Annotated in this window: 101 protein-coding genes and 3 pseudogenes (1 of these 104 running past the window's edge); 44 read left to right on the forward strand and 60 right to left on the reverse strand. The window is 57.4% G+C overall.

Features of this window, described 5'->3' with window-relative positions; all coding sequences use genetic code 11:
* Nucleotides 1–100: 100 nt before the first annotated feature.
* A complete protein-coding gene (dusB, locus tag I2E69_RS06460; RefSeq protein WP_195460096.1) occupies nucleotides 101–1,123 on the reverse strand; it encodes a tRNA dihydrouridine synthase DusB in 1,023 nt (340 codons plus the stop codon).
* Nucleotides 1,120–2,391, reverse strand: coding sequence for a hemolysin family protein (locus tag I2E69_RS06465; RefSeq protein WP_195460098.1), 1,272 nt, complete (start codon nucleotides 2,389–2,391; stop codon nucleotides 1,120–1,122). The genes dusB and I2E69_RS06465 overlap by 4 nt, the downstream gene beginning before the upstream one ends.
* 123 nt (nucleotides 2,392–2,514) lie before the next feature.
* On the opposite strand from I2E69_RS06465, the gene argS reads away from it, so the two are divergent.
* A complete protein-coding gene (gene argS / locus I2E69_RS06470; RefSeq protein ID WP_195460100.1) occupies nucleotides 2,515–4,296 on the forward strand; it encodes an arginine--tRNA ligase in 1,782 nt (593 codons plus the stop codon).
* 63 nt (nucleotides 4,297–4,359) lie between these two features.
* Here argS and I2E69_RS06475 read toward each other — a convergent pair whose 3' ends face one another.
* Nucleotides 4,360–5,217, reverse strand: a complete 858-nt coding sequence (locus I2E69_RS06475; protein WP_195460102.1) for a GIY-YIG nuclease family protein — start codon at nucleotides 5,215–5,217, stop codon at nucleotides 4,360–4,362.
* 133 nt (nucleotides 5,218–5,350) lie between these two features.
* Between I2E69_RS06475 and I2E69_RS06480 the strand changes: the two genes are divergently transcribed.
* Together I2E69_RS06480 and I2E69_RS06485 are read left to right on the forward strand one after the other, a co-directional pair.
* On the forward strand, nucleotides 5,351–6,352 hold the full coding sequence (locus I2E69_RS06480; RefSeq protein ID WP_288332377.1) for a hypothetical protein: 1,002 nt from the start codon (nucleotides 5,351–5,353) through the stop codon (nucleotides 6,350–6,352).
* Nucleotides 6,353–6,498: 146 nt separating this feature from the next.
* A complete protein-coding gene (locus I2E69_RS06485; protein ID WP_195460103.1) occupies nucleotides 6,499–6,786 on the forward strand; it encodes a hypothetical protein in 288 nt (95 codons plus the stop codon).
* Between the two features lie 116 nt (nucleotides 6,787–6,902).
* On the opposite strand, the gene I2E69_RS06490 is transcribed toward I2E69_RS06485, so the two are convergent.
* The 11 genes from I2E69_RS06490 to I2E69_RS06540 form a co-directional block, all read right to left on the reverse strand.
* Nucleotides 6,903–7,316, reverse strand: a complete 414-nt coding sequence (locus I2E69_RS06490; RefSeq protein WP_195460105.1) for a DUF4442 domain-containing protein — start codon at nucleotides 7,314–7,316, stop codon at nucleotides 6,903–6,905.
* Between the two features lie 20 nt (nucleotides 7,317–7,336).
* Nucleotides 7,337–8,107 carry a metal ABC transporter ATP-binding protein gene (locus tag I2E69_RS06495; RefSeq protein ID WP_195460107.1) on the reverse strand — a complete coding sequence of 257 codons (771 nt, stop codon included), beginning with the start codon at nucleotides 8,105–8,107 and terminating at the stop codon, nucleotides 7,337–7,339.
* Complete coding sequence (locus I2E69_RS06500; protein WP_195460109.1) at nucleotides 8,104–8,955, reverse strand: metal ABC transporter solute-binding protein, Zn/Mn family; 852 nt, start codon at nucleotides 8,953–8,955, stop codon at nucleotides 8,104–8,106. Before I2E69_RS06500 ends, I2E69_RS06495 begins: the two co-directional genes overlap by 4 nt.
* On the reverse strand, nucleotides 8,948–9,715 hold the full coding sequence (locus I2E69_RS06505) for a CPBP family intramembrane glutamic endopeptidase (RefSeq protein WP_195460112.1): 768 nt from the start codon (nucleotides 9,713–9,715) through the stop codon (nucleotides 8,948–8,950). The genes I2E69_RS06500 and I2E69_RS06505 overlap by 8 nt, the downstream gene beginning before the upstream one ends.
* A 122-nt stretch (nucleotides 9,716–9,837) precedes the next feature.
* Nucleotides 9,838–12,081, reverse strand: coding sequence for a glycoside hydrolase family 3 N-terminal domain-containing protein (locus tag I2E69_RS06510; RefSeq protein ID WP_195460114.1), 2,244 nt, complete (start codon nucleotides 12,079–12,081; stop codon nucleotides 9,838–9,840).
* Complete coding sequence (locus I2E69_RS06515) at nucleotides 12,078–14,081, reverse strand: glycoside hydrolase family 97 protein (RefSeq protein WP_195460116.1); 2,004 nt, start codon at nucleotides 14,079–14,081, stop codon at nucleotides 12,078–12,080. The genes I2E69_RS06510 and I2E69_RS06515 overlap by 4 nt, the downstream gene beginning before the upstream one ends.
* 69 nt (nucleotides 14,082–14,150) lie before the next feature.
* Nucleotides 14,151–15,167: a hypothetical protein gene (locus I2E69_RS06520; RefSeq protein WP_229095408.1), complete on the reverse strand. Its 1,017-nt coding sequence runs from the start codon at nucleotides 15,165–15,167 to the stop codon at nucleotides 14,151–14,153.
* Between the two features lie 29 nt (nucleotides 15,168–15,196).
* Nucleotides 15,197–16,864, reverse strand: a complete 1,668-nt coding sequence (locus tag I2E69_RS06525) for a RagB/SusD family nutrient uptake outer membrane protein (protein WP_195460118.1) — start codon at nucleotides 16,862–16,864, stop codon at nucleotides 15,197–15,199.
* Nucleotides 16,865–16,890: 26 nt separating this feature from the next.
* On the reverse strand, nucleotides 16,891–20,247 hold the full coding sequence (locus tag I2E69_RS06530) for a SusC/RagA family TonB-linked outer membrane protein (RefSeq protein ID WP_195460120.1): 3,357 nt from the start codon (nucleotides 20,245–20,247) through the stop codon (nucleotides 16,891–16,893).
* Nucleotides 20,248–20,496: 249 nt separating this feature from the next.
* Complete coding sequence (locus I2E69_RS06535; protein ID WP_195460122.1) at nucleotides 20,497–21,525, reverse strand: FecR family protein; 1,029 nt, start codon at nucleotides 21,523–21,525, stop codon at nucleotides 20,497–20,499.
* A gap of 58 nt (nucleotides 21,526–21,583) precedes the next feature.
* Nucleotides 21,584–22,168, reverse strand: coding sequence for an RNA polymerase sigma-70 factor (locus I2E69_RS06540; protein ID WP_195460124.1), 585 nt, complete (start codon nucleotides 22,166–22,168; stop codon nucleotides 21,584–21,586).
* Nucleotides 22,169–22,387: 219 nt separating this feature from the next.
* On the opposite strand from I2E69_RS06540, the gene I2E69_RS06545 reads away from it, so the two are divergent.
* The 3 genes from I2E69_RS06545 to I2E69_RS06555 all read left to right on the forward strand — a co-directional run bounded on the left by I2E69_RS06545 (nucleotide 22,388) and on the right by I2E69_RS06555 (nucleotide 28,090).
* Nucleotides 22,388–23,767, forward strand: a complete 1,380-nt coding sequence (locus tag I2E69_RS06545) for a DUF5125 domain-containing protein (protein WP_195460126.1) — start codon at nucleotides 22,388–22,390, stop codon at nucleotides 23,765–23,767.
* 73 nt (nucleotides 23,768–23,840) lie between these two features.
* Nucleotides 23,841–27,107, forward strand: coding sequence for a glycoside hydrolase family 2 TIM barrel-domain containing protein (locus tag I2E69_RS06550; protein WP_195460128.1), 3,267 nt, complete (start codon nucleotides 23,841–23,843; stop codon nucleotides 27,105–27,107).
* 209 nt (nucleotides 27,108–27,316) lie between these two features.
* Entirely contained in the window at nucleotides 27,317–28,090 is a 774-nt protein-coding gene (locus I2E69_RS06555; RefSeq protein ID WP_195460129.1) for a formate/nitrite transporter family protein, read from the forward strand.
* 405 nt (nucleotides 28,091–28,495) lie between these two features.
* On the opposite strand, the gene I2E69_RS06560 is transcribed toward I2E69_RS06555, so the two are convergent.
* The 14 genes from I2E69_RS06560 to dnaA form a co-directional block, all read right to left on the reverse strand.
* Nucleotides 28,496–28,960 carry a helix-turn-helix domain-containing protein gene (locus I2E69_RS06560; RefSeq protein WP_195460131.1) on the reverse strand — a complete coding sequence of 155 codons (465 nt, stop codon included), beginning with the start codon at nucleotides 28,958–28,960 and terminating at the stop codon, nucleotides 28,496–28,498.
* Nucleotides 28,961–29,619: 659 nt separating this feature from the next.
* Nucleotides 29,620–30,006 (reverse strand): HIT family protein, encoded by a 387-nt coding sequence (locus I2E69_RS06565; protein WP_195460132.1) that lies wholly within the window; start codon nucleotides 30,004–30,006, stop codon nucleotides 29,620–29,622.
* Nucleotides 30,007–30,023: 17 nt separating this feature from the next.
* The gene (locus I2E69_RS06570) at nucleotides 30,024–30,317 is read right to left on the reverse strand and encodes a hypothetical protein (RefSeq protein ID WP_195460135.1); all 294 of its coding nucleotides are present in this window, start codon (nucleotides 30,315–30,317) and stop codon (nucleotides 30,024–30,026) included.
* A gap of 50 nt (nucleotides 30,318–30,367) precedes the next feature.
* The gene (locus I2E69_RS06575; RefSeq protein WP_195460137.1) at nucleotides 30,368–30,631 is read right to left on the reverse strand and encodes a hypothetical protein; all 264 of its coding nucleotides are present in this window, start codon (nucleotides 30,629–30,631) and stop codon (nucleotides 30,368–30,370) included.
* Between the two features lie 9 nt (nucleotides 30,632–30,640).
* On the reverse strand, nucleotides 30,641–31,114 hold the full coding sequence (locus tag I2E69_RS06580; RefSeq protein WP_195460139.1) for a hypothetical protein: 474 nt from the start codon (nucleotides 31,112–31,114) through the stop codon (nucleotides 30,641–30,643).
* Between the two features lie 6 nt (nucleotides 31,115–31,120).
* Entirely contained in the window at nucleotides 31,121–33,340 is a 2,220-nt protein-coding gene (locus I2E69_RS06585) for a RelA/SpoT family protein (RefSeq protein WP_195460141.1), read from the reverse strand.
* A gap of 3 nt (nucleotides 33,341–33,343) precedes the next feature.
* Nucleotides 33,344–34,357 carry a recombinase RecA gene (gene recA / locus I2E69_RS06590; RefSeq protein ID WP_195460143.1) on the reverse strand — a complete coding sequence of 338 codons (1,014 nt, stop codon included), beginning with the start codon at nucleotides 34,355–34,357 and terminating at the stop codon, nucleotides 33,344–33,346.
* An 18-nt stretch (nucleotides 34,358–34,375) separates the two neighbouring features.
* A complete protein-coding gene (gene bcp / locus I2E69_RS06595; RefSeq protein ID WP_195460144.1) occupies nucleotides 34,376–34,837 on the reverse strand; it encodes a thioredoxin-dependent thiol peroxidase in 462 nt (153 codons plus the stop codon).
* An 83-nt stretch (nucleotides 34,838–34,920) separates the two neighbouring features.
* Complete coding sequence (locus I2E69_RS06600; protein ID WP_195460146.1) at nucleotides 34,921–35,133, reverse strand: hypothetical protein; 213 nt, start codon at nucleotides 35,131–35,133, stop codon at nucleotides 34,921–34,923.
* A 190-nt stretch (nucleotides 35,134–35,323) separates the two neighbouring features.
* Nucleotides 35,324–36,175: a GNAT family N-acetyltransferase gene (locus I2E69_RS06605; protein WP_195460148.1), complete on the reverse strand. Its 852-nt coding sequence runs from the start codon at nucleotides 36,173–36,175 to the stop codon at nucleotides 35,324–35,326.
* Nucleotides 36,176–36,182: 7 nt separating this feature from the next.
* Nucleotides 36,183–36,707 carry a cupin domain-containing protein gene (locus tag I2E69_RS06610; RefSeq protein ID WP_195460150.1) on the reverse strand — a complete coding sequence of 175 codons (525 nt, stop codon included), beginning with the start codon at nucleotides 36,705–36,707 and terminating at the stop codon, nucleotides 36,183–36,185.
* A gap of 46 nt (nucleotides 36,708–36,753) precedes the next feature.
* Nucleotides 36,754–37,656, reverse strand: coding sequence for a helix-turn-helix transcriptional regulator (locus I2E69_RS06615; RefSeq protein WP_195460152.1), 903 nt, complete (start codon nucleotides 37,654–37,656; stop codon nucleotides 36,754–36,756).
* 20 nt (nucleotides 37,657–37,676) lie between these two features.
* Nucleotides 37,677–38,117 carry a DUF3795 domain-containing protein gene (locus I2E69_RS06620; RefSeq protein WP_229095409.1) on the reverse strand — a complete coding sequence of 147 codons (441 nt, stop codon included), beginning with the start codon at nucleotides 38,115–38,117 and terminating at the stop codon, nucleotides 37,677–37,679.
* Between the two features lie 200 nt (nucleotides 38,118–38,317).
* A complete protein-coding gene (dnaA, locus tag I2E69_RS06625) occupies nucleotides 38,318–39,733 on the reverse strand; it encodes a chromosomal replication initiator protein DnaA (RefSeq protein WP_195460154.1) in 1,416 nt (471 codons plus the stop codon).
* A gap of 226 nt (nucleotides 39,734–39,959) precedes the next feature.
* On the opposite strand from dnaA, the gene I2E69_RS06630 reads away from it, so the two are divergent.
* The 4 genes and pseudogenes from I2E69_RS06630 (at nucleotide 39,960) to I2E69_RS15220 (ending at nucleotide 43,856) form a co-directional block, all read left to right on the forward strand.
* Nucleotides 39,960–41,702: a phospho-sugar mutase gene (locus tag I2E69_RS06630; protein WP_195460157.1), complete on the forward strand. Its 1,743-nt coding sequence runs from the start codon at nucleotides 39,960–39,962 to the stop codon at nucleotides 41,700–41,702.
* Nucleotides 41,703–41,975: 273 nt separating this feature from the next.
* Complete coding sequence (locus I2E69_RS06635) at nucleotides 41,976–42,359, forward strand: BlaI/MecI/CopY family transcriptional regulator (RefSeq protein WP_195460159.1); 384 nt, start codon at nucleotides 41,976–41,978, stop codon at nucleotides 42,357–42,359.
* 51 nt (nucleotides 42,360–42,410) lie between these two features.
* A pseudogene (locus I2E69_RS15435) lies at nucleotides 42,411–42,824 on the forward strand (hypothetical protein); the annotation flags it as partial.
* 120 nt (nucleotides 42,825–42,944) lie between these two features.
* Nucleotides 42,945–43,856: an ExbD/TolR family protein gene (locus I2E69_RS15220; RefSeq protein ID WP_229095411.1), complete on the forward strand. Its 912-nt coding sequence runs from the start codon at nucleotides 42,945–42,947 to the stop codon at nucleotides 43,854–43,856.
* Between the two features lie 45 nt (nucleotides 43,857–43,901).
* Here the strand turns inward: I2E69_RS15220 and I2E69_RS06645 are convergent, their stop codons facing one another.
* The 8 genes from I2E69_RS06645 to dapB form a co-directional block, all read right to left on the reverse strand.
* On the reverse strand, nucleotides 43,902–44,222 hold the full coding sequence (locus I2E69_RS06645; RefSeq protein ID WP_195460163.1) for a nucleotide pyrophosphohydrolase: 321 nt from the start codon (nucleotides 44,220–44,222) through the stop codon (nucleotides 43,902–43,904).
* Nucleotide 44,223: 1 nt separating this feature from the next.
* Nucleotides 44,224–44,871, reverse strand: a complete 648-nt coding sequence (locus I2E69_RS06650) for an O-methyltransferase (RefSeq protein WP_195460165.1) — start codon at nucleotides 44,869–44,871, stop codon at nucleotides 44,224–44,226.
* On the reverse strand, nucleotides 44,871–45,464 hold the full coding sequence (locus I2E69_RS06655; RefSeq protein WP_195460167.1) for a type 1 glutamine amidotransferase family protein: 594 nt from the start codon (nucleotides 45,462–45,464) through the stop codon (nucleotides 44,871–44,873). The genes I2E69_RS06650 and I2E69_RS06655 overlap by 1 nt, the downstream gene beginning before the upstream one ends.
* 1 nt (nucleotide 45,465) lies before the next feature.
* On the reverse strand, nucleotides 45,466–46,680 hold the full coding sequence (locus tag I2E69_RS06660) for a M16 family metallopeptidase (RefSeq protein WP_195460169.1): 1,215 nt from the start codon (nucleotides 46,678–46,680) through the stop codon (nucleotides 45,466–45,468).
* An 81-nt stretch (nucleotides 46,681–46,761) separates the two neighbouring features.
* On the reverse strand, nucleotides 46,762–49,569 hold the full coding sequence (uvrA, locus tag I2E69_RS06665) for an excinuclease ABC subunit UvrA (RefSeq protein WP_195460171.1): 2,808 nt from the start codon (nucleotides 49,567–49,569) through the stop codon (nucleotides 46,762–46,764).
* A gap of 39 nt (nucleotides 49,570–49,608) precedes the next feature.
* On the reverse strand, nucleotides 49,609–50,211 hold the full coding sequence (locus tag I2E69_RS06670) for an IMPACT family protein (RefSeq protein ID WP_195460174.1): 603 nt from the start codon (nucleotides 50,209–50,211) through the stop codon (nucleotides 49,609–49,611).
* A gap of 2 nt (nucleotides 50,212–50,213) precedes the next feature.
* Nucleotides 50,214–51,566, reverse strand: coding sequence for a signal peptidase I (gene lepB, locus I2E69_RS06675; protein WP_195460176.1), 1,353 nt, complete (start codon nucleotides 51,564–51,566; stop codon nucleotides 50,214–50,216).
* A 19-nt stretch (nucleotides 51,567–51,585) separates the two neighbouring features.
* On the reverse strand, nucleotides 51,586–52,341 hold the full coding sequence (gene dapB / locus I2E69_RS06680) for a 4-hydroxy-tetrahydrodipicolinate reductase (RefSeq protein WP_195460178.1): 756 nt from the start codon (nucleotides 52,339–52,341) through the stop codon (nucleotides 51,586–51,588).
* 153 nt (nucleotides 52,342–52,494) lie between these two features.
* Here dapB and truA point away from each other — a divergent pair, with 153 nt between their 5' ends.
* The 3 genes from truA to I2E69_RS06695 all read left to right on the forward strand — a co-directional run bounded on the left by truA (nucleotide 52,495) and on the right by I2E69_RS06695 (nucleotide 55,558).
* Nucleotides 52,495–53,274, forward strand: a complete 780-nt coding sequence (gene truA / locus I2E69_RS06685) for a tRNA pseudouridine(38-40) synthase TruA (protein WP_195460916.1) — start codon at nucleotides 52,495–52,497, stop codon at nucleotides 53,272–53,274.
* Nucleotides 53,271–53,459, forward strand: coding sequence for a PLDc N-terminal domain-containing protein (locus tag I2E69_RS06690; RefSeq protein WP_195460180.1), 189 nt, complete (start codon nucleotides 53,271–53,273; stop codon nucleotides 53,457–53,459). Before truA ends, I2E69_RS06690 begins: the two co-directional genes overlap by 4 nt.
* A gap of 68 nt (nucleotides 53,460–53,527) precedes the next feature.
* Complete coding sequence (locus tag I2E69_RS06695) at nucleotides 53,528–55,558, forward strand: sensor histidine kinase (protein WP_195460182.1); 2,031 nt, start codon at nucleotides 53,528–53,530, stop codon at nucleotides 55,556–55,558.
* Nucleotides 55,559–55,789: 231 nt separating this feature from the next.
* On the opposite strand, the gene lpdA is transcribed toward I2E69_RS06695, so the two are convergent.
* From lpdA to I2E69_RS06715, 4 genes are all read right to left on the reverse strand, one after another.
* Nucleotides 55,790–57,166 (reverse strand): dihydrolipoyl dehydrogenase, encoded by a 1,377-nt coding sequence (gene lpdA, locus I2E69_RS06700; RefSeq protein WP_195460184.1) that lies wholly within the window; start codon nucleotides 57,164–57,166, stop codon nucleotides 55,790–55,792.
* Nucleotides 57,167–57,309: 143 nt separating this feature from the next.
* Entirely contained in the window at nucleotides 57,310–57,663 is a 354-nt protein-coding gene (locus tag I2E69_RS06705) for a hypothetical protein (RefSeq protein ID WP_195460186.1), read from the reverse strand.
* Nucleotides 57,664–57,799: 136 nt separating this feature from the next.
* Nucleotides 57,800–58,153: a hypothetical protein gene (locus I2E69_RS06710; protein WP_195460188.1), complete on the reverse strand. Its 354-nt coding sequence runs from the start codon at nucleotides 58,151–58,153 to the stop codon at nucleotides 57,800–57,802.
* A gap of 15 nt (nucleotides 58,154–58,168) precedes the next feature.
* On the reverse strand, nucleotides 58,169–59,863 hold the full coding sequence (locus tag I2E69_RS06715; RefSeq protein ID WP_195460190.1) for a dipeptidase: 1,695 nt from the start codon (nucleotides 59,861–59,863) through the stop codon (nucleotides 58,169–58,171).
* A gap of 237 nt (nucleotides 59,864–60,100) precedes the next feature.
* Between I2E69_RS06715 and I2E69_RS06720 the strand changes: the two genes are divergently transcribed.
* The 3 genes from I2E69_RS06720 to proC all read left to right on the forward strand — a co-directional run bounded on the left by I2E69_RS06720 (nucleotide 60,101) and on the right by proC (nucleotide 62,992).
* Nucleotides 60,101–61,324: a WD40-like domain containing protein gene (locus I2E69_RS06720; protein ID WP_195460192.1), complete on the forward strand. Its 1,224-nt coding sequence runs from the start codon at nucleotides 60,101–60,103 to the stop codon at nucleotides 61,322–61,324.
* 69 nt (nucleotides 61,325–61,393) lie between these two features.
* Nucleotides 61,394–62,062: a YggS family pyridoxal phosphate-dependent enzyme gene (locus I2E69_RS06725; protein ID WP_195460194.1), complete on the forward strand. Its 669-nt coding sequence runs from the start codon at nucleotides 61,394–61,396 to the stop codon at nucleotides 62,060–62,062.
* A 147-nt stretch (nucleotides 62,063–62,209) separates the two neighbouring features.
* Complete coding sequence (proC, locus tag I2E69_RS06730) at nucleotides 62,210–62,992, forward strand: pyrroline-5-carboxylate reductase (protein WP_195460196.1); 783 nt, start codon at nucleotides 62,210–62,212, stop codon at nucleotides 62,990–62,992.
* Nucleotides 62,993–63,101: 109 nt separating this feature from the next.
* Here the strand turns inward: proC and I2E69_RS06735 are convergent, their stop codons facing one another.
* The 6 genes from I2E69_RS06735 to I2E69_RS06760 all read right to left on the reverse strand — a co-directional run bounded on the left by I2E69_RS06735 (nucleotide 63,102) and on the right by I2E69_RS06760 (nucleotide 68,363).
* Nucleotides 63,102–64,304, reverse strand: a complete 1,203-nt coding sequence (locus I2E69_RS06735; protein ID WP_195460197.1) for a M23 family metallopeptidase — start codon at nucleotides 64,302–64,304, stop codon at nucleotides 63,102–63,104.
* Between the two features lie 93 nt (nucleotides 64,305–64,397).
* Nucleotides 64,398–64,970 (reverse strand): DUF3109 family protein, encoded by a 573-nt coding sequence (locus I2E69_RS06740; protein ID WP_195460199.1) that lies wholly within the window; start codon nucleotides 64,968–64,970, stop codon nucleotides 64,398–64,400.
* Entirely contained in the window at nucleotides 64,967–65,950 is a 984-nt protein-coding gene (locus I2E69_RS06745; RefSeq protein WP_195460201.1) for a D-alanine--D-alanine ligase family protein, read from the reverse strand. Before I2E69_RS06745 ends, I2E69_RS06740 begins: the two co-directional genes overlap by 4 nt.
* 11 nt (nucleotides 65,951–65,961) lie before the next feature.
* Nucleotides 65,962–66,771 (reverse strand): nicotinate (nicotinamide) nucleotide adenylyltransferase, encoded by an 810-nt coding sequence (gene nadD, locus I2E69_RS06750; RefSeq protein WP_195460203.1) that lies wholly within the window; start codon nucleotides 66,769–66,771, stop codon nucleotides 65,962–65,964.
* 1 nt (nucleotide 66,772) lies between these two features.
* On the reverse strand, nucleotides 66,773–67,336 hold the full coding sequence (gene gmk / locus I2E69_RS06755) for a guanylate kinase (RefSeq protein WP_195460204.1): 564 nt from the start codon (nucleotides 67,334–67,336) through the stop codon (nucleotides 66,773–66,775).
* A gap of 166 nt (nucleotides 67,337–67,502) precedes the next feature.
* On the reverse strand, nucleotides 67,503–68,363 hold the full coding sequence (locus I2E69_RS06760; protein ID WP_195460917.1) for a YicC/YloC family endoribonuclease: 861 nt from the start codon (nucleotides 68,361–68,363) through the stop codon (nucleotides 67,503–67,505).
* 230 nt (nucleotides 68,364–68,593) lie between these two features.
* Here I2E69_RS06760 and serC point away from each other — a divergent pair, with 230 nt between their 5' ends.
* The 4 genes from serC to I2E69_RS06780 all read left to right on the forward strand — a co-directional run bounded on the left by serC (nucleotide 68,594) and on the right by I2E69_RS06780 (nucleotide 72,699).
* On the forward strand, nucleotides 68,594–69,667 hold the full coding sequence (gene serC, locus I2E69_RS06765; protein ID WP_195460206.1) for a 3-phosphoserine/phosphohydroxythreonine transaminase: 1,074 nt from the start codon (nucleotides 68,594–68,596) through the stop codon (nucleotides 69,665–69,667).
* A gap of 81 nt (nucleotides 69,668–69,748) precedes the next feature.
* On the forward strand, nucleotides 69,749–70,672 hold the full coding sequence (locus I2E69_RS06770) for a 3-phosphoglycerate dehydrogenase (protein WP_195460208.1): 924 nt from the start codon (nucleotides 69,749–69,751) through the stop codon (nucleotides 70,670–70,672).
* Between the two features lie 65 nt (nucleotides 70,673–70,737).
* On the forward strand, nucleotides 70,738–71,979 hold the full coding sequence (locus I2E69_RS06775; protein ID WP_195460210.1) for a DUF1015 domain-containing protein: 1,242 nt from the start codon (nucleotides 70,738–70,740) through the stop codon (nucleotides 71,977–71,979).
* Between the two features lie 240 nt (nucleotides 71,980–72,219).
* On the forward strand, nucleotides 72,220–72,699 hold the full coding sequence (locus tag I2E69_RS06780; RefSeq protein ID WP_195460212.1) for a DUF805 domain-containing protein: 480 nt from the start codon (nucleotides 72,220–72,222) through the stop codon (nucleotides 72,697–72,699).
* 65 nt (nucleotides 72,700–72,764) lie between these two features.
* On the opposite strand, the pseudogene I2E69_RS15440 reads toward I2E69_RS06780, so the two are convergent.
* Nucleotides 72,765–72,917, reverse strand: a pseudogene (locus I2E69_RS15440) (DUF2752 domain-containing protein); the annotation flags it as partial.
* A 301-nt stretch (nucleotides 72,918–73,218) separates the two neighbouring features.
* Between I2E69_RS15440 and I2E69_RS06785 the strand changes: the two are divergent.
* The 6 genes from I2E69_RS06785 to I2E69_RS06810 all read left to right on the forward strand — a co-directional run bounded on the left by I2E69_RS06785 (nucleotide 73,219) and on the right by I2E69_RS06810 (nucleotide 77,440).
* Nucleotides 73,219–73,701, forward strand: a complete 483-nt coding sequence (locus tag I2E69_RS06785) for a DUF805 domain-containing protein (RefSeq protein WP_195460213.1) — start codon at nucleotides 73,219–73,221, stop codon at nucleotides 73,699–73,701.
* A 155-nt stretch (nucleotides 73,702–73,856) separates the two neighbouring features.
* Entirely contained in the window at nucleotides 73,857–74,084 is a 228-nt protein-coding gene (locus I2E69_RS06790; protein ID WP_195460215.1) for a 4Fe-4S dicluster domain-containing protein, read from the forward strand.
* A 3-nt stretch (nucleotides 74,085–74,087) separates the two neighbouring features.
* Entirely contained in the window at nucleotides 74,088–75,182 is a 1,095-nt protein-coding gene (locus I2E69_RS06795) for a 3-methyl-2-oxobutanoate dehydrogenase subunit VorB (RefSeq protein WP_195460217.1), read from the forward strand.
* Nucleotides 75,183–75,188: 6 nt separating this feature from the next.
* Nucleotides 75,189–75,956 (forward strand): thiamine pyrophosphate-dependent enzyme, encoded by a 768-nt coding sequence (locus I2E69_RS06800; RefSeq protein ID WP_195460219.1) that lies wholly within the window; start codon nucleotides 75,189–75,191, stop codon nucleotides 75,954–75,956.
* 4 nt (nucleotides 75,957–75,960) lie between these two features.
* On the forward strand, nucleotides 75,961–76,503 hold the full coding sequence (locus tag I2E69_RS06805) for a 2-oxoacid:acceptor oxidoreductase family protein (protein ID WP_195460221.1): 543 nt from the start codon (nucleotides 75,961–75,963) through the stop codon (nucleotides 76,501–76,503).
* A gap of 244 nt (nucleotides 76,504–76,747) precedes the next feature.
* Entirely contained in the window at nucleotides 76,748–77,440 is a 693-nt protein-coding gene (locus tag I2E69_RS06810; protein WP_195460223.1) for a peroxiredoxin, read from the forward strand.
* A 50-nt stretch (nucleotides 77,441–77,490) separates the two neighbouring features.
* Here I2E69_RS06810 and I2E69_RS06815 read toward each other — a convergent pair whose 3' ends face one another.
* Genes I2E69_RS06815 through I2E69_RS06835 form a run of 5 tightly spaced genes read right to left on the reverse strand, consistent with a single transcriptional unit; the run spans nucleotide 77,491 to nucleotide 82,471 of the window.
* Entirely contained in the window at nucleotides 77,491–77,937 is a 447-nt protein-coding gene (locus I2E69_RS06815; RefSeq protein WP_195460225.1) for a GNAT family N-acetyltransferase, read from the reverse strand.
* A gap of 1 nt (nucleotide 77,938) precedes the next feature.
* Complete coding sequence (fmt, locus tag I2E69_RS06820; protein ID WP_195460226.1) at nucleotides 77,939–78,913, reverse strand: methionyl-tRNA formyltransferase; 975 nt, start codon at nucleotides 78,911–78,913, stop codon at nucleotides 77,939–77,941.
* A 27-nt stretch (nucleotides 78,914–78,940) separates the two neighbouring features.
* Nucleotides 78,941–80,164, reverse strand: coding sequence for a bifunctional 3,4-dihydroxy-2-butanone-4-phosphate synthase/GTP cyclohydrolase II (locus I2E69_RS06825; protein WP_195460227.1), 1,224 nt, complete (start codon nucleotides 80,162–80,164; stop codon nucleotides 78,941–78,943).
* Nucleotides 80,139–81,641, reverse strand: a complete 1,503-nt coding sequence (locus I2E69_RS06830; protein WP_195460228.1) for an LptF/LptG family permease — start codon at nucleotides 81,639–81,641, stop codon at nucleotides 80,139–80,141. The genes I2E69_RS06825 and I2E69_RS06830 overlap by 26 nt, the downstream gene beginning before the upstream one ends.
* Nucleotides 81,638–82,471 (reverse strand): metal ABC transporter permease, encoded by an 834-nt coding sequence (locus tag I2E69_RS06835; RefSeq protein WP_195460229.1) that lies wholly within the window; start codon nucleotides 82,469–82,471, stop codon nucleotides 81,638–81,640. Before I2E69_RS06835 ends, I2E69_RS06830 begins: the two co-directional genes overlap by 4 nt.
* Nucleotides 82,472–82,572: 101 nt before the next feature.
* On the opposite strand from I2E69_RS06835, the gene mtaB reads away from it, so the two are divergent.
* From mtaB to I2E69_RS15230, 8 genes and pseudogenes are all read left to right on the forward strand, one after another.
* Nucleotides 82,573–83,871 (forward strand): tRNA (N(6)-L-threonylcarbamoyladenosine(37)-C(2))-methylthiotransferase MtaB, encoded by a 1,299-nt coding sequence (gene mtaB / locus I2E69_RS06840; RefSeq protein WP_195460230.1) that lies wholly within the window; start codon nucleotides 82,573–82,575, stop codon nucleotides 83,869–83,871.
* Between the two features lie 35 nt (nucleotides 83,872–83,906).
* Entirely contained in the window at nucleotides 83,907–84,701 is a 795-nt protein-coding gene (locus I2E69_RS06845; RefSeq protein ID WP_195460231.1) for a hypothetical protein, read from the forward strand.
* A gap of 7 nt (nucleotides 84,702–84,708) precedes the next feature.
* A complete protein-coding gene (locus tag I2E69_RS06850) occupies nucleotides 84,709–86,154 on the forward strand; it encodes a TrkH family potassium uptake protein (protein ID WP_229095412.1) in 1,446 nt (481 codons plus the stop codon).
* 8 nt (nucleotides 86,155–86,162) lie between these two features.
* Nucleotides 86,163–87,707, forward strand: a complete 1,545-nt coding sequence (locus tag I2E69_RS06855; RefSeq protein ID WP_195460232.1) for an SPOR domain-containing protein — start codon at nucleotides 86,163–86,165, stop codon at nucleotides 87,705–87,707.
* Nucleotides 87,708–87,792: 85 nt separating this feature from the next.
* Nucleotides 87,793–88,263, forward strand: a complete 471-nt coding sequence (locus tag I2E69_RS06860) for an NfeD family protein (RefSeq protein ID WP_195460233.1) — start codon at nucleotides 87,793–87,795, stop codon at nucleotides 88,261–88,263.
* 9 nt (nucleotides 88,264–88,272) lie between these two features.
* Nucleotides 88,273–89,244: a flotillin-like protein FloA gene (floA, locus tag I2E69_RS06865; protein WP_195460234.1), complete on the forward strand. Its 972-nt coding sequence runs from the start codon at nucleotides 88,273–88,275 to the stop codon at nucleotides 89,242–89,244.
* A 68-nt stretch (nucleotides 89,245–89,312) separates the two neighbouring features.
* A pseudogene (locus tag I2E69_RS15225) lies at nucleotides 89,313–90,104 on the forward strand (alpha/beta hydrolase); the annotation flags it as partial.
* A complete protein-coding gene (locus tag I2E69_RS15230) occupies nucleotides 90,081–90,863 on the forward strand; it encodes an SGNH/GDSL hydrolase family protein (protein ID WP_410489106.1) in 783 nt (260 codons plus the stop codon). The pseudogene I2E69_RS15225 and the gene I2E69_RS15230, both read left to right, overlap by 24 nt.
* Nucleotides 90,864–90,907: 44 nt before the next feature.
* Here the strand turns inward: I2E69_RS15230 and I2E69_RS06875 are convergent, their stop codons facing one another.
* Complete coding sequence (locus tag I2E69_RS06875; protein WP_195460237.1) at nucleotides 90,908–91,675, reverse strand: CDGSH iron-sulfur domain-containing protein; 768 nt, start codon at nucleotides 91,673–91,675, stop codon at nucleotides 90,908–90,910.
* 146 nt (nucleotides 91,676–91,821) lie between these two features.
* Here I2E69_RS06875 and I2E69_RS06880 point away from each other — a divergent pair, with 146 nt between their 5' ends.
* From I2E69_RS06880 to I2E69_RS06890, 3 genes are all read left to right on the forward strand, one after another.
* Entirely contained in the window at nucleotides 91,822–93,264 is a 1,443-nt protein-coding gene (locus I2E69_RS06880; protein WP_195460239.1) for a hypothetical protein, read from the forward strand.
* Between the two features lie 95 nt (nucleotides 93,265–93,359).
* Complete coding sequence (locus I2E69_RS06885; RefSeq protein ID WP_195460241.1) at nucleotides 93,360–94,562, forward strand: MFS transporter; 1,203 nt, start codon at nucleotides 93,360–93,362, stop codon at nucleotides 94,560–94,562.
* Nucleotides 94,563–94,633: 71 nt separating this feature from the next.
* Nucleotides 94,634–95,980, forward strand: a complete 1,347-nt coding sequence (locus I2E69_RS06890; RefSeq protein ID WP_195460242.1) for a fimbrillin family protein — start codon at nucleotides 94,634–94,636, stop codon at nucleotides 95,978–95,980.
* A gap of 53 nt (nucleotides 95,981–96,033) precedes the next feature.
* Here I2E69_RS06890 and I2E69_RS06895 read toward each other — a convergent pair whose 3' ends face one another.
* The 3 genes from I2E69_RS06895 to I2E69_RS06905 all read right to left on the reverse strand — a co-directional run bounded on the left by I2E69_RS06895 (nucleotide 96,034) and on the right by I2E69_RS06905 (nucleotide 99,728).
* Entirely contained in the window at nucleotides 96,034–97,242 is a 1,209-nt protein-coding gene (locus tag I2E69_RS06895) for a homoserine dehydrogenase (protein ID WP_195460244.1), read from the reverse strand.
* A gap of 189 nt (nucleotides 97,243–97,431) precedes the next feature.
* Nucleotides 97,432–98,445 carry a homoserine O-acetyltransferase family protein gene (gene metX, locus I2E69_RS06900; RefSeq protein WP_195460246.1) on the reverse strand — a complete coding sequence of 338 codons (1,014 nt, stop codon included), beginning with the start codon at nucleotides 98,443–98,445 and terminating at the stop codon, nucleotides 97,432–97,434.
* Nucleotides 98,445–99,728: an O-acetylhomoserine aminocarboxypropyltransferase/cysteine synthase family protein gene (locus I2E69_RS06905; RefSeq protein WP_195460248.1), complete on the reverse strand. Its 1,284-nt coding sequence runs from the start codon at nucleotides 99,726–99,728 to the stop codon at nucleotides 98,445–98,447. The genes metX and I2E69_RS06905 overlap by 1 nt, the downstream gene beginning before the upstream one ends.
* A 370-nt stretch (nucleotides 99,729–100,098) precedes the next feature.
* Between I2E69_RS06905 and I2E69_RS06910 the strand changes: the two genes are divergently transcribed.
* On the forward strand, nucleotides 100,099–102,480 hold the full coding sequence (locus tag I2E69_RS06910) for an LruC domain-containing protein (RefSeq protein ID WP_195460249.1): 2,382 nt from the start codon (nucleotides 100,099–100,101) through the stop codon (nucleotides 102,478–102,480).
* A 184-nt stretch (nucleotides 102,481–102,664) separates the two neighbouring features.
* Here the strand turns inward: I2E69_RS06910 and I2E69_RS06915 are convergent, their stop codons facing one another.
* The 4 genes from I2E69_RS06915 to I2E69_RS06930 are packed head-to-tail and all read right to left on the reverse strand — an operon-like array spanning nucleotide 102,665 to nucleotide 108,981.
* Nucleotides 102,665–103,246 (reverse strand): TetR/AcrR family transcriptional regulator, encoded by a 582-nt coding sequence (locus tag I2E69_RS06915; RefSeq protein ID WP_195460251.1) that lies wholly within the window; start codon nucleotides 103,244–103,246, stop codon nucleotides 102,665–102,667.
* A complete protein-coding gene (locus I2E69_RS06920) occupies nucleotides 103,246–104,616 on the reverse strand; it encodes a TolC family protein (protein WP_195460253.1) in 1,371 nt (456 codons plus the stop codon). Before I2E69_RS06920 ends, I2E69_RS06915 begins: the two co-directional genes overlap by 1 nt.
* Nucleotides 104,617–104,619: 3 nt before the next feature.
* A complete protein-coding gene (locus tag I2E69_RS06925; RefSeq protein WP_195460254.1) occupies nucleotides 104,620–107,805 on the reverse strand; it encodes an efflux RND transporter permease subunit in 3,186 nt (1,061 codons plus the stop codon).
* Nucleotides 107,806–107,808: 3 nt separating this feature from the next.
* Nucleotides 107,809–108,981 carry an efflux RND transporter periplasmic adaptor subunit gene (locus tag I2E69_RS06930; RefSeq protein ID WP_195460256.1) on the reverse strand — a complete coding sequence of 391 codons (1,173 nt, stop codon included), beginning with the start codon at nucleotides 108,979–108,981 and terminating at the stop codon, nucleotides 107,809–107,811.
* 162 nt (nucleotides 108,982–109,143) lie between these two features.
* Here I2E69_RS06930 and I2E69_RS06935 point away from each other — a divergent pair, with 162 nt between their 5' ends.
* The 6 genes from I2E69_RS06935 to I2E69_RS06960 all read left to right on the forward strand — a co-directional run.
* Complete coding sequence (locus I2E69_RS06935; protein ID WP_195460257.1) at nucleotides 109,144–109,992, forward strand: AraC family transcriptional regulator; 849 nt, start codon at nucleotides 109,144–109,146, stop codon at nucleotides 109,990–109,992.
* Nucleotides 109,993–110,061: 69 nt separating this feature from the next.
* Nucleotides 110,062–110,943 carry a TlpA family protein disulfide reductase gene (locus I2E69_RS06940; protein WP_195460259.1) on the forward strand — a complete coding sequence of 294 codons (882 nt, stop codon included), beginning with the start codon at nucleotides 110,062–110,064 and terminating at the stop codon, nucleotides 110,941–110,943.
* A 47-nt stretch (nucleotides 110,944–110,990) separates the two neighbouring features.
* Nucleotides 110,991–112,043 (forward strand): class I fructose-bisphosphate aldolase, encoded by a 1,053-nt coding sequence (locus I2E69_RS06945; protein ID WP_195460260.1) that lies wholly within the window; start codon nucleotides 110,991–110,993, stop codon nucleotides 112,041–112,043.
* A 47-nt stretch (nucleotides 112,044–112,090) separates the two neighbouring features.
* On the forward strand, nucleotides 112,091–113,107 hold the full coding sequence (locus I2E69_RS06950) for a 2-hydroxyacid dehydrogenase (protein WP_195460262.1): 1,017 nt from the start codon (nucleotides 112,091–112,093) through the stop codon (nucleotides 113,105–113,107).
* Nucleotides 113,108–113,109: 2 nt separating this feature from the next.
* Nucleotides 113,110–113,871, forward strand: coding sequence for a 2,3-diphosphoglycerate-dependent phosphoglycerate mutase (gene gpmA, locus I2E69_RS06955; RefSeq protein ID WP_195460264.1), 762 nt, complete (start codon nucleotides 113,110–113,112; stop codon nucleotides 113,869–113,871).
* A gap of 200 nt (nucleotides 113,872–114,071) precedes the next feature.
* Nucleotides 114,072–114,830 carry the 5' portion of a cupin domain-containing carboxymuconolactone decarboxylase family protein gene (locus I2E69_RS06960; RefSeq protein WP_195460267.1) on the forward strand. Its footprint extends 510 nt past the window's final position, so 759 of the gene's 1,269 nt are visible here — the first part of the coding sequence; the start codon lies at nucleotides 114,072–114,074; the stop codon falls past the right edge of the window.

Below are 114,830 nucleotides of genomic sequence, written 5' to 3' on the forward strand. Positions count from 1 at the left end.
AATGAGGGCAAGACGGACCTGCTGAACAGCATCACGGTTCAGTAAAGGCCGAAACTCGGAAAATAAATGCCGGAGTCTTAGACTCCGGCATTTTCTGTTTTCAGAGGTTGTGCGACAGCGGTGCGGGAACCGCTCCGCTCAGGTCGTAACCGCCCCAGCGTTCGGCGATTTGGTCGAGCGTTGCGAACAATTCCGCGATGTCGAGCGACGTTACGAGTTTCAGCCGCGTGGGCTTGAAGTCGGGCAGCCCCTTGAAGTAGTTGGTCATGTGGCGACGCATTTCGAGGATGCCGACGTGGTCGCCTTTGATTTCGAGCGATTTCTGCAGGTGTTCTTTTGCGATGGCCACCCGTTCGACGACCGATGGCTGCGGCAGTACTTCGCCCGTTGCGAGGAAGTGTTTCACTTCGCGGAATATCCACGGTCGGCCGTAGGTCGCACGGCCGATCATCACGCCGTCCACGCCGTAGCGGTCGAACATCTCTTTGGCTTTGGGACCCGAATCGACATCGCCGTTGCCGATGATCGGAATGCGTATCTGCGGATTGTTCTTCACCTTCCCGATCAGTGTCCAGTCGGCCTCGCCGCGGTACATCTGGGCCCGTGTGCGGCCATGGATCGTGAGGGCTGCAATGCCCGTATCCTGTAATCGCAGGGCTATTTCTTCGATATTTTTCGATTCCTCGTCCCATCCGAGGCGGGTTTTCACGGTTACGGGCTTTCTGACTGCCGCCACGATCTGCCGTGTCATTTCGACCATCAGCGGCACGTCGCGCATCATACCCGAACCGGCTCCGCGTCCGGCGATCTTCTTCACCGGGCATCCGAAATTGATGTCGATGACATCGGGATCGGCCGCTTCGGCCATGCGCGCCGCTTCGACCATCGGTTCGATCAGGTGTCCGTATATCTGAATGCCCACGGGGCGTTCCGCGTCGTCGATTTCGAGCTTCTTGAGCGATTTCGCCGCGTCGCGGATCAGGCCGTCCGACGAGATGAACTCCGTGTAGACCATGTCGGCGCCGAAGCGTTTGCACATGTAGCGGAACGACGGATCGGTCACGTCCTCCATCGGCGCGAGCAGCAGGGGGCGTTCGCCCAGTTCGATGTCTGCTATTCTCATAATTGTTGTTTCTGGCTGACGAGGATTTTGTCGATACGCGCCCCGTCCATGTCCACGATTTCAAACGTGAAACCGTTCCATTCCAGCTTCTCGCCCGTGGCGGGAATGTGGGCCAGGTGGTCGAGGATCAGGCCGCTGACGGTGTTGTAGGCGTTGTGGGGGAGGACGTTTTCCATGCCGAACCAGGCGAGGAAATCGTAGAACGGGCATTGCCCGTCGATCAGGCAGCTGCCGTCTTCGCGCTGTACGATGTCGGGCTCTTCGCGCGAATCGGGAAGTTCGCCGACGAGGGCTTCGAAGATGTCGCGCAGGGTAATAATGCCCCGCGTCACGCCGAACTCGTCGCAGATGATGCCGTAGCCCAACTGCTCGCTGCGCAACTGTTCGAGGGCGTTGTATACCTCGAATCCTTCGTGAAAGAATTTTGCCGGGACAACCTGTGCGCGCAGGTCGAACCCGTCGTCGCCCAGGTGGAGGAACAGGTCTTTGAGGTAGACCACGCCCAGCAGTTTGTCGAGGCTTCCTTCGGCGACGGGGTAGCGGTTGTGCGGGGCCCGGGCCACCAGTTCGCGAATTTGCGCGGCATCCATCGCAGCATCGATCCACACCATGTCGCTGCGGTGGGTCATGATCGACTCCACCGTGCGGTCGCCCAGCGAGAAGACGCGTCCCATGATCTGCTGTTCGACTTTCTGCACCTCTCCGTCTTCGGCGCCTTCCTGGATAATCGAGCGGATTTCCGCCTCGGTGACTTTGCTTTCGGCCCGTTGCAGCCCCAGCAGCCGGGTGATCCCCGATGTGCTTTTGGAGAGCAGCCAGACGAAGGGCGACGCTACGATCGAAAGCCACCGCATCGGGCGTGCGACGATCTTTGCAGCCCGTTCGGCGGCGTTCATGCCGATGCGTTTGGGGACCAGTTCGCCGAAGATGATCGTGAGGTAGGTGACTACGATGATGATCGTGATTTGTGCCGTGATGGTCACCGTGCGCAGCGGAATACCCAGCCGGGCCAGGTCGCTGCCGAATTTCGTTGCCAGCGTGTCGCCGGAGTAAATACCCGTGAGAATGCCGATCAGGGTGATGCCGATCTGTACTGTCGAAAGAAACCGGTCGGGGTCTTTGGCCAGCTTCAGGGCTTGGCGCGCCCCTGCGCTGCCTTGCCGGGCCTGCATCTCCAGATTCGACCGGCGGGCCGATATGAGTGCGATCTCGGACATGGCGAACAGTCCGTTGAGCAGGATCAGCAGTAGAATGACGAGAATTTCCATGGAATGTCTTGTCGGTTTTGTGTTGCAAAGATAGTACAAGCCGGGGCAAAACCAAAGAATATCGCGGCTCGGGATTGGTTATTCGCCGAAAAACGTTAAATTTGCAGGCAAAATCTATTGGATATGAATATCGAAACCTTTATTTCGGATGCGGTCCGCCGGTCGGTGGAGGCGCTTTACGGTGAGCTCGGCGACGAGCAGTTGCAGATTCAGAAGACCCGCAAGGAGTTCGAGGGCGATTATACCCTCGTGACGTTCCCGCTGCTCCGACGAAGCCGCAAGTCGCCCGAGGCTACCGCTGCCGAGATCGGCGAATATATGACGGCCAACGTTCCCGAGATCGCGTCGTTCAACGTGATCAAAGGTTTCCTGAACCTTTCGCTCGACAGTGCGTTCTGGGCGGCCCGCTTCGCCGAGGTCGCTGCCGACGCGCAGTTCGGGCAGGCTCCCGCAACGGGCCGCACCGTGATGGTCGAGTACTCCTCGCCCAACACCAACAAGCCGCTCCACTTGGGGCATATCCGCAACAACCTGCTGGGTTACTCCGTGGCGCAGATCCTCAAGGCCAACGGCCACACGGTCATCAAGGCCAACCTGGTGAACGACCGAGGCATCCACATCTGCAAGTCGATGCTGGCCTGGAAACTCTACGGGAACGGCGAGACGCCTGCATCGTCGGGTATGAAGGGCGACCATCTCGTCGGCAAGTATTACGTGGAGTTCGACAAACACTATAAAGCCCAGGTCAAGGAGCTCATGGCGCAGGGCCGGTCGGAAGACGAGGCCAAGAAGAACGCCCCGGTCATGCTCGAAGCGCAGGAGATGCTGCGTAAGTGGGAGGCCAAAGACCCGGAAGTCTACGGGCTTTGGGAGACGATGAACGGCTGGGTCTACGAAGGCTTCGATGTGACCTACAAAGCGCTGGGCGTCGATTTCGACAAAATCTATTACGAGTCGCAGACCTACCTGCTGGGCAAGTCGCTCGTCGAGGAGGGGCTCAAAAAGGGCGTTTTCTACCGCCGCGAGGACAATTCGGTGTGGATCGACCTCACGGCCGACGGACTCGACGAAAAACTGCTGCTGCGCGGCGACGGTACGTCGGTCTACATGACGCAGGACCTCGGCACGGCCTTCCGCCGCTTCGAGGATAATAAACTCGACGACATGATCTACGTCGTGGGCAACGAGCAGAACTACCATTTCCAGGTCCTGAAACTCGTGCTCAAGAAACTGGGCTATGCCGACTGGAGCGACCATATCACCCACCTGTCCTACGGCATGGTGGAGCTTCCTGAGGGCAAGATGAAGTCGCGCGAAGGCACGGTGGTCGATGCCGACGACCTGATCGAAGGCATGGTCTCGACGGCCCGCGAAATGTCGGCCGAACTGGGCAAACTCGACGGATGCTCGGAGGAAGAGGCTTCTGCCGTTTCGACGATGGTCGGACTGGGAGCGCTCAAGTACTTTATATTAAAGGTCGATCCCCGAAAGACGATGTTGTTCGATCCCCGCGAGTCGATCGACTTTAACGGCAATACGGGTCCCTTCATCCAGTATACCCACGCGCGTATCCGTTCGGTGCTGCGCAAAGCCGCTGAGGCCGGAATCGACTTCGAAGGAGCCGCTGCCGCCGATTACCTGCCCGAGGAGATCGACCTGGTGAAAGCACTGACGGAATACCCCGCCGTGGTGAAGGCCGCCGGCGAGAACTTCGCGCCGTCGGTCGTCGGAGCCTATGTCTACGAACTTGCCAAGCAGTTCAACGGCTACTACCACGATCATTCGATCCTCAAGGAAGAGAACGCCGAGGTGCGCAAGATGCGCCTTAGGCTGGCGCAGCAGGTCGCCCGCGTCATCAAGGAGGGCATGAAACTGCTGGGCATCGACGTTCCCGAACGGATGTAAGATTTTGAAAAAGGATCAGGCCGAATGTTACATTCGGCCTGATTTTTTATGTGAAGAAGGAGATCACTCCGTTTCCAGCATTTTAAGAATGCGGCCGTCGTCGGTTTTCCATTCCAGCAGGCCATTTGCACAACGGCCCATAATGATGCTTGCGGCCGTAGAGGGACTGGAAAATAATGTATCCTTGGTAAACCGGAATACGCCTCCTTCTTCTGCCACTACTATTTTGTCGGCGAGCAGTTTTTCGCGTAAATGCTGGTAATTTTCGGTATAAGAGAGTGTTACGGAACCTGCCATTAATGAGTCTTTCATGACGACGAATCCTTCCGTGGTGCTGATTCCTTGGGCATTTGCTCCGCGGGCTCCGTGTAAAAAAAGCATTCTGGTGTTTTTTTTCGTATTCGATTCTGAGAGCAGTGGATCGAAGATCTTGAATCCCAGTGTGCCTATCAGTAATTTGATATTTGCGATAAATTCCTCCATCTCGGCCTCGTCAGGTTCGGAAATGGTTGATCGGGTAGGGGTGTTTGAATTTTCCAGTTTGTAGCGGCCAACTTTATCGGCGTCTTCGTATAACCTGTTTTCTATGTATTTGATATGGGCCTTATTCAGGTTATTGTCTTTGCTGATAAACACGATGACATCGTTCCAGAAATCCTTTTGAGAGAGGTGTTGTGTCAACCGTTTCAGGATGCCGTCGGCTTCGCCGATATACGCCAGACCTTCTTTATCGGTATTGTCGGACTTGCCGAATAGGATGTAAACACCGGCGTTATCCATATCGTTTCGATCCGCGCATTGTCGGACGTAGGCTCTCGGGAGACGGTATGCTTTTCCATTCCAGTTGGACAATTCGCAACTGATCCTCCCCTCTGCGGAGCCATCCATTAGAAACAGGGTTATTTTCTTGCCATAAGTCATGCTACATATATTTTCTTCGAAGTTACGAAAATATTATTGGAAATCGTGCTGTTGAAAGAGTGAAAATACGGATTCTAAACAGTGGTACGAATCTTGCGAGAGGTGAGGGCATGTTAACTAACACTAATTTAGCGTGAAAACATTTGTATCAACATTCGCTCTTTCTCTCGCGTTGTGTGCCGCTGCCGGAGCGACGGCCCAAACCAAGAGTGCGGTCCCGGCGCCTGCGGCCGATACCGTATTACTGTCGGAGACTACCGACGGAGACTACATCGTACGCAGGTTTATGGTCAAAAGCCGTGGCGACGCCGACTATTCGATCCGCTACCAGATCAACCTGGCGACGCTCAACGCCACGCTCAACGGCAATCCGCAGGAACTGGACCAGCTCAACGGTTTTGTGGGCAACCTGATGAAGGATACCCTGAAACAGGTTCAGTCCGTGACGATTACGGGTTATTCGTCGCCTGACGGCCCGGTGAAATTCAACGAAGCGCTGGCCGCCAAGCGAGCCAACGATTTCAAGACCTACGTCGACAAAAAGTACGATTTCTCGAAGAAGTACAAGGTGACGGTCAATTCCGTCGCCGAGGATTGGGAGACCTGCCGTGCGCTGGTCGCACAGTCGTCGATGCCCGACAAACAGTCCGTGCTGAATATTGTCGACGGCAAGCAGTCGCCCGACCAGAAAGAGATCGCGCTCAAAAAGATGCCCGCCGCGTGGGACTACCTGAAAAAGGATATCCTGCCGAAACTGCGCCGTGTCGAACTGACGATCAACTACGGCGCCGGCAACGTCGTCGAGCAGCGCACAATGATTCCGAAGCCCAAACCGGCTCCGCAGCCCCAGGCCGCCCAGGAACCTTACGTAGTCGTCGATGAGCAGGTCAACGGTATTATCGTCGAGATGCCGAACGACCGCGAAGCCAAGAAGGAGATGCGCGAGGAGTCCAGGGAGATGAAGAAGGAGGCCCGTGCCGCCGAAAAACTCGCCAAAAAGGAGGCCCGCGAAGCCGAGAAGATAGTCCGCCAGCAGGAGAAGGCTGCCAAGAAGATCGCCAAAAAGGAGGCTAAAGCCGCCAAGAAAGCCGAGAAGGCCGCCAAAAAGACCTACAAGGACCTTCAGAAAATGTAATCAGAAAAAGATTCCGGATTCCCGGAATCTTTTTTTTGTCCGCCCGTGTCCCGCAATTATTTCCCGGGACCGCAGCCTGAAAATGTTTGATAATCCGAAACGTTTTACTACCTTTGTCGAAGCAAAAATTTTAAAATCGACTGAATATGGCAAATTTACGTAACCTGAAGAAGGAGATTGACTACCGCCTTGAGGAGGTTGTTTTCGACTGCGATATGGCTATTTGTTTCCAGCCTTCGAAAGAGAAGGAGATTTTCGAGGTGATGCAGGAGGCTGTCGGCGTTCGCAACGACTTGTTCGCCAAAGCAATGAATCCCGCCGAGCCGCACAATCCGTCGCTCGTTCGCAAGCACTATGCTGCCCTGCGCGCCGAGATGGAGGATGTTTTCGGCAAACTCTTCGAGAAGCTGAGCAAAATTAACGAGACCAAGTAATTTCCGGTTCTCCCGGGCATTTTAGCCCAGTCTTGTCCGCCCCGAACGGTAACCCCGTCCGGGGTGGACTGTGTTTTAGGGAAACCTGTTTTGCGATGATCGGAAACCGGCGCCGGTTACTGTTTGGTGACAAACCATTCGAAAACGGCCTGCATGACGAGTGTGCCGCTATGGTCGTACAGGCAAACCTCTACTTCCAGCAAGGCGCGTCCTTTTTGGTCCAGGGCTTCGAGAATCTCGTTTTTCCCGGTATTCAGGAATGCAGCACTCGAATAGACGGTTCCGAAGGCCGGTTTCCGGTATTTTACCGCTACTTTCCGGACGACCGGGACGATATCCGGCAGCTTGTCGAACTGCCCGAGCAGGAAATGGCCGCTCGTCGCCTCCGCCAGTGTGAACAGGGCGCCGGCATGAACGCTATTCAGGTGATTGAGATACTCGGTTTTGTCGTCGAGCATCAGCAGGTAGTCCTGCCTGTCGGCGTATTTCAGGCCGATGAACTCGTTGAACGGTAGTCGGGTCACATCCATGATCAATGTTTTTTGCCGGTTTATTCGTGGTCGCAGCAGCAATCGCCGGGATGGTGTTCCAGCACGGTGTGGGGGATATGTCCGTGCGATACCAGTTGAATCGGACAGTCGTAGTTGCGCAACTGCTCTTCGGTCAGCACGTTCGAGCGGTGACGATGTACATGGCGGTTGACGCAGACGATCTCTTTTACGACGCTGGTAATCGTTCCGATGTCGTGCGAAACCATGACGATCGCCATGCGTTTGTTCAGCTCGTGCAGCGTGCGGTAAAGTTCCTTTTCGAATTTGTTGTCCACGAAATTCGCCGGTTCGTCCAGGATCAGCAGCTTCGGGTCCGAGATCACGGCCCTCGCCAGCAGCGCCCGCTGCATTTGACCGCCCGATACCTCGCCGATGGGGCTGCGGGCTGTTCCGGCGATTCCCGAGGCCGTCAGCAGTTCCATCGCCTTGGCGCGGTCCTCCTTCGTGTAGCGGGTGCGGAATCCGCGGCGGCCCTGCAATCCGGATAATACGACTTCGAGCACCGAAATCGGGAATGCGCGGTCGAAATCCGAGATCTGCGGCATGTAGCCGATCAGGCGTTCCTTTCCCCGGAACAGTTCCGGGGCGAGTTTCAGTTCGCCCGTGTGGGGTACGGTTCCCAGAATCGCTTTCACGAGCGTTGTTTTTCCGCCTCCGTTGGGACCGATAACACCCAGGAAATCGTTGTCCGCAATCTCCAGGTCGACGTGCTGAAGGGCCTCGTAACCGTCGTATGCGACACTCACGTCGCGCAGCGTTACCAGATTCATTGTGCCGTGATTAAGTCGGTCATTGCGTCGATGTTGGCGATTGCGTCTTCGCCCAGCGGGTCGATTTCCACATATTCGGCGTCGATGTCGCGGGCGATGATCTCCACGGTCGATGCGGGAAACTGATTCTGGTAGAAAATCCGCCGTACGCCGTCCTCGCGGGCCTGTCGGATGATCGCTGTCAACTGTTTGGCCGATGGCTCCTTGCCGTCGGCCTCGATAGCCACCTGCCGCAGCCCGTAATCGCGTGCATAGTAGGTGAGTGCAGGGTGGTAGACGATGAAGTACTCTACGCCGCTTTGGGCGATCTTCTCTGCCGTACGTGTGTCGAGGGCTTGCAGTTTCTCCTGCAGCCGGTTGTAGCCGGCTTCGTATTTCACCGAGTCGGGATAGGCTTTGCGAATCGCTTCATAGGCATTTGCCGCCATCTTTTGCAGGGCTTTCGGCGAGGTCCAGACGTGGGGATCGACGCCGTGGGCATGTGCGTGGCCGTGACTGCCGTGCGAACAGGACCCTGCAATCAGGTCGATGCCGCGGCTCAGGTCCACGACTTTCGCCTGGTCTTCGACTTTGCCCAGCAGCGTCGTTTCGAAGTCGATAAGTCCCACGTTGAAAATGAGTTGCGCTCTGTTCAGCCCCACGAACTGCCGGGGAGTCGGTTCGAACGTCTCGGGGCTTGCCCCGGGAGGTACGAGTACTTCGATTTCGAAATCGTCGCCTACGATTTCCTCTACGATGTTGCGCAGCGGGAGTATCGAAACGTAAAACGTATTTTCCCCGGCGGGCTGCTTCGGGGTGCAGGCTGCGAACAGCAGGGCTGCCAATAGGTATGTCGCGGATTTATACATGGTTTATAATCAGTTGTTTGTAATTAATGCAGTAGGGTAGCCTCTTCTGCTTTTTATATGCAATGGTCAGGCCGATGGCGATGGCGATCGTTCCGAATCGCAGGATGTTGGCGCCGATTCCGCCGACGGCGCCGCTCGCACTGACGCTGAAGACGATCCACGGCAGGTTCATCAGCGTGTGGAGCCAGACGACGCACCAGAGGTTGAAATTCCATTCGGCGTAAATCCAACTGAAGAAAACGCTTCCGGCCGCCGTTACCCCGAATGCGCCCAGCGCCGATGGCAGGTCGTGCCCTTGGTAGAGGTGCAGCGAACCGAATGCCACGGCCGTCAGCAACGCCGCGGGCAGGAATCCCCAGCGGGCGTAGCGGAAAAGTTGTCCGAAAACGAATCCCCGGAAAACGAGTTCCTCGAAGAACCCGGCGATCACGACACGGGTCAGCAGGTGATCCGCGGAAACCTCCCGGTCGAAGGTTCCTATGCAGGCGTATCCAATCAGCATCGGCAGGGTAGCGAGCACCCCGAAAAGCGCCCCGGATCCGAATCCGCGGGATAACCCCATCGACGACGCGATTTCGTCCGGGCGGTGCAGCAGCAACAGCGCGGCCGCCGGGATCAAACCCGCAACGACATAGTTTACAAAGTAATGTGCAGCCTGTGAACCCTCTGTAAACGCCCGGAACGGCCATCCGCCGAGGTTGAAATACCACACGGCGAAGAAAAGCGCAAAGGCCGTGAGAATGATGATCGAATGCCTCATGGATAGATACCTGAATTAATAGTGCAAAGGTAGTGTTTTTTTCAGGAAAAACGGATGGCCCGCTAAAAAGTGCTCCCTGCAAACGGGAGGTTTGCAGGGAGCGTTGCACGGGAACAGGCCGGCTATTCGTAGTGGAATGTCGCCGGGCGACCGTCGTCGTCCGAACTCTGGGCGATCCACAGGCGGAATTCGCCCGCCTCGGGCCGCCGTACGAAGTCGGCGTTCAGGAAGGCGATCTCCCGCTCGGAGACCTCGAACGTTACGGTTTGCACCTCACCCTTGCGGAGGGCGATTTTCCGGAATCCCTTCAGCTCTTTGACCGGGCGCGTGACGCTGGCCGCCACGTCGCGGATGTAGAGCTGTACGACCACCTCGCCGTCGCGCCCGCCCGTGTTGCTCACCCGGGCCGAGGCCGTGATCCGGCCTCCTGCCGAAAATGTGTCGCGGTCGAGCGTCGGTTCCGAAATTTCGAATGTCGTGTAACTCAGTCCGTGTCCGAAGGCGTAGAGCGGTTCGTTCACGATGTCGAGGTAATTCGAACGGTAGCACCGTCCGGTCTGGCCCGGGGCCGCAGGGCGCCCCGTGTTTTTGTGGTTGTAGTAGACCGGAATCTGCCCCGCGCTGCGCGGGAAGCTCATCGTCAGCTTGCCCGAAGGGTTGTAGTCGCCCGACAGCACGTCGGTAATGGCGTCGCCCGCCGTCGTTCCCGGATACCACGCTTCGACGATCGCTTCGAGGTGCGCATGCTCCCAGCTCAGGTCTAACGGCCTGCCGCTCAGCACCACGAGGACCACTGGCTTGCCCGTGGCCTCCAGGGCCCGGAGCAGGTCGCGCTGCGCGCCCGGCAGGGTGATGTCGCTGCGCGATGCCGTTTCGCCCGACCAGTCGTAGTGTTCGCCCATGGCCGCCACCACGATGTCAGCCCGCCGCGCGGCCGTCACGGCCGCGGCAAAGCCGCTCCGGTCGTCGGTCGTCAGGTCGCATCCCGCAGCCGTGATAAAGCGGACGGCGGTCCCTGCATAGCGTTTAGTCAGGCCTTCCAACAGCGTCACGCTCTCTTCGCGTACGCCGCTTCCGGCCCATGCGCCGTTCAGGCTGGCGCGTTCGCTAACCATCGGACCCACCAGCGCCACGGTCATCCGGCTGCCGGGGTCGAGCGGCAGCACGCCGCCGTCGTTTTTGAGCAGCACGATCGACCGCGCCGCAATCTCCCGGGCCTTGGCGCGGAATTCGGGCTTGCCGAGCGTTTCGCGTTCCCGCAGGCTGTCCAGATAACGGTAGGGGTCGTCGAACAGCCCCAGCAGAAACTTCTGGCGCAGGATGCGGCGTACGGCATCGTCGATCTGCCGGAGGCTCACCCTCCCTTCGTCGAGCGAGCGTCGGAGGTATTTCAGGTAGACCGCCCCCGTCATGTCCATGTCGATCCCGGCGTTCAGAGCCTTCTCCCCGGCCTCCTTTTCATCTGCGGCAATGCCGTGCGGAACCAGTTCGTTGATGCCCGTGTAGTCCGATACGAGGACCCCTCCGAATCCCCATTCACCGCGCAGGATGTCGGTCATCAGATGCCGTTTCGCCGTCGCCGGGATGCCTCCGATCTCGTTGAACGAGGCCATCAGCGAGCCGACGCCAGCTTCGACCGTCGCCCGGAACGGCGGCAGGTAGACTTCGCGCAGCGTGTGCTCCGACATGTCCGTGGTGTTATAGTCGCGGCCCGCCTCCGCGGCTCCGTACGCCGCGAAATGCTTCGTGCAGGCCAGCACGGTTTTGGTACTGCCGAGGTCGCCGCCCTGAAACCCTTCGACGCGCGCCCGGGCGATCAGCGACCCCAGGTAGGGGTCCTCGCCCGCACCCTCCATCACGCGGCCCCAGCGGGGATCGCGCGTGATGTCCACCATCGGGGCAAACGTCCAGTTGATGCCTCCGGCGGCGGCCTCCTCGGCCGCGATGGCTGCGCTCTGGCGCATCAGTTCCGGGTCCCACGTGCAGCTTTCGCCGAGCGGAATCGGGAAGATCGTGCGGTAGCCGTGTACAACGTCGTAGCCGAACAGTACGGGGATTTTCAGCCGCGAATGTTCGAGTGCCTCGCTTTGCAGCCGGCGGATTCCCGCCACGGTGTACCCGTTCAGGATCGAACCGACCATGCCTTTGCGGAGGTATTCCCGGTAATCGTCGGGCATGATGGCCCCCGTAACGTTCCAGTTGCAGGAGAACTGCGACATCTGGCCGATCTTTTCGTCGAGCGTCATCTGTTTCAGGAGCGAATCCACTTTGCGGTCGGTGTCGTCATATCCGACCGGACCGGTGCACCCGCCGAACGCTACGGCCGCCAGTACGGCGGTAAGACGCCATTGTTTTGCCGCCTTCATCGCACCGGGGTGATTTTGGCCGCAAATCCGCCGCCCGGGGCCATTCGGACGGTGATTTTCCGGTCGGCCGGAACAGTCTCCGTATGCTTTCGGTAGTCGCGGGCCGCGCGGTCGGCGTTCGGTCCGTCGGCGTAGCACTCCGCCTCGAAATTGCCGTCGCCCAGGAATGCGAGGTCCAGCATCAGTTCGCGGGCGTTCCAGTCGGTCATCACACCCACATACCAGGTCTCTCCGCTGCGGCGCGCCGTGGCGATGTATTCGCTGACGCGGCCCGTGAGGATGCGGGTTTCGTCCCAGACGGTGGGGATCGCGGTCATGAACGCGAGGCATTCCGGTTCGCTGCGGTAGTTCGAGGGGCTGTCGCAGAGCATGTTGAGCGGCGATTCGAAAACCACGTACTGCGCCAGTTGGCGGCAGCGCGTGCCCTGGCTCATCGGCTCGGAGTAGACCGCGCGGTACGATGATTTCGAGGCGTTGCGCATGGCTCCCTGCGTGTAGTCCATCGGGCCTGCGACCTGGCGGATGAAGGGAAGCTGTACGTCGTAGGTCACCTGATCGATCTCGTTGGCCCATTTGAGTTGCTCCAATCCGTCCACGGCCTCGAAGTTGATAACGTTGGGGTAGGTGCGCTGCAATCCTGCGGGCTTGCAGGTTCCGTGGAAATCGAGCATCAGTCCGTAGCGGGCGGCGATTTGTGCGGCACGGTGGTGAAAATCGACCATCTGCTGGTCGTCGCGGTTCATGAAGTCGACCTTGAAACCCTTGACGCCCATCGCGGCGTAGTGCCTGCACACGCCTTCGATGTCGCGGTTCAGGGCGTTGTACCCGGCCCAGAGTATGATACCGACGTTTTTCGAAGCGGCATAGTCCACGAGCATCGGCATGTCGATCTCCGGTACGACCTGCATCAGGTCCGCCGTGTAGAGTTTCGTCCAGCCTTCGTCGAGGATCACGTATTCGATGCCGCGTTCGGCGGCGAAGTCGATGTAATATTTATAGGTGTCGTTGTTTACGCCGGTCTTGAAATCGACGCCGTAGAGGTTCCAGTCGTTCCACCAGTCCCAGGCCACTTTGCCGGGCTTTACCCACGAAAAGTCGCCTTCTGCGGGCGTGGCGAGCGCGTATACCAGGTCGTTGTCGGCCAGTTCCGCGTCTTCTGCGGCCACGATGACCACGCGCCACGGGAAGCGCGCCGGACCGTCGAACCGGGCGATGTAGGGCTTGCGCCCCTCGACGACGCCCTCCAGCCCGTTATGCCCTCCCGGGACGACTTTGGCGGGGTAGGGTGCGAATACGCCCCGGAGCGACGTGCCCGGACCTTCGGGCGAGAGGTACATGCCGGGATAGTCGAGCAGGTCGGCCTCCGTGATGCAGAGCTTCTTGCCGCCTTCGCCTTCGATCAGTATGGGCAGGAAGGCCAGCACGCCGTCGCGCCAGGCCGATAACTCCGAATACACGTATTTGTTCTCGAACGAGTTCCAGAACTGGATTTCGGTGGTCGCCGTGCCGCGCTCGCCCCGCACATAGGGGATGTAGGCCTTGTGGTCGGCCGGAAACCGGAAGGCGGCCCGTTCGCCGACCACGGTAAACGGTTTGCGCCCGGTCGTTTCGAACCGGTAGGCCATGCCCGAGTCGTAGGCGCGGAAAATGACGTTGTACCCTTTGAACCGGAGGGTCAGTTCGTTGTATTTGTCTTCGATCGACTGCTTGCGGTAGATGGGCGTGGCGATCACTTCATCCGTACTGCGCCGCGACGTGCCCGAAAGACGGTCTCCGACGCCCAGCACGCGGCCGTCGCCGAGCGTCAGCGACAGCGGCGAATCGCCGAGCATCAGATCGTCCCCGTGGTAGAGGCGGTAGGTGATGCTGTCTGTGGCCGCCACCTCGACGCGAAGCGTTCCGGAGGGCGACTGAAGGGTGAATTTCCGGGGTGCGGCCGCTGTGCCCAGGGCCGTCAGAAGGCACAGGGCCAAGGTAAGCAGGTGTCTTGTCAGTTTCATGGATTAAGAATTTTTTTGGGTTGAAAAAACGGCCTGTGAGCGTTGAATCACAGGCCGTCCGAATCAGTGTCAGAAGCCGTATTTCGCTGCGATTGCGGCATATTGCTCGTCGGTGATGCGGACCATCACGCCGTGGCGGGCGTTCGGGATGCCGATGACGTACTGGCGCCACGTTGCCGACTCGATGTCCGGGGCTTCGAACCGGACGTATTCGGTCGGGTAACGCTCCGCGAAGATGTACCACCCTTTGCCGTCGGGCTGCTCGACGATGGTCGGCGCCTCGTGCCAGTTGTCGGTTTTTCCGGCTTCGGTTTTCGGGGTCACGACGCTGATCGGTTCGCTGTAAGGTCCCGTCAGGGCCGCCGATTTGCTGATCAGTACGGTTTTACCCGTGGGAGCGATGTCGTTCGACCGCTCGTCCTTGAAAACGGCGTAGTACGAGCCGCCGATTTTGCGGATGATGGCGTCGATCGTCGCCGCGTCCCTGAACTCTTCGCTCTTGAAGTCGAACAGCCGCGCGGGTTTGCTGTACGTCTTGAAATCGGCCGTCGTCATGTAGAACGTGCGCATCTCGCTCCACCACTGGTCCGAACCCTCCGCCACCTCATTGCGCGAAGCGTGCCACGTGATCAGGTATTTGCCCGAATCCGCGTCGTAGAAGAGTTTCGGGGCGCTGTACCAGCCGTCGGGATGGTATCCCGGCGTGTCCATGATGGCCGCATCGGGAATCGCTCCGTCGGTCTGCCACGTCACCAGGTCCGTGGAAACCCACAGTACGAGCAATTTGGGCAGTGTGCGCGTCACGCCGATCATGCGGTAGCGTCCGTCGGCGCCCTTGATGATGTCGGGATGGCCGCTGTAACGGGGTTCGATCGTCTTGTCGTCGTTCAGGACGGTCCATTGTTTGGCGTCCTTGCTGATGTAGTAGTATATCCCGCCGTAGTCCGAGTCTTTCATGTGGGCGAAAAGGTAACCTCCTTCGGCGGGCGTGTCGGGGGTAGGGGTGTTTTTCGTGTCGCTGTCGCATCCGCAGCATCCGATCAGGTTGAGCAGCAGTACCGTAGCGATATATAATATGTTTTTCATTGCTTTGTTTTCGGTTTAGGGTTCTGGAATTATCTTGCGGCGCTGAGGTCTGCCTCCCAGCCCGGACGGGTGTAGGTCTGTTCGAGCGTCTTGCCGTAGTTCTTGGCCTGTTCGACGATGTAGTTCGGCAGGGGCATGTATTGGTGCGTAGGCCTGATCTTTTTGGCCTTGTAGCACGCCTGCGCATACTTGTTGAAGCGAATCAGGTCGATCTTGCGCATGCCTTCGTAGAGGAATTCCTTGGCCCGTTCTTCGAGGATTGCATCGAGGAAAGCGTCTTTCGATGCGGTCTGCTCGGCGCTCAGTCCGCCCAGTCCGGCACGGCTGCGCACGTCGTTCACCGCCTGTACGGCAGTCGTCGAAGGCGCTGCGTTGCTCTGGCGCACTTCCGCTTCGGCCATCATCAGCAGCACATCGGCCCAGCGGGCCAGCGGCACGTCGTTGGCCTGGAATCCGTCGGGATTCTCGATCGGGAATTTGTTGATGATATATCCGTCCCACGAAATCCCGATATCCTCTTTTCCGCGCTTCTGGGTCGGGGTTCCGCTGTCGCTCGGATCGGCCTTGATCCAGTATTCGGAGAGGATTACCTCCCGGCGCTGGTCTTTTCCGTCGTAGCTGTCGTAAAGCGTCGGAGCCACATTGAAAGGCGTCCGCATCCAGCCGCCGCCCTGGTTGGCAAAGGGGCTGGGCGATCCGTCGCCGTTCTTTTTCGACGCGTCGCTCGGCGTGGCGAGCATCATGAGCGGGAAAAAGTTGCCGTTCTGGCTGCCGCCGTCGGCGCCCGGGGCGCAGCTCAGCGCCATGATAATCTCGCACGAGAAGTCGTTCTTCGCATAGAACATCTCTTTGAACGGGTTGACGCCCTGCTTGAAAAGCGAATATTTACCCGTGTTGAGTTCGTCGTACATCTCCAGGGCGCGTTTGTAGTAGTCCGTCATGTGCGAACCTTCGTTCAGGCAGTGCTTCATCAGGCAGAAACGGGCGTAGTCGGCCGTATAGCGGCCCTGTTCCGAGACGGTCTCGGGCAGTTTCCTGATCGCCTCTTCGAAATCCGCGGCAATCCATCCGCACATTTCGTCGAGCGTCGGGCGCACGAGGTTCTCCAGCACTGCGTCGTTGATCACGTCGTCGGGATTCAGCACCGCCGGAACCGGTCCGTAGATGTGGAGCAGGTAGTACATCATCAGGCCGCGGCAGATGTGCACTTCGCCGAGCAGTTGCTTGCGCTTGCTGTCCGACAGAATATCGGCGCTGGCCTTCTCCAGCCGGCCGATGATCTCCGTAAAGCGGGTAATCTGCGAGAGTTTGCCGATGTGGCAGGGGTTGTTCTCACCCACCCAGCCGCGCTGGTAGTAGTAGGTATTGTTGAAGTTGGCCTTCGAGAGTTCGGCCCACTCGCCGAATCCGCCGACCAGCCACGGCGCCATGGCGTCCGACGGCGAGTCGAACATGCGGATGACGCCGCCTTCGGGAATGTAGAAACTGTGCTGTGTGCCGCTGTCGCCGATATAATAGGTCCAGGTGTTGGTAAACGGCAGGTAGCAGGTCATGGCGTAGGTTTCGTACTCGGCCTCGGTCGAAGGAAAGTTTCCCGGAAAGAGGCTGCCGTAGATTTCGGGGTCGAAATTGCTTTCGCAGCCGCTCAGCGTGATGAGCGCCGCAGCCGTCCAGGCGAATATTTTCAGACGTTTCATTTTCGATGTGTCGTTTTAGGTTGTGTTTAGAAGTTGATTTTGGCGCCGAGCGAGAACGAGCGTACCTGCGGGAACTGTCCGCGGGCTTCGTTCTGGCCCGTGTAGATTTCGGGGTCGAAACCCGTGTACTTGGTGATTACGAAGGGGTTCTGAACGTCGAAATAGACACGGATGCTCTTGATGTACTTCTGGACCGGGCCGAACAGTTTGCCCTGAATGGTGTACCCCAGCGTGATGTTGCGGATGCGCATGAACGAGGCGTTCTCCATGTCGGCATTCACGCCGCAGCCGCCGGGAAGCGCTCCCATCTTGCTGTACGCGATGCCCGGACGGGTTCCGTTGGGGTTGATCTGCGAGTTCCACAGCCGGTAAGCGTACTTGTTGGTATTGGGCGCGGGGGTGTTAACCAGCGGTCCGGCCTGTGCCGCGCTCAGGGCCATGTTATACTTGTAGGCGCCGAACTGGCCGTACATGAAGATGTCGAGGTCGAAATTCTTGTATACGAACGTGTTGCCGAAGCCCATGTAGAGGTCGGGCGTGGTGTTGCGCATGTGGATGTCGTTGATGTCGATGACGCCGTCGCCGTTCTTGTCGTCGATGATCGGGCATCCGGGCATCTGGGCTGTCGCCTGCAGCGATTTCTGCGATTCGGGCATGTTGCTGCGGTCCATGTTGATGTAGCCGTCTATCTTGTAGTAGTACATCGCGGCCAGCGGTTCGTTGTCGCGCTGCTGGTAGGCCTGGTAGTCGTAGTTGGGCATCCGCTCTTTCCAGAACTGCTGTACGCGCGAGAGGGTCAGGTTGGTCCTCCATTCGAATTTACCCTTGAGGTTGACCGAATTGAGCGTGATCTCCCAGCCGCGGCGGTAGAAATGCGCACCGTTGATCGGACGCGACGAGAAAATGGCCAGCGGCGAAGTCGAGGCGTTGCCCAGCAGGTCGGTCACGTCGTTGCGGTAGAGGTCGAAACTTCCCGACAGGCGGTCGTCGAAGAGGTAGAAATCGACGCCGATGTTTTTCATCGTGGTCTTCTGCCAGCTTACGTCGGGGTAGTCGGCGCTCATCAGCAGGTAGGGGATGTAGAACGTGGAGTTGTTGTTGAATGTCACCTTGAAATCGCTGGGTTTGTAGACGCCGTAGAGCGAGCTTCCGAGGTTGTCCTGTCCGGATTTGCCCCAACTGGCGCGGATTTTCAGCAGGCTTACCCATTCGACATCGCGCAGGAACGATTCGTTGGATATTTTCCAGGCCGCCGACACCGAGGGGAACAACGCGTATTTCTTGTTGGGGAAAAACTTGTCCGTACCGTCGCGGCGGAGCGTTGCGGCGACCACGTAGCGGTCGAGCAGGTCGACGCTCAGCTTTGCGAACTGCGAACGTTTCTGGTTCTTACCCGTGTAGGAGGCCGGTGTGATTTTTCCGGCGGCCGAGGAGATGTTGTGCTCGTTGATCAGGTCGTTGGTATCCTCGTACGAGATCGAATAGCCTTCGTAATCTTCGAGGTACTTACCCATTCCGACCAGGGCGTCGACCTGGATGATGTCGGCGAATTTCTTCGAGAACTGGAGCATGGCCTCCATCGTCTGGTTGCGGCGGCGTTCGGAGCCGATGTTTCCGCGCGATTTGTACATGCGGTCGAAGTAGATCGACGACGGCACATAAGTCGAACGGCGCATGTTTTCCTGGTTGATACCGTACACGCCTTTTAGGGTGATGATGTTCTTCCAGATATTCAGGTCGGCCGTGAAGTTGAGCATGTAGTCGTTCTGTTTGGTCTTGTCCTGAATATCGTCGTACGATGCGGGGTTGGGAACGCTGTTGAAAATGGTGTACGAACCGTCCGCCTGCCGAAGCGGGAGGTAGGAAGGGTAGAGGAGCGCCGAACTGAGCGAACCTCCGGCCGTGTTGCCGCGGTTGCCCACGTCGTCGCCCACCATGCCGTTGGTGTAGTGGTTCTGGTTGGCGTTGAAGGCCGACGAGAGTTTGAGGAACGGAAACAACTGCACGCCTAAGTTGCCACGGAACGTATATTTGGTCATCCCCGAGTTCGACACGGTTCCTTTCTGGTCGAAGTAGCTGCCGCCCATGTAGTAGGTGACGTGCTTCGTGCCGCCGCTTACCGTCAGGTTGTGATTGGTCGAGTAGCCGCTGCGCAGCACGTAGTCGGTCCAGTCGGTCGTCGTGGCCCCGGCGATCTCTTCGGGCGAGAATACGGGTGTCCAGCGTCCGTCGTAGGCCAGGCCGCCGTAGGGGTACTGCTTGTTGTTGTAGAGGTAATTCTCTTTGCTGTATACGTTTGCGATGTTCATGTACTCCTGTGCGTCGAGCACGTCGAGGTACTTGTAATTGCGCGTGAAGGTATAGCTGCCTTCATAGCTGATCCGGGGAGCGCCCTCGGAGCCTTTTTTCGTCGTGATGAGGATCACGCCGTCGGCGGCCCCGATGCCGTAGATGGCCGCCGAAGCGTCTTTCAGCACTTCGACCGACTCGATGTCCGCGGGGTTGAGACCCGCCAGGCCGGCGCGGTTGACGTTGCTCGGAAGCCCCGTTGCGCTGCCCAGCCCGATGGTGTTCGAAGGCATGACGATGCCGTCGACGACGTAAATCGGGTTGCCCGCACCGCGGATCGAGATGTTCACCTTACCGTCGGGCTGCGAACTGTTGACCGTGGCCTGGAGACCTGCGGCGCGTCCCAGCAGCATCTGCGAGATGTTGCTGTTCGCGGCTTTCGGCACGTCGTCGGGCTTCACCTGCGCGATGGCCGTGGTCAGGTTGCGGCGTGACACCGTGCCGTAGCCCACGACAACCACTTCGTCGACCAGCTTGACATCTTCGGTTAGGTATACCTCGATCCCGGTCCCCGCCGCAGCGCGTACGGTCTGTGTCGTGTAGCCGATGTAGGAGATGCTGAGTACGAGGTTTTTGTTGCCTTCGATCCGGAACCGGCCCTGCGAATCGGTCGTGGTTCCCTTGGTGGTTCCTTCGACGATCACCGTCGCACCGACGATCGGTTCCTTGGTTTTCCGGTCCAGCACACGGCCCTGTACGCCGTCGGCTTTGCGGCTCTCTTTCGCTGCGGCTTCGCGTTTGGTCAGCACGATCTGCTGTCCCTTGATCGTGTAGGCGATGTCGGTTCCGGCGAAAAGTTTTTCCAGCGCATCGGTCAGCGGGGCTTTCGTGACGTTGAGCGACGCCGCCCTGTCGACCCCGACCACCTGCTTGTTATAGAGGAACAAATATCCGCTTTGGCTCTCTATTTCGTCCAGTATGGCCGTCAGCGGTACGTTCGATTTATTCAGCGTGACGGTTTTGCCCTGGGCGTGTGCGGAACAGACCCAAAGAAGACACATGCACGTGAAGCACGTAAATAGGATTTGTTTCATGATTGACGTTGTAGTTTTGTTTCGATTGATTTGGTTTTTGGGAGGATGGAGGAGGTAAAAGGTTTTCTGCAATAAAAAAGGGGTTAGTTTGGTTTTTCGGCCGCGGCTTCAGGACCGCGGCTATAAATAAGACGAACCACGTGCAAAACCCCACATCTTTTTTCACATTCTCCCCGGATCGCGGGAGTTATACAACCGAAAAAACGGGCCATCCGGTCGATTGGCCCGTTTTCATTGGTTTCCGAACGGTCATTGATTTTTGTATACGCGGATAATTTTCTCCGAGAATCCGCTGTCCGATTCCTGGTGGCGGGGCTGTTCCTCGAAACGGATCGGCGCACTGATCTCCAGCAGGCGCAGTATCTGGTCGAACGTCTCGCCCCGGAAGGTCGCGCGGTAGACGTAGTCGCCGAGTTCCGGGTCCATGATCTCGAACTGCACCCGGTATATCTGGCCCAGGCGGTTGAAAACGTCGCTCAGCGCATCGTCGCGGAAGGCGAGAATGCCGTCTTTCCACGAAGTTCCCCGGAACGTGTCCGCGTCGGTTATCCGCATCGTGCCGTCGGCATAGTAGCTCAACTGCTGTTCGGGCAGGAGTCTGTTTTCCACGCCGCCCGCCGCAACGTCCACCTTGCCGCTGACCAGTGTCACGACGGTTTCGCGGAGCATGTCGTAGGCGTTGATGTTGAACGCCGTGCCTTTGGCCGTGACGCTCAGGTCGCCGACTTCGACGACGAACGGCCGTTTTTCATCGGCGTGAACCTCGAAATAGGCCTCTCCGGTCATACGCACCGTGCGTCGCTCGCCGGCCCGGAAGCGGGAGGGGTATTCGAGCGAACTGCCCGTGTTGATCCATACGCGTGAACTGTCGGGCAGCACGATCCTTGTCATGGTTCCGTAGGGCGCCGTCACTTCGTTGAAGGCAATGGTCTCCCCGGTGCGGTCCGCCGCCTTCCACGCGAAGAACAGCGAGGCGGCCAGCAAGGGGATGAACAGCACGGCGGCAATGTGCCGGAACCGGTCGGCCAGTGTCGGCCGGGGCGCAACTGCCTGAGGCGGTTGTGTGCACTGTGCCAGCACTTTACGCAATGCGGCGTCGGTGTCGATCCGCTTGGGGTCGAACGCCGGATGGGCCGTTTCCCACAGGTTTTTCAGCCGGAAGAACTCTTCGCGTAGCGCTTCCGACTGCGCCAGTTCGGTTCGCAGTTCTTCGCGTTCTTGTTCCGTGGCGTCGCCTGCGAGGTATCTGGCTATCCGTATATTTTGTTGTTCGTCCATGCGTCCTTGTTGTCTTGAAAATACACTATACTCATATATATGACGGTTCGGCGGGGTTTTACCACACGTCCGAAAGCAAAATAATGCATATTGCGGTGTAAAATTCGCCCAGGTAAGTTTTGAGCAGATTCAGCGCGTCGCCGATGCGCACTTCGACCGTCCGCACCGAGACGTTCAGCCGTTCTGCGATTTCCCGGTATTTGAGGTTCTGGAAACGGTTCATTTCGAAGCATTCACGCAACTTTTCGGGCAGTTTGCCGAGCGCTTCCTGCAAGTGGTCGTTCAGGTCGGAGTAGAGAATGTAGCGGGCCGTATCGTGGTCGCCTAACACGCTGCCGCTGAGGGTTTCCTGCTGGTGGACCGAGACAATCTTCCGGTGGCGGATCTCCTCGATGCAACTGTTGCGTACGGCGCTCAGGAGGTAGGATTTCAGCGAAGTCTCGATCCGGAGCCGGCTGCGATTGTCCCACAGCCTGAGGAAGATGGTCTGCACGATGTCCTCGCAAACCTCCTGTTCGCGGAGGATTGTCCCCGCAAACAGCACCAGGTCTTTGTAGTATTTCCGGAACAGGGTGGCAAACGCCTCGTCGCTGTCGTTGCCCATGTTGCACAATAACAGCCCGTCCTCGTTGATATCCGCCATTTTCTGAGTTTGTTTCGTGTCTGCACGAGTGGCCGTATTGCCTGTCGGCCGCCCCGATTTGAATACAATACTACGCATTTTTTACGAAAATAAAAAATTATGTGGGGTTTTGCCGCTGGTTCGTCTTATAGATGGATGGAGTTTTTAAAAGGTTTCGAAAAAACCGTTTAATTTTTAACTATTGACTGAATTATGAAACGAAAACTGAGGAATATACGCATGGCGTTTTCCGTTGTGCTCGTGGCGTTTTGCACCATGACCTCCTGTAAGGACGACGATGTTCCCGATGTGGCGTGGCCCGAGTGGCCCGTCGTATCGGCTCCGGAGGTCGTCACGGCAACGCTCAAACCCGCCGCCGGTTCCGGCGCGGAGATCGTTGCCGGGAGCAGCGTGCGTTTTCGGGCGCACATCACCGATTCCGACAACGAAGTGCGCCGTGCGACGCTGACCGTGACGGTGGGCGGCAACGAGATCGTCTCCGAACAGTTCCGTCTTACGGGCGGCGATGCCGATGTCGAACATACGTTCACCGTTCCGTTCGTCTCGGGCATGGACGGCGACGTTTATCCCGCGGTGACGCTCGACGTAGTCAACTCCCTCCACAAAACCGCTTCGGTGACGCTCTCCGAAGCGCAGAACGTGCTGGTCAAACGCCCTGTCCTGGGCGACGAGGTCTACCTCGTGACCAGCGGCGGCGATGTCTACGAACTGCCCCGCAGCGCCGACAACCGCTATTCGGCGGAGGTCAAGGCGCCTTATTTCGAATCCTACAAGATCGCTGCGAAACTCACCGCCGACCGTAAGATCGACTACTCTTCGATTGTCTGGGGACTCGTCGATGGCCAGGTTGCTGTCGTCACCGACGCTTCCGCGGCGGGGATTCCTTCCGATGTCAATCCGGCGGCGATCATCAAGAAGATGAATTTCGACGCTGTCAGCTTCCGCACGGTGCTCGACCTGGCCGTAGTCTTCGGCGGCGCCGAGCTGCAACCGTCGTCCTACAACGGCTACCAGGAAGCTACGCTTTCGCTCGCCTCCGGACAAACTTATACCGTCACGGGCATCGGCGGCCTCGCTACGGCGGTCGACCCCAATTTCTTCGAATCCGTTTCCGATTCGGAGGTGAAATTCGTGGGTCTCGACGGAGCGTATACGCTTTACTACAACCTCTCCAAATCACGCCTTTATATCGAGCAGCGCGGTGCGACCTATCCCGCTGCGCTGTGGATATCGGGCATGGGTCTCGGCTTCCCGCAGCCTCCCTATTCGCTCGATGTCGACTGGTCGGGCAACGGCTGGAACTGGACGGTCGACGTTCACCAGCGTTCGTTCTGCAAGAAGACCGGCGACGGGGTGTTCGAAGCCCTGCTTTACATTTCGCGCAGCATCAACCTCAAGATTTTCCAGCAGTGCGGCTGGGGCAGCGAATTCCAGTCCTATAACTTCACCAAGTCGCCCGAAAATATCCTTGTCGACGGCATCGAGCCGAGCGACGGCCATAAGACGGGCGACTTTGCGACGGGTCCGGCCTTCACCGAGGGCGTCTACCTGCTTCGCCTCGATTTCAACCGGATGACGATCGAAATTATCCGCCGGTAACCGACGTTTTTTCTGAAACAACCAAGCGCAGGGCGGTTCTCGGAAGGACCGCCCTGTTTTAACGATCAAACCTATGCTTAAATCCTTGCGTAACCTCCTGGTCCCGGTCCTGCTGCTTTGCGGTACGGCTTCCGCCGCACCTCCCGCCGAATGGGAGAATCCCCATGTCAACGCCGTCAACCGCTTGCCGATGCGTGCTACCTCCTATTCCTACGACTCCCCGCAGCAGGCGCTCCGCGGCGACCGCAGCGCTTCGGCGATCCTTTTCCTCGACGGGGCGTGGCGTTTCCGTTTCGATCCGGATGTACGGGAGCGTCCCTGCGACTTTTTCCGCGGCGGCGACCGCATCGAAGGCTGGGATACGATTCCTGTGCCTTCCTGCTGGGAGATGCACGGCTACGGCTTTCCCAACTATACCAACGTCCGTTATCCCTTTCCTGTCGATCCGCCCCGCATTTGCCGCAACAATCCCGTGGGTAGTTACTACCGCGAATTCGACCTCCCTGCGGCGTGGCGCGACCGGGATGTCACGCTGCATTTCGGGGGCGTCTATTCGGCTTATTATGTCTGGGTCAACGGTGAATATGTCGGTTACGCCGAGGATTCGGCGCTGCCTTCCGAGTTCGACGCGACTCCGTTCCTGCGCGAAGGGCGTAACAGCGTCGCCGTGCAGGTCTGCAAATGGGCCGACGGCAGTTACCTCGAAGATGCCGACCATTGGCGCATGGCGGGCATCTACCGCGAAGTTTTCCTGACGGCCGCGCCTCGGGTCTGCATCCGCGATTTCGGGGTCCGCACGCGAATGATCAACGACTACACCGACGCCCGGCTGCAAATTAGGCCGTCGCTGCGCAACGACGCCGGGCGCGACCTCACGGGCTGGACGCTCGGGGCCGAACTCTTCGATGCGGCAGGCAAATCCTGCCTCGATGCGCCGTGGAATCTCCCTGCCGCGGAGATCGTGACGGAAGTTTATCCCCAGCGCGACAACGTCTACTATCCGCTGATGGAGCGGCTGGTTCGCGCCCCGCACCGCTGGACGGCCGAAACGCCGTACCTCTATACGCTCGTGCTGACGCTCCGCGACGCGCAGGGCGCGGTCGTCGAGTCCCGGAGCGTCCGTGTGGGTTTTCGCGAAGTCGAGGTCCGCGGCGAAGAACTCCTTATTAACGGCGTTCCGGTGAAACTCTACGGCGTCAACCGCCACGACCACAACGCCCGCACGGGCAAAACGGTCTCCCGGGCCGACATCGAGGCCGACATCCGCCTGATGAAGCAATATAACTTCAACTCCGTGCGCACGAGCCACTATCCCAACGATCCCTATCTCTATGATCTCTGCGATGCCTACGGCCTGTACGTCATCGACGAGGCGAACGTCGAGTCGCACGGCGTGCGGGGATTGCTGGCCAACGATCCCGACTGGATCACGCCTTTTCTGGAACGCGTCACGCGCATGGTCATACGCGACCGGAACCATCCGTCGGTCATCGGTTGGTCGATGGGCAACGAATCGGGCTGCGGACCTGCTTTTGCGGCGGTTTCCGCCTGGACCAAAGATGCTGATCCGACCCGTTTTATCCATTACGAAGGAGCGCAGGGCGTGCCCGAACACCCGCTTTACCGTCCCATAAGCCGTTCACAGGCCGCTGTGGCCACCAGTGAAGTCGTAGCCGCCGGAGAGGCGGCCGCGCGTTTTGCCGAGATGGCCAACCCTGACGACCCGGCTTATGTCGACATCCTGAGCCGCATGTACCCGACGCTCGAAGAGCTGGAATTCCTGGCCGAATGGCCCTACATCTCGCGGCCCGTGCTGTTGTGCGAATACGCCCACTCGATGGGCAACTCCACAGGCGGACTGAACGACTATTGGAGGCTTATCCGCCGCCACAAACGCCTGCTGGGCGGGCATATCTGGGATTGGATCGACCAGGGGATCGAACGGCGCGACGCCTCGGGCCGCATTTGCTGGGCCTACGGCGGTGATTTCGAACCGGCGGGAGAGATTCACGACGGTAATTTCTGTATCAACGGTCTCCTTGCGCCCGACCGTACGGTGAAACCCGCGATGTATGAGTGCAAGTATGTCTTCCAGCCGATTGTCTTCGAACCGGTAGACCCGGCACAGGGGCGAATCCGCGTCGTCAACCGGAATTTTTTCGCTTCGACCGACGTTTACGACTATAAGTGGGAACTTCGCGACGAAAGCCGTGTACTTCAATGTGGTACGTTGACCGTTCCGCCGACGGCGGCAGGTGAGAGCGTCGAGATTTCAGTACCTTGCAAGCCTTTCCGCCAAATTCCCGGCGCGGAGTACTGGCTCCGGCTTTCGGCTCACGAGGCGCAGGCGCGTCCTTACGCCGAAGCCGGTTGGGAAGTTGCCGCCGAGCAGTTGAAAATCAGCGCGTTGAACTCTTTGCAGCGTGATCTGCCGCAGGGTAGGGTAGTGATGCTGGAATATGCTGACAGTCTGTTATTTACATCCGGAGCAGCCGAAGTCGTAATTAGCCGTTCGAGCGGTTATCTGACTTCCTGTTCCCTCGACGGGCGCCCGGTGATCTGCGGCCCGTTGAAACCCGATTTCTGGCGTGCGGCGACCGACAACGACCGCCGCGGTTGGAAAACCGACGTTCTTCTGGATTTTTGGAAACAGGCCGAAAATCGAATGACAGTCAGAGATTTAGCAATTTCAAAAGGATCGGATAGGGTAGTTGTGACCGTCGAGAAGTCGATTCCCGACACCTTGTCCCTGACGCTGACTTATACTATCGGCGGCGGGGGAGTTGTCGAGGTCGGCTATGCCCTCCGGCATCTGAACCCGCAGTTGCCCGAGATGCTCCGCGTCGGCATGCAGACGCAGTGCAGTGCCGATTATGATCGGATGACGTTCTATGGACGGGGACCGCATGAAAACTATTCCGACCGTTGCCTTTCGGCCTTTGTTTCGGTCTATGACGGCCGGGTCGACGATTTCTGCTACGACTATGTCCGCCCGCAGGAGAACGGCAACCGGACCGGTGTCCGTTGGCTCAGTTTGCGGAACGCAGCCGGACGCGGCGTGCAGTTTATTGGCCGCCAGCCGCTCAGCGTCGCCGTCCGCCGCTGTTCGCCGGAGGCGCTCGAAAGGGCCGAGCATATCTCCGAAGCGGAGTGTTCACCCGACAGGCTGACTGTGAATATCGACCTCGTGCAGGCAGGGGTCGGCGGAACCGATTCCTGGAGTATCAAGGCGCGCCCGGAAATGCCGTACCGGCTGTGTGAAAAGGTGTATAACTACGGTTTTCTCATCGTTCCCGGACGGGCTTCGGACTGTATTCGGAACGGCCGGATGTACCGATAACCGAACAATGCTTCCCGGAAATATGCCGGGAAGCATTGTCTTTATGTTCGTGTGGTCAGAATGCTCCGTAGACTCGCATCGCATTCTATTGTCCGATATATCGCGAGTCTTTGACATCGCTCCGGCCGATATTTGGACCATTCCCGAGAGCCGTTTTTTTGTCGTTTCGGCTGAAATGTTTATCTTTGGCCCCCGATTAAAATCCCTGTATGCCGATCAATAACCCGAAAGAGGTCCTCGCCCTGGTGGAAAAATCCGCCTCCGATAAAATTTCGTTACCTGTTCGTAAAGTCCTGATTCTTGCATTCCTTGCCGGAGCTTATATCGCTATGGGAGGCTTGTTTTCCATTGTGATAGGGTATGGCTTCCCGGCAATGGCCTCAGAGCCGGGCTTGCAGCGGCTGCTTTCGGGCCTTGTTTTCCCGCTGGGGCTTATGCTGGTCGTTTTCGCGGGAGCGGAACTCTTCACAGGCAACAATGCCGTATTGGTCCCCGGAGCGTTAGGACGACGCTATGGATGGTGTAAGGTATTGAAAAATTGGATGTTGGTGTATATCGGCAATTTTATCGGCTCCCTGTTCTTTGCCTATTTTTTCGTGAAACTTCCCGGGATGCTCTCTGCCGAGTCGTGGTATTCTGCGGCTGTCGGGGTTGCCGAAGCGAAGGTTTCGATGCCGTGGCTGACGGTGTTTCTGCGTGGTGTCGGCGCCAACTGGCTGGTGTGCCTTGCTGTGTGGATGGGGCTGAGTGCCAACGATGTAGCTGGCCGGATATTGGGCCTGTTTTTTCCTGTAATGTGTTTTGTAGCAATCGGTTATGAACACAGCGTCGCCAATATGTTTTTCATTCCGCTGGGTATGATGCATGGAGCCTCGGTCACTTTGGCGGATTTTGTCTTTGCCAATCTCATTCCTGCCACCTTGGGTAATATTGTCGGCGGTGCAGCCTTCGTCGGTGGCATCTACTGGTACGCTAATAAGTAGTTATAATAAGGTATAATCAGTTGATAATCATTTATCAACTATATAATTTAACATAATAGTAATATTAATTCAAATCTGATCCCAGCACGTTGTGTGCCGAGATGTTCGCAAACAAAAAAGCACTCCGTTTTTGGGGTGCTTTTTTAGTCTTATTTCATATTGTTTGAGGCTGGCGGACGGTTTGTTTGTTTCCGGAGTGATCCACCAGGGAGCAATTACTTGGATGGCGAAATAAATACGCTTCCGCTCAGGTTCCGCGTTTCCGGATGCAAACTCAAGTCCTGACGTATCTGAAAATTCCGCGCGGACAACAACGGTTTCGTTGTGGGCTTCGAGCCTTGGACTATTATTAATTTTATCCTCCTGTACGTGCGATATTCAGAAATTTTTTTTCGGATGCAATTTTTAGCGCTTTGTCGGGGTAAAACTCTCGAAGGTCATGTCGTCGTATAATACCACGATCCGCCGGACAGTCACATCCGTCCGGGCCCCGGGAAACGGAACAGCAGTTGTCGGAACCGAATTTTCGGGTATCGCCGAGGTTGCCTCCTGATGCGGAGCCTTGGTCGGCGAACTTCCGGGTGCTCCGAATAATCCGTCAGTGATCGCCGGTCCGGCAGCCGCAGTTGGCGCAGGTTGCCTGGGAGTACCGTCTGTGTTGTCACGATACATCTGATCCGAGTCGAGCAGCAGCCAGTCGGGATTGAGCCGGGGAAACCTCCGGAGAATCTTTTGTAGCATGTCGAAGCTCGGTTTGTTTCGTTCGGCGAGAATATGAGAGATTCCCGCCGGTTTGATTCCGAGCAGCTCGGCGAGTTGGCTGGGCTTCAAACCTTCACTTTTCATCAAATCGAGCATTTTTTCCTTCATCGACGTAATTTTTTACAAATATAAAGTTTTTTCTTTTGTAAAACAAGCGGAATCTACATTTGTAAAATGTTAATAAGTGTGGATAAAGTTTACAAGTGTAAATAAAACAATATGGTTAAATATGACCCTAATCAATCTATTGAAGTATTATTTTATATAATAATACTTAAGTAGCTGGTTTTTCTTTGTTTATTATGTGATATGATGCCAAATTACGGTATATACGCACTAACGATCCATAACCTTGCTGTTAGGTGTTGCGTAGCTTTAATTAAATTATATAAATTACTGATAATTAATATATATATTGTGCGGTGTTTAATGTTTTAACCCGTACGATATATCCCTTTTAGGAAAGTTTACAAGGGTTTTGCAGATTTCTTCCAAATGTAACTATTAACAGATGTTGTACGATCGCATGGTTTACAAATGTAATCAATGCAGGGATTTAAGCAGGGAGTTGTTATTTACATTTGTAAATATCCTGCCCTATTTTGTAAAATTTGAGGTATTTTTGGAGTATTTCCGAATCCTTATCTAACAAATTATTAACATCTGAGGATTTCGGATATATTATGTTAAATAAAAAAGAGCCGGATAGTGTTTATAACTCACTATCCGGCTTAAATTCAGCCTGTTATATATTTGTTAACAATCTCTTATTTCGAGAGTTTATCGGCGATTTCGCGGAACTCTTCCGGTGTTAATTTGAGCTTTTCGCGGTGGAAATCCACGTCATTTTCGCTTTGAATGGGGATTAAATGGATGTGTGCATGGGGTACTTCGAGCCCTAAAACGACCACTGCGACCCTTGCGCATGCTATTTCCCGCTTGATTTTACCTGCAACCTCTTTGGCGAAGACCATCATACCCGCTAATGTCCGATCGTCGAGGTCGAAAATGTAGTCTACCTCTTTTTTGGGGACGACCAGCGTGTGGCCTTTCGTGAGCGGATTGATGTCGAGAAATGCGTAGTAGTCCTCATTTTCGGCTACTTTGTACGACGGGATCTCCCCCGCAATGATACGTGAAAAAATAGTTGCCATATTACTTGATTTTAAAGTTATCGTGATTCTTCCGTGTCGTTGCCCGTCGTTTCGGCGTTTTTTTTGCCTGCGGCGATTCGTTTACTGCGGATAAGTTCCCGTATGGCCATGCCTGCGTTGATGACGATCGTCATCAGAAGCAGGCTGTCCGAAAATGTAAACTTGCTGCCCGGTTCCGAAAAAAGCAGGATAATCGCCCATACCGCGAACAGCACTCCACAGATCCAAAGTACCCGGGATTGCATCTTGGCCGTTTCTGCGGCTTTCCGCCGTCGGTATTCCTCCAGCCATTTCTCTTCTTGGGGTGTCATATCGTTGCTGTTTATTGAGATTTTTCTGCTATGGAAAGAGTGTGTGGCTGCTAAATGTCGCCCCACGGCTTTTTTTTCGAGAGAATGCGCCTGTTATTGACAATGCCGAGAAGGATGCTGATGAGGGAGAGGGCGATCCCTAACGCTCCAAACCAGTCCGCCCGGGAGATGACATCGGTACAGAATAAGTAAATTCCCCATCCGATACTTGCGGCGATAGCGCATCCGAGCAGGATGTATTGCAGTTTCAGATTGCGTTTCGCCTTGTCCGGGTCATAAGCACTTGCCCGCCAGCGTAATTCCTCGGGTGTCATGGCTGCATATTAAAGATGTTCCTCGAACTTGGGCTTCAGTATCTCCGAGTAAATCACTGCCTGCCGGAGGTTGAATTCTTCGACCAGGCCTGTTGCCGCCGTTTCCGGCGCGTTGTTCGTCAGGGAATGGGCTGCAATTTCGTCCGTTTCTGCGTTGCGCTTGGACAGATCGGTGGCCTGATGCCGGAAATGCTTGGAATCGGCGGCTTTCAGCTCTGTATATTCGGGTATATACTCCTGGGCGGGAATCTCCTCCAGGCTCTGGCATTCGTCCGGAAAAGCGGGCGTAACGGGCTGCAATTCCGGGCGGAGCGCCGGTCTCGGAGCCGATTCGGGCGTCTGGGTCGCGGACGAAGGCCAGGCTTCGCCGTGCTGGGGGGCGTGACCGCCCTTTCCGCGGGCTTTGCGCGATTGCGATACGACGTTGAATATCATCGCGCCTACGATGATTACGATCCATATGACAGATGCAAAATCCTCCATAACCGTTTAGCTTAATGTTCGTTTGACACTCTCTATACCCTTTATTTTGCGTACCTTGTCCATTACGGCATGCAGGCCTTCGGCGTCTTTTACGTAGAGACTTATGCTGCCTTCGAAGATGCCGTCGTGGCTGTGGATGTTCACTTCGCGGATGTTGATGTTGAAATCGGCGCTTACGAGCTTTGCCAGGTCCAACAGGATACCCTGCCGGTCGATGCCGCGCAACTCCATGGTTACCAGGTAGGACATCGCCTTGTGCTGCGACCATTTGATCTCCTCCTTGACAATGTTGCGGCCGAACTGTGTCGCAAGGCGGTTGAGTTCGTCGCACGTTGCCTTGTGGACGATGATGTTCCCGCTTGCAGGGTCGCGATACCCTACCACTTTATCGCCCGGAATGGGTTTACAGCACTCTGCGATCTCGAATTGAGGATCTGCGGCCGGAGCCTCTTCCGCCGGGGCGATTTCGCCCGGAATGGGCATGTCGTCCGCTTCTTCCTCCTCCTTTTTGGGGATGAAGAGGGTCCAGAACTTGAGTATCTTGCTCTTGGAGTTGACTTTGAGGGCTTTGTCCAGGTTGTCGAGCGAGACGATTCCCGCGCCGATTTTGCTGTATAACTCCTCCTTGTTTTTGCTGTCGTAAATAGGGGTGATCTTGCGCAGAACGCGGCCGCTGAGCTTGACATTCAGCGACTTCATCTTCTCGTCCAGCATCTGCATACCCCGCTCGATGTTATTTTGCCGCTCGCGTTTCAGAAAACTCTTGATCGACTGCTTGGCCTTCGCCGTGGTCGCTATTTCGAGCCATTCGGGCTTGGGCCGGGCATTGTCGGCCGTGATGATCTCGATTTGGTCGCCGCTGTTGATCTGTGTGGTGATCGGTTCGAGTTTGTGGTTGATCTTAGCGCTGATGGCGCTGTTGCCGATCTTCGAGTGGATGTCGTATGCAAAGTCGAGGGCGGTGGCTCCGAACGGCATTTTCCGGGCTTCGCCCTTCGGCGTAAATACCACTATTTCCGATGTGTACAGCGATAACTTAAAGTTGTCCAGGAAGTCCACGGCATTCTCCGTCGGGCTGTTCAGTGCCGCGCGGATTTGTTTCAGCCACTTGTCGAATTCGTCTTCGTCCTGCGAAATGGTCGCATGCTTGTATTTCCAGTGGGCGGCGAATCCGCGTTCGGCGATGTCCTCCATGCGCTGCGTGCGAATCTGCACCTCGACCCATACCCCGTCGGGACCCATTACGGTCGAATGCAGCGCCTCGTAGCCATTGGCCTTGGGCATCGAAATCCAATCCCGCAACCGGTCGGGCTTGGGGGTGTAAATATCGGTGATCGTGGAGTAAATCTGCCAGCATTGGGTCTTTTCCGAGGGAAAAGGCAGCGACTTGAAGACAATGCGGATGGCGAACAGGTCGTAAATCTCCTCGAAGGTAATCTGTTTGCGTTGCATCTTGCTCCAGATCGAGTAGACGCTCTTCACGCGTCCCGAAATCTCGTAATTAATATTGTCGCGGTTGAGCGCCGCGATGATCGGGGCATTGAATTTGTCGATGAACTCCCGGCGTGAAGCCTCGCTTTCGCGCAGTTTCTGCGTGATTTCGGCGTACTGCTGCGGAAAACGGTACTTCATACAGAGGTCCTCCAGTTCGCTTTTGATCGAGTAGAGGCCCAGCCGGTAAGCCAGCGGTGCGAAGAGGTAGATTGTCTCGCCCGTGATCTTGATCTGCTTGTTCATGGGCATCGCCCCCAGCGTGCGCATGTTGTGCAGTCGGTCGGCGATCTTTATCAGGATAACCCGCACGTCGTCGGAGAGCGTGAGGAGCACCTTGCGGAAATATTCGGCCTGCTCGGAGGTGTCGGCGTTGAACACGCCCGACATCTTCGTCAGTCCGTCGACCATCGAGGCGATTTTGGGGCCGAAGATGCGTTCCATGTCCTCCACGGAATACTCCGTATCCTCCACAACGTCGTGCAGCAGCGCTGCTACGACCGATTTCACGCCCAGTCCGATCTCCTCGATGACAATCTTGGCTACTGCAATAGGATGCAGGAGGTATGGCTCGCCGGAGCGGCGCCTTACCCCCTCATGTGCCTCCTTGGCCAGGAAAAATGCACGTTTGATAAAGTTCCAGTCCTCGTCGTTCTTGCAAATCTTGGTGCACGACAGCAGGAGGTCCTCCCATTTTTCCTTTATAAGTACTTCATCCTCGGCAGTATACCCCATACATTACTCCTTTTTGTTCTTCATGGCCTCGCGGACCTTCGCTTCGATCTCGTTGCGCAGTTCCTCGTCGGTTTTCAGCAGCTCCTTGACCGCGTCGCGGCCCTGTCCGATCTTGCGGTCGCCGTAGGAGAACCACGAACCGGCCTTCTTGACGACGCCGTAGTCGACGCCCAGGTCGACGATTTCGCCGATCTTCGAAATGCCTTCGCTGAACATGATGTCGAACTCCGCGCGTTTGAACGGGGGCGCCACCTTGTTCTTCACCACTTTGACCTTGGTGCGGGTTCCCAGCTGGTCCTCGCCGTCCTTGATGACCGACATGCGGCGGATATCGATACGCACCGAGGCGTAAAATTTCAGTGCGTTACCGCCCGTCGTGGTCTCGGGATTGCCGTAAACGACGCCGATCTTGTCGCGCAGCTGGTTAATGAAGATGCAGACGGTCTTGGTCTTCGAAATACTCGACGTGAGTTTACGCAGCGCCTGCGACATCAGTCGCGCCTGGAGGCCCATTTTCGAGTCGCCCATCTCGCCTTCGATCTCGGCCTTCGGCGTCAGTGCCGCTACGGAGTCGATGACGATGATGTCGATGGCGCTCGAGCGGATCAGCGAATCGGCGATTTCGAGCGCCTGCTCGCCGTTGTCGGGCTGCGAAATCAGCAGGTTGTCGACATCTACGCCGAGTTTTTGGGCGTAGAAACTGTCGAAGGCGTGCTCGGCGTCGATGAAAGCCGCGATGCCGCCGGCCTTCTGTGCTTCGGCGATGGCGTGGATTGCCAGCGTGGTCTTACCCGACGACTCGGGGCCGTAAATCTCCACGACGCGGCCTTTGGGGTAGCCGCCTACCCCGAGCGCCATGTCGAGCGTGATCGAACCCGTCGGAATGACCGGGATGTCGTTCACCTCGGTGCTGTTCATGCGCATGATCGAGCCTTTGCCGAAGTCCTTCTCTATTTTCTGCATTACTGCGTCCAAGACTTTGAGCTTGTCCGCATTTACCTGTGCTTTTTCTGCCATATTGCGTTTTGTTGTTTGCTATTTATAGGAATCGATAATTTGCTGGTAGTGGTTCTTGGTGTCCACCTTGGTGAAAATCTTCTCGATGCGGCCTTCGGCGTCGATTACGAACGTCGTGCGCAGCACGCCCATGTATTTACGTCCGTACATCGACTTCTCGGCCCACACGCTGTATGCCTCGCAAACCGAGTGGTCGGTGTCGGAGAGCAGCGTGAAATTCAGCTCGTGTTTGTCGCAGAAGCTGCGGTGCGACTTCTCGCTGTCGGGGCTTACGCCGATGATCCTGAATCCCATCCGCGCCAGCTCGGCCTTGCCGTCGCGCAGGCTTTTGGCTTCGAGCGTACAACCCGAAGTGTTGTCCTTTGGGTAGAAGTAAAGTATCGTACGCTGTCCGCGAAGGTCGGCAAGCGTCAGTGCTTCACCGTCTTGGGTCGTGGACTTGAAATCGGGGGCCATCTCCCCCACCTGTAACTGTGTCATAGCGTTTTCGGGAAAAGGAATTATTTTTCAAAGATATGAAATTTCCGGCGATTTCCACGCTTCCTCGGCGACTTTTTTGCGGCCTAATCCCACTGGTAGGTCACTTCGATCTGCGCGTTGAATTCCTCCTGTGTGGTGTTGAGCCGGTGCAGGCAGGCCGGACACCGGATGGCTGTCTCGGTCTCGACGTATTCGCCGCATCCGACGCACATCGGCAGCAGGCCGTACCCCGGCTGCATGGAGTGCTCGAACTGCGCTCCGCAGTGCTTGCACTTGATTTTGTAAGCTGTTCCCATTGTCGTTTTGTTTTTGGTTCACGTTACAAAGGAACGGCTTGTTTGTGTCAACTTGTGACACGTCTAAAAAAATATGCGAAATCGGCAATCTGAACGCATCGCTTTACCCGAATGAACCGGAGATTTTTGGGTTGTAGCCGTTTTTTGGGAACAATCCCTGCCATCGGCAAGACGGCAGGGATCGGATTTTTCAGAGTGTTTTGATCATTTCGAACTGTTTTCCCCGGACGGGAATGTTCCGGTTTTCGAGCAAGCGGGTGATCGCCTCGCAGCCGGTATCCGTATTGACAACCTTCAGGATACCGCTTCGGCTCAGTCCGGCCATTTCCCGGAGCAGGGCCGATCCGATACCCTGTCTTCTCCGTCTTCTGTCTACTCCGATCTGGGTAACATCCCCCGAGCTGGGTTCGAAAACGCAGTACCCTGCCAGCGTATCCCCGTCGAATACCCCGAGGCTGACCAGGTCGCCCGATGCCCTTTCGACGGATTCGGGGCTGTTTTGCCACGAGGGCCGGAAATCCCAGAATCCGGGAATCGTGTCGTGTTCGGCGATGTCGATCCGGCGGACGGAGTACGGGAAATCCGGAACCTTTGCCGGAAGGTCGATTCGGGCCGTTTCCTGTGAAAAATAATTGAATTCGCGCGTGACCTCGAATCCGAGTTTCCGGTAGACCGAAACGGCTTTTGCGTTGTGCTGGAGAACCTCCAGCAGGTATCGGCCGATACCTGCCTTCTTCAGATAAGGGATCGAGTGTTCGAAAATCCGCGTAGCGAGACCCTGCCCCCGGTAGGCTTCGAGTGTCCCGGTTCCCGTGTCGTAAGCCGTCGGAACACCGTCGTAATTTCCGATGCCGTTCAGCGTGAAGGCTGTGATCTGCTCCCCTTCGAACGCCGCGAACGACAGTTCCGGCACAAAACCGCGCCGCCGCAGCATTTTCTGGAGTTGCGGCCCGTCGATCCGGACTTCGTAGTCGGCAAAAGCTTTCGCGAAAGCGTCGTATAGCGTTTCGAAGCCGATACCGGCCAGGGATTTTAATTCCATTGGCTGTTTAATGATGGTGTTCGGCCTCCATGGCCTCCTGCTGGGTTTTGTGGACCGTGCCGTGGGGATGTTCCGCCGGAGCGTATATCGAATAGATTTTCAGCGGTTTGTCGCCTTTGTTGACAATGTTGTGCCACTTTCCGGCCGGAACCATGATGGCGAAATCGTCCGATACTTCCCGCACGAAGTCGAGGTTGTCCTCGCTGTCGCCCATCATCACCTGGCCCGTGCCTTCCTCCACGCGCAGGAACTGGTCGATGTCGTGGTGCTGCTCCAGGCCTACGTCGCCGCCCGCGGGAATTGACATCAGCGTTACCTGCAGGTTGCCGCCCGTCCACAGCGCAGTCCGGAAATTTTCGTTCGAGAGCGTGTAAGTCTCGATATTCAGCACCGTGGGCTCGGCTCCGTAATCTTTCAGGGAGACGGGTTCGGATGCGGTTTTTTCAGGTGGCGCAGGCGTCTGCCGGCAGCAGGATGCGGCCGCGAATGTCAGGCACAGTACGCCGGCGGTCAGTAAGTGGTTTTGTTTCATATCGCTTGCATTTAATTGTTGTGTGTGTCTAAATATAGTGAAAAATTTACGCTTTCGGGGTGTTTACCGCAATATATTCGCGGATGTAGTTCTTCAGTTCCGGGGAATCGACGATGCGGATGTCGTCCAGCAGTCCCATGACGAAGCGTCCTACCCCGGCCATCCCGGCTACCTCCGTGTCGAGCGACCAGCGTCCCCGGCCCAACGGTTTGAGGTCCCGTTCGGCCAGCGGATACTCCTCGCACAGCAAGTTGTAAGCCAGTATTCCCAGCTCCAGCCGCACACGATGGCGCGCCCCGCCGTGCATGCGGAAGGCGTCGATGAATCCCTCGCGATGCTCCCCGTCGTGCTCCCACGCTGTTCCGGCCAGTTCTACGGACCCGATGCGCGAGGTTTTGAAGAGTTTGTTGCTGCAATCCTCCAGGTCGTAGCACCATACCTGTACGTAGTTGGTCGTGAAGGCGAAAGGCTCTACGATACGGTCGCGGACCTCCCCGCCGTGCGCCGACTGATAGCCGTGCAGTACCGCCTGGCGCCGCTCTTCGATGGCTTCGATCAACCGCCGGATATTCGGGGCATTCTTGCCCCGCACGACCGTGTCGGCCAGCGTCTTGTTGTCGTAGACCGAGTAGAGTTTGCGCTTGAGGTTCTGTTTGAGCATGTTGGTGTCGTCGATGTTCTCGATGGCGTTTTTCAGGATCACGGCCTCCTCCTCGGTGAAGTGTACCAACTGCGAGATGTCGCGGAAGTGCGGCGACTCCTTGTCGAGACGAATGCAGTCGCCCGATTTCTTGATGACGAACCCCGCTTCGCGGAAGGTGTCGATATACCGGTACACCGTTCGGCGCGACATGTCGAGCCGTTCGGCCAGTTGGTCGACGTTGTAGGTGGTGTTTGCCGTCAGCAGTTTCATCAGCCGCAGCAGGCGTTCGAGTTTGGGTTGGTCCATGTATCTTATGTTCAGTGATTTCAAGGCTGTTCCGGTCGGGATTTTCGGTGCGCATGGTCCGTTCCGCAGGCGGCGCAGCATCCCGTGTGGACGCAGATCGTGCCGCCGCACGAGGGGCAGCTCCATTTTGCCCGTTCGCGCTCCAGGAATGCGGCCATTCCCTCTTTGCGGATGAACGCCAGGTTATCCATCGGCGATTCGCTCAGCGGATAATCGTTCATATAGCGGTTTTCCCGCTCCGACGTTTCGGCGCAGGGATATTGCGGACACTCGTCGCAGAAGCCGTCGGGCAGCGTTTTGCGGACTGCGCAAGTTGCGATCCTGCATCGCGAGGAACAAAATTCCGGTTTCGCGTCGTCGGGACCCCAGCATCCGGTGCAGGGGTTCTCTTCGCGCAGCGCCCCGATGCAAACGCTGCAATCGAGGCCGCACGGGGCGATCATTTTTGCGTGAAAATCCATTCGATTCCTGTTTTGGGGGCCGGAACGACCGGCGCCGGCCTTACAAAGATACGAAAAACCGGGTACGGAGCAAAACCGGATTGCAGCCGGCTCCGGATAACGAACCGGTTTCCAAAAGTGTGTTACGATACCGGGATATACAAAAAAAGTCGTGACAAAATCTGTCACGACCCTCTGTTTGCATCGGCGGTATGTGTACCCTATTGGGCGAGCACTTTCTTTTCGATCTCCTCGACCTGGCGGCGGAATGCCTTGTCGGTCTCGATGAGGTTCGACACGGCCTTGCACGAGTGGAGCACCGTGGCGTGGTTGCGGCCGCCGATCGCCGATCCGATCGTCGTGAGCGGCGCTTTGGTGTGCTGCTTGGCCAGATACATGGCAATCTGCCGGGCCTGGGCGATTTCGCGCGTACGCTCCGTAGAGTTGAAGCGTGCGAAGTCCAGGTTGAGGTATTCGCATACGACCTCGATGATGTGGTCGATGGTGATCTCCTTCTGGTAGAGTTTCACGTAAACCTTCAGGATCTCCTTGGCCAGCGACGTGGTGATCTTGCGTCCGAGGAACGAGGCGTTCGCCACCAGCGACGAGAGCGCTCCTTCGATTTCACGCACGTTCGCCGAGATGTTGTCCGCGAGGTACGCCACCACGTCGTCCGTGATCTGCGCTCCGAGTTTCTGCGCCTTGGCGCGGATGATCTTGAGCTTCGTGTCGTAGTCCGGTGTGTTGAGCTGGGCCGACAACCCCCACTTGAAGCGGGTCAGCAGCCGCTGCTCGATGTCCTTCAACTCCACGGGCGGTTTGTCCGACGTGAGGATCAACTGCTTGCCTGCGAGCTGCAGGTGGTTGAAGATATTGAAGAAGGCGTTCTGCGTGCCCGTCTTTCCGGTCAACTCCTGGATGTCGTCGATAATCAGCACGTCGATCATCTGGTAGAAATGGATGAAGTCGGGAATCTCGCCGTTCTTGTAGGCTGTCTGGAACTGCGCCTGGAACTTGTTCATCGAGACGTAGAGCACCTGCAACTCCGGATGGCGCTGGCGCACCTCGTGGCCGATCGACTGCACGATGTGGGTTTTCCCCAGCCCCGAATCTCCATATATATACAGGGGATTGAAGGGGTTGTTGCCCGGATTTACCGCGACGGACATACCCGCCGAGCGGGCCAGTCGGTTGCACTCGCCCTCGATGAAGGTCGCGAACGTGAGGTTCGGATTCAGCTGCGGGTCGATAATTATCTTCTTGAGTCCCGGAATTACGAAGGGATTCTTTATATTTGCAGTGTTGGTCTGCGTATTGAAGCGCGAGATGGCCGTCGTGTCCGAATCGGCCGCCACGGGGACCGCCGCCGGAGCCGTCGTGCGGGGCACGGCGTAGTGGAGACGGGTTTGCTGTCCGTAGAGCTGCGAAATGATCGGCTTGAGGAACGGGATGTAGTTCTTCTCGATCTGGCGGACGTAACTTTCGTTGGGAACCCTCAGACGAAGCGTCGTGCCGTCGAATTCGAGCGGAACGATGGGCTGAAACCACTTCTCGAACTCCTCGGCGGAGGTCCGGGCCTTGATCTGGTCCAAGCAGTTTTGCCACATATCGCTATATGTCCGTGTGTTGTTTAACATGATAAGGGTTGCACTATTTTTGATGTGACAAAGTTGTGAATAATTTTGCAAAAAGATTTTGGTTTTTATGTTGCAAATATCCTTTTTTTATATATAGAAAAACAACGGTTTCCGATGTCTCAATTTTAACTCCTTGATAGTGAATAATCGATTTTTATTTCGTACATTTGCATATAAAATTTTTGGGACACCCGAAGTCAAACTATAAATAAAACTAATAAAACTTATGGCAAACGAACTGGAACAATTGGTTCTCAAGAAAGCGCAGAGCTGGCTGGACGGCCACTATGACGAAGCGACGAAAAAGCAGGTTAAATACCTGATAGATAACGATATGAAAGAGCTTGTGGAGAGTTTCTACAAAGACCTCGAATTCGGTACGGGCGGCCTGCGCGGCATCATGGGCGTAGGTTCCAACCGTATGAACGTCTACACCGTGGGTGCTGCTACGCAGGGGCTTTCGAACTACCTCAAGAAGAACTTCGCAGGCGAGCAGGTGCGTGTGGCCGTGGCCCACGACAGCCGCAATAATTCACGCATGTTTGCCGAGCGTGTGGCCGACATTTTCGCCTCGAACGGCTTCACCGTTTTCCTCTTCGACACACTGCGTCCGACGCCTGAACTGAGCTTCGCGATCCGCGAGTTGAAATGCCATTCGGGCGTGGTCGTTACGGCCTCACACAACCCCAAGGAGTACAACGGTTACAAGGCCTACTGGACCGACGGTTCGCAGGTTACCGAGCCCCACGACAAGAATATCATCGCCGAAGTTGCGAAGATTACCGACGTGAACATGATCCTCACGGGGAAGAATCCGGGAAACATCACCATCCTGGACGAGAAGTTCGACGAAATTTATTTAAATAAGGTGCACGAACTCTCGCTTTCGCCCGAAAGCGTGAAGAAGCATCACGACATGAAGATCGTCTATTCGCCGATGCACGGCGCAGGCGTCCGCCTGGTTCCGGAGTCGCTGAAGAAATTCGGCTTCACGAACGTGATCATGGTGAAGGAGCAGGCTGTCATCGACGGCAACTTCCCCACCGTCGAGTCTCCCAATCCCGAGGAGCGCAAGACCATGTCGATGGCCATCGACCTCGCCGCGAAGGAGGGGGCCGACCTGGTGCTGGCTACGGACCCCGACTCGGACCGTATCGGCGTTGCGCTGCGCAACAAGAAGGGCGAGTACGTGCTGCTCAACGGTAACCAGACGCTCGTGCTGTTGCTGAGCTACCAGTTGACCCGCTGGGCCGAGCGCGGCGAGCTGGACGGCAACCAGTATGTCGTGAAAACCATCGTAACGTCGCAGATGGCCAATGCCGTGGCCGACTACTTCAAGGTGAAGTGCTACGACTGCCTCACGGGCTTCAAGTATATCGCCAAGATCATCCGCGAGAACGAAGGCAAAGCTAAATATATCGGCGGCGGCGAAGAGTCGTTCGGCTACCTCGCCGGCGACTACGTGCGCGACAAGGATGCCGTGTCGGCCTGCTCGCTGGCTGCCGAGGCTGCCGCATGGGCTATGGATACGATGGGCCTGACGCTCTACGAGTGGTTGCAGGAACTCTACGTGAAGTACGGTTTCTACCGCGAAGGCCTGGTTTCGGTGGTCCGCAAGGGCAAGGAGGGCGCTGAACTGATCCAGAAGATGATGGTCGATTTCCGCCAGAACCCGCCCAAGACGATCCTGGGATCGCCTGTGGTGAAGATCAACGACTTCCAGTCGCTCGAAACGCTCGATGTGAAAACCGGTGCGAAGACCGCGATCGAACAGGACAGCAGCAACGTGCTGCAATGGTTCACCGAGGACGGCACGACGGTTTCGGTGCGTCCGTCGGGCACGGAGCCCAAGATCAAGTTCTACTTTGGCGTCAAGGAACCGCTGGCTTCGGTTGCCGACTTCGACGAAGTTCTCGCCGAGCTCGACGCCAAGATCGAAGGCATCAAGAGAGACCTCAAACTGGAGTAATTCCTGCTTTTGGAGCGATCGGTCGCTTCTGTGATTATTTCTCCCCTGGACAATTTGTCCGGGGGATTTTTTGTTTCCGGATCGTGTGTCTGAGTTTTTAGTAATGGCTTTACGGAAAGCAAAGCCGTGTCAGGTCGTTCGGATGTACTACTACCCTGCCTGCATGTCGTTATGGGAGCTATTTTTATTTTTTTTTGCATTTAACTAATTATTTAGTTGTATAATTAAAATACTAGTTGTATGTTTGCCTGTGGATAAACTAAAATTATAGTTATGGTAGAAATCGTAAAAAAACGTCCGCAGGAATTGACTCGCGCCGAGTTGGAAATCATGCAGGTACTGTGGAATAAGGGAGCGGCGGTCGTACATGGAATCCTCGACGATATGGAGGACCCGAAGCCGGCCTACAATACCGTATCGACGATTGTCCGCATCTTGGAGAAGAAGGGGTTCGTCGGTCATAAAGCTTACGGCAAGACCCATGAATATTACCCGCTTGTCTCGAAGGATGCTTATGCGCGTCGTTATATGGACACTGTACTGAACAATTTTTTCGGAGGTTCCGTGAGCCGGATGGTTTCGTTTTTTTCCGAGAACAAGGCGATTTCGGTCGAGGAGACCGATGCTATTCTTGAGATGTTGCGCGAACGCAAATAATTCCGGCTATGAAATCCCCGTTGCTCTACGTCGTTGAAATGCTCTTTTGCAGTGGATTGCTGTTGGCGTTTTATCGCTTGCTACTGGTCCGTAAGGTCTCGTTTGCTGTATGCCGCCGTTATCTGGTTGTTAGCGTGTTCCTTGCAGCGGTTGTCCCGGCGCTCGATATTCCGCTTTATCCCGCGGCAACATTCCTCTCTGACTGACTGCGGGGCGTATACCCTTGCCGAACATCCGCAGGTCGCTACTCCTTTTTCCTTTCTGCATACGGTTTTTCTGGGCGAAGGATACGAAGGGAGCCGACGTGAGATTGTTCTTTGTCACGAGGGGAGCCATGTTCGTCATCGTCATTCTGCCGAGCGTATCGCTGTCGAATTGTTTCGCCGTCTTTTCTGGGTCAATCCGTTTTTCTGGATCGCCGGAAGGTGGTTGCAGGAGGTTCACGAATGGGAGGCCGACCGTGACGTGCTCGATGCCGGTTACGACCTTACCGAATACAGAACGGTTATTTTTTATCAGCTCTTCGGCTATAATCCGGATATAGCCTGCGGGTTGAATCATTCACTCACTAAAAAACGATTTGCCATGATGACTCAATTTAAAAAGCGCCGTTACACCGTGTTGCGGCTCGGCGCCGCCGTTCCCGTAGTGACCGGAATGATGTTGCTTTGCAGTTTTACCGTCCGAACTCCCGAACCGGCTGCGACCGGTGAATCCGGTCCTCCGGCCGTCACGGTCCAGTTCGCTGCCGGCGGGAAGATTCTGCTCGACGGACAGCCCGTCACGATCGCGGAACTGGAGCGGCTGGTTGCCGCCGAGCGCGAAAAACTCGCCGAAGCGGACCGTGCGCAAATGGTGGTTGTCTTGCAGGCCGAAAAGAATACGCCGATGGACAGCGTCGCCCGTGCGATGACGGCGCTGCGGCGTGCGAACGCCCTGCGCCTGGAATGCCGCACCGGGCCGTCGGGTCCCGGCGTATTGCGCATGCTGCCGCCCGACCCGTCGCGTTTGCCCGCGGACGGCAGCGTGAAGATACTCGTGCCTGATGAACAGGGGAATATGGGAATGCTAAAGATTCAGGACCGGAACCTGTTCGGGGTTCGGATCGATGCTGCCGGTAAGGTTGCGGTCTGCCGGGGCGGCGGGGAGGAACCGGTTTCCGTCCGGAAATTGCCCGCGCTGATCAAAGCGTTTATCCTCAACGCTTCGGACGATCCCGGCCTCTCCGCCAAACGGATGCAGGAGTTCGCCCTTCCCGGCGGCGGCACGATGAGCTATCCGGTCAGCGAGGGGATCGTCTCCCTGCAAGTTGCGCGCGAGGCTTCGTTCGGGCGTTATGTCGAGGTACAGCGGCTCGTTGCGCAGGCTTTCGGCGAGGTTCGGGACGAGTTGTCGCGGCGGCATTTCGGCCGTGACTGCGCTTCGCTCACCGAGACCGAACGGCAGGTGGTCGTCCGTGCCGTGCCGCTGAAGATCACGGAATCCCCCGCCGAATAAGCGAAACGTCCCGGGCCACTTGCGGCCCGGGACGTTTCCTCATTTTTATAACTTCGGATTGCTGTGGTGGCGTTCCTTGTCGCGGGCTGTTTTCTTGGCGAAGTTGGCTTCGAGGGCTGCCGTCAGGTCGACGCCCGTCTGGTTGGCGAGGCACACCAATACCCACAGCACGTCGGCCATTTCGTCGGCGAGATTCTCCTTCTCGCCTGCCTTGAACGACTGGTCGCCGTATTTGCGGGCCATCACGCGGGCCAACTCCCCCACCTCTTCGGTCAATACGGCCATGTTGGTCAGTTCCGAGAAATAGCGTACGCCGTACTCCTTGATCCAGGCGTCTACGCGTTCCTGTAATTCTTTGATTTCCATACTATCGGATGCGGATTAGGTTAAGTCCGTCGCGCAGCGGGAGGATGACGTTCACGACGCGCGGATCGTCGGTTACCAGGCGGTTGAATTCGATAAGCGCCTGTGTGTGGCGGTCGTTGTGCGCCACGGGCTGCACGACCTTTCCCGACCAGAGGATGTTGTCGGCGATCAATACCGAGCCGCTGTGAACCAACGGCTTGCCGTTGTCGTCGCCCATCAGCATCCGGTAATAAGCCGGGTATTCGCGCTTGTCGCCGTCGATGAACACGAGGTCGAACTCCCCGCCCAGCCTTGGGGCGATCTCCAGCGCTGAACCGATGTGCAGGCGGATTTTATGTCCGTATTCACTGCGGTCGAAATACGACCGGATAAACTCTTCCAACTCGTCGTCCACCTCGACGGTGTGCAGTTCGGCTCCGTCCTCCAGCCCTGCGGCCATCGAAAGCGCCGAGTAGCCCGTGAAAGTCCCGATTTCGAGCACCCGCCGCGGCCGGAGCATTCGCACGAGCATCTCCAGCAGGCGTCCCTGGATGTGCCCCGAAATCATCCGCGGCGCAATGGCCCGCAGGTTGGTTTCGCGGTCCAGTTCGTGGAGCAACGCCTCCTCGGGTTCCGAGAGATCGTGGATGTATCGTTCGAGGGCTTCCATTATTCCCTGTAAAATCCGTGTTTGTTGAATTCGTACGACGCGGCGACCGATTCCGGGGTGTCGGCTTCGAGCCACAGCAGGCATTCGCGTGTAAATTCGAGGTAGCCCGTGCCGTTGGCCGTCACGATATTCCTGTCGCGTACCGCCTGCCGCTCCTCGTAGAGGTCTCCGCCTGTGTACTTCGCGCCGCCCCATTCCCGGAGCAGTTTGGGGGTATTTCCGGTGTGCTTTACGTTGTTCAGGAACCCGTGCGCCGCCAAAAACGCCGAAGCGTTGCAGATGGCCCCCACGAGGATTCCCCGCGAAAGGGCCTCCCGCACCAGCGGGACAATCGTTTCGGCCTGGGGCGTATTCCAACTCATGCCGCCGATGAGGACCAGGGCCGCACACGCTGCCGGCAGTTCTGCCGTGCCGCGGTCGGGCGTCACCGTCATGCCGCCGATCGAGCGGACTTCTCGGCCCCCGGGAGTGGCGTATTCGACCTCGTAGCTTCCCGGGCGCCCCGGCATGACGCCTGCCCGGAGGGCCGATGCGAGGAATGCTCCTTCCCAGTCTGCGAAATCGTCGAGTAAAACGAACAGTACCTTTTTCATATCATTTGTATATCAGCCGTGACATATTTGCAAAGACTTCCTCCGCCACTTCCGTCAACTGTGTCGCCGTCAGGGCGCGGACCTTGGCGTAAACCTGCTCCATCGTGTCGATGCCGTCGTGGGTCAGCAGGCTTTTGCCTGCCCCGAGCATGTAACTTTCGTTGCTTTCGCTCGATATGGCCAGTTGGGCGATGAACTGCTTCTTGGCCATCGACAGTTGGCGTGCCGTCAGCGGCGTCGTCCGCAGTTTGCGCAACTGCTCTTCGATCAGCGAGATGCACTGTTCTGCATTGCTGTGGTCCGAGCTGAAATAGATAGCTACGACGCCTGTGTCGCCATAGGGCGTATAGGAAGCCTCGATGTTGTACGAAAGCCCGTTTTTCTCGCGTACCACGACATTCAGCAGCGAGTTGGCGCACGGTCCCCCGAGGATGTTTACCACGAGTGCCAGCGGCAGCCGCCGCTCCTCGCCGATACCGAAGGCCCGGTTGCCGATGATGCAGTGGGTCTGGTGGGTATGCTTCGTGACCGTCTTTTCGAAAGCCGTGTACGGTGCGGGCGCTGCCCTTTCGAAACGGCGCTGCGATGCGGGCTGACCGGCAAAATAGCGTGTGGCGATTGCCTCCGCAGTCTTGGCCGAAAAGTTGCCGATCGACGAGAAAACCATCCTGTCCGTGGTGTGCGTGCGGGCCGTGAAGGCGCGGATTGCATCGCCGTCGTAGCGCATCAGCGCCGCTTTGCGGCCCAGGATGTTGTGTCCCAACTCCGAACCGTCGAACAGCATGTCCTCGAACGTGTCGTAAATCAGGTCGGCGGGCGAATCCTTGTAGGTGTTTATCTCGTCGACGATCACCTCCTTTTCGCGTTCCAGTTCCCGGTCGGGGAAGGTCGAGCGGAAGGCGATGTCGGCGATCAGCTCCGCGGCTTTCGCAAAATCGCCTTTCAGCGTTGTGGCGTGGATCGTCGTATCTTCCTTGGTCGTGAATGCGTTGAGCTCCCCGCCGAGGTTTTCCAGCCGGCAGTTCACCTGCCACGCTTTCCGGCGCTCTGTGCCCTTGAAGAAGGCATGCTCTGCGAAATGCGCCAGCCCGTACTGGTCGGGGTGTTCGTCGCGGCTTCCGGCGTCGATCACCAGCGCGCAGTGCGCTACGGTGTTGCGCACCTGGCGGTGGATACCGCGGATGCCGTTGGGAAGAGTATAGGTTTGGAATTCCATTCAATTAAAAATTAAAGATTAAAAATGAAAAATTGGGCCGCGCGGCTATTCTTGCGCATGTGTACGGCAGTTCTTAATTTTTCAGTTTTCATTCTTAATTAGTTTGGAGCGCAACTCCAAAAATTGCCCCGTATGGCTTTCGGAACACTGTTCCAGTCCGCGCGGCGTGCCTTCGAATACGACCTGTCCGCCCGCCGTACCCGCTTCGGGTCCGAGGTCCACGACCCAGTCGGCGCATTTGATGATGTCCATGTTGTGCTCGACGATTACGATCGTGTGGCCGCGTTTGATCAGGGCGTTGAACGCCGCCAGCAGTTTCGAAATGTCGTGGAAATGCAGTCCCGTCGTCGGTTCGTCGAAAATGAACATGACACCGCCCTGCGCCGAGTCCTTCGTGAGGAACGAGGCGAGTTTCACACGCTGGCTCTCGCCGCCCGAAAGCGTCGACGACGACTGTCCCAGTTTGATGTAGCCCAGTCCCACGTCCTGCAACGGTTGCAGCCGTTCGACGATCCGTCGGCAGGTGGCGTTTTTCTTGCTGTCTTCGCCGAAAAAGGCGATGGCATCGTCCACGGTCATCTCCAGCACGTCGTAGATCGACTTGTCGCGGTATTTCACTTCCAGTATTTCATCGCGGAAACGCCGCCCGCCGCACGCCTCGCAAACCAGTTCGACATCGGCCATGAACTGCATCGACACTTTGATCACGCCTTCGCCCTGGCACTCCTCGCAGCGCCCTCCGGCAATGTTGAACGAGAAGGCCGAAGCTCCCACGCCCGTATGCTGCGCATAAGGCTGGTCGGCGTAGAGTTTTCTAATTTCGTCGTATGCTTTTATGTAAGTCACCGGATTTGACCGCGACGACTTGCCGATGGGGTTCTGGTCGACCATCTCGACCGATTTCAGCATCTGGACATCGCCCGTCAGACCGTCGAAGTCGCCGGGTTTTACGCCTGTGTCGTAGAGCAGGCGCCGCAGCGCCGGGTAGAGGATTCCTTTTGCCAGTGACGATTTTCCCGAGCCGCTGACGCCCGTGATGCAGGTCATCACCGCCAGCGGAATCCGTACGTCGATGTTGCGGAGGTTATTCTCGCGTGCGCCTTTGACGGTTATCGAGTTGCTCCACCCGCGGGCAGTCGTGGGGACGGCTATTTCGCGCCGGCCCGTGAGGTAATCGGCCGTGAGGCTTTTCTTGTTTTTCAGCAGTTGGGGCAACGTCCCGCTGAAGACCACTTCGCCGCCGTTGTAACCCGCCTTGGGGCCGATGTCGACAATCCAGTCCGCGGCGCGGATCACCTCCTCTTCGTGCTCCACGACGATCACCGTGTTGCCCAGGTCGCGCAACTGTTTCAGTACGCCGATCAGGCGGTTCGTGTCGCGCGGATGCAGGCCTATGGACGGCTCGTCGAGGATGTAGAGCGAACCGGTGAGGTTGCTGCCCAGCGAGGTCGAGAGGTTGATGCGCTGGCTCTCGCCGCCCGAGAGGGTCGACGACAACCGGTCGAGCGTCAGGTAACCCAGCCCCACGTCGGCGAGGTATTGCAGGCGGTTGCGAATCTCCACGAGGATGCGCGATGCGGTCTTCGTGTCGTGTTCGTCCAGTTCGATGGCATTGAAGAAAACGATCAGCTCGTCCACGGGCATCGTCACCAGGTCGGCGATCGTCTTGCCGCCGACACGTACATACTGCGCCTCTTTCCTGAGGCGCGAGCCGCCGCACTCGGGGCAGGTGGTCTTGCCCGTGTAGCGGGCCTTCATCACGCGGAACTGAATTTTGCGCCGCTCCGAGTCGATGTAGGCGAAGAACTCGTCGAGTCCGTGGAAATATTCGTTGCCGCGCCACAGCAGGCGTTTCTGCTCCTGCGTCAGTTCGTGGAACGGCGTGTGGATCGGGAAATCGAATTTATAGGCGTTTTCGACGAGTTTTTGCTTCCATTTGCGCATCGTCTCGCCGCGCCAGCAGGCTATGGCGTCCTCGTAGATGGTCTTGCTCTTGTCGGGAATCACCAGGTCTTCGTCGATGCCGATCACTTTGCCGTAACCCTCGCACCGGGGACAGGCTCCCAGTGGGTTGTTGAAGCTGAAGAGGTGTTCCGAGGGGTGTTCGAACTCGATGCCGTCGGCCTCGAAGCGCGACGAGAACTCCCTTACGCCCTCGTCGGTCACGATCTCGCAGATGCCGTTGCCGTAGGAAAAGGCGCGGGCCACCGAGTCGCGGATGCGGGTCTGCGAGTCGTCGTCCGCGGCGACGCGCATGCGGTCGACCACGATCCGGATCTCGTCGGCCTTGGTGTCGGGGCCGATTCCGGGCAGTACGTCCTCGATCAGCCGCACTTCGCCGTTCGTGTAGACCCTCATCAGACCCTCCGAGAGCAGCAATGTCAGTTTTTCGATGATACCCTGCCCTTGACCGAGCACCAGCGGAGCCCCGATCGCCACCCGTTCTCCGTCGTGGCCGAGGACGTAGGCCGCCACGTCGTCCACGCTGAAACAGCGCACCTCCTGTCCCGAGACGGGCGAAAAGGTGTGTCCCGTGCGGGCGAACAGCAGTTTGAGGTAATCGTAAATTTCGGTCGTCGTCCCCACGGTCGAACGGGGATTGCGCGTGTTGACCTTCTGCTCGATGGCGATGGCCGGTGCGATGCCCGTGATGATGTCCACGTCGGGCTTGTTGATCTTCCCGAGGAACTGGCGGGCGTAGGCCGAGAGGCTCTCGACGTAGCGGCGTTGTCCTTCGGCGAAAATCGTGTCGAAGGCCAGCGTCGATTTGCCCGAACCCGAGAGGCCCGTTATGACGATGAGTTTGTTATGCGGAATTTCAACCTCGATGTTGCGGAGATTGTGGACCCGTGCTCCTTTTATATATATGGAGTTTTTGTGTTCTTCCATTTTCTATGCTTGCTGGACCGGTTTGCACGCAGGCGCAGCTCAATTTTCATTGCCTATGCTGCCGCCTGCTTTCGTTAATTTTTCAATGAGTGCCGCCGCGCGGCTTTCGCGGATCGTGAGGCGCATGGTGCAGAGGTTGTCGAAGGTCTGCTCCGCGATGCGCGGCTGCTCCTCCTTGACGACCCGCATGATGTCGTTCATCGCCACATAGGGGAAATCCACCCGGACCGTGCGGTCTACCGTCATTTCTACGATTTCGGCCGCTGCAATGGCCTCGGCCGCCGACTCCTTGTAGGCTGCGATCAGTCCCGGAACCCCCAGCTTCGTGCCGCCGAAGTAGCGGACCACGACCACGAGGCAGTCCGTGATGTCGTTCGAGAGCATCTGTCCCAGGATCGGCTTGCCGGCTGTCCCCGACGGTTCCCCGTCGTCGTTGGAGCGGAACGCTTCGCCGCGGGGGCCGAGCCGCCAGGCGTAACAGTGGTGTGTGGCGTCGTAATATTTTTTACGCAGCGCGTCGAGTCGCTCGCGAATCTCCTCCTCCGTCTGCACAGGGTAAATCCAGGAGAGAAACTTGCTGCTCCGCTCCCTGCAGGCGGCTTCGGCAGGAGCCGCGACGGTTCGGTAACTGTCGCCGGCCACGCCTATCGTACCTTTCTGAAGAGCCGCTCCCAGCGGATATTCGAGGGGAAACTCTTGTTCGCGTCGAGCGACAGCCAGACGAACGAGGCCTTGCCCACGATGTGGTCCTCGGGGACGAAGCCCCAGAAACGCGAGTCGGCCGAGTTGTGGCGGTTGTCACCCATCATCCAATAATAGTTCATGCCGAAGGTATACTCCGTGGCCTCTTTGCCGTCGATCAAGATTACGCCGTCGCGCTCTTCGAGCGTGTGGTTTTCATACGCTTCGATAATACGACGGTAGAGCGGCAGGTTTTCTGCGGTGAGCTGTACCGTATCGCCCTTTTTCGGAATCCAGATCGGACCGTAATTGTCCTGGCTCCAGCGGGGAGCGCCCCAATGCGGGAACACTTCGTCGTTGGGGGTATAGATGTAGCGGTTGACCGAAATGACGTTGCTGAGGCCCTTGACCTTCTCGGCGAGTTCATTCGTGAGGTTCATGTAGTAGCCCGAACCGTAACCGCTGTAATCCCGGATGCCGAGGTTGTCGATGGCATATTGCGTGAAGGGCGCCGAGGTCTGCACGACGTAGTTGAACTGTATGCCGGGGATCGGTTCCTGCGGTTCTCCGTTGACCCACACCTGTCCGTTGCGGACTTCGAGCGAATCGCCCGGAATCCCCACGCAGCGTTTGATGTAGTTCTCGCGCTTATCCACAGGACGGCTGATTACCGTGTATTTTTCGTTGAGGCGTTTGCGCCCTTCCGTCTTGCCGAACGACTCCTCGAAACTGCGCAGCGTGTCGTAATAGGTCACATTCTGGTTTTCGAGCAGCACCGTGTCGCCCGCCGGAAAGTTGAAGACCACTACGTCGTTGCGGCGGATCGGCTTGAGGCCCTTGAGGCGGTGGTAAGGCCATTTGATCGCTTCGGAGAACGATTTCTTGGTCTGCGAGAAAGGCATCGTGTGGTGCACGAAGGGGAACGACAGCGGCGTGTTGGGCATCTGCGGTCCGTAAGTCACCTTGCTCACGTAGAGGTAGTCGCCGATCAGCAGCGTCCGTTCCATCGACGAGGTGGGGATAACGTACATCTGGAAGACGAAAATATGCACCAGCGTCGCCACGACCGTCGCGAAAATGATGGCGTTGACCCACTCGTATACCGTTTTATAGGTTTTGCTGCGCTGGCACATCTTCGCGTTGTGGCTCCACACGTAGCGGTAGAAGAACTTCGTGATGTAGAGGTCGAAGATGACCGGCAGTCCCAGCAGCATCCAGAGGTTTCCCGTCCAGACTACGAACCAGAGCGTATAAAGCAATGCTGCCAGCGAAAAGCCGACCCATTTGTTATGGAGTAAATCTTTGATCTTGCCCATTTTATATCGTTTATTTCAATTATTTCAGCAGGTCGTCCATCGAGTAGACTCCTTGTTTGCCGCAGAGGAATTCGGCAGCTACGACGGCCCCCATCGCCAGCGTGCGGCGGTTCTTGATCGTATGTTTCAGTTCCAGCACGTCGTCCTCCGATTCGTAGGTCACGGTGTGAATACCCGGAACCGCGCCTTCGCGCACGGAACGGATTTCGATCCGGTCGGCAGGGGCTTCCCCGCTGCGTTCGATGCGGTTTGTGGCATGCTCGATGCCCGGAGCCAGGTTGACCCAGCCCTGCTTGCGGCCGAGGTTTTCGACGATGCCTTCGGCCAGCGTGATGGCCGTGCCGCTCGGAGCGTCCTTCTTCTGGGTGTGGTGCACCTCCTCGATGCGTACGTCGTAACCGCCCACGCGGTCGATCATCGCCGCCAGTTGCCGGTTGAGGCGGAACATCAGGTTGACCCCCAGGCAGTAGTTCGAAGCGTAAAACAGCGCTCCGCCCCGTTCGCTGCACAACTTCTGCAATTCTTTGAGGCGCTCGGTCCAGCCCGTCGTGCCGCTCACCACCGCCGTGCCGCATTCGATGCAGGTGCGGATGTTGCCGTATGCCGTCTCGGGCATCGTGAACTCCAGCGCCACGTCGATATCCGCCAGATGTGCGGCGTTGAGTTCGTGCGCGTTGTCCGTGTCGATAATCAGAGCCACTTCGTGCCCTCTTTCCTTGAGGATTCGTTCGATTTCACGGCCCATCTTGCCGTATCCTATGATTGCTGCTTTCATGGTTGTCTTGTTTTGAGCGTTCCGCAAAGATACGAATTTATTTGAAATCTAAACGCGGCGGCAGGTATTATAGTATACCCGAATCCGGAAAGATGCCGGGAAGTTATACCGGAGGAAATTTTTTGTATATTTGTGAGCAGAAACCATTACCACATGCGCTATTTCCTCGAACTGAGATACGACGGTGCAGCCTATTGCGGCTGGCAGCGGCAGCCCGATCAGCCTTCGGTGCAGCAGACGCTCGAACGGGCGCTCGCTACCCTGCTGCGCGAACCGATCGAGGTCGTGGGAGCCGGGCGCACCGATACGGGCGTCAACGCATCTTATTATGTGGCGCATTTCGATACCGTAAAACCCGTTGCGGACCCCGTACAGACGGTTTATAAACTTAACTTCCTGCTTCCGGGGAGTATCGCCGTCGGCTCGGTGACACCTGTCGCGGACGAAGCCCATGCGCGTTTCAGCGCCCGTGAACGCGAGTACCGCTACTACATCGAACCGAGTAAGAATCCTTTTACGCGCGGTACGACCTGGCAATACTACGTGCCGCTCGATATAGTGCGTATGAACGAAGCAGCGGCCATGCTGCCCGGATTCGACGATTTCACCTCCTTCGCCAAGCTCAACTCCAACAACAAGACCAATATCTGCCATGTGAAGCAGGCCGCGTGGACGGTTGATGAACAGGGCGTCCTCTGTTTTACGATCCGTGCGGACCGGTTTTTGCGCAATATGGTACGGTCGCTGGTCGGTACGCTGGTCGACGTGGGCCGCGGACGTTATACGCCCGATGAGTTCCGTGCGATCGTCGAGAGCCGCGACTTGTCGCGGTCGAGCGGCGGAGCCCCGCCGCAGGGATTGTTCCTGAGCGACGTGGTCTACCCGGCGGACATATTCGAACCTCAATGTTTTTCTAAATACAAATTGTTATGATAGGAACGATTATTTGGCTGATCGGCCTCGTGTGCGCCATCTGGTGCGTGCTCGACATTTTCAAAAAGAACATCTCCACGGCCGGTAAGGTCATCACGTCTATCGTGGTGCTGCTTACCAGTTGGCTGGGACTTGCGGTCTACTACTTCTACGGCCGCGACCACTTGCAGGAGTGGTTCAAGTAGCAAAAAGAGGGGTTCAGATTTGTGAACCTCTCTTTTTTTGCCTACTTTTGAAAACCAATTCCCTGCTTATGAATAAATTGCTGTGGGTGCTGCTTTGCGTCGGCTGTACTGCCTCGGCATCCGCGTTTCCCAAAGACCGGTTGATCGACTCGCTCGAAGGTGCATATGCCGTTGAGGACGATGCCCGAAAACGAGTGGATATCCTGCTGAATCTCAAAGATCTTACCGATTCCTCCGGGGACGAAATGTTCTATACGCGCAGGTTGTTTTCGGAGGCTCGTGCTGTTGGCGATCCTTTTGCTGCCGGAGCCTCGCTCGGTTCGCTGGCCTCCTACTACATTGCCCGCCCCGAGGCGGCCGATTCGCTCGAAATCGTGCTCCGGGAGGTGGAGCCGCTGCTGGAAGGCAGCAGTATGGAGGGACTTCCGGCCTATTACCGCATGGTGGATGTCGCACGCCGGATTCAGGTCGCCGGAACGGAGGAGGCCGTGCGGCTCAGCCAGAATTACGTCGATTCGATCCGTTCTTGTCCGCCGCGGACGATCTACGAGGAGGCTTCGCAGCTTTTCCTGAAAGGTATCGCCGCCTATAAACTGGGCTCGGCCGAGGGTAAGATGCACATGGAGCGCGGACTCCCCTACTGGGTCGACGAAATGGCTCTGCTGCCGAAGATGAAGCCCACGGCGCGCCGGAATTTCCATGCCAACCTCATTACCTGTCTGATTTCGGTTTATGGTTCGAAGGGGGACCGCGACGCACTGGTGCGTACTGCCGACGATTACCTGGCGATGCTCGACAGTTATTACCTCGATCCGGAGGTTGCGCGGCGCCGTCCTTACATTCCCAAGGAGATGTCCTACCTGACATGCTACTATGCGATGTGTACTTCGCCGCTGATCGAACGCCGGCAGGCGCAGGTCTATTACGACCGTTACCGCCGTTTCGTGGAGGATTCGCAGTCGGAGGACAATATGCTGCTCGACAAATACTGGTTCTACCTGATCAGTGTTTCCTACTACGAACATTGGGGTGATTACGACAAGGCGATGAGTTACAACGATTCGCTGATCCTGATTTCGCGTCCCAACGGCCTGTCGGCCCAGTTGGCGGATATGTATGTCCGGCGGGCGCAGTTTTACGAGCGCATGGGGCATTACAAGGAGGCATGCCGGGCATACAGCGATGTGATCGGCGTGCGCGACTCCCTCTCTTCACAGCAATATGCCCGGCGTGTCGGCGAACTCGAGGTCCGGTACGGGCTGGACAAGGCCGAGCGCGACCGGGCGCTGCTGCTGGCCCAGAAACGCCGTAACATGCTGTGGTTCATTGTCGTCATTCTTGTATTCGCCATCATAGCCGTCGTTTACCTGTGGCGTAACCTATCCCATATCAAACGTTTGCAGAACAAACTCCGCATCGAGTCGCACCGTGCGCTGGAGAGCGACCGCCTCAAACGCGACTTTATGGGCTCGATGAGCCACGAAATACGCACGCCGCTGAACGCCATCAACGGCTTTGCCGAACTGATCGCCGAGGGCGGCCTTTCGAAGGAGGAGAGTTCCGAGTTCGCGCAGATCATCCGCGACAATACCCAACTGTTCACCGCGCTGATCAACGACATGCTCGAAGTCTCGCAGTTGGATAATACCCTGGAGGAGTTGCCCCGGACTCCGATGGATATTTGCCAGATTATCCGCACCGAAGTCGAACGCCTTCCCCAGAAGGAAGGCGTCGAATACCGGACGGATTTCGCAGAACCGGAGATTGTCGTTCCGCTTCACCGCGGTTATGTGACGGAACTGATCCGTGAACTGCTCAAGAACGCCGTGAAATTTACCCCGGCGGGATCGGTGACAATCGCGTGCAGCCGTGTCGAAAACGGCATGCTGACTATCTCGGTGACCGATACCGGCTGCGGTATCGGCGAGGCTGATGCAGAAAAGGTCTTCGAACGCTTCTACAAAGCCGATCCTTTCGCGCAGGGTCTCGGACTGGGACTGAGCCTCTGCCGGCTGATCGCCGAAAAGTCGGGCGGAAAAATCCGTCTCGACACCTCTTATACCCGGGGAGCCCGCTTCGTTGTGGTACTGGCCGTGTAAAAGGAACCGTATAAATGAAGAGGTCCCGGAATATTCCGGGACCTCTTTTTTATTCCAGAGGCAGGATGACTATCATCCGGGTTCCGCCGGTGTAGTCCGGGTCGATGAAAATAGACCCCGAGAGCCTGCGGATAATGATTTTACTCAGGTAAATATACTGCTTTTCGGCAGCAAAACAAAAAAAAGGAGAATTTCGGCAGAAATTCTCCTTTAACGGTGGGAAACTTGTTTTTATAGATGGATCGCAGCTCCCAGGGCGGCTTCGGCAGCCTCCATGACGCCTTCGTTCATCGTCGGATGGGCGTGGATCGTGCGGGCTAGCTGGTGGGCCGTAGCGCCTAAGGCGCGGGCCAGCGTCGGTTCGGCCAGCATTTCGGTAACCGATGCGCCGACCATGTGTGCACCCAGCAGACGGTCCTCTTCGTCGAAGAGCAGTTTGACGAATCCGTCGCGGTCGCCGGCGGCCGTCGCCTTGCCCGATGCGGTGAAGGGGAAACGCCCTGCTTTGTAGGCGATGCCGTGCTCCTGCGCCTGTTGCTCGGTCATGCCGACCGACGCCACTTCGGGCTGCGTGAAGATGCACGACGGGATGGTCGAATAGTCCACTGGGGCCGGGTTGAGACCGCAGATGTTTTCCACGCAGCAAATGGCTTCGGCCGAGGCTACGTGAGCCAGCGCCGGACCCGGCACGATGTCGCCGATGGCGTAGACGCCCGGGACGTTGGTGCGGTAGAACCGGTCCACGAGGATTTTGTCGCGTTCGACGGCGACGCCCGCCGCTTCGAGCCCGATGTTTTCGATGTTGGATTTGATGCCCACGGCCGACAACACGATTTCCGCCTTGAGCGTTTCCGTGCCTTTCTTGCCTTCCGTCTCTACTTCGCAGATTCCTTCGGGATTGATTTTCACGGCTTTTACTGAGGTCGATGTGAGTACCTGCGCACGCAGCTTGCGGAACGCGCGTTCCATGGTCTTCGACACCTCCTCGTCCTCGAGCGGCATCATGCGGGACATGTATTCGATGACGGTGACTTTGACACCCAGTGCGGCATAGAACCAGGCGAACTCGCTGCCGATGGCTCCCGAACCCACTACGATCATCGATTCGGGCAGACGGCTGAGCGTCAGCGCCTGCCGCGAGGAGATCACGCGCTCGCCGTCGATGGGCATGAACGGCATTTCGCGGGGACGCGCCCCTGTGGCGAGGATGATGTGGTCGGCCTCGTATTCCGTTCCGTCCACGTCGAGTTTCCCCGGGGCCGTGAGGCGTCCGAATCCGGCGATCAGGTCGATTTCGTTCTTTTTCAGCAGGAACAGCACGCCTTTCGACATGGTTTCGGCCACACCGCGCGAACGTGCCACGATGGCTTCGAGGTCGGGTCTCACTTCGCCTTCAAGTTTCAGCCCGTAGTGCTCTGCGCTTTTGCAGTAGCCGTATACCTGTGCGCTTTTGAGCAGGGCTTTGGTCGGGATGCAGCCCCAGTTGAGGCAGACGCCTCCCGGTTCCGAACGCTCCACGAGCGCCACCTTTTTACCTAACTGCGCAGCGCGTATCGCCGCTACATAACCGCCCGGGCCGCTGCCCACGATGATGATGTCGTATTTCATGGAGTCTGTGAGGTTTTATTAAGTGATATCTTCATACTCGTTTCATGGAAATCCGTGCGGTTTTAAATAGTATATGGCGTTCCCACTCCTGCCATGCACCGTTTCCCTCTCCCGGATCTTTTATCGGGTTGTGAGGCCCGGTATTAACAGTCGAATGCATAAAATGAACGGCCTACGCATTTTACGATTTGGGATTCGTCGGCTTTCGACGACAGGAACAAGACTACGCATTTGGATTCGTAGTCGTCCGAAACATCGAAGACGAAGTCCGGCTTTGCGTCGGCATCCAAATCTCCGATCCAGAGAATGAGCGCTTTGGTGTCCCAGAATCCCGGCATGGCGATTAATAATTGCTCGTTTCCCGACCCTGCTTCCGACAGATAGAGTTTGTAGTTTTTTACCGTATCCCACGAACTTTCATCTCCCTCAGGTTGGTTGCCCGTATTGACTCCGCTTGCACGCAGCCGATACTTCCGGCCGTGAAATTCAAATTCCATTTACTCGCCTGCCGGGACATTGTCCTGTTCCGCTTTCATGGTTTCCACACCGCTTGCTGCAGGTTTTATCCCCTTTATCAGCAGCAAACCGTCTCTGGCGGAACCGACATACGCGACCGAATCCCCACTGCAGTCGTCAGTAGGAGTTTCCGATCTCTAAATCCGCTTTTTTCAGGTCGAAATTACCAGCGCCATCCTCATAAAAGTCATACCAAGATTCCGAATACATATGGTCGAAGTCCGAGGCCTGGGAACCCCTGTATCCCGCCGGTAGCAAAATATCGATTTCCGTCTCTTCATCGACGGGTAACCGGGCGTAGTCCTGTTCGAATACCGGACCTGCATGCAGTGAGTCCGGCGTAGGACCGTCGCATGCGCTTATCCGGTTAGCGTTTTCTGCAGGCCGATTTGAGACGGTGTATAAAGATGCAGCGATGAAAACCGTTGTTATTAAAAACAGAGCGACGAGGATCGTGGTTCTCCTGTTCATTTTCTCTGTGGAGTTTTAGTTGATGACTTTCAGTACTTCACCGTTGTCGGCTGCCACGGCGCGCTTCCACTTCTCGTTGTAACCCGGGAACTGGATTTTATCGGGAATCTGCCTGCCGCTGCCGTTGTCTACGAAGTGCGCCGGACCGCCCTCGCCGTCGAGGAACGACAGCACGTCGCCGTGTTCGCTCTTCACGTTGCCGTCGACGTATTTCACCAGCAGGTAGCCGTTGAGTTTCTGCCAGCGGTCGAAAAGCTGCTGTGCCGTCTCCACGCTCAACTGCGTGAGGTAGTTGCGCCGTGCGGCAGGTGACATCCGGCCCACCCGGGCGTTGACCTGCTGTACGTTTTCCAGCATCTCGTTTTCCCACTTGTCCACGACTTTGCGGATGTCGGCCGCGATCATGTCGTAGCGCATGTAGGCGAAGTTGGTCGTGCGGTTGAAGAGCCAGAAAGCCGACGTGGGCGAATATTCCAGCATCGAGCCGTTGCCCTCGCGGAAACACTCGGGAACCTCCTGCGCCGAGCAGAAGATCGGCGTCAGGCACGAGGTCGCTGCGTCGTCCACGCCGAACCAGAGGATGCCCATGTCGTCCGTTACACCGGGCCGGGCCTGCGCCACGAACCAGAATCCGGTCTGCTGGGTGGCCGTAGCCCGCTCGTTGACATATTTCACGCCGTCCACCTCGAACTCCATCGGCCGCCAGCGGTAAGGGCAGTTGTGGCCTCCCGCGCCGATGTCGGTGGTCATGTCCATCGGGGTTCCCTCGTAGTGGTCGCGCATGCAGTCGAAGACCGTTTTAGGCGATACTTTTGCGCGGGGTTTCACCCACAGCGGCATGCGGTTTTCCTTGTTGTGGCCCATCGCATAGTCGACATATTGATCCATGTCGTCGGCCACCGCGCGGAAGAAGGCCCACACGCGGGCTTCGCAGGCGCGCAGTGCGCCGAAATCGAGCGGTGCGTAGGCGTCGCAGAAGCTGAAATCGGCGTCCGGGCCGTCGTAGTAGCCCATCTCACGGGCGAACGAAACCACGTCCGGGGAGTAGAGGCAGTTTTCGGGATCGTCCTTCGGGAAGGTGGTGATGCGGGCCTGGTTGGCGTGTGCCGAAACATAGCCGTCGGGAATACGGCGTGCCACCCAGACAATGCCCTTGCGGGTGTTTTCACCCTTGGCGTCGAGTTTGCAGCCCTTGCCGATGAGCTCCATGATCCACGCTTCGTCGGGGTCGGCGATCGAGAACGATTCGCCGCTCGAAGCATAGCCGTAGGTGTTGGCCAGTTCGGCGATCACGCCGATGGCCTCGCGGGCTGTTTTGGCTCGCTGGAGCGTGATGTAGATCAGCGATCCGTAGTCCATGCGGCCTGTCGAATCCTCCAGTTCACGGCGTCCTCCGTAGGTCGTTTCGCCGATGATGAGCGAATGTTCGTTCATATTGCCGATGGTCGAATAGGTCTCCTTCACCTGCGGGATGTCCGTGAGGTAGCGGCCCGTGTCCCATTCGTAAACGGGAAGCATCGTTCCGGCCTTGTATTTGCCGGCGGGAGTGTGGTAAAGTGCGCCGTAGAGCGCGTGGGAGTCCGCCGCATAGGTGACCATCACCGAACCGTCGGTCGAAGCTCCTTTGGTGACGATGAAATTGGTGCAGGCCGATGCCGCGCCGTATGCCAGTACGCCAGTCGCTGCAAGAATCAATCGGAGTTTTTTCATTGTTTTTCAGGTTTTGACACCAAAGATAATAAAAAAGTCGGATGGGTGCAAACCCGAATTGCATACGGCCGGGCAAAACCTTTCCGGCTGCTAAAAGCATCGTTACGGCGTCAAAGATCGGAACCTATTCGGAAACAGTAAAAAAACGCTATATTTGTAATTGGATACGAAGGTCTCGTATCCCGGATTTACCCCCTCCCGGTGTGGAGGTAAGAAATTGTTTATCAGACTATTCGTATGAAGAAATCTTTGCTGTTGCTGCTTTTCGGGACGATTCTGTGCGCCTGCGCCGACAAGAACGAGCGCCTCGTCTTCGTGACCGACATCGTCATGCCGTCCCAATCGCAGGTCTTTACACCGGGGGACGAAGTGACTGTCTCGGCCCGGGGGTTCGAGGCCGACGACCGGATCATGTTCGAGGTTTACTGGGAGGAGGGAGCCGAATCGTTCGCCCCGAACGGTTCAGCCAGAGGCGTGTGGGGAATCATAACCTCGCGCACGGCTGCGAGCATCACGTTCCTGGCCCCGGGGCACTACCCTGCTTCGACGGTCCGGGTGCTGTTGTTCCGCGGAGGCCGGATGATGGCGTTGGGTAAAATCCGTGTTGCCGACGGACTCCCGAAAGCCGCGGCGCTCTATGGTATTTCGGCAGTCGATACCGACGAAACCCTGATCGACCGCATCGACCCGGCGACGGGTGCGCAAACGCGGGTCAAAACGCTCGGCGTCGGGCAGGGGCTCGCCTGCACGGTGGGCATTCCCGGCTCGGGTTGGATTTTCGGCGTTTACTCCGGTTCGATGGTCGGCGTCGACCTCACGATGCGTTATTGGAACGATTTCGGGTTCGGGGATTGCCTGTTTGCCGGGCAGGTATCCGACTCCGCCCTCGGTTTCCTGGGCTACGACGGAGAACGCCTGATGCTGACCATGCAGACCGCGACGCGCAGCTACTCCCCTTCGCCGGTTCTTTGGACGCTGCCCGAAGAGGTCGTGCGTACGATCGTCGGGCGGCCGTTTGTCCGGGTCGAATCCAGGTTGCTGCTGGCGCTGCGCAATGCCGACGGGACCTGTGCTCCGCTGGTGTTGGCGGTTTACGGCGGAGCGGGGGCGGGCGAGGCCGTCGAGGCCGATGCGATGATTCCTTTCTGGACGGTGGCTGCTTCGGCGGCCGAACCGGAGAAATTGGTCCAGGTCGGGGGCTATGCCGTTTCGGCGGAGGGTAAAACGCAGTTGCGGCTGTTCGATACCGCCGGGGACGGCCTTTTCGGGGAAACGCTGGCCGAAGTCCCGGGTACGGTGCTTTCGGTAACGGAGTACGCTCCCGATGAAAATAGACTGGAGATTTACCTGCTTTGCGAGACAGGCGGCCAGCGGCGGATTCATGTTTACGATGCGCTGAAGAAGACGCAGCGGACGCTTCCCGGAGCGTTCGGCTGCTCGGAAATCGTCCTGGCGAAATAGCGATTTTTCCCGGGCCTGTTTCGTGTTGTACGAATTTTGCGTATTTTTACCGGGAAAACAGAGAAACTTATGTCGTCAATAGCTTGTCAACTGTCGTTCGTGCGGCAAACGCTGCCCGAAGATGTCACGCTGGTCGCCGTGTCGAAAACCCATCCCGCGGAGATGATCCGCGAGGCCTACGATGCCGGTCACCGCATTTTCGGCGAAAGCCGTCCGCAGGAACTGCGCGAAAAATACGAAGCCCTGCCCAAGGATATCGAGTGGCATATGATCGGCCACCTGCAGACCAACAAGATCAAATACATCGCACCGTTCGTTGCACTGATCCATTCGGTCGACAGCGCGCGGCTGGCCGAAGCCATCCAGCGGGAGGCGGCCAAGTGTGGGCGGATGCTCGAAATCCTTTTGGAAATCCATGTCGCCGAGGAGGAGACCAAAACGGGTTGGGACATGGCCGAACTGATGCAGTACGTCCGTACGGCGCCGTTTGCGCAGATGCCCGATATCTGCGTGCGCGGTGTGATGGGCATCGCCACCAATACCGATGACGGCGAAGCGATAAGCCGCGATTTCAAGGAGTTGAAGCGCTGTTTCGACCTGCTGCAACCCTACTTCGGGCCCCGGTTCAACACCCTCTCGATGGGCATGTCGCACGACTACCCGCTGGCCGTCGAGTGCGGTTCGACGATGGTGCGTGTCGGCTCGCTGATTTTCGGCGATCGGGATTATTCGAAATAGGTATTTGGCCAGATGCCCGGTTGCGATGCGGCAAGCCCCCTCCCCGGAGGGGATTTAGGAGAAGGCCAGCCTTGTAAACGGCGCCGAAGGCGGCCAGTGACCGGCAGGAACGGAGAAACTTTGAAAAATAAACTAAATCTTTCAGATATGCATATCGGTTTTATCGGATTCGGAAATATGGCGCAGGCCATGGCCGGCGGATTTGTCCGCTCGGGGGCCGTGCAGCCCGGGGATATCGGCGCATGCGCGCGCGACCGTGCGAAATTGCAGCGTAATACGGAACCGCAGGGTTTCCGTGCTTTCGACGATGTTGCGGCGGTCGCCGGGTTTGCCGACGTGGTGATCGTCGCCGTAAAGCCCTATCAGGTCGAAGCGGTGCTTGCCCCTGTTAAGGATTTGCTGGCCGGAAAAATCGTTGTTTCGGTAGCCGCCGGCGTTACTTTCGACGACTACGAACGTATACTCGCTCCCGGCACACGCCATCTGAGTACGATTCCCAATACGCCGGTTTCGGTCTGCGAAGGCATCGTCGTCTGCGAACGCCGCCATTCGCTTTCGGATGCGGAGTGGCAGGAGGTGAAGGCGTTGTTGTCGAAAATCGGTCTCGTGCTGCAAATGGATACCGCCCTGCTCAACATTTCGAGTGCCGTCTGCGGCTGTGGCCCGGCATTCGTCGCCATGTTCATCGAGGCGCTCGGGGATGCAGGCGTCAAACACGGCATTCCCCGCGCCGACGCTTACCGCATGGCGAGCCAGATGATCGTCGGGACCGGAAAACTCCAGCTTGCAACGGGACTGCATCCCGGGGCGATGAAGGACGCGGTCTGCTCGCCCGGCGGTACGACGATCGTGGGTGTTGCCGAACTGGAACGCAAGGGCTTCCGTGGTGCGGTGATCGACGCTGTCGACGCCATTCAGAACAAAAAATAACAGGGGCGCAGGTTTGGCCGTTCTCCGGCTACTTCGTCCCCGGGTGTTATCAGAAAGCGCCGGACTTTTCGAAAAGTCCGGCGCTTTCTGTTGAGGCCGAGGATTCGTCCTATCGTACCCGCAGGCTTTTGCCCAGCCGCAGGATCGTGGTCGACTTGATTCCGTTCAGGCGGCAGATGTTTGTCACTGTCGTGCCGTAACGGCGGGCAATGGCGCCCAGCGTGTCGCCCGACTTGATGCGGTGGTACTGCATGGCGGCTTTTTCGGCGGCCTCCTTCTTGTCCAGCTCCTCGTTGGCGATCTCGTCGTCGAAGTCCTGTCCGGCGTTGGAGTAGATGCTGAAGAACGATTTTTTGAGCAGGAACGTTTCGCGGCTCAGCGTTCCGTTCTTGAAGTCGATCAGGCGTTCGGGGTCGAACGACTGCCCGTAATAGCGGGTTTCGAAGTGGAGATGCGGACCCGTCGAACGTCCCGTCGAACCGCCCAGGCCGATGATCTGTCCCGCCTCGACCCATTGGTCGGGTTCGACCATGCGTTCCGACAGGTGGCCGTAGTAGGTTTCCAGCCCGTTGTCGTGGCGGATGATCACCAGGTTGCCGTAACCGCCCTTGTTGTATTCCGAGATGCGCACACGGCCGCAGAAAGTGGCGTAAACCGGATCGCCCATCTTGAGCGGCAGGTCGACGCCCTGGTGCTGGCGCCTGCGGCGCGGACCGTATTTGCCGCGCGGATGCACCGAGCCCTGATAGGGGCAGTGGTAGCTGGTCAGCGAATCCACGAGGTCGATGACCACCGATTTGGGCATGCCCGACATGTCGACATCCTTGTACGGGAAGAGCGTCGTCGTGTCCCAGTATTTTTCGAAGATCGTGCTGTCCTTGGCCACCTCGCGGTTGAGGACATATTTCCAGGAGTTGTTGCTGTAAAGGATCACTTGCACGGCGTCGTTCTCGGTCGAGAGGGTGTCGATCACCGTGAGCCCGTTGGTATCGAAGATGGATTCGATCTCCTTGGGCTGTAAACGCAGGCGCAGGGCTGCGACGGAATCCGCTGCGGCCTGCTCCGGGTCGACGACTGCGGCGGGAACGGGTTCTGCGGCTTCGGTTTTCCCGGCGCTTTGATCGGCGATGTAGAGGATGCTTTGCAGCGAGTCGATCAGTGCGGCCTGGCGGGACGCAACCGAGCGGAGCGAGTCGGCCGCAGCGATTTCGCTGGGTGTCGCGGCGGGTTGCGTCCGCGTGTTTTTCGGTTTGCGGGCCATCGCGGTAAAAACCAGCGAGAGGGCGATGCCTGTAAGGATGTATTTTTTCATAGTCTCTTGTTGTTGTCTGATCAGTTGTTTCTGCGGATGACGACCGCCGTGACGTTGTCGCTGCCGCCGGCCCTGTTGGCCGCCTCGCCAACGTTATTGTTTGCGCAGTAAATCTTCGGCTGTCTCCAGCGCCTTGTAAAACTCCTCGCCGAAGCGGCGGATAATCGGCTCCCGGAGGGCTTTGTAGACCGGGATGCCCAGCTTGGCGCCGCATTTCCGGGCGGGTGCGCACACCGACCAGCGGTGGTAGTTAAGCCCCACCGTACCGTTCGAAAAACGCATCACGCGGATGGGATAGAGGTGGCATGAAATCGGTTTGCGGAAGGCGGTCTTGCCCTCCATCCACGCCTTCTCGACGGCGCAGAGCGTTATTCCGTTCTCTTCGTAGGTGTAGGCGCATTCGGCGTCGCCGACGAGCGGTGTCGTCAAATCGCCGTCTTCGTCGATAACCATGAATCCCTGCCGTTCGACGGCCTCGATGCCTTCGGGCGTCATGTAGGGCTTGTAAGCCGGATATTCGCGTTCGAGTATCTCGACCTCTTCGGCTTCGAGCGGCGCCCCGGCGTTGCCTTCGACGCAACAGATTCCTTTGCATTGCGCGATGTCGCAGGCGAAACACTCGCGCAGCAGGTCGGCGCTTACGATTTTATCGTCGATCTCAATCATTTGCGGCACGTGTCAGCGATGATGATGTCATACAATTCCCCGAGCGACATACCCATTTCGCGGGCCTGCTTGGGGACGATGCTGCCCCCGCTCATGCCGGGAATCGAGTTCAACTCGATGAAATAGGGCTTTCCCGAAGGGGTTACGATGAAATCGACCCTTACGACTCCCGAGCAGCGGCAGGTCCGGTAGGCTTCGCGCGTCATGCGGTTCAGTTCGGCCTTTACTTCGGGCGTGATGTCCGCAGGGGTGATTTCGTCGGAATATCCGGCAGTATACTTGGCCTGGTAATCGAAAAAGTCTTTCTTGGAGACGATCTCCGTGATCGGGAAAACATACTCCTTTCCTCCGGCGATCAGCATGCCGCAACCCATTTCGCGCCCCGTGATGCACTCTTCGACGAGGATTTCATCGCCCTGGGCGAATGCCGCGTCGACGGCCGCGGCGAACTCCTCCGGGGCGTGCACTTTCGTCACGCCGAACGACGAGCCGTTGGCATTGGGTTTCACGAACAGGGGCATGCCCAGTTCTGCGACGATCTTTTCCGCATCGAATGCTTCGCCGCGCCGCAGGAACACCTCGCGGGCGAGGTTGACGCGCCCTGCGAGCGTCCGTTTGGTGGTGATCTTGTCGAACGTGATGACCGACGAGGTCATCGAGCACGACGAATAGGGAACGCCCATCATGTCGAGGTATCCTTGTAACTTGCCGTCCTCGCCGGGCGTGCCGTGGATGATGATCAGCGCATAGTCGAACACCTTGTGTGCGCCGTCTATCGTAATCGAAAAGTCGTTCTTGTCGACCTGCCACATGCGGCCGTCGGGCGCCGTATAGTGCCAGTCGCGGTGATGGAGGTCGATGACCGTGATGTCGTATTTCGTGTGGTCGAGGGCCGCTTCGATCTGGGCGGCGCTCTGGAGGGCTATTTCCCGTTCGGGCGAGTCTCCGCCCGCCAGGAGGGCTATCTTCAGGCGTGTCATTCTGTTCTATTTCAGGGATTGTAGATGTCTTTGTATCGGAATTCGAGTATCTCCTGCACCATTTGGGCGAACTGCTGCGCTTCGACGTGTTCCGCATCGATACGCAGCACGCTGTTGAAGTCGTTGAGGGCCGGGCCCCACTCCCCCATCCGGTAATGGAGTTTTCCGCGCTCGATGTAGAGCGCCGTGTTCTCCGGATCGGCTGCGAGTTGTGCCGTGAGGGTCATAATGCGCACCGCGGGGCTCCACAGCCCTTTGCGGCGGATATAGGCGGCGACGCCTTCGTCGAGCATTCCGCCGATGTCTTCGCCCCGCCCGATCCGTTCGCGAACGTCGGTCGAAGAAAAATCCTGCAACGGAGCGTTTTCGAGCACCGTGATACGGCCTTCGAACCCGGCGGCGGGCTCGCCGCGGCGCGGGTAGACGTAAACGGGATATTCGAGGATTTTTTCATACTCTTTCCAGCCGTCGAGCCGTGCGATCTGGTCGCTGCCCATCAGGATCGAAAATTGCATCTCCGACCCGAAGTTTTGCTGGAGGTAACGCAGGGTATCTATTGTGTATGAGGGCTTCGGGAGCAGAAACTCTATGGCCGAAGGTTTGATTTTGTCCGGGTATTCCGAGGCTGCACAGGCGATCTCGGCCATCTCGAAACGGTCCATTTCGGGAGCCAGTTCCGCGGCCTCCTTGTAGGGACTCCGGGGTGAAACGACGAGCACGACCTCGTCGCAAAGGTCCTGCGTGACGGCATATTCCGCCAGCGCGATGTGGCCTTTGTGCACGGGGTTGAACGACCCGAAGTAAAGCATGACGCGTTTCATCCTACCGCATAATGAATTGGTCGAGGACGTTGCATGTGCCGCATACGGCGTCGTCGAGGCAGTCGTTGACGATCACGTGATCGAATTCCGGGGCCTTCGTCAGTTCGAACTCGGCTTTGGCCACGCGGCGGTCGATCACCTCCGGGGCGTCCGTGCCGCGGGCAACGAGCCTGCGGCGCAGTTCCTCGACCGAGGGCGGCATGATGAACATCGAGCAGGCGTCGTCGCCGAAAATGCGCTTGAGGTTGATGCCGCCGATCACGTCGACATCGAAGACGATCACGTGGCCCTTGGACCAGATGCGTTCCACTTCGCTGCGCAGCGTTCCGTAACAGGTTCCCTTGTAAACCTCCTCCCACTCTACGAAGCGATTTTCGGCCACGGCCTTCATGAACTCTTCGTGCGAAAAGAAGTAGTAATCCACTCCGTCGCGTTCCTGGCCGCGGGGTGCGCGGCTGGTCGCCGAAATGGAAAATTCGAGCTGCGGATAGCGTTCCAGCAACTGGCGGACGATAGTGGTCTTGCCCGACCCGCTCGGGGCTGAAAATATGATTACCTTACCCATTGCGAATGTGTTGTTCCGCATCGGCGCCAGGTCTCCCGGCTTGCCGCAAAGCGGCATTAAGTCCCCTCCGAGGAGGGGATTTAGGGGAGGGTCAGACTTGCATACACGGCTGAAAGCCGTGAGTACGGCCGGCCGGGCTGCTTTTCGATGCGAACGGTTATATGCTTTATAATATGTTCAGTACCTGTTCCTTGATCTTCTCCAGCTCGTCCTTCATCTTGACGACGAGGATCTGGATGTTCGGTTCGTTGGCCTTCGATCCCATGGTGTTGATTTCGCGGCCCATTTCCTGGGCGATGAAACCCAGTTTACGGCCGGCGCCCTCCTCGGCGGAGGCGACTTCGCGGAAGTAGTTGCAGTGGTTGGTGAGGCGTACTTTCTCCTCGGTGATGTCGAGTTTTTCGAGGTAGAAAATCATCTCCTGCTCCAGCCGGTTGCGGTCCACGTCGACGGCCAGTTTCGAAAGGTTGTCCAGAATACGGGCCTTGACCGTTTCGGTACGGGCCTTCTCGAACGGTACGACCTCTTCCTTGTATTGCTCGATCAGTTCCACGCGGCGCAGCAGGTCGGCGATCAGGATGGCGCCCTCCTGCGCGCGGAAGGCGTCCAGCTGGGCTGCGGCGGCCTCCACGGCTGCAATCAGCGCGGCGTGCTCTTCTTCGGGAATGGCCTCGGTTTCGGTGGCCACCACGTCCGGAAGGCGCATGATCACCGGAACGATGGCGTCGTAGTCGGCGTCGATGCCCGAGAACGCGAGCGTGTCGGTCATCTGGCGGAGGTATTCGCGGAATACCTCGCGGTTGATGCGGGCCGACGTTTCGACGGCCTGGGACTCGACGTTGACGAAAACGTCGACCTTGCCCCGCTGGATCGTGCGGGCAATGACGTTGCGGATTTCGTATTCCGACTGGCGGTAAACGGCCGGGAGCCGCAGCCCGAGGTCCAGCTGCTTGGAGTTCAGGGAGCGGATTTCGACCGAAATTTTCTTATTCTGGAGTGTGGCTTCGCTTTTGCCGAAGCCGGTCATGGATTTTACCATAGACGATGATCTTAAGTTTCGGCAAAGGTAGCGCGGGCTGCCCGGGCCGGGGTTTATTCCCGGCAAAATTAATAAAAACTATCCAAAAATAGACGTATTATTGGCGTCGAGTGAAATTTATTTGGCTATCTTTGTAATTATAAAATTTTTTTAATTATATTTGTGTTAGTAAACTAACAGTTAGGAGTTAGATCATTCAAATCACATACGAAATTATTATGAAAAAGCACAATTTCAATGCGGGACCTTCCATTCTGGCGGACGAGGTCATCGAAAATGCAGCCAAGGCAATTCTCGATTTCAACGGATCGGGTCTTTCGCTGCTTTCGATCTCGCACCGGACGAAGGATTTCGAGGACGTGATGGCCGAGGCCGACGCCCTTTTCCGCGAGTTGCTCCACATTCCCGACAACTACAAGATCATCTATCTGGGCGGCGGTGCTAGTACCTATTTCTTTGAGATTCCCGCTAACTTCCTGGGTAAGAAGGCAGGTTATGTGAATACGGGTGTCTGGGCGAAGAAGGCCATCAAGGAGGCGAAACGTTACGGCGAAGTTGAAGTGCTGGCTTCGTCCGAGGATAAGAATTTCACCTACATTCCCAAGGGTTTCGCGATTCCGGCCGATCTGGATTATCTGCATATTACCTCTAATAATACGATCTACGGTACGGAGTACCACGAGGACCTCTCGTCGCCCGTACCCCTGATCGCCGACATGTCGTCCGACATTCTTTCGCGTCCGCTCGATGTTTCGAAATACGCCATGATCTACGGCGGCGCGCAGAAGAACCTGGCTCCTGCCGGCGTGGCGTTCGCCATCATCCGCGAGGACATGCTCGACAAGATCGTGCGCGACCTGCCGACGATGATGTCGTTCCGTACCCATGTCGACAACGACTCGATGTTCAATACGCCTCCCGTGTTCCCGATCTTCGTGCTCAAGGAGACCCTCAAGTGGCTCAAGTCGATCGGCGGCGTTCCGGAAATTTACCGCCGCAACAAGGAGAAGGCCGCCCTGCTTTACGACGAAATCGACCGCAACCCGTTGTTCCGCGGTACGGCCGTGAAGGAGGACCGCTCGCTGATGAACATCTGCTTCGTGATGGCCGAGGGTTACGAAGGCCTGGCCGACGAGTTCATGGCTTTTGCCAAGGGCCGCGGCATGGTCGGCATCAAGGGCCACCGTCTGGTAGGCGGTTTCCGCGCTTCGTGCTACAACGCCCTCCCGAAGGAGAGCGTCGAGGCGTTGGTGGCCTGCATGCAGGAGTTCGCCCAGACGCATAAGAAATAATTTATGTGTCCGACGATCGTCCCGTTTATGCGGGAGACAAAAAAAGAACAGGATATTTATTTCACGTCATTGATCGAAACTATGAAAATACTGGTTGCAACGGAGAAACCCTTCGCCAAAAAGGCCGTGGACGGAATCCGTAAGATCGTGGAGGACGCCGGATACGAACTGGCGCTGCTCGAAAAATATACCGACAAGAGCCAACTGCTCGAAGCCGTAGCCGATGTGGACGCGCTGATTATCCGCAGCGACAAGGTGACTGCCGAGGTCATTGCAGCGGCTAAAAACCTCAAGATCGTGGTACGTGCCGGTGCGGGGTATGACAACGTGGACCTCGCGGCCGCTTCGGCGCGGGGCATCGTGGTGATGAACACCCCGGGACAGAACTCCAACGCTGTCGCTGAGCTGGCGCTGGCCATGATGGTCTACATGTCGCGCAACCGCTTTACCCCGGGTACGGGTTCCGAAATCCAGGGCAAGACCCTCGGCATCCACGCCTACGGCAATGTCGGCAAGCTGGTAGGCCGCAAGGGAAAGGCGCTCGGCATGAATGTTGTCGCTTTCGATCCGTTCATCACCGACGATGCGGTTTTCGAAGCCGACGGCGTGAAGAAGGTGGCGACGGTCGAGGAACTGTACAAGGTTTCCGACTTTCTTTCGCTGCACATTCCCGCCACGGCCGAGACCAAAGGCTCGATCGGGTATGATCTGCTGATGTCGATGCCCAAGGGTGCGACGCTGGTGAATACCGCCCGTAAGGAGGTGATCGACGAAGCGGGTGTAGTGCGTGCCATGACCGAACGCGAGGACCTGAAATACATCACCGACATCGCCGCCGGCAATCAGGCCGAGCTGGACGAGAAGTTCGGCAAGCGGGTTTTCGCTACGGCGAAGAAGATGGGCGCCGAGACCGCCGAGGCCAATATCAACGCGGGTCTTGCGGCAGCCAGCCAGATCGTGGATTTCCTGAAAAACGGCAACACCCGTTTCCAGGTCAACAAATAGTCGATAATCTATGAAAGAAGGCGGGTGCGGAAACGCCCGCCTTTTTTACTTAAAACGATAACTATATGGTACGTATCAAACCTTTCCGCGCAGTCCGTCCCCCGAAGGAGCACGCTCCTGAGGTGGCTTCGCGCCCTTACGATGTGCTCAACTCCGCCGAGGCGAAATCCGAGGCCACGGAGCGTTCGCTGCTGCACATCATCAAACCCGAGATCGACTTCGAGCCTATCGCCGACGAGCATTCGCAGCCCGTTTACGACAAAGCGGTTGAGAATTTCCGCAAATGGCAGTCCGAAGGCTGGCTCCGCCAGGACCCCGAAGAGTACTATTATATATACGCGCAGACGATGGACGGCCGCACGCAGTACGGCCTTGCGATGTGCTGCCATTTCGAGGATTACCTTTCGGGAGCCATCAAGAAGCACGAACTGACGCGTCCCGACAAGGAGGAGGACCGCATGATCCACGTGCGCAACCAGAAAGCCAATATCGAACCGGTGTTCTTCGCTTATCCCGACGATGCCGAGATCGACGCCATTGTCGCCGACGTGGTGAAAAACAACGCTCCGGAGTACGATTTCACGGCCGACGACGGCTTCGGACACCAGTTGTGGGTGATCCGCGACAAGAAGACCAACGACCGCATTACAGAGATTTTTGCGGGCATTCCGGCGCTCTATGTTGCCGACGGACATCACCGCACGGCCGCCGCTGCGCGTGTGGGACAGGAGTGCCGCGCCAATAATCCGGGGCATACGGGTTGTGAGGAGTATTGTTATTTCCTTGCCGTGACCTTTCCGGCCAACCAGCTCCGCATCATCGACTACAACCGCGTGGTGAAGGACCTGAACGGCCTGACGCCCGCCGAACTTCTCGAAAAGCTGAAAGAGTCGTTCACAGTCGAGGATAAAGGCACGGAGGAGTACCGCCCTGTGGCCCTCCACAATTTCTCGATGTACCTCGAAGGCCGCTGGTACAGTCTGACAGCCAAGCCGGGGACGTACGACGACAACGACCCGATCGGCGTGCTGGACGTTACGGTGCTGTCGAATCTGGTCCTCGACAAAGTTCTGGACATCAAGGACCTGCGTACCTCGAAACGAATCGACTTCGTGGGTGGTATCCGGGGCCTCGGCGAGTTGAAGCGCCGGGTGGACAGCGGGGAGATGAAGGCGGCCTTCGCCCTCTACCCTGTCTCGATGCAGCAACTGATCAACATCGCCGACACGGGCAACATCATGCCGCCGAAGACTACGTGGTTCGAACCGAAGCTGCGCTCCGGTGTCGTGATCCACTCTTTCGAATAGTTTTCGGTTATTGCGACCGCGGTTGCCGCATATCCCTTGCAAAGCCGGGGCAGACATATCACTGATATGTCTGCCCCGGCTTCTCTTTTCTTTCCGGGTCGAATCGTCCCGGTGCGGGTCGGTAAAGCGGGGAAATGGCATGTACCCTGGCAGGATAACTTTTTGAGCGTTTTGGATAACCGAACACCGGAAATTACTCCCGATCTTTACACCGTTTCAAACAAACTAAATTCTTATTTTATGAAATGGTTTATCAAAGGTATTCGGAATTATGTGAACTTCAGTGGACGTGCACGCCGGGCGGAATATTGGAATTTTGTCCTGTTCGCAACTATTTTTACTGTGGTGTTTTATCTTGTGGATCTGCTCCTGTTTGGGGCTGACGTATTAAGCGGGTCGAAGTTATCTATCTTTTCGACGCTCTTCTCCCTCTTTATCTTCCTGCCCAACCTCGCCGTCTCGGTGCGCCGCCTGCACGATACGGACCGTAGCGGCAAGAAACTTATGTGGTATTATATTGTTGTGGTCGCATGGGTTGTCCTGGCTATCCTCTGCCTTGTTATTTTCATGGCCAATATACCGGATCTTCTCGGCGTGATTATGGGGCTTGGATTTTTAGGCATCCTGGTCTGGGCGATCTTCTTCCTGGTATGGTTTTGCACGCCGGGAACGCCGGGCGATAACAAGTACGGACCCGATCCCAAGGCTGTTACGGAGTAAAAAACAATCGGAGAGCTCAAAGGCTCTCCGGTCGTTTTTAGGACTTCTTTCAGATAGAGGTATGCCAGCAGCGGCGCTGCGACGATCGCCAGCCGGTTATATCCCCACGCCGCCCCGAAATCGAGGTGCAGCAGTGAGAAAAGCGCCCGCGTCATTCCGCACCCGTAACACTCCGTACCGAACAGGTTGCGGAACAGGCAAATCGAATGCCCGTGCATGATCCGTTCGGCCGGAATTGCCAGGAGGCAGGCCCTCCGAGGAAGAGGCAGAGCGGCAGCGTCGTGAGCCAGTCCTTGTCGCTGGCGTTGGCGGGGCCATATTGGGCAGTCGTACCGCAGGCAGGGCACATTGTCGGCAATCTGTTTGCCACAGTTCGAACAGTACTGTGATTTGTGTGTATTTGGTGGGCCTACGCGTCGAAAAACCGGATGTTGTGCAAAATTCAGGCTTCCGGATGCGTCGGAATACGCATTTTTTACTATCTTTATATGCAAATCAACCCCTTAAATTTACCCTGTCATGAAATGGTTCCTCAAATGCCTCGGCCCCGATTATGCGAATTTCGAAGGGCGCGCCCGCCGGAAGGAGTATTGGTATTTCATACTCTTTTCCTTTATTTTACTGGTGGTTGCGAATATTCTGGACATGTTGCTTTTCAGTCCGACTTTCACCCCGATAAAATGGCTTTTATCACTGTATATGCTCGTTCTCCAGCTATCCGTAATGGTGCGCCGTTTGCACGATATCGGTCGCGGCGGCGCCGTTGTGGTATGGTATTATGCGTTGGGCTTCGTTTGGTTTATGGCCCTGTTCTTTATGGGATTTTCGAGTGTGCTGAGTGTTCTGAACAGCGGGGGCAGTTCGCTGCCCGTCGGATTGCTGGTGCTGCTGTGTGGCGGCGGCCTGGTATTTCTGGTTTGGGGCATCGTCTTTCTCGTTTGGTTCTGTACGCCTGGCATGCAGGGCGAAAATAAATACGGTTCCGACCCGAAGGCCGAGTGACGGCCGAACGGTTTTGTATGCAGGGAGTTCGCAGGCCCGGATGCGGATACCCTGCTTCTTGTTTGTCGTTTCTGCCGAAAGAAATGTTGCAATCCGGACGGGTTTTATCCGATTATTTCGTATATTTGTAAGCAACTTATCAATATTAGGACGTTATGGCAAAAATCAAAGGAACAATCGTTGTCGACAAGGAGCGCTGCAAGGGGTGCGGGGTCTGTGTATCCGTGTGTCCGTGCGACGTGCTTGCACTGTCGGCCGAGGTGAACAGCAAGGGCTATCCCGTTTCGTGGATGGCCAATCCCGATGCGTGTACGGGCTGTGCCTCCTGCGCGGTGATTTGTCCGGATAGCTGCATTACGGTTTATCGTCAAAAATTCGAGTAAGCTATGGCAGAGAAGGAAGTGAAACTGATGAAAGGCAACGAAGTGATCGCCCATGCGGCGATTCGCTACGGTTGCGACGGATATTTCGGCTACCCCATTACCCCGCAGTCGGAGGTGATGGAGACATTGATGGAACTCAAACCGTGGGAGACGACGGGTATGGTCGTGCTGCAGGCCGAATCGGAGATATCTTCGATCAACATGGTCTACGGCGGCGCTTCGAGCGGAAAACGGGTGATGACCTCGTCGTCCAGCCCCGGCATCAGCCTGATGTCGGAGGGGCTGAGCTATTTGGCCGGCGCCGAACTGCCCTGCCTGATCGTCAACGTGCAGCGCGGCGGCCCGGGTCTGGGTACGATCCAGCCTTCGCAGGGCGACTATTTCCAGGCCTGCAAGGGCGGCGGCCACGGCGACTTCCACCTGATCGTATTGGCTCCCAATTCGGTGCAGGAGATGCACGACCATGTGTTCGAGGCTTTCGACCTCGCATTCAAATACCGCAATCCGGCGCTGATCCTCGCCGACGGCGCCATCGGACAGATGATGGAGAAGGTGGTGCTCGCACCCCAGCGTCCGCGCAAGACCGACGAGGAGTTGAAGGCCGAGTGCGGTTCGTGGGCTACGCAGGGCAAACCTGCCGGCCGTCCGCGCAACATCGTGACCTCGCTCGAATTGCAGTCCGAGAAGATGGAGGTCATCAACAAACGCCTTCAGGACAAATACAAGGCGCTCGAAGAGAACGAGGTGCGTTACGAAGCCATCGAGTGCGACGATGCCGATTACGTCATCGTGGCGTTCGGTTCGTCGGCCCGCATCTGCTCGGCGACGGTCGAAATGGCCCGCGCCGAGGGCCTGAAGGTCGGCCTGCTGCGCCCGATCACGCTCTACCCTTTCCCCAAGAAGAAATTAGCCGAACTGGCAGCCCGCGGGGTGAAGGGATTCCTCTCGGCCGAGCTCAATGCCGGGCAGATGGTCGAGGATGTGCGTCTGGCCGTGAACGGCAAGGCTCCCGTCGAGCATTACGGCCGTCAGGGCGGCATGCTGTTCAACCCGGATGAAGTCCTCGAAGCGCTCAAGGAAAAACTGATTAAAAAGTAGAAGACGATGGCAGAGGTTGAAATGAAGAAGGAGAATCTGGTTTACGCAAAACCGAAACTCATTACCGATAATGTCATGCACTATTGCCCCGGTTGCAGCCATGGCACGGTGCATAAACTCATCGCCGAGGTCGTCGAGGAGATGGGCCTCGAAGAGAAGACCGTGGGCGTTTCGCCCGTGGGCTGCTCGGTATTCGCCTACAACTATATCGACATCGACTGGATCGAGGCGGCGCACGGCCGTGCGCTGGCCGTGGCTACGGCCGTGAAGCGCTTGTGGCCGAATAACCTGGTATTCACCTACCAGGGCGACGGCGACCTGTCGGCCATCGGCACGGCGGAGTCGATCCATGCGGCGGCGCGCGGCGAGAATGTCGTGGCTATCTATATCAACAATGCGATCTACGGCATGACCGGCGGGCAGATGGCCCCGACGACGCTCGTGGGCATGAAGACCGCGACGACCCCCTATGGCCGCGACCCGCGCCTGAACGGCTATCCCTACAAGATCGCCGAAATGATGGCCCACCTCGACGGTACGACTTACATCACACGCCAGAGCGTGCATACGGCGGCCAACGTACGCAAATGTAAGAAGGCGATCCGCAAGGCGTTCGAAAATTCGATGGCCGGAAACGGTTTCTCGCTCGTGGAGGTCGTCTCGACCTGCAACAGCGGCTGGAAACTTTCGCCCGTGGCTTCGAACGACTGGCTTGCCGAGAACATGCTGCCCTACTATCCGCTGGGCGATATCAAGGACGTAAAAAAAGAGTAAGGCTATGAAAGAGACGTTGATAATTGCAGGATTCGGAGGACAGGGCGTCCTCTCGATGGGAAAAATACTGGCTTACTCGGGCGTGATGCAGGATTTCGAGGTGACGTGGATGCCCTCCTACGGCCCCGAAATGCGCGGCGGCACGGCCAACGTGACGGTGATCCTCTCCGACCGGAAGATTTCGTCGCCCATCGCCCACGAGTTCGACACGGCGATCATTCTGAACCAGCAGTCGATGGAGAAATTCGAGCCGATGGTCAAGCCCGGCGGGATTCTGATTTACGATACGAACGGCATCACGCGGCATCCGGTCCGCAAGGACATCGAGGTCTACGCGATCGACGCTACGGCCGAATGTGCCAGGATGGGCCAGGCCAAGCTGTTCAACACGATGATTCTGGGCGGATACCTCAAGGTGCGCCCGGTGGTCGGGATGGAGAACGTGATGGTAGGCCTGAAAAAGTCGCTTCCCGAACGTGCCTGGAAGATGCTTCCGGCCAACGAAGAAGCCATCCGCCACGGCGGCGAGATTATCCGCAAACGGTAATTTTAGCGATATACCTGAAACCGAAAGGCGTCCTTCGCAGGACGCCTTTTCGTTTCATCGGAAGGCCTGAACGTTGTAACGGTCTCTGGCAGAACGTTATCAAATCCGCCGTTTATGTATACGCTTTTGGGTCAGAAGGGAAAAACAGGGGACAACGTACCGATAAATGTCGTATCTTGGAAAATGGAATATTCGGGGCATCAACTTTGCGAGTCCGAATATTAAACTTTTTAAACTCTGATTTATGGAAAAGAACGAACAGCAGATGCCGCGGCTGGGCGAGCCGGTTCCGGCATTCGAAGCGATGACGACGCGCGGGAAGATCAGTTTCCCGGCCGATTACAAAGGCAAATGGGTGATTCTTTTCAGCCATCCTGCCGACTTTACACCGATTTGTACGACCGAAATACTTACGTTCGGAGCCCGCACCGAGGAGTTCCGGGCCCTGAACTGCGAGTTGGTCGGCCTTTCGGTAGACAGCCGCAACAGCCATATCGCATGGTTGAAGACCATCCGTGAAAAGATCGAATACAAAGGCATGAAGGGCGTAAAGGTCGCCTTCCCGATTATCGACGACGTTTCGATGAAGGTTGCGTCGCTCTACGGCATGATCCAGCCGGGCGAGAGCCAGACCGCCGCCGTGCGTGCCGTTTTCTTTGTCGACCCGAAGGGCGTCCTGCGGGCGATGATCTACTATCCGCTGGCTCTGGGCCGCAATTTCGACGAAATCAAGCGTGTGCTGGTCGGTTTGCAGACCATCGATGCTTTCGGCATTGCGCTCCCAGCCGACTGGCATCCGGGCGACGAGGTGATCGTACCGATGAAGGGCGACGACGAGGAGCAGGTTCCTGCCGGAGCCAAGTGCTACGACTGGTTCTTCTGCACCAAACCGCTGCCGAAGGAGGAGATCAAACAAAAACTCGGCGAGAAGGTTTAAATCCCTTCGATTGTAAAGCAGCAGAGGCTTCCCGAAGGAAGCCTCTGTTTTTATTCTGTAACGTAAATCCGTATCGGATTGCCGTCGTCTCCGGTTGCGGTCGTCAGGAACCGCCAGTCGCATTTCTCGTAAAAATCCGTGAGGTCGGTCACCAGGTAGAGCGCCGGGAATCCCTGTTCCCGCATCTCTTCCCGAATGAAATCCAGCAACTTCCGGGCGAGTCCCCTGCCCCGGCAGGTCTCTTCGACGAAGAGCGCGCACAGATTGGGCGTCAAATCCTTCCGGTCGTGGAAGTCGTTTTCGATAACTCCGGCTCCGGCGACGATCTCCCGTCGTTCGTCCAGTATCGCGTACCATTGCGGAATCCCGGTTTTCCGGGCAATGCACTCCCCGATGCTTGCGTGATAAGCCGCAGCGGGAATACCCCACTTGTCGCTGAACCACCGGGCCGCTTTCTCCTGCAATTCGAGATGGTCCCGCAAAGGCTGCAGCCCCATGCTATTTGCGAAAACGGTATTGGTGAACGTCGCGCCATCCCAGGAGCAGCTCGTGCACCGCAAGCCGTTTCTTGCCCGCGATCTGCAACTCGCCGGGGACGATCCATCCGTCGGCGCACGCCACGCGGACAAAAGTCCTCCCGTCGCTCTGGAGCGTGCCGCACGTTTCGCCGTGAGCCGCGGCTTCGAACGCCGCCGAGAAGATTTTGGCGCTCGACGCCTCGTCGCTGCCCTCCCGGTACATTTCGGTCCATGCCGCCGGATAGGGCGACAGCCCGCGGACGAAATTCACGATGTCGCGGCCCGGTTTTTCCCAGTCTATCCGGCAATCCTCCTTGAAGATTTTCGGCGCCGGGCGCAATGTCGCTTCGTCGATATGCTGTTGTTCGATGGGCCGGATGTCTCCCGCCGCAATGCGGTCGACGGTCTCGGTCACCAGCGACGTGCCTGTTGTCATCAGTTTGTCGTAGAGCGTGCCGATATTGTCTTCGGGAAGGATCGGAACCCGGATTTGTCCGATGATACCGCCCTTGTCGATTTCGTGGTTCAGCAGAAACGTCGTGACACCCGTTTCGGTCTCGCCGTTGATAATCGCCCAGTTGATCGGCGCGGCTCCGCGGTACTGCGGCAGCAGCGAGGCGTGGAGGTTGAAGGTTCCCAGCCGCGGCATGGTCCAGATCACCTCGGGCAGCATGCGGAATGCGATCACGATACCCAGGTCGGGTTGCAGCGCCTGCATGGCCTCGACGAACTCCGGGGCTTTGAGTTTTTCGGGCTGCAATACCGGGATTCCCAGTTCCAGAGCGGCGATTTTGACCTCGCTCTGGTGGAGCTTCTGCCCGCGTCCTGCGGGTTTGTCGGGCGATGTGACCACACCCACGACGTTGTAGCCACCGGCGACGAGCGTCCGCAGCGACGGCACGGCAAATTCGGGCGTGCCCATAAAGACGATACGAAGGTCCTTGGCTTTATTCATCGAATTTCGTTTTAGACCGGACCGGAATTATTTCTTCTCCAGCCCCAGCGTATGGTGCATGCGCTCCTGCTTGGTCTCCAGATAATGTGCGTTGAAGGGGTTCGGGGCGATCACGATGGGTACGATTTCGTCGATGCAAAGACCGTAACCCTCCAGTCCGGCCCGCTTGAGCGGGTTGTTGGTCATCAGGCGCATGTGGCGAATGCCCAGTTCGCGGATGATGCTTGCGCCCACGCCGTAGTCGCGTTCGTCGGCCTTGAAGCCCAGCTTGAGGTTGGCGTCTACCGTGTCGAGTCCCTCGTCCTGTAATTTGTAGGCGTGGATCTTGTTGCAGAGGCCGATGCCGCGGCCCTCCTGATTGAGGTAGATGACGGCGCCTTTGCCCTCTTTGTCGATCATCTCCATTGCCTTGTGCAACTGTTCGCCGCAGTCGCAGCGGTACGACCCGAAAATATCGCCCGTGGCGCACGACGAGTGTACGCGCACCAGTACGGGTTCATCCTCGGTCCACTCGCCTTTGGTGAGGGCGACATGCTCTACGCCGTTCGATTTCTGGCGGAACGGAGTGATCCGGAAATCGCCCCACTCCGTGGGCAGGGGAACCGTTACGCCCTTCTCGATGATCGACTCCTGCTGGAGGCGGTAAGCGATCAGCGAAGCGATCGAGATGATTTTCAGGTCGAATTTTTTGGCAATCTCCTGAAGCTGCGGCAGACGGGCCATCGTGCCGTCCTCGTTCATGATTTCGATCAACGCGCCTGCGGGTTGCAATCCGGCCAGACGGGCCAGGTCGATAGCGGCCTCGGTGTGTCCCGGACGGCGCAGCACGCCTTTGTCCCGCGCGCGCAGGGGATTGATATGTCCCGGACGGCCCAGGTCGGTCGCCTTCGTCGCAGGGTCGGCCAGCGCACGGATGGTCGCGGCGCGGTCGTGGATCGAGACGCCCGTAGTGCAGTCGTTGCCCAGCAGGTCGACCGTTACGGTGAAGGGCGTGCCGAGCAGCGAGGTGTTGTTTTCCTCCATCATATTGAGACCCAGTTCGGCGCAGCGTTTCTCCGACAAGGGTGCGCACAGCACGCCGCGGCCCTCTTTGAGCATGAAGTTTACGATTTCGGGGGTGATCTTCTCCGCGGCGACGATGAAGTCGCCTTCGTTCTCTCGGTCCTCGTCGTCCACGACGATAACGGGTTTGCCGATGCGGAAGTCTTCGATGACCTCCTCTACACTATTGAGCACAGTCTCTTTTGCCATTTCGTTTGAGTTTTATTGCTTTCGTCAGATTTTTTAATTTCGGGACCAGTTTATCGCGCAGCGCCTTGAACTTTCCGACGTACCAGTCCGTGTCGAGCAGCGCCGAGTCGTTGGTGGCCTTGTAGGTGAGGTAGATGGCTATCGGCGTGAGGATGAAGGTCGACAGCCACATGCCGTAGACGGCTTCCCAGTTGCCCTCCTTGGCCAGCTTTTCGCCCGAAAGGCTGATCATGTAGTAGATGACGAAGAAGATCACCGACACCACTACGGGAAGGCCCAGGCCGCCCTTGCGGATGATCGCGCCCAGCGGCGCGCCGATCAGGAAGAAGATCAGGATCGATACCGGGAGCGACATCTTTTTGTGCCATTCGACCTTCGACCGGTATAATTGGTTGAGCGCCTCCTTGGCCGTCGATTCGTCGAATGCGAACATGTTGCGGGAGTTCTTGGCCAGCGTGCGCGCCTGGTTCCATACCCGTTCCTTGTCGCGTATGGGCAACGTGGAGACCGAATCCGTTGCCAGCAGGTTGCCGAAATCGCGTTTATCCACCTTCAGGCTGTCGGGCAGCGGCAGTACGGAGTTGTCGCGTGCGAAAATCTGCTCCTTCAGCAACGGTTCGTAGGAACTTGTCGTGGCGGCGTTGACCTTGATTTCGAGCGAGTCGATGTCGTGTTGCAATTCACTGATATTCTTGGTCTGGCTGCTTGAGAACATGTCGGCGTCGGTGCGCCCCATGGCGAATCCCGACATGGGGATGACCTGTTTTTGCAGGTCGAATGTATGGTGGCGCAGGGCGCTTTTCGTGAACCACTGGCTGTTGCGGGTCTGCTCGTAGGTCTCGCCGTGGAAAAGCGTGACCAGCAGGAACCGTTTGTCGTCCGAAAGGCGGATGTAGCCCGAGTCGGCCACGATGGTGTTCATGTTGCCGTTGGTGGCGCGGTTGTCGTAGATCAGCACGTCGCGCAGCAGGTGGGTGTCGGGCTCCTGGTGGCTCACGCGAATCGACATGTTGTCGATGCCGTTGAAAAAGAGTCCGTCCTGGAATTCGAGGGCCTGTTTCTGCTGCCGGATGTCGTAGAGCGTGCTGAAGAGCTTTTTGTTGGCGTTCGGGACGAGGTTGTTGCCGATGAAGAAGCTGCCGATCGAAACGAGGCTCACCAGGATGATCAGCGGCTTGGTGATCTGTACCAGCGACATGCCTGCCGATTTCATGGCCAGCAGTTCGTAGTTCTCGCCCAGGTTGCCCATGGTCATGATCGCCGCCAGCAGCATCGAAAGCGGCAGCCCCATCGGGATCATGTTGGCCATGAAGTAGGTCATCAGCTCGATGATGATGCCGGCGCTCAGACCCTTGCCCACCAACTCGTCGATATAACGCCATACGATGTTCATCATCAGCACGAACATGACGATGAAGAACGTGAGGACCATAGGCCCCAGGTAGGACTTCAGAACGAGTCTGTGAATGGTTTTCATGCGGCGGGTCGCAATTTTTTGCTACGCAAAGATAACAGTTTTACTATTATAAGCGTAAGAGTGAGCGTAAATATTATGGCGGCGCCGGGCGGAACTTCGAAATTGTAGCTGGCGACCAGCCCTGCGACGTTGGCGGCGACGGCGACCAGCGGCGCTGTAAAGGCGATGGTGCGGTACGAACGCGAGAGCGTGTTGACGATCACCACGGGCATCGTCACGAGCGAAATCAGCAGTACGATCCCCATAATGCGGATCGAAAGGACGATCGTCACCGCCACGAGCGCGGCCATCAGGTAGGAGATCACGCGTGTCGGGATACCCCGGCTGCGGGCAAAATCGCGGTCGAAGGCCACATACATCACCGGACGCAGCCACAGCAGCGCTCCCGCGATGATCAGCAGCGTCAGCGCGGCGAGCGCTGCGACATCGCTGTCGGTGACCGTCACGATGCTTCCGAACAGGTAGGCCGACAGGTCGCCCGAGGTGTAGCCCGGGCGCAGGCTCATGAAGAGCGCGCCGACGGCCATGCCCACCGACCAGATGATGCCGATGGCCGAATCCTCGCGGATGCGCCCCCGGCTGCCGGCCCATTCGATGCCCAGCGCAGACATCACGGCGAAAAGCATTGCTCCGGCGATCGGGTTGATTCCCAGGTAAAAGGCGATGCCCAGCCCGCCGAATGAAGCGTGTGTAATACCGCCCGCGAGGAATACCATGCGGCGGCAAACGACATAGGTTCCTATCACTCCGCACGTTATGCCCGAGAGGACGCACGCCGTGAGCGCATTGGCCAGGTAGCCGTATTGAATCAGGTCACTGAAAAATCCCATGTCACTTCTTAACAATTGCGCGCAAATTTACGCTTTTTTATCGGAAAACCCTCCTCCTTTCGTACAGTTTTCGTAATTTCGTGCCGGAAAAACACGAATCTATGCAACCTCGCAGAGTCAATTTTCATACCTTGGGCTGTAAGCTCAATTTTTCGGAGTCGTCGACCCTCGCCCGTGAATTCGAGCGCGGCGGTTTCGTGCGCGTGGCCCCTACGGCCGAAGCCGACATTTGCGTCATCAACAGTTGTTCTGTCACGGAGCATGCCGATAAAAAATGCCGCAATCTGATCCGCAAACTCCACCGCCGCAATCCCGCTGCGATCATTGCCGTGACGGGATGTTATGCCCAGCTCAAACCGCAGGAGATAGCCGGGATCGAAGGTGTGGATATCGTGTTGAGCAACAATGATAAGGGCGCGTTATTTAAACGAGTGGTTGAACTCTCGGGCAAAGGCCGGGCGCAGGTGTACAGTTGCGATACCGCGTCGCTCACGTCGTTCTTTGCGGCTTTTTCGAGCGGCGACCGTACGCGTGCTTTCCTCAAGGTGCAGGACGGGTGCGACTACTGCTGTTCCTACTGCACGATCCACTACGCCCGCGGCGGCAGTCGCAACCAGCCCATTGCCGACCTGGTCGCCGAAGCGGGGCAGATCGCTGCCGGGGGGCAGAAAGAGATCGTCATCACGGGTATCAATACGGGGGATTTCGGCCGTACGACAGGCGAAAAGTTCATCGACCTGCTGCGGGCGCTCGACGAAGTGGACGGGATCGAACGCTACCGTATTTCGTCGATCGAGCCGAATCTCCTGACCGACGAAATAATAGCCTTTTGCGCCGCGTCGCCTAAATTCCAGCATCACTTCCATATTCCGTTGCAGAGCGGTTCGGACCGGATTCTGGGCCTGATGCGCCGCCGCTATACCACGGCCCGCTTCGCCGAGCGGATCGCGGCGGTGAGGCGGCTGATGCCCGACGCTTTTATCGGTATCGATGTGATCGTCGGTTTTCCGGGCGAGACGGACGCCGATTTCCGGACTACGTACGATTTCCTGGCGGGTCTCGAACCTGCATTCCTGCATATTTTCCCCTTCTCGGAACGCCCCGGGACCCCGGCCGTCGACCTGCCCGGAAAGGTGCAGTCGTCGGTGGCTACGCAGCGCGTCGCCGAACTGGAGGCCCTCTGCGACCGGCTGCACGGCGCGTTCTGCGCCCGGGCGGCGGGCACGGAGGATACGGTGTTGTTCGAAAGCACGCGCCGCGACGGTATGATGTTCGGCTTTACGGGCAGTTACCGCCGTGTGAAAGTCCCCTACGACCGGTCGAAAGTCAACACGATCTGCCGCGTGAAACTCGGTGCGATGGATGAATCTCACGATTTGTTGGGGGAAATTCTGGATTAATCATTATATTTGCGGATAAGAAATTTAAAAACATTATGACGGGTTTGCGCAAACGGGTGACGGTCGGGTTTCTAAGCATCGTCTGCCTGCTGTTTTTTTCGGGCATGGTCTCGTTCCTCGAACTGAGCCACCTGAGCCGCGATACGGGCGAAATTCTCAAGGCCAACAAACGGAACATCGAGCTGGCCAAGGAGATGCTCGACGCCGCGCATGAGCAGAACATCGCGCTCATCCACCTTTCGGTCTTCGGCGACAAGTCGTGCGACAGTCTTTGCCGCTCCAGTTTGGAGCGGCTCGAAAGCGCATTGCTCGTGGCCCAGAACGAAGCGCTCGAAAAATCGTTCCTCGATTCGCTGGCCTTTGCTACGACGGAATTGCGCCTGCTGACGGATAACTTCCTCGCCTTTGGAGCCTCCGGGCGGCCCGATTCGCTTGCCGCGGCTGCGGGGCGCGTCGATTCGGTGGGCGGCAAGTGGTATAACGATGAATACGAAGCTATTTACGGCCGTCTCACCGCGGCTATCAAGAGTTATATGACCTCGACGCAGAGTTCGCTGGTCCCGCGTGCCGAGCAGATGAAGAAGAACGCCTACCGTGCTGTGACTCCCGTGCTTATTTCGCTGGTCGTGATGATCGCCATCGTGCTGATGCTCTTCTATTTCATGTCGATCTACTGCGTGACGCCCATCGAGCGGATGAACAAGGGACTCGGCGATTACCTTTCGTTCCGCGTGCCTTTCGCCGTGAAGGGCGACCTCAAGGACGAGGTGCTGGAACTCAAGGAGAAGATCGAGGCGCTGATCAACCTTTCCAAACAGACCAAATCTTGATGCGGCGATGCGGGTAGACGTGGTTTTACGATATGTCGGAGTCGTGATGCTCTTCATTGCGATGTTCATGCTGCTTTCGGCGGGAATCTCCTACCTGAGCGGCATGGATTCGGCGTTTTATCCCCTGCTGCTTTCGTCGCTGCTTACGGCCCTGCTGGGGGCGTTTCCGCTGATCTTCGTCAGCAAGCGTGAGCAGATCACCAACAAGGAGGGTTTCTGCATCGTCGTCGGGGCGTGGCTCGTGGCCTGCGTCGTGTCGATGTTCCCTTACCTGATCTGGGGCGGCGAGTTCAGCCTGGTAAATGCCTGGTTCGAGAGCGTTTCGGGGCTTACGACCACCGGATCGACGATCCTGAACGATGTGGAAGCCCTGCCGCGCGGGCTGCAGTTCTGGCGCATGGCGTCGACGTGGATCGGCGGTATGGGCGTGGTGATGTTCGCGCTGGTGGTCCTGCCGTCGATGGGGCGCAGCAAGATGATGCTTTCCAACGTCGAACTTTCGACGATGGCCAAGGACAATTACCGCTACCGGGCGCAGATCATCGTGCAGATTCTGCTGGTGGTCTATGTCGGGCTTACCGTGCTCTCCACCGTGCTGCTCAAAATGGCGGGCATGAACTGGTTCGACGCCCTGTGCCACGCCATGTCGGCGTGCGCCACGAGCGGATTCTCGACCAAAAACGCCAGCATCGCTTACTTCAACAGCCCGATGATCGACACGATCCTGATTTTCACGATGGCGACCGCGGGCGTTCACTTCGGGCTGATCTACGCCACGGTGACCGGCAAGCGTAACAATATTTTCCGTTCGGAGGTGACGCGCTGGTATTTCGGGATGCTGCTCGCGGGCGGCGTGCTGATCGCCGTAAGCCTTTTCGCCGCGGACCTCTACCCTACGCTGACCGCTTCGTTCCGTTATGCGATGTTCCAGTTCGTATCCCTCGTGACGACGACGGGATTTGCCACGGCCGATTCCAATACGTGGACTTCGTTCGCCGTCATCCTGCTGATTTTCGGTTCGATAGTCTGTGCCTGTGCGGGTTCCACGGCGGGCGGTATCAAGGTCAACCGTCTGGTGCTGGCCGGAAAGATGATGCGCACGCGCCTGCGCCAGCAGCAGCATCCCAATGCCATCATCCGCATCCGTCTCGACGGCGTCATTCAGGAGAACGAAGCCTTGCACGCGGTGATGATTTTCATCGTCACCTACCTGATGTTCATACTTGCCGGCACGGTCTTCGGTACGATGCTCGGCGTCGACCTGACGACCAGTTTTACCGGGGCGGTAGCCTCGATGGGCAATGTGGGGCCCGGTTTCGGGCAGGTCGGTTCGATGGATAACTTTTCGGCGATGCCCGTGGGGTTCAAGATTTCCAATTCGTTGCTGATGTTGCTGGGGCGTCTGGAAATTTTCGGACTCATACAGATCTTTTTTATTAAATGGTGGAGATAAACCAAGCTATGTTTCGCAAGATTTACATATACGCGCTGGGCGCGATTTTCCTGACCGTCGGCGTGTTGCAGGCGCAGCAACCCAAAGTCGAGGCCCGTATTGCAGGATTGGAAGGCAACGCCGAATACATGTCGCTGCTGAACCAGGATGCGCAGTTGCAGATTCGCGAGGATTCGATCGTCAACGCCGTGGAGCAGATGCGCCGGCAGTTGCGTGAGGACCCTGCCAAACGCCAGCAGTATTCGCAGGATATTTTGCAGCTTGAAAGTAAAATCTTCGAAATCCGCAATGCCAAAGGGCGTCTGATCGACCGCATCAATACCATCGAGCAGGAGTGGGTGCTCGCCAACCTGAACGGTGCGGCGCAGCAGCCTGCGGGGCCGGTTGAAACGAGCCCGGCGGCGGTTCCCGACTCGCTGAAGGTCCGCAACCTGGTGGACAACCTCTATTTCCGCGAGCACCTCCCTGCGGAGGATTACGCCGCCCTGCGGGAGGCCCAGAAGCAGGAGTTGCAGGCGGTGGATTACGTCGACCGCTATTTCGCCAACCACAGCACGCTTGCCCAGTTGGCCGAAACTTACGCCGCGGTACAGACCGAACCCGAAGCGATCGAGGTTTTCGAACGTTACAACGCCCTGCAGGGCCTGAACCGCGCGCTGGCCGACTCGCTCGCTGCGGTGTGGAACGATATCTTCGACAACAAGAGTTACGCCTATGGTTACCTGCTCGACAAGATGGGCAAGGAGGAGGTGCTGGCCCGTGAGGAGGAGGCGCTCTCGGAGGCTGTGCGGCAACTGACGGCATTGCAGGGCGAGACGGCTTCGGACGCCGTGGCGGATTATTTCCTGCGCAAACGTGTCATCGTCGACTACGAAACCGCCGTGGCCGGAGTCCTGGCGCTGGATGCCGCGCGCGATTCGCTGCGCGGCGTTGCGGCGCAGCTCGAATCCATCGACTTCCGCCTGCCGAGGATCGAGGTCGCGGAGCGTTATTTCCTCGATTACGACAGTGTGGCCATCTTGTCGAAACAGATGTACTCCTACCAGAAACCTATTCCCGAGTGCAAGGTCTATGCGAACGGTACGATCTACCGCATCCTGCTCGGAACGTTCAATACCAAGCGCGCCGCCGCGACTTTCCGGGGGGCCTATCCGCTTTGCTATCAGATCAATGACGACGGCAAGTGGTGTTATTATACGGGCGGTTTCGCCACACTGGCCGAAGCCGAAGCGGCGCAGGCGATGCTGAAGAAACACGGATTCGTGCGGCCTGAGATCGTGGTGTGGACCGATGGCGTCGCGCGCAATCTTTCGCTCGACTCCGAGGCCCCGAAAATCGTCTACCGTGTCGAAATCACCGGGACCGACGCTTTGTCGGACGATGTGAAGCAGGTGATCGCCGCCACGGCCGAAGGCTACGAACTTTCGCGCGTGGGCAACCAGCTTTTCGTCGTGGGGACTTTCGTCGACAAAGCCGTCGCCGACCGTTTGGCCGAAGCGATACGGCTGGCGGACGCGGCGCTGGAACTAAAAGTCGCCGAAATAGCAGAATAAATCGGAATCCGGATGAAATTTATCGGCAAATTCATCCGGATTCGATTTTTTTATCTATCTTTAGTGCAATATTCTACAAAGCCCTATGGAGATGTTCTATATTGTATTGCTCGTTGTCTTCGGCCTGCTGTTCCTGGTGGCTGAATTGGTCCTGCTGCCCGGCGTGTCGATCGGAGGCGTACTGGCGCTGGTCTGCTACGGCAGTTCCATCTATCTCGCATTCCGCGATTTCGGCCCGCTGACGGGCGCCGTTGTTGTCATTGTCATCCTTGTCCTGTCGATAATAGCTACCGTCATTTCCCTGCGGGCCAAAACCTGGCAGCGTTTTTCGCTCAAACAGGAAATCCGCTCGTCGTCGATGCCGGTCACTCCCGCCGAGGAGTTGCAGGTCGGCGACCGGGGCGTGACCGTCTCGCGCCTCTCCCCGATGGGTAAGGTCGAGATCGGCGGCCGTATTTACGAAGCCAAATCGCTCGGGGCTTATGTCGATCCGCAGCGCGATGTCGAGGTCGTGGGTTTCGAGAATTTCAGCGTCATTGTAAAAACTATCAAATAAACTTCAATTATGGATTTTCAGGGTGGAATGATCGTACTGATCGTCTTCGTGAGCCTTTTTGCGATTTGGCTCCTCTTCTATTTTATTCCGGTGGGACTGTGGTTCTCGGCGTTGGTGTCGGGCGTGCGCATCAGCCTGCTGCAACTGGTCCTGATGCGCTGGCGCAAGGTTCCGCCTTCGACCATCGTTTCTTCGATGATCGAGAGCACGAAAGCCGGTCTGTCGCTCAATCCCAACGAACTGGAAGCCCACTATCTTGCAGGCGGTAATGTCACGAGCGTAGTCCACGCACTGGTTTCGGCACAGAAGGCCAACATCATGCTGGATTTCAAAATGGCCACAGCCATCGACCTGGCGGGCCGCGACGTGTTCGAGGCCGTGCAGATGTCGGTGAATCCCAAGGTAATCAACACCCCTCCCGTAGCCGCTGTGGCTAAGGACGGTATCCAGTTGATCGCCAAAGCCCGCGTCACGGTGCGCGCCAACATCAAACAGTTGGTCGGCGGCGCCGGCGAGGAGACCGTACTGGCCCGTGTCGGCGAAGGTATCGTCTCGTCGATCGGCTCGGCCGGATCGCATAAGATCGTACTCGAAAATCCCGACTCGATTTCGCGTGTAGTGCTCGAAAAGGGCCTCGACGCCGGGACGGCTTTCGAAATTCTGTCGATCGACATCGCCGACATCGACGTTGGTAAGAACATCGGCGCCCAGTTGCAGATGGATCAGGCCCAGGCCGACAAAAATATCGCCCAGGCGAAGGCCGAGGAGCGGCGTGCGATGGCTGTGGCCCTCGAACAGGAGAACAAGGCCAAGGCGCAGGACGCCCGCGCCAAGGTGATCCTCGCCGAAGCCGAAGTGCCTCTGGCTATGGCCGAAGCGTTCCGCAGCGGAAACCTGGGTATTATGGATTACTACAAGATGAAGAACATCATGGCCGATACGCAGATGCGTGAGACCATCGCCAAACCGGAGAAAAAATAATTTTAACGGATTTGTTATCAGGGGGTGCGCATCGTGCGCGCCCTTTTTCGTGAAATATTCCGACAGCTATGAAAAAACACCTTCTGACTCTGCTTTTCCTCTTTGCGGCGACGGGAACCTTTGCCGCGCAGATCGACACCGTGGCGGTTTTCAGCGCGAAGATGCAGCGCGAGATTCCGGCGCTGGTCGTGGTTCCCGATGCGGGCGTCGGGCAGCGTATGCCCGTGCTCTATCTGCTCCACGGCTACGGCGGGGACTACCTGTCGTGGTCCCGGATCACCGACCTGCGTCCGCTGGCCGATGCCTGCGGGATGATCGTCGTCTGTCCCGACGGCAGGAACAGTTGGTATTGGGACAGTCCGCTCGACCCGGCCTCGCAATTCGAAACTTTCGTGGCGCAGGAACTTCCCGACAGGATCGACGCCCGCTACCTGACGATTCCCTCACGCGAGGGGCGCGCTATTACGGGGCTCAGCATGGGCGGTCACGGCGCCCTTTGGGTCGCATTGCGGCACAAAGACCGTTTCGGGGCCGCGGGTTCGACCTCGGGCGGCGTGGATATACGTCCCTTCCCCGATTCGTGGGAGATGAAGGCCCAACTGGGCGAACTGAAAGACAACCCGGAGCGCTGGGACGCGCATACGGTGATCAACCAGGCCGCGTCGCTCCGGGACGGCGAACTGGCGCTCATCTTCGACTGCGGTTACGAGGATTTCTTCTTTCAGGTCAACACGAACCTGCACGAACAGTTGATGCGGCAGGGGGTGGGCCACGATTTCCTGGTGCGTCCCGGGGGGCATACCGCGGCCTATTGGTCGACTTCGCTTCCCTACCAGATGCTTTTCTTCCAGCGCTGGTTCGCACAAAATGCGCCGCAGGCCGCTACTGCCGCCAAGGGGCTGCGCGTGGTCTTCACAGGCGATTCGATTACCGACGGAAACTGGGGCAAGGCCGACGGAAAACCTTCGTCGCAGCGGAACCTCTGGGACCGCAACCACCTTTTCGGCAGCGGGTACATGTACCTGTGCGCCACCTATTACCAGGGTTATTTCCCTGACCGCGACTACCTGTTCTTCAACCGCGGCACGGGAGGTAATGCGTTGGGCGACCTTGCGGCCCGCTGGCAGGAGGATGTCCTCGACCTGCGGCCCGACGTGCTGTCGGTGCTGATCGGGACGAACGACGTGGAACGCCACCTGCGCAAACTGTTGCGCGCCGACGATCCGCAGGCAGTTTCCGATTTTGACTTCGCCGGCTGGGAGAAGACCTACCGCCGCCTGCTCGACGAAGCCCGGCAGGCCAACCCGGCGCTGCGGATCGTGCTTTGCACGCCGTTCGCCGCACCCTGCGGGAAGATCGTCGAAGGAGAGCTGGGGGCGTACTATCCCCTGCGTCAGCAGATGCTGGCGCAATGCTGCGCGATCGTAGCGGAAATCGCCCGGGACTACGGCGCGACGCTGGTTCCGTTCCACCGGCTTATCGCCGGGCTCGAATCGCGGCTGCCGAACGGTGACGAGACCTACTGGGTGTGGGACGGCATCCACCCCACGCCTGCCGGGCAGCGCCTGATGGCCGACTGCTGGATCGGGGCCGCAGCCCGCAGCGGAGCGATGGAATAACGAAAAGAGAGCCTTGCGGGGCTCTCTTTTCGTTTAGTGCGGGTTTAATAGACCTTCTCGGGCAGCGTTTCGCCGACAGGCTCGCCCTCGAGGTTGTCGCGCCACTTGATCGCCGCATGCGTGCCGTCGCAATAGGGCTTGTTGGCCGACTGGCCGCAGCGGCATGCGACTACGCGGTTGCGGATTTCGTAGGTGCGGCCGTCCTCGCGCCGCAGGGGAATTCCGCCGCGGATCCACAGTCCCCCGCTGCTGCCGATGGTAACATCCTCGATCAGCCCGAGGCTCGGTTTGAACCGGAATTCATAGGGCTGCATGGTCTCCCGGTTCCACGCCATCAGGCGGCCGCTGGGGCACATCGATGCTTCGCGGATGGCCAGTTGGCGGGCTTCGGGGTCCTCCGACTGCTCGGTCAGTGTCCATGCGTCGCCCTGCGGATGGCAGAACCGCGCAAAAACGCAGTATTTCGGGTTGTCGGTCATCGTCAGGGCTTCTCCCTCGATGGTCTCGGCGGCATCGAGCAGCGATTCGTCGGGTGCTGTGAGCTCGGGATTCCAGGCGGCTGTTTCATGGGTTCCGTCGCAATAGGGTTTGCGCTTCGAAGCTCCGCAGCGGCAGAGCGCCGTAGGTTCCGCTTCGGTCGAAAAGTGCCTCCCTTCCTGGAAATACCAGCTTTCGTTTCGCTCGTTGGGCATGATGAACTGCTCGGCCAGCGGCGGGCGTCCGTAGACCAGAAAAGGACCCTTTTCGGTTACCGTGATGCTGAAGCGCGCTTCGGCGGGAGAACTTCCCGTCTCAATTTTCAATTTCGACATACTATATACGTTTCTGATTCGTTAGGGAATAAGCGGCAATAATTGTTCCCGAATGCAATTATTTGGGAGGGGCTTGTAGGAATTATCCCGCTTTTTGGTATCTTTGCAACTGATTTTTAAACTGAAACAAGGTAAATTTGAGCTATATGAAAAGATTCGCAGGGTTGGTCTGTGCAGTTATGGCCGCGGTTGTTCTCATCGCTTCGTGCAGCAAGGACAAGGAATCGGGGAGTTTGACGTTCAATTCTCCGGCTGTTTTCCTCCAGGCGGGCAGTGAAGTGACGTTGGGATTTACGGCTTCCAACATCGAAAGTTTCTCCGTAACCAGCAAACCGACGGGTTGGAACGATCCGATCATCGACGAGGCGAATCACACCATTACGATCGTTTCACCCGTGACGTTCGACGACGATGTCGTCAAGTCGGGTTCGGTGATCATGACCGGAAAGGTCCATGGCGGATCGACGGTTTCGGCGACGCTTTTCGTGGGCGTAGTCAACACCGTAGACTTGAGCGATAAGCCGGCCAACAGTTATCTGGTCAACGAAAAAGAGACGAACTACCTGCTGGACGCCATGTACAAGGGCGACCTGACCGCACTGGCGACGACTTCGGTCGGCGTGATCTGGCAGAGCCAGACGAACCTGATTCAATATGTGGAGCTGAAGGACGGCAAGGTGTCGTTCTATGTAGCCGCCGACAGCGACGACGGGGATAAGATCAAGGAAGGCAATGCCGTGATCGGCGCTTACGACGCCGGCGGGACGCTGATCTGGAGCTGGCACATCTGGGCTGCGGACTACGATCCCGAGGCCGCAGGCGGCTCGGTCGATTTCAACGGTTATACGATGATGACCCGCAGCCTGGGGGCTCTGGCCGACGACAATTCGACGACGGCGAAAATCCTCGCTTCCTACGGACTCTATTATCAGTGGGGCCGTAAGGACCCGTTCATCGGTCCGAGCACCTATCAGGCCAGCAACGGTTCGTCGGCATCCATGTACGACGGCGGTGGCAGCCGGGTTTACCTGCAGACGGTCGCTTCGAGTGCCGAGACCGGTACGATGGGCTACGCCGTGCAGCATCCGCTGACGTTTATCACGGGCGTTTCCGCTTCGGAGAACGATTGGCTGTGGAGCGCACATTCCGACGATTTGTGGTCGCCCGACAACAATGTCGGCTCCAAGACGGTCAACGATCCCTGCCCCTATGGCTGGTGCGTAGCTCCTTCGGCAGCCTTCGACGGCTTGTCGATCGTCGGAACTCCTTCGGAGGGCGATTATGACAAATACGGCTGGACCCTGGGCCGTGACGGCGCCGAGTCGCTGTTCATCGCAGCAGGCCGCCGCCGCTACGACAACAGTTCGATCCTGAACGTTTACAACCCCGTCACCGTGCGCAGTGTGGCCGAGGAGGCACAGCCCTGGGAGGGTCTTTACTGGACCACGGGCACGCAGTCGGGCACGAAGTCTTCGGCTTTCCACTTCTGGTTCGAGAAGAAAACCACCACCGGCGGCCTCGAAAACGGCGTGGCATATGCCCGTGCCAACGGCATGTCGGTACGCTGCGTGAAAGTCCGGAACAGGTAATCCACACCTATATACGAATTACGGGCCGGCATATTGCCGGCCCGTTTCGTTTGGTATAACAGTTGCGGGAATCGGGGTTAATAAAAACCCCGACAATGAAAATCAAAACAGGAAAAGGCTCCATTACGCTCGTCGTGCTGTTGGCTATCTGGTCCGTGTCGGCCATTGCGTCGCTGCCCGGACTGGCTATCTCCCCTATTCTGGGCGACCTGAACAAGGTGTTCCCCAAGGTCACGGACCTCGAAATCCAGATGCTTACGTCGCTACCGTCGCTGCTGATCATTCCCTTCGTGCTGCTCTCCGGAAAACTGTCGGTGGGTAAGGACAAACTCAAAATCCTGATTACCGGACTTTCGATCTTTTTCCTGAGCGGCGTGGCCTGCATCTTCGCCCGGAGCATGGCGTGGCTGATCGTTATCAGTTGCATTTTGGGTATCGGGGCCGGTATGGTCATTCCCCTCTCGACGGGCCTGATCGTCGATTATTTCACGGGCGACTACCGCGTCCGGCAACTGGGTTACAGCTCGGCGATCAACAACCTGACGCTCGTCATAGCGACTGCCGTAACGGGTTACCTGGCTGAGGTCAACTGGCATCTTCCCTTCCTGGTCTATACCCTGCCGGGCATCTCGCTCGTGCTGTCGTTCTTCCTCCGGCGCAGCCGTTCGGTCCCTGAGCCCGAACAAAGCATTCAGTTGCGGCACAAACAGATCGACCGGGGCAAGCTCATCGGCCTGATGCTTTTTTACTTCTTCGCAACATACGCCGTACTGGCCATCGCCTTCTACGCCTCGTTCCTGGTCGACGACTACAAAATCCGCAGTTCGTTTTCCGGGGTGCTGATTTCGCTCTTCTTCCTGGCGATCATGCTGCCGGGATTGTTTATCGACCGGATTATCCGCACCTTGAAACAGAACGTCAACTTCGCATCGCTGGGACTGATTTGTTTGGGGCTGTTGTGTGTCGGCATCTTCCGTGACAAAACGATGCTGGCCGTCGGGGCCCTGCTTTCGGGCCTCGGTTACGGGATAATTCAGCCTGTTATCTACGATAAGGCTGCAACCATCGCCCCGCCCCGTTCGGCGACGCTCGCGCTGTCGTTCGTCATGTCGATGAATTACCTTGCCGTGATGGTTTGTCCCTTTATCATGGATATGTTCCGCCACCTGTTTCACACCCATAGCGACCGGTTTCCGTTTTTCTTCAATGCCGCACTGGTGTTCGTGCTGGCCGTCGTTACCTGGTTTAGGCGCGGCAATTTCACGCTCGGACTCGACGAGTCGTATTATAAAAACTGACGGAATTACTTGGCAATAACATAAAAAGGTTTATTTTTGTAGTATTAAGTCACTCGAAAGTAAACTGATCGATGAAAAAACAACTCCTCCTTTCTGCCGCTTTGGCGGCAAGCCTCTCCGTTGCACCCGGTTGTGCCGAAAAACAGGATGCGGTTTCCGGTATTACGATTACGCCTGCGATCAAAACCCGTGTCACGGAACTCCATTTCGACACGGGCGACTGCATCGGTCTGACTGTTACGAAGGGAGGTGAAGACTACGTTCACAACCAACCGATGACTTTTGACGGTTCGGTATTCACGGGTTCCGGCCTGCTGTGGTACAACGACCTGAACGAAAAGTCGACGCTTACGGCCTATTATCCCTATTCGGCTTCGGGTGTCCCTGCCGAATTCTCCGTGGCCAATGACCAGACCGGAGGCAACGCCTCTTCGGACCTGCTGGGAGCCGTAAAAAAGGACGTTACGCCCGGGAACGCAGCCGTCGGGATGTTGTTTTACCACCTTATGTCGCAGCTTACCATCGTCATTACCAATAATTCCGATGCAGCTGTTTCGGGGGTTGTCGTGAGCGGATTTGTCCCGACGGCCTCGGTAGACCTCACCGTTCCTGCGGCAACGGCGAAAACCGGCGCTGCGACGGCGGAAATCAAAGCCCGGGAAGTGACGGCGAACACCTCCTACCGCGTGATACTCGTGCCGCAGCAAGGTGCGCTGACCGTTACGGTCTCGACGCGCGACGGCAAGAGCCGAAGTAAAACCCTCTCTTCCGCAACACTCGAGAGCGGCAAGAAATACGACATGGCGGTTCTTGTGACCAACGTCGATATTGAATTGACGCTGAGCGGCGATGTCAGCGACTGGGGCGACGGCGGTTCGCTCGGCGAAGGCGGCAGCAGCGGCGGCGAGGATGGAGGCGGAGGGGCTGCCGAACTGGAATACGGGGGCGAGACCTATCGCACGGTGACGGTCGGCGACCGGGTTTGGATGGCTGAGAACCTGCGCTATATGCCTGCCGGAGCAACGGTCGGGAACGGGGTGTGGTATCCCGGAAGCGACCTTTCCACTGTGGCGGAAAAGGGTCTGCTGTATAATTATGCGACAGCGACGGGCGGAGTTTCAGCCCGGGCGAACGCTTCGTTGCGGGGTATCTGCCCCGAGGGATGGCATATTCCTGCACTCGCCGAACTCGAAGCGCTCGTTGCGGCCGGGCCTGCGGCCGGATTTTTCAATTGTGCCGGCTTTTGGATTATGACGGGCACGATCAACAAATACGGAAATGCGGACAAAGGTTATCTGCTGAGCAGCGAGGTTACGGGCGAGCGGAACGACTGCCTGTCCTATACGACGACGACCGCTCCGGTAACGGATCAGGTGCCGGTAGCATACGGTGTTTCGGTCCGATGTGTAAAGGATTAGGCCGCCCGGAGAGAATTGAAAAGGTCCCGCATTTGCGGGACCTTTTTTCGTGTTTAGTCGCGGTTCAGGAAGAAGATCGGGATATTGGCCAGGAAAACGTCTTTGCCCGACAGTTGCGGCCTTTTTGCGAGCAGTTCGCTCAGCTTGATCTCGCCGATGACGTAGTTGCTCTCGTCGCTGGTGAACTGTTCGTGGATTTTCGAGAAGTTCAGGATGCCCTGCACGTCCGTGTCCTTGTAGCGTGCGTAGATTTTGAGTGTGATGTCCGTCGTGTAGTCGGGTTTCTCGATGTAGTTCATCTTCTTGTACTCGTAGCGGTAGTTGTTCAGCCGCGCCATGATGTCGCTCAGGATCGACGACGCCGTGGGCAGGCTGCCCGCGCCCTTGCCGAACATGAACTGCCGGTCGTAGCATTCGCCGCGGATCACTACGCCGTTATACTCGTCGTCGACGCTGTAAATGTACTTGGCGGGGGTCACGAACTCCGGCATGACGAACATCGTAAAATGCGCGTCGCTCACTTTGACCACCTGTGCTACCAGTTTGATTTTCACGTTCTTTTCGCGTGCATACTGGATGTCCGAGTCGTGTATTGTCGAGATGCCGTAGGTGAAGATGCGTTCCGGGGCGACGTAGGTTCCCAGCGCGTGCACGGTGATGATTACCAGTTTGAACAGCGAATCGTAGCCCTCGATGTCGAACGAGGGGTCGCTCTCGGCGAAACCCAGCGCCTGTGCCTGTGCGAGTCCGTTGGCATAGGTGTCCTTGTGGTCGAAAACCCGCGAAAGGATGTAGTTCGACGAACCGTTCAGAATGCCCTTTACCTCCAGCAGCAGGTCGTTGTCGTAATACTCTTCGAGGTTGCGGATCACGGGGATCGAGCCGCACGACGAGGCGTCGTACAGCAACGCCACGTTGCGGGTTTTCTGAATCTCGATCAACTCCGGGAGATGGTGGGCCAGCATCGTTTTACTGCCCGAAACGACCGGAATACCCCGCAGCAGGGCTCGTTTTACGATGTTGTAGGCAGCGTTTGCGTCGTCGATAACCTCCACGACCAGGTTGATGTTCTGGTTGTCGAGAATATCGTCCACCGAGGTCGTGAAAAGCGACGGGTCGACTTCGATTTTGCGCGGCTTTTTGGGGTCGCGGACGCAGATTTTCACGATTTCGGCGTGGGCGTTTTTCGATTTGCGCACCACTTCGTAGATGCCCTGTCCGACGACGCCGAATCCGAACAGTCCGATTTTGATTTTGGTCATAAACGTATAGGTTTGTTGTCTGTTATTGTTTTGTCTTGCATTTCGGGATGCTGTCGTCGCCGCCTTCGGCGTCGTTTGCAAATCTGACCCCACCCCGGCCCTCCCTCAGGGAGGGAGATGGTGAACTTTTTGGACAGTAACAGGTTAAAGTTATAATCGGGTATTGCTTTTCGCAAAATTTTTCACCTTTCACTTTTCCATAAACGGCAACAGTATATCGTTCAACTGTTCGTATTCTACGAGGAATCCGTCGTGGCCGAACGGCGAGTCGATTTCGTGGTAGCTGCTGCCGGGTATCATCGCATGCAGGCAGCGCATTTCGGCGGGGGTGAAGATGATGTCGGTCGTGATGCCGACTACCAGCGTCCGGGCCGTTATCGCGGCCAGTGCCTGTGCTACCCCGCCCCGCCCGCGGCCCGTATCGTGGGTGTCGAAGGTGTTGAGTATCGCATAATAGGAGTAGGCGTTGTAGCGGCGGCGGAGTTTCTCGCCCTGGTACTGCTGGTAAGTGCATGCGCGATGCACTGCGGGACACTCCTCGCGGTCCTGCTGGGTGAGGTTGTAACCTTCGGGACCGCGGTAGCTCAGCAGGCCGATGGCCCGTGCCGCTGCGAGCCCCTTCATCCCGGCGTCGTCGCGCGGCTCGCCGAAAGTGGCGTCGGCCTCGATGGCCATGCGCTGCGTCTCATCGATGGCGATAGCCCAGGGCGAAGCCTTGGCAGCGGTGGCGATCAGCACCAGCCGTTCGATCCGTTCCGGTTCCGTGACGGCCCATTCCACGGCCTGAAACCCTCCTACCGAACTGCCCACCAGCGTTCCGATGCGGCCGATGCCGAGTGCATCGGCCAGCAGACGGTGTGCCCGCACGATGTCGCGGATCGTAAAGGGCGGGAAATCCTTGTACCAGGGTTTTCCCGTGGCGGGATTTACGTGCAGAGGCCCTGTCGAGCCGTAATGCGATCCGATGATGTTGGCGCAGACGACGTAGTGGCGCGCCGGGTCGAGGAACCGCCCCGTTTCGACCGTATGGGGCCACCAGTCCGCCACGTCCGAATTGGCCGTCAGCGCGTGGCAAACCCACGCCACGTTGTCTTTCGCGGCGTTCAGCTTGCCGTAGGTGTGGTAGGCGATGCGCAGTTCAGGCAGCGTATGTCCCGTTTCGAGTTCGAACGGCCCGGGGGCTATGTAAATCTGTGGTTCCATTACAGCGTTTTCAGTGCTTCGTTCAGGTCCTCCTTGATATCCTCGACATGTTCGATTCCCAGCGAGAGCCGCAACAGGTTGGGATAAACGCCCGAGGCAACGAGCTCCTGCTCGTTGAGCTGGGCGTGGGTCGTCGAAGCCGGGTGGATCAACAGTGTTTTGGCGTCGCCGACGTTGGCCAGGTGACTGATCAGCCCGAGGTTATCCACGATCTTCGAAGCCTGCGCGGCACTGCCCTTCACACGGAACGTCAGTACGCCGCCGAATCCGTTGCGGAGGTATTTCTTCGCCAGCGTGTGGTATTTGCTGCTTTTGAGGCCCGGGTAGCTGACATGCTCGATCTTGGGGTGCTTTTCGAGCCATTCCGCGATTTCGAGGGCGTTGTCCACGCTCCGCTGCACGCGCAGCGAGAGGGTTTCGAGACCCAGCGCCAGCAGGAACGAATTGAACGGGCTGATGCACGAACCGATGTCGCGCAGACCTTCGCAGCGGGTACGGGTTGCGAAGGCCGTCGGACCGCACTCCTTCCAGAAATTGAATCCGTGGTAACCCTCCGAAGGTTCGCTCAGGGCCGGGTATTTACCGTTGCCCCAGTCGAAATTACCGCCGTCGACCACTACCCCGCCCAGACTTGTGCCGTGGCCGCCGATCCACTTGGTCGCCGAGTGCGTCACCACGTTGACACCCCATTCGATCGGGCGGCAGAGGTAGCCTCCGGCTCCGAACGTGTTGTCCGTCACCACGGCGATGCCGTGCTTGCGGGCCAGGGAGACGATGGGCTCGAAATCGGGAACGTTGAATTCGGGGTTGCCGATGGTTTCGATGTAGATCGCCTTCGTGCGCGCGTCGATCAGCGAGGCGATGCTCGCGATGTCGTCGCCGTCGGCGAAGCGCACCTCTATGCCCATGCGCGAAAGCGTGTGCTTGAACTGGCTGAACGTGCCTCCGTAGAGGAACGAGGTGCTGACGATATTGTCGCCCAGGGAGGCGATGTTGCCGATGGCCAGGAACTGTGCCGCCATGCCCGAGGCTGCCGCTACGGCTGCCGTACCGCCTTCGAGGGCTGCGATGCGCTGTTCGAAAACATCGGTCGTGGGGTTGCCCAGACGGGTGTAGATGTTGCCGGGTTCCTTGAGCGCGAAGCGTGCGGCGCCCTGTTCGGCGCTCTCGAAGACATAGGAAGTCGTCTGGTAGATGGGCAGCGCACGTGAACCGGTCACGGGATCGGGCTGCTGGCCTGCATGTACCTGCAGGGTTTCGAAGCGGTAATTTTTCGGATTCATATATCTTATCGTTAATTCGTTCACAAAAAAATCCGACCTCAGTGAAGCCGGATTGTGTCGTTTCAGTGCATGAAGGAGCTACACCCGGCGAAAACGGTTGCACATGCACATGGACATCATCATCGTGCCGCGATGGTTTTCGCGGCGCTGACAGTCGTATGTTGCAGGCTTGGTCATTCGCTTCTGTTGCTCTTACGGTGCAAATATAGGAATTTTTTTTGGAAAACCCTTTTTTCGGTCGGAATTTTGTGTTTTGATAAAAGTGGACTTTTTTGTTAAATAAAAAACACGGATTTGGTAATTGTGAAAATAATACCTATATTTGTTGCGAAGACGACGCAATACAAACACATTTTAAGAAATTCATGGTATGAAAAGACTTTACACGGCTTTGATGGCGGTGGCACTGGTCGCTTCCTCCTGTCAGAAAGACACGGGGGGAAGCCCCGACACGCCGGATGTTCCAGGTGCAATCCCGGCTGATTTCAGTTGGAAAACGACTCGCGACGTAAACGTTTCGGTCGCGGCTCCCACTGTAAACGGCGCAGCACCCGCCTATGCCGTAATCAATGTTTACTCTTCGCCGATCCTTTCGGCGGAAAATTTGGTGACCGGGGGTGCTACTAAATCGGCAACTCCTTTCCGGTCGGCATTCACCTTGCCTGCCGGAGTTGAAACCCTCTATGTAGTAACTACCCTGCCCGACGGCACGAAATCGGTGAAGACGGCCGAGGTCCGCAGTTCGGTCGATGTGGCCGGTGCATCGGTGACGACTGCGGCAATGCCGAAGGTTCGCGCTGCGGCGATTACGCGAAGCGCCAGTTCGATGCCTGCATTCCCGACGATGACCGCCCCCGATGCCGGTTCGTTCGATCCGCAGGCCGTGATAGCCACGACGCCGTCGAAGAACTTCAACCTCGGCGCACAGGAGTCGCAGTATGCGGCGGCGGCATATTATATTCCGGCCGGAGCCGTGATTGAGGGCAATATCAATCTCAACGGCAATTATGCACCCAACAAGCAGCCGGTGCTGTACGTTGCGGGCAAACTCGTGCTTTCGTCGCCCAATATCGGTTATGCGACGCTGGCTGTCCTGCCGGGCGGCGAAGTGTCGGTTTCGGGCAAACTCACAGCCCAGAATGTCGCCAAGGACCTTCCTGCGCTGTATGTTTTCCCGGGCGGCAAGCTCACGGCGGCCGAGGTCAACTTCTCCGGCAAAGTCGCCGTGAACCTCGGAACCGTAAATGTTTCGGGCAAACTCGACCTGAACAACGACCTGAAATTCTACAACGGTGCGGGCGCCGTGCTTACGTCGGCCACTTTCAAGTACTCCAACACGGGAGGCCTTTTCAACGACGGTGCGATTTCGGCCGACGAATTGGAATTCAACTCGACGGCGGCGTTTGAGAACTGCGAGAACGGCGACCTGAAGGTCGAAGAGATGATAATGGCGAATACGACGACCAAATTCTACCAGAAGGGCGTTGCTGAGATCGGCGAAATGACCTGCCGCGGTGAATTTTATGTGAACTGCTATACCTATGTCGATGACCTCGGCCTGGAGGGCGCCAAACTTTACATTGCGGCGGATGCGTGCCTGGAGACCGGCGAGGCCGATTTCAACAATGCGAAGGTCGAGATGGCAGCCGGTTCGCTCTTCATTGCGCAGCAGTACAATAAGAATAAGGGCGGCAATAACACCTTTACTGCCGCAGCAGGAACTGTGATTCCGGTCGTTCGTTTCGAACAGTCGGCGTTCTACTCCGAGGGTAACCAGTATTGGAGTGCGGCCCGTACGACTTTCAGCGGTCCGATGGAGGTCGTAGACCCGCAGGCCGAAGCCGAAAACAAGTTCTATGTGGCCAAGTGTTTCAGCAACGGCGCTTTCCTGACGGCTGAGCAGTTGACGAACATCCCGAAGAGCGAGTGCAACGGCGGTAAGGGCCAGATTACGCCCGATCCGGAACCGGAGCCCGACGCATATACGAACGTTCCCGGACAGGTCTACACCTACTGCTTCGAGGATAACTGGCCGTGGCTGGGCGATTATGACATGAACGACGTGGTTATCGAGAGCCGCATCGACCGCATGGTTTCGAAGGACGGCAGCAAGGTTTCGGCGCTTACGATCAACTGGGAACTGCGGGCTGCGGGAACGACCTACGACATTGCCGGAGCCGTGCAGATGGACAAGGTGCAGGCTTCGGACGTGGCGAACGTCGAGTCTTCGCACAAGGGCTTCGGCAGCGGCATGTTCGCATCGCAGGGCCTCGAATCCGACAGTCAGTATGCCGTGATTCCGTTCTTCAACAACACGAAAGAGTTGCTGAGCACTTCGAATACGTGGAAGGGACACCCTGCTTCCGCTACGCAAAAGCACACGACGACGGTGACTTTCTCGCAGCCGGTGGACATCGCTGCGGTCCTGGATTCGGAGATGAACTTCTTTATCACGCCGAAACAGCGCACGAACGAGATTCACATGCCGGGCTATGCCGTGACTGCTTCGGGTCTCATCGGCAAGGGTTCGTTCCAGCCTTCGGAGCCTTACAAATTCTATGTAACGGACGGCGACCAGGTCAAGAACAACTACATGATGTGGGCGCTGGTGATTCCGGGCGAGTTCCGCTACCCTGCCGAGAACAACGACATCCGCGGCGTCTACGAGCACTTCATGACGTGGGCTTCGTCCAACGGCACGCAGCATCCGGAGTGGTATCAGGAGAGCGCCGACGCTGACAAGATTTATTAAAGAACCTGTATTCTGTAAAAAGGCTGCTTCGAAAGAAGCGGCCTTTTTTGTAGCTCTCTTTTGCGGTCCGTACCTCCTGCCGGCGGGCGTGAAACGGATTCGGTTATGTCCGATCGGGGGCCTTCCGGTGTAAAAAAAAGCTCCGCAGAGACAATCTGCGGAGCTTTTCATGCGTAGTGGGATCTTATCCTTTGCGGTCGATCAGTTCGATGCCCTGGCGGGTTGCCGCCCCGCGGAGAATCGTCCGGCAGAAGAGGCTGAGCTCTTCGCGGATCGTGCCGTTCAGGCGCAGGTCGGTCATTGTGCTCATCAACTGCTCGGCAAATGCCGGGGCGTCGATTTCGGGCAGCAGGAGTTGTTCCTCACGGCAGGTTTCGAGGTAATCGGTCAACTCTTTGCGCCAGAACTCCCTGTGTTCGTCGTAATGTTCCGCAAAGGTGATCTTGCGGCGGATGTCCGACAGGAAACAGTGGTCTACCGTATAGAGGTTTTCGATATATTCGTTTGTCAGCCGGAGCACCTTCTGCAACGGATTGCCGCCGCGCCGCTTGCGGCAGGCGACGATGCGCTGTTGCTGCTGCTGGCTCATGGCGTCGAGGCATGCGCCGACGAGGTCGTTTTTGTCGGCGAACATTTCGTACAGGGTGCGTTTCGAGATTCCCAGCGTCTGCGCGATCTCATCGACCCGGACGGCACGAATGCCGTTCCGGGCGATAAGCTCCTGCGTAGCGTGGATAACCTCTTCTTTGGTCACTCCCCGTTTCATTATTTTTCCTCCGTAATGTCACGTCCGCCGCCGAGAGCCTGGTAGAGGTTCACGGTTCCCTGGATTTCGTCGAAACGGTCTGCGATCTGCGACAGTTGTGCCGAAAGCAGCGACTGCTGTGCGGTCAGGACTTCGAGGTAAGTGGTAGAACCGTGCTGCATCAGCAGTTCGGTCGACTCCACGGCGCGCTCCAGGGCCGAAATCTGCCGTACGCGAAGGTCGGCTTTGGCGCGCGACGACTGGCACTGTGTGAGGGCGTTGTTGACCTCGGCGCCGGCGTTGAGCAGCGCCTGCTGGAATGCCAGCCGGGTCTCCTCCTGCTGTGCCTTGGCGATCTTCACCCGGGCGCGGTTGGCGTTGGCGTTGAAGATCGGCTGCAGGAGCGATGCCGCGGCGTTCCAGAGCAGCTTGCCGGGATCGGCGATCCTTCCACTGCCGTTGTTGGTCCATCCCAGTGTTCCGCTCAGCGTGATCGAGGGATAGAGGGCCGAACGGGCCTCGGCCGTGGCGTAGTACGACTGCATGAGCGAATACTCGGCCGAACGTACGTCGGGACGGTTCGCCAGCATTTGCAGAGGTACGCCGACCGTCAGGTCGTCGGGCAACTGCTGGCCTTCGAGACGGCCGCGGACGATCGTATGCGGAGCCTGGGCCAGCATCGAGCAGAGGCTGTTTTCCACCTGCGTACGCTGGTAGGCCAGGTCGTGCAGCGATGCCTCGATCGCCAGCGTGTTGCCTTCGTACTGGGCCACGCCGGCCTCATTGGCCATGCCGGCCTCCTTCATGGCGCGCATCGTGCGGACGCTCTCGCGCCATTTCACGGCCGTTTGCTCCGTCACCTCATACTGGCTGTCGAGCATCAGCAGCGTGTAGTAGAGATTGGCCACGCTCGAAATGAGCTGGGTCTTCACCGCCTGCTCGTACTCCTTGCTCTGGGCATGGAGCGCCTTGGCTTTGCGTTTGGCGTTGGTAAGGCCGTTGAAGATGTCGATCTGCCAGCTTGCCGTTACGGGGATCGAATAGGCTTTCGCCGTCGGCGAGCCGTCGAAACTGCTCAGGCTGCCCTGCGGTGCGAAGTTGAACGACGGCAGGTAAGCCAGGCGTGCCGATTTGAGCGTAGCTTCGGCCTCCTTGACGCGCCAGCCTGCCGATTGCAGGTCGGTGTTGTTCTCCAGTGCCAGCGCGATAAGCGCCTGCAACTGGGGATCGGTGAACATTTCCTGCCAACTGATGTCGCCCAGGGTCGTCGTGTCGGCGGTCTCCGCCGTACCGTACAGCCCTGCGGTCGTTACCTCGGGACGGGTATAGGGTTTGTAGATGCCGCAGCCGGTCAGCGCCGCCGCAGCGCATATAATCAGGATCTTTTTCATGTGTTACTCCTCCTCTTTCTCATTTTTACATTCTTCCAGCTCGGCGCGTACGGCCCACTGCGGATCGGGATCGAACTCCAGCGGTTTGATCTTCTCCTGCAACGTCTGGAAGACGATGAACAGCGTCGGAACGAGGAACAGCAGAGCCAGCGTTCCGACGATCATACCGCCGATGACACCCGCGCCGAGGGTCGAGTTGCCGTTAGCGCCTACGCCGTGCGAGAGCACCAGCGGGATCATACCGAACACGCAGGTAAGGACGGTCATCAGGATAGGACGCAGACGGGCTTTGGCGGCCGATACGGCGGCCTGCGAGAGGCTCATGCCTGCGGCGCGGCGGTCGGCGGCGTACTCGGTGATCAGAATGGCCGTCTTCGACAGCAGACCGATCAGCATGATGATACCCGTCTGGAGGTAGATGTTGTTCTCCATGCCCATCATCTTGGCCAGCAGGAACGAACCCATCAGACCGCACGGAACCGACAGGATGACGGCGAACGGAATGAGGAAACTCTCGTACAGGGCGCTCAGGATAAGGTAGATCAGCAGGATGCAGATACCGAAGATGATGGCGGTGTTGCTGCCGGTCTGTGCCTCCTCGCGCGTGATGCCGTCGAATTCGTAGCCGTAGCCTTTCGGGAGTACCTGTGCGGCGACTTCCTGGATGGCCTTGATGGCGTCACCCGACGAATAGCCTGCGGCGGCCGTGCCGTTCACGGCGATCGAACTGTACATGTTGAAGCGGCTGAGCACCTCGGAACTGTAAACCCTCGTCAGGTTCACGAACTGGCCCAGGGGAGCCATCTCGCCGTTGTTCGAACGCACGTAGACGTTGTTGAGCGATTCGGTGTCGAGACGGTATTTCGGGTCGGCCTGCAACGTTACGTAGTACATTTTCGAGAAACGGTTGATGTTCGAGACGTACTGGCCGCCGTAGTAACCTGCCAGGGTCGAGAGGATCGCGTTGGGCGATACGCCGGCACGCTTGGCCTTCGCTGCATCGATGTCCACCATGTACTGCGGGAAGTTGATGTTGAAGGTCGAGTAGGCCTGGGCAATCTCCGGACGCTGGTTCAGCGCTCCGATGAATTGCAGGTAGATGTTGTAGAAGTCTTTCAGCTCGCCGCCTGCCTTGTCCTGCAGGTTCATCGAGAAACCGGTCGAGGTTCCGTAGCCCGAGATCATCGGCGGAGCCACGGCGAAAATCTGCGCGTCCTTGATGTCGGCGGTGCGGCCGTAGATCTGGCCGATGACGGCATTCACGGCATCCTCCTTGTTCGGGCGCTCCTCCCAGTCTTTCAGTTTGATGATGGCCATACCGTACGACGGTCCCTGTCCGGCGATCATACCGTAACCGGCTACCTCCATGAAATCCCGGATCTGGGGGATACCCTGGATACGCTCCGATACCCGCTGCATGACCTTGTGGGTCTCGGCGAGCGAGGAGCCCGGAGCCGTGGTAACGTTGACCATGATCGTACCCTGGTCCTCGTCGGGAACCAGACCCGTCTTGGTGGTGTTCATCAGCAGGACCAGCGCAGCAATGGCGAGTCCGAGCGTCGACCACATCAGCCACTTGTGCTTGATGAAGAGCAGCACGCCGTGCTTGTACTTGTTGACCAAAGCGCTGAACGCCGTGTTGAAGGCCTTGCGGAAGCGAGCGGCGAAGTTGTCGCGCATCTCGCCGTTCTCGTCGAGGTACGGTTTGAGGATGATGGCACAGAGGGCCGGCGACAGCGTAAGTGCGTTGACGGCCGAAATACCCACGGCTACGGCCATCGTGATACCGAACTGGGTGTAGAACACACCCGACGTTCCGCCCATCATGGAGACGGGGATGAACACGGCCATGAAGACCAGCGTCGAGGTTACGATAGCCGACGTAATGCCTGACATGGCATCGACGGTAGCCATATAGGAGGACTTATATCCCACGTCGAAACGCGCCTGGACGGCCTCCACCACGATAATGGCGTCGTCGACGACCGTACCGATGGCAAGAACCAGCGCGAAGAGGGTCAGCAGGTTGATCGAGAATCCGGCCAGAGCGAGGAAACCGAACGTACCGACCAATGAGACGAGGATCGAGGCCGTCGGGATGAGCGTCGAGCGGATGTCCTGCAGGAAGACGTATACCACCAGGATCACGAGGAGGATAGCCTCGAACAGGGTCTTCATTACCTCCTTCATCGAGGCGTAGAGGAAGTCGTTCACACTTTGCAGGTGGGCGACGGCGATACCTTTCGGCAGTTCGGCCTGCACTTCGTCGAGCAGGGCGTTGACATCGTTCACGACCTGCGTGGCATTCGAGCCGGCGGTCTGGAAGATCATGGTGCTGACGCCCGGGTGGCCGTTGGTGTAGCCTTTATAGGCATAGGACTCGCTGCCCAGTTCGATGTCGGCGATGTCTTTCAGCCGCAGGAGCGTTCCGTCGGGCTTCGAAAGGAGCACGATCTCTCCGAACTCTTCGGGCGTCTGGTGGCGTCCGCGGTATTTCATCGTGTACTGGAACGTGTTCTGCGAGTTCTCGCCCAGCGTACCGGTCGCCGACTCGATATTCTGCTCGGCCAGTGCCGCCGTAACGTCCGACGGGATGAGCTTGTACTGGGCCATTACGTCGGGTTTCAGCCAGACGCGCATCGAGTAGTCGGCGCCGAGGGTGAATACCTCGCCGACGCCGTGGATACGCTGGATACGGGGCTCGATATTGATTTTCGAGTAGTTCGACAGGAACGTCTCGTCGTAGGAGTCGTCGGGGCTGTAAAGCGAGAAGATTTTCACCATGGAGGTCTGACGCTTCATGGTCGTAACGCCGATTTGCGTAACTTCCGAAGGCAGCTGACCGGTAGCGCGCGATACTTTGTTCTGCACGTTCACGGCTGCCATGTCGGCGTTGATTCCCTGCCGGAAATAGATCGTTACGGAAGCACTGCCGACAGCGGCGCTGGAAGTCATGTAAGTCATGTCCTCCACACCGTTGATGGCCTGTTCGAGCGGTGCGATGACCGACTTCTGAATGGTCTCGGCGCTGGCGCCCGGATACGAGGCGCGCACCATAACCGTCGGGGGAGCGATGTCGGGATACTGCTCGACGGGCAGCGTCGCGAGACCGATGATACCGGCGATTACGATTACGATTGATACGACCGACGCCAGTACGGGTCGTTCGATAAAATGTTTCAGTGTCATGGATTACTCTTCTTTTTCGGTTTGGGACTGAGCGGCAGCCTCATCGGTTGCAGGAGCGGCAGTTTCGGCCGCGGCCTGACCCTTTATGCGGATGGGCGTACCTTCGCGCAGCAGACCTACGCCCTCGGCTACGATCACGTCGCCCGGTACGAGGCCCTTGCGGGCGATGTATTCCTGGCCGTTCGAGATTTTCTCGACCTCGATCATCGTCGAAGCGGCCTTGCCGTCCACTACTTTATATACGTATACTTTGTCCTGGAGTTCGAACGTTGCGGCCTGCGGAACGGCGATGCAATCCTTGTAGATGCTCGGCAGGATGACGTTGCCTGCGCCGCCGCTGTGCAGCAGTCCTCCCTTGTTGGGGAACGCCGCGCGGAGCGACACGCTGCCCGTCGAGAGGTCGATGACGCCGCTGATCGACTCGACGCGGCCCGGCTGGTCGTAGATCGAACCGTCGCTGAGCTGCAACTGTACGTCGGGCATGCTCTTGAGCGTTTCGGCGATCGAGCCGTACTGGCGCGTCAGGCCCAGGAACTGGTTCTCGGTCATCGAAAAATAGACGTACATCTCCGAGTTGTCCGACACGGTGGTCAGCGGCTGCGGGAGCGATGCACTCACCAGTGCGCCCACGCGGTACGGCAGCGTACCTACGACACCGTTGGCCGGAGCCTTTACGACCGTGTAGGAGAGGTTGTTGGCTGCGTTTACACGCTGGGCCTCGGCCTGGGCAAGCTGTGCCTTGGCGGTCAGCAGGGTGTTGTTGGCCGTCGAGAGGTCGTACTGCGAAACGACGTTCCGGGCGAAAAGTTCCTTTTTGCTGTCGTAGGTGAGCTGTGCGGTGGCTACCCCGGCTTTGGCTGCCTCGACGTTGGCTTCGGCGGTCTGGAGGGCTGCCTGGTAGGGAACCTGGTCGATGATGAAAAGGGTCTGTCCCTTCGTTACGTTCTGGCCTTCGTTGACACAGAGTTGCGAGATCGTTCCCGAAACCTGCGGATAGATGTCGATGTCCTGACGGCCGCGGATCGTTGCCGAGTAGTTGCTCGGAATTTCGCGGTCGGTGGTGGCGATGGTCATTACGGCGTATTCGCCGGGACCCATTGTCATCGGAGCCTGTTTGCATCCGACGGCTGCCATGCAGCATGCCAAAGCGGCAGCTTTCACAAATGTTTGCTTCATAACTTCCATTTGAATTTTATACTAAAAAACTTTTTCAGGTGCAAAAGTATTCTAAATTAGGTCCATTTGTGCCATTATATTGCGAACAGTATTGGTACTTTTCGGCACAAAGGTTCTGTTATTATCGAAATAATCATTATTTTTGTTCGAAAAAAGAAATATATGACGCCGGTTAATCCGATAATTACTACTTCCGAAGAGCAATTTGTCGTCGGCGAATCCGATTTCGCCTTTTTCAGCAATTACGCCTGCCGTACCGATGGAGGTGCGATCCTTTTTTGCCGCAGCGGCAGTGCGGATGCTACGGTCAACCAATACCGAGGGCATGTGCGCCGCAATACGATGGTGTTGCTGCTGCCCGGCTCGATCCTGATGCTCACCGACCGGACGGAAGATTTTCAGATGACTTTCTGTGCCTTTTCGCGGGACCTTTTCGCCGAAGCGGCCTTTCGTCTCGAACCTTCGTTTTTCCATGCGTTGCGTGAGCGTCCGATCTCCTATCCGCCCCACCGCGTCGTCGAGGGGGCTGCGATCTGGTTCGAGATGGCGGCCTATACCTACCGTGACCGCGGCAACGTGTTCCGCAATACGATCATCAAAAACCGTCTGCAGAACCTCTTGCTGGAGAGTTTCGACAAGATGCAGCGCTTTGCCGCCCGGCAGCACCGCGGGCCGGAGACGACCACGCGGCAAACCGAATTGTTCCATCGTTTCGTAACGCTTGTTCAGGCCCACAGCTCGCAGGAGCGCGAAGTGGCCTTTTACGCCGATAAACTCTGCATCTCGACCCGCTACCTCTCTACCATCGTGCGCTCCGTGGCACGCAGTTCGGCCAAGGAGTTCATCGACCGTTCGGTGGTCCTCGAAATCAAGATGATGCTCCAGTCGACCGACCTGTCGGTTCAGGAGATCGCCTACCGGCTCAAATTCCCCGACCAGTCCTATCTCGGGCGTTTTTTCAAGAAGCATACGGGGGAATCGCCGACGGAGTATCGCAACGGCAAGAAGTAGGAACAGTATATTAAATATACTTGTTGAAATAGGGAATAAGGTTGAACCGTATTTAATAGAATTGAAAAAATGAAAAAGTTGGGTATAGTTTTTTTGATTTCTTTTGTTTGGTCGCTTTTTCTTGCTTGGCTGCGAGGAGGATATATTTCAATATTGACTCTTACGGGACTTCCTCTTTCGTCATTTATTGGTTTTATTGTTTATGGTTTAATGACGACCTTGGCATTAGAAAAATATAGAAATACAACATTCTCCGGATATATTGTTTTGTTGGTATGGTTGGGAGCTTCAATATTGGAGCTCCCATTTCGGATTATACATTTCGGGGATGCGATGATTTCATTCCTTAATTTGTTAATATGGTGGTTGGGAATAGGTGTCGGTTATTTCTTTTTTAAAGTTCGCAAAATAACGCATAAAATAATATTTGTCGGACTATCTCTAATCTGTGCGCTTTGGATTAGTACATCCGGTTACAGTATGTGGACACATAAATTGAATTACGGAACCATCAATGGGCGTGTCTATCAGGAATGTAAAAGCGAAATTAAAATGCAAAATTATTCTGGGGAATATATTTCGTTAAACGAGCTGGACAAGGCGTACTTACTTCTTGATATGTGGTATACGTCATGCCGTGTATGTTATGAACAGTTTCCCAAATTACAGGAGATGTATGAGAAATACAAAGATGAAGATCGTGTTGGGATATATGCCGTACATTGCAGGACTGAATATGAAAAATATAATATCGGTTATGTAATTTTATCTACGAGATCATATGAATTCCCTTCTTTGTCACTTGATAACAACGATGAAATTATAGAAGAATGGGGCGTTTTACGGTTCCCTATGGTTTTTATTCTCGACAAACAAAGGAATATCATTTACAAAGGGGATCTTGCTCAGGCCGAGAGCTATTTGGCCCGGCTTTTGGATAAGTTGTCGTGATAATACTATTCAAAAAGAACGTTGGTACAAATTGAAACTATTATAATATGAGCAAGACAGTTGAAATTTTAGGGAGCGAGGCCGGCTATTACCTCTCGCATGTATGTCGCACCATCGACAAGAAGTCGTTGTACCTGCCGGGACCCGATACTGTGGACCGCATCTGGACCGCGTCCGACCGCAATATCCGTACGCTGGGCAGCCTGCAATGGATTCTGGCCAACGGGCGGCTGGGTGGTACGGGTTATGTCTCGATCCTGCCCGTAGACCAGGGTATCGAGCACACTGCGGGAGCTTCGTTTGCACCCAATCCGGCCTATTTCGATCCCGAGAACATCGTGAAACTCGCCATCGAAGGCGGCTGCAACGCCGTCGCTTCGACCTTCGGCGTGCTGGGCGCCGTGGCGCGCAAATATGCGCATAAAATTCCGTTTATCGTCAAGATCAACCATAACGAACTGTTGTCCTACCCCAACACTTACGACCAGGTGTTGTTCGGCACGGTGCGCGACGCCTGGAACATGGGTGCGCAGGCCGTCGGGGCCACGATCTATTTCGGTTCGGCGGAGAGCCGCCGCCAATTGGTCGAGATTGCGCAGGCATTCGATTTGGCGCACGAACTGGGCATGGCGACGATCCTGTGGTGCTACCTGCGCAACGAGGGCTTCAGGAAGGACGGTGTGGACTACCATGCCTCGGCCGACCTTACGGGACAGGCCGATCACCTGGGCGTGACGATCAAAGCCGACATCGTGAAGCAGAAACTTCCGACCAATAACGGCGGTTTCAGGGCGATCGGCTTTGCCAAGACCAGCGACAAAGTTTACTCGGAACTGACCTCCGACCACCCTATCGACCTTTGCCGCTATCAGGTGGCCAACGGTTATATGGGCCGCGTGGGACTGATCAACTCGGGCGGCGAGTCGCGCGGCGCTTCGGACCTGCAGGAGGCCGTCACGACGGCCGTGATCAACAAACGCGCCGGAGGCATGGGCCTGATCAGCGGCCGTAAAGCCTTCCAGCGCCCGATGAAGGACGGTATTGCGTTGCTGCACGCCATCCAGGACGTTTACCTCGACGACGAAGTGACGATCGCATAATATCCGAAGGTCTGGAAACGTTTCTGTATAAGGTAAAAAGTGCAATTATGAAAATAACGTTATTCGGTACGCAACCCTACGACCGGGAGTCGTTCGACCGCATCCGCGACGCCTACGGGTTCGACATCTGCTACCATCGCAGCCATCTGAATGCCAACAACGTGGCCCTTGCGCAAGGCTCCGACGCGGTCTGCATCTTCGTCAACGACACGGCCGACGCCGAGACCATCCGCCAACTGGCCGGCATGGGCGTGAAACTGATCGCGCTGCGCTGTGCGGGCTTCAACAACGTCGACCTGCCTGCTGCGGCCCGCTACGGCATTCCCGTGGTGCGGGTTCCGGCCTATTCGCCGCATGCCGTCGCGGAACACGCCGTGGCGCTGATGCTGGCGCTCAACCGCAAGATACACCGCGCCTACTGGCGCACGCGCGACGGCAACTTCTCGTTGCACGGGCTGATGGGATTCGACATGTACGGCAAGACCGCGGGTATCGTCGGTACGGGTAAGATCGCCCGCGAACTGATCCGCATCCTCAAGGGTTTCGGGATGGAGGTGCTGGCCAACGACCTTTTCCCCGATCAGGCATATGCCGCGCAGGCCGGAATCACCTATGTGCCGCTCGACGAGCTTTATGCCCGTTCGGACATCATTTCGCTCCACTGTCCGCTGACCGATCAGACGCGCTACATGATCGGCGACGTGGCTATTTCGCACATGAAGCCGGGTGTGATCATCATCAACACGGGCCGCGGCCAGTTGATCCATACCGAAGCGCTGATCGACGGCCTGAAGGAGAAGAAGATCGGGGCCGCGGGGCTCGACGTTTACGAGGAGGAGGCCGGGTATTTCTACGAGGACACTTCGGACCGCATCATGGACGACGACGTGCTGGCTCGCCTCTTGTCGTTCAACAACGTGATCGTGACTTCGCACCAGGGATTCTTCACACGTGAAGCATTGGATAATATAGCACGCACTACGATGCAGAATATCAAAGATTTCGCCGAGCATCGCCACCTGGATAACGAAGTGCGTGCCGAACCGGAAAATACACCTGCATAACTATGAAAAAGATTGTTTTGCTCCGCCACGGCGAGAGCGTTTGGAACAAGGAAAACCGGTTTACGGGCTGGACCGACGTGGACCTGAGCGAAAAGGGTGTTGCCGAAGCCGTCAAGGCCGGCGAGACGCTCCGGAAGGAGGGTTTTCACTTCGGGCACGCCTATACTTCCTATTTAAAACGGGCTGTAAAGACCCTCGATGTCGTGCTCGACAAAATGGATCAGGATTGGATTCCGGTGACGAAAAACTGGCGGCTGAACGAAAAGCATTACGGGATGCTGCAAGGATTGAACAAACGCGAAACGGCCGAAAAATACGGTGACGAGCAGGTCCACATCTGGCGTCGCAGTTACGACGTGGCCCCTGCGCCTTTGGCCGAGGATGATCCCCGCAATCCGCGCCTCGATCCCCGTTACGCCGGGATTCCCGATGCGGCGCTGCCCCGTACCGAATCTTTGCAGGATACCGTGGCCCGTACGATGCCCTACTGGGAGTGCGAAATACTCCCTGCGCTCTTCCGGCACGACGAACTGCTGGTCGTAGCCCACGGCAACAGCCTGCGGGGCATCATCAAGAAACTGAAAGGCATCTCGGACGAGGCCATCTCGGAGTTCAACCTTCCGACCGCCGTGCCCTATGTTTTCGAGTTCGACGAAGGACTGGGTTATGTCAGGGACTATTTTTTGGGCGATCCGGCCGAAATCGCCAAACTGATGGAGGCTGTCGCCAATCAGGGCCGCGGGGCTGAAAGCCCCGTTTTATAGGCAGTCGCGGCTCTTTTTCTTTCGGGCCGGATACCTGCTCCCTGCCCGATTCGATGATCTGTCCTTGGGCCGGTTTTACGCTGTCGTGCGTAGAACCGGCCCATAATGCGTAATAATGGTAAGCGGAACCGTAATCCGGGTACGGATTTGTTGCGGGAGACGTTCTATTTTTGCATCGTGAAACCATCTCTTTTGAACCGATGAAACGAATCCTCATTGCGGCCGTGGCCGCCGCTGCCCTGTTTTCGGGCGGAATCCTGCAATCCTTAAATGCACAGAATATGGAAGAAGCAAAAAAAGTCAGTCCTTTTCCCGTGGGGGAGAAACTCCCCGAACGGTTTTCGAAGTATTTTACCGGGCAGGCCTGGCTGGCTCCGCTGACGACCGACAGGGCGCTGAACGTTCCCGTGTCGAACGTCACGTTCTCGCCCGGATGCCGCAACAACTGGCACAGCCATACGGGCGGCCAGCTCCTGATTGCCGTCGGCGGCCGGGGCTATTACCAGGAGCGGGGAGAGCCGGCCCGGGTCCTGCTGCCGGGCGACGTTGTGGAGATCGCGCCCGACGCGGTGCACTGGCACGGTGCGGCTCCCGACAGTTGGTTTTCGCATCTGGCCGTCGAATGCAATCCGCAGACCAACGAGAACACATGGCTCGAACCGGTCGACGACGCGCAGTATGCGGCAGCGACGGCTTCCGCCCCGGCCCCGGCGTCCCGCCTGGGTGAAGACGCCCGGCGCCGCCTGGCCGAATTGTTTCCGGGCGGAATACCGGAACTTGGGGATGCGGACCCCGAATTATTTGAAATTTTTGGTAACTTTGCGCTCGGCGAAGTCCCGGATTACGGGAACCTCGACACCCGGACGCGTCTGCTGTGCATCCTGGCCTCGAATATTGCCTCACAGGGGCGGGCCGCCTATCGGACGATGCTCGAAGGTGCGTTGCAGGCAGGCGTTACG

The organism is Alistipes sp. D31t1_170403_E11 (genome assembly GCF_015553985.1).
In the GTDB taxonomy this organism is placed as follows: Bacteria; Bacteroidota; Bacteroidia; order Bacteroidales; family Rikenellaceae; genus Alistipes; species Alistipes montrealensis.

Coding starts and splice junctions, on each gene's coding strand:
- I2E69_RS06805 (WP_195460221.1), top strand. CDS start 75,961: ATGAAAGAGACGTTGATAATTGCAGGATTCGGAGGACAGGGCGTCCTC.
- I2E69_RS06950 (WP_195460262.1), top strand. CDS start 112,091: ATGAAAATAACGTTATTCGGTACGCAACCCTACGACCGGGAGTCGTTC.
- I2E69_RS06735 (WP_195460197.1), bottom strand. CDS start 64,304: ATGAAAAAATACATCCTTACAGGCATCGCCCTCTCGCTGGTTTTTACC.
- I2E69_RS06885 (WP_195460241.1), top strand. CDS start 93,360: ATGAAAATCAAAACAGGAAAAGGCTCCATTACGCTCGTCGTGCTGTTG.
- lpdA (WP_195460184.1), bottom strand. CDS start 57,166: ATGAAATACGACATCATCATCGTGGGCAGCGGCCCGGGCGGTTATGTA.
- I2E69_RS06930 (WP_195460256.1), bottom strand. CDS start 108,981: ATGAAGCAAACATTTGTGAAAGCTGCCGCTTTGGCATGCTGCATGGCA.
- I2E69_RS06810 (WP_195460223.1), top strand. CDS start 76,748: ATGGAAAAGAACGAACAGCAGATGCCGCGGCTGGGCGAGCCGGTTCCG.
- I2E69_RS06655 (WP_195460167.1), bottom strand. CDS start 45,464: ATGAAAAAGGTACTGTTCGTTTTACTCGACGATTTCGCAGACTGGGAA.
- I2E69_RS06515 (WP_195460116.1), bottom strand. CDS start 14,081: ATGAAACTGACAAGACACCTGCTTACCTTGGCCCTGTGCCTTCTGACG.
- fmt (WP_195460226.1), bottom strand. CDS start 78,913: ATGAATAAAGCCAAGGACCTTCGTATCGTCTTTATGGGCACGCCCGAA.
- I2E69_RS06780 (WP_195460212.1), top strand. CDS start 72,220: ATGAAATGGTTTATCAAAGGTATTCGGAATTATGTGAACTTCAGTGGA.
- I2E69_RS06915 (WP_195460251.1), bottom strand. CDS start 103,246: ATGAAACGGGGAGTGACCAAAGAAGAGGTTATCCACGCTACGCAGGAG.
- recA (WP_195460143.1), bottom strand. CDS start 34,357: ATGGCAGAAAAAGCACAGGTAAATGCGGACAAGCTCAAAGTCTTGGAC.
- I2E69_RS06770 (WP_195460208.1), top strand. CDS start 69,749: ATGAAAATACTGGTTGCAACGGAGAAACCCTTCGCCAAAAAGGCCGTG.
- I2E69_RS06905 (WP_195460248.1), bottom strand. CDS start 99,728: ATGAATCCGAAAAATTACCGCTTCGAAACCCTGCAGGTACATGCAGGC.
- I2E69_RS06880 (WP_195460239.1), top strand. CDS start 91,822: ATGAAAAGATTCGCAGGGTTGGTCTGTGCAGTTATGGCCGCGGTTGTT.
- I2E69_RS06510 (WP_195460114.1), bottom strand. CDS start 12,081: ATGAAGGCGGCAAAACAATGGCGTCTTACCGCCGTACTGGCGGCCGTA.
- I2E69_RS06550 (WP_195460128.1), top strand. CDS start 23,841: ATGCTTAAATCCTTGCGTAACCTCCTGGTCCCGGTCCTGCTGCTTTGC.
- I2E69_RS06600 (WP_195460146.1), bottom strand. CDS start 35,133: ATGGGAACAGCTTACAAAATCAAGTGCAAGCACTGCGGAGCGCAGTTC.
- I2E69_RS06935 (WP_195460257.1), top strand. CDS start 109,144: ATGACGCCGGTTAATCCGATAATTACTACTTCCGAAGAGCAATTTGTC.
- I2E69_RS06725 (WP_195460194.1), top strand. CDS start 61,394: ATGTCGTCAATAGCTTGTCAACTGTCGTTCGTGCGGCAAACGCTGCCC.
- I2E69_RS06925 (WP_195460254.1), bottom strand. CDS start 107,805: ATGACACTGAAACATTTTATCGAACGACCCGTACTGGCGTCGGTCGTA.
- I2E69_RS06520 (WP_229095408.1), bottom strand. CDS start 15,167: ATGAAAAACATATTATATATCGCTACGGTACTGCTGCTCAACCTGATC.
- I2E69_RS06940 (WP_195460259.1), top strand. CDS start 110,062: ATGAAAAAGTTGGGTATAGTTTTTTTGATTTCTTTTGTTTGGTCGCTT.
- I2E69_RS15220 (WP_229095411.1), top strand. CDS start 42,945: ATGATGACTCAATTTAAAAAGCGCCGTTACACCGTGTTGCGGCTCGGC.
- uvrA (WP_195460171.1), bottom strand. CDS start 49,569: ATGGAAGAACACAAAAACTCCATATATATAAAAGGAGCACGGGTCCAC.
- bcp (WP_195460144.1), bottom strand. CDS start 34,837: ATGACACAGTTACAGGTGGGGGAGATGGCCCCCGATTTCAAGTCCACG.
- I2E69_RS06850 (WP_229095412.1), top strand. CDS start 84,709: ATGCGGGTAGACGTGGTTTTACGATATGTCGGAGTCGTGATGCTCTTC.
- I2E69_RS06825 (WP_195460227.1), bottom strand. CDS start 80,164: ATGGCAAAAGAGACTGTGCTCAATAGTGTAGAGGAGGTCATCGAAGAC.
- dnaA (WP_195460154.1), bottom strand. CDS start 39,733: ATGTTAAACAACACACGGACATATAGCGATATGTGGCAAAACTGCTTG.
- I2E69_RS06845 (WP_195460231.1), top strand. CDS start 83,907: ATGACGGGTTTGCGCAAACGGGTGACGGTCGGGTTTCTAAGCATCGTC.
- I2E69_RS06775 (WP_195460210.1), top strand. CDS start 70,738: ATGGTACGTATCAAACCTTTCCGCGCAGTCCGTCCCCCGAAGGAGCAC.
- I2E69_RS06875 (WP_195460237.1), bottom strand. CDS start 91,675: ATGTCGAAATTGAAAATTGAGACGGGAAGTTCTCCCGCCGAAGCGCGC.
- I2E69_RS06800 (WP_195460219.1), top strand. CDS start 75,189: ATGGCAGAGGTTGAAATGAAGAAGGAGAATCTGGTTTACGCAAAACCG.
- I2E69_RS06495 (WP_195460107.1), bottom strand. CDS start 8,107: ATGAATCTGGTAACGCTGCGCGACGTGAGTGTCGCATACGACGGTTAC.
- nadD (WP_195460203.1), bottom strand. CDS start 66,771: ATGAAACGCGTCATGCTTTACTTCGGGTCGTTCAACCCCGTGCACAAA.
- I2E69_RS06465 (WP_195460098.1), bottom strand. CDS start 2,391: ATGGAAATTCTCGTCATTCTACTGCTGATCCTGCTCAACGGACTGTTC.
- I2E69_RS06705 (WP_195460186.1), bottom strand. CDS start 57,663: ATGGAATTTGAATTTCACGGCCGGAAGTATCGGCTGCGTGCAAGCGGA.
- gmk (WP_195460204.1), bottom strand. CDS start 67,336: ATGGGTAAGGTAATCATATTTTCAGCCCCGAGCGGGTCGGGCAAGACC.
- I2E69_RS06790 (WP_195460215.1), top strand. CDS start 73,857: ATGGCAAAAATCAAAGGAACAATCGTTGTCGACAAGGAGCGCTGCAAG.
- I2E69_RS06720 (WP_195460192.1), top strand. CDS start 60,101: ATGAAGAAATCTTTGCTGTTGCTGCTTTTCGGGACGATTCTGTGCGCC.
- I2E69_RS06585 (WP_195460141.1), bottom strand. CDS start 33,340: ATGGGGTATACTGCCGAGGATGAAGTACTTATAAAGGAAAAATGGGAG.
- I2E69_RS06860 (WP_195460233.1), top strand. CDS start 87,793: ATGGAGATGTTCTATATTGTATTGCTCGTTGTCTTCGGCCTGCTGTTC.
- I2E69_RS06580 (WP_195460139.1), bottom strand. CDS start 31,114: ATGGAGGATTTTGCATCTGTCATATGGATCGTAATCATCGTAGGCGCG.
- I2E69_RS06560 (WP_195460131.1), bottom strand. CDS start 28,960: ATGAAGGAAAAAATGCTCGATTTGATGAAAAGTGAAGGTTTGAAGCCC.
- I2E69_RS06795 (WP_195460217.1), top strand. CDS start 74,088: ATGGCAGAGAAGGAAGTGAAACTGATGAAAGGCAACGAAGTGATCGCC.
- gpmA (WP_195460264.1), top strand. CDS start 113,110: ATGAAAAAGATTGTTTTGCTCCGCCACGGCGAGAGCGTTTGGAACAAG.
- I2E69_RS06920 (WP_195460253.1), bottom strand. CDS start 104,616: ATGAAAAAGATCCTGATTATATGCGCTGCGGCGGCGCTGACCGGCTGC.
- metX (WP_195460246.1), bottom strand. CDS start 98,445: ATGGAACCACAGATTTACATAGCCCCCGGGCCGTTCGAACTCGAAACG.
- I2E69_RS06760 (WP_195460917.1), bottom strand. CDS start 68,363: ATGACCGGCTTCGGCAAAAGCGAAGCCACACTCCAGAATAAGAAAATT.
- I2E69_RS06525 (WP_195460118.1), bottom strand. CDS start 16,864: ATGAAACGTCTGAAAATATTCGCCTGGACGGCTGCGGCGCTCATCACG.
- I2E69_RS06715 (WP_195460190.1), bottom strand. CDS start 59,863: ATGAAAAAACTCCGATTGATTCTTGCAGCGACTGGCGTACTGGCATAC.
- I2E69_RS06530 (WP_195460120.1), bottom strand. CDS start 20,247: ATGAAACAAATCCTATTTACGTGCTTCACGTGCATGTGTCTTCTTTGG.
- I2E69_RS06785 (WP_195460213.1), top strand. CDS start 73,219: ATGAAATGGTTCCTCAAATGCCTCGGCCCCGATTATGCGAATTTCGAA.
- lepB (WP_195460176.1), bottom strand. CDS start 51,566: ATGGGCAAGATCAAAGATTTACTCCATAACAAATGGGTCGGCTTTTCG.
- I2E69_RS06575 (WP_195460137.1), bottom strand. CDS start 30,631: ATGACACCCGAGGAATTACGCTGGCGGGCAAGTGCTTATGACCCGGAC.
- I2E69_RS06740 (WP_195460199.1), bottom strand. CDS start 64,970: ATGATTGAGATCGACGATAAAATCGTAAGCGCCGACCTGCTGCGCGAG.
- I2E69_RS06660 (WP_195460169.1), bottom strand. CDS start 46,680: ATGGAATTCCAAACCTATACTCTTCCCAACGGCATCCGCGGTATCCAC.
- I2E69_RS06505 (WP_195460112.1), bottom strand. CDS start 9,715: ATGAGGCATTCGATCATCATTCTCACGGCCTTTGCGCTTTTCTTCGCC.
- I2E69_RS06630 (WP_195460157.1), top strand. CDS start 39,960: ATGGCAAACGAACTGGAACAATTGGTTCTCAAGAAAGCGCAGAGCTGG.
- dapB (WP_195460178.1), bottom strand. CDS start 52,341: ATGAAAGCAGCAATCATAGGATACGGCAAGATGGGCCGTGAAATCGAA.
- proC (WP_195460196.1), top strand. CDS start 62,210: ATGCATATCGGTTTTATCGGATTCGGAAATATGGCGCAGGCCATGGCC.
- I2E69_RS06815 (WP_195460225.1), bottom strand. CDS start 77,937: ATGGGGCTGCAGCCTTTGCGGGACCATCTCGAATTGCAGGAGAAAGCG.
- truA (WP_195460916.1), top strand. CDS start 52,495: ATGCGCTATTTCCTCGAACTGAGATACGACGGTGCAGCCTATTGCGGC.
- I2E69_RS06615 (WP_195460152.1), bottom strand. CDS start 37,656: ATGGACCAACCCAAACTCGAACGCCTGCTGCGGCTGATGAAACTGCTG.
- I2E69_RS06745 (WP_195460201.1), bottom strand. CDS start 65,950: ATGACACGCCTGAAGATAGCCCTCCTGGCGGGCGGAGACTCGCCCGAA.
- I2E69_RS06650 (WP_195460165.1), bottom strand. CDS start 44,871: ATGGAAGCCCTCGAACGATACATCCACGATCTCTCGGAACCCGAGGAG.
- mtaB (WP_195460230.1), top strand. CDS start 82,573: ATGCAACCTCGCAGAGTCAATTTTCATACCTTGGGCTGTAAGCTCAAT.
- I2E69_RS06610 (WP_195460150.1), bottom strand. CDS start 36,707: ATGAAACAAAACCACTTACTGACCGCCGGCGTACTGTGCCTGACATTC.
- I2E69_RS06475 (WP_195460102.1), bottom strand. CDS start 5,217: ATGACTTATGGCAAGAAAATAACCCTGTTTCTAATGGATGGCTCCGCA.
- I2E69_RS06945 (WP_195460260.1), top strand. CDS start 110,991: ATGAGCAAGACAGTTGAAATTTTAGGGAGCGAGGCCGGCTATTACCTC.
- I2E69_RS06490 (WP_195460105.1), bottom strand. CDS start 7,316: ATGGATGTGACCCGACTACCGTTCAACGAGTTCATCGGCCTGAAATAC.
- I2E69_RS06500 (WP_195460109.1), bottom strand. CDS start 8,955: ATGTATAAATCCGCGACATACCTATTGGCAGCCCTGCTGTTCGCAGCC.
- I2E69_RS06620 (WP_229095409.1), bottom strand. CDS start 38,117: ATGGATTTTCACGCAAAAATGATCGCCCCGTGCGGCCTCGATTGCAGC.
- I2E69_RS06485 (WP_195460103.1), top strand. CDS start 6,499: ATGGCAAATTTACGTAACCTGAAGAAGGAGATTGACTACCGCCTTGAG.
- I2E69_RS06555 (WP_195460129.1), top strand. CDS start 27,317: ATGCCGATCAATAACCCGAAAGAGGTCCTCGCCCTGGTGGAAAAATCC.
- argS (WP_195460100.1), top strand. CDS start 2,515: ATGAATATCGAAACCTTTATTTCGGATGCGGTCCGCCGGTCGGTGGAG.
- I2E69_RS06570 (WP_195460135.1), bottom strand. CDS start 30,317: ATGACACCCCAAGAAGAGAAATGGCTGGAGGAATACCGACGGCGGAAA.
- dusB (WP_195460096.1), bottom strand. CDS start 1,123: ATGAGAATAGCAGACATCGAACTGGGCGAACGCCCCCTGCTGCTCGCG.
- I2E69_RS06910 (WP_195460249.1), top strand. CDS start 100,099: ATGAAAAGACTTTACACGGCTTTGATGGCGGTGGCACTGGTCGCTTCC.
- I2E69_RS15230 (WP_410489106.1), top strand. CDS start 90,081: ATGCTTTTCTTCCAGCGCTGGTTCGCACAAAATGCGCCGCAGGCCGCT.
- I2E69_RS06695 (WP_195460182.1), top strand. CDS start 53,528: ATGAATAAATTGCTGTGGGTGCTGCTTTGCGTCGGCTGTACTGCCTCG.
- I2E69_RS06835 (WP_195460229.1), bottom strand. CDS start 82,471: ATGGGATTTTTCAGTGACCTGATTCAATACGGCTACCTGGCCAATGCG.
- I2E69_RS06830 (WP_195460228.1), bottom strand. CDS start 81,641: ATGAAAACCATTCACAGACTCGTTCTGAAGTCCTACCTGGGGCCTATG.
- I2E69_RS06645 (WP_195460163.1), bottom strand. CDS start 44,222: ATGGAAATCAAAGAATTACAGGAACGCGTAGACGCCTGGATCAAGGAG.
- I2E69_RS06545 (WP_195460126.1), top strand. CDS start 22,388: ATGGCGTTTTCCGTTGTGCTCGTGGCGTTTTGCACCATGACCTCCTGT.
- I2E69_RS06710 (WP_195460188.1), bottom strand. CDS start 58,153: ATGAACAGGAGAACCACGATCCTCGTCGCTCTGTTTTTAATAACAACG.
- I2E69_RS06565 (WP_195460132.1), bottom strand. CDS start 30,006: ATGGCAACTATTTTTTCACGTATCATTGCGGGGGAGATCCCGTCGTAC.
- serC (WP_195460206.1), top strand. CDS start 68,594: ATGAAAAAGCACAATTTCAATGCGGGACCTTCCATTCTGGCGGACGAG.
- I2E69_RS06540 (WP_195460124.1), bottom strand. CDS start 22,168: ATGGCGGATATCAACGAGGACGGGCTGTTATTGTGCAACATGGGCAAC.
- I2E69_RS06890 (WP_195460242.1), top strand. CDS start 94,634: ATGAAAAAACAACTCCTCCTTTCTGCCGCTTTGGCGGCAAGCCTCTCC.
- I2E69_RS06690 (WP_195460180.1), top strand. CDS start 53,271: ATGATAGGAACGATTATTTGGCTGATCGGCCTCGTGTGCGCCATCTGG.
- I2E69_RS06605 (WP_195460148.1), bottom strand. CDS start 36,175: ATGGAATTAAAATCCCTGGCCGGTATCGGCTTCGAAACGCTATACGAC.
- I2E69_RS06895 (WP_195460244.1), bottom strand. CDS start 97,242: ATGACCAAAATCAAAATCGGACTGTTCGGATTCGGCGTCGTCGGACAG.
- I2E69_RS06855 (WP_195460232.1), top strand. CDS start 86,163: ATGTTTCGCAAGATTTACATATACGCGCTGGGCGCGATTTTCCTGACC.
- I2E69_RS06635 (WP_195460159.1), top strand. CDS start 41,976: ATGGTAGAAATCGTAAAAAAACGTCCGCAGGAATTGACTCGCGCCGAG.
- floA (WP_195460234.1), top strand. CDS start 88,273: ATGGATTTTCAGGGTGGAATGATCGTACTGATCGTCTTCGTGAGCCTT.
- I2E69_RS06535 (WP_195460122.1), bottom strand. CDS start 21,525: ATGGACGAACAACAAAATATACGGATAGCCAGATACCTCGCAGGCGAC.